This is a genomic window from Loktanella sp. M215, assembly GCF_021735925.1.
GTDB lineage: Bacteria > Pseudomonadota > Alphaproteobacteria > Rhodobacterales > Rhodobacteraceae > Loktanella.
Genome location: NZ_WMEA01000001.1, coordinates 3,245,846 through 3,361,188, shown reverse-complemented (window position 1 = coordinate 3,361,188; position 115,343 = coordinate 3,245,846). Strand labels below are relative to the sequence as shown.

Below are 115,343 nucleotides of genomic sequence, written 5' to 3'. Positions count from 1 at the left end.
CTGGGCGAGCCGTTTCTGGAGATCCACCCCCAAGATGCCGCGTCCCTCGGTATCGCGCCCGCCACGCTGGTCACCGTCAACAGCCCCACCGGCAGCTGCATCCTGCGGGCGCTGATCACCGACCGTGTGCAACCGGGGCAGGTCTTTGCCCCGATGCACTGGACCGGAGAGACCGCGCCCTCTGGCCGCATCGATGCACTGGTGCCGGGGATCGTCGATCCGCTGTCCGGCCAGCCCGAAAGCAAGGCCGCCGTCGTGGCCGTGACACCTTACTCTGCCGCATGGTTCGGCTTTGCCGTCAGCACGGCGGCGCTGAACCTCACATCGCCCTACTGGGCGCGCAGCGCCGTCGCGGGCGGCTGGCGGGCGGAACTGGCGGGCCGCGACACGCCAGAGGATTGGGAGGCAGAGGCCCGTCGCCTGTTCGGCTTGGCCCACGCGCCCTGTCAAAGCATCAACGATCCGTCCACCGGCACGGCCCGTCTGGCCTTCATGGACGGAGACCGCCTGCTGGCGGCGCTGTTCGTCTCAAACACGCCGGTCGCGCTGGCCCGCGACCATCTGGTGTCCCAACTGGGGCAGGTGGCCGCAGCGCCGCTGTCGGGCCGTCCCAGCGCCGACATGCCGGACCCCGGACCGGTCGTCTGCGCCTGCCTTGGCGTTGGCCTGAACACGATCCGCGCCGCGATCGGCAGCGGTCACGGGACCGTGGCACAGGTCGGCGCCTGCACCGGGGCGGGCACCAACTGCGGGTCCTGCCGCCCGGAAATCGCCGTGCTGCTGGCTGCGGCCCAGCGGCTGGAGGCGGCCGAATGACCCTTGCCCCCTATGTCGCCATTCTGGGTCGCGGTCAGGGCCGCGCGCGGTCCCTGACGCAGGACGAGGCACAGGCCGCAATGACCTGCATCATGGCAGGCGACGCGGCCCCCGAGGCGCTGGGTGCCCTGCTGATGCTGCTGCGGATGAAAGGCGAGGTGGCCTGCGAGATTGCCGGGTTCACCGCAGCCGCTCGTGCATCGCTACCAGCCTGGCAAGGCCCGCACCCCGCCGTCGACTGGCCGTCCTATGCCGCGGGCCGGACGCGGGGCCAGCCGTGGTTTCTGTCCGCAGCCCGACTGGTGGCGCAGGCGGGGTATCCGGTGCTGCTGCATGGCTGGAATTCGCATCAGGCCACCGGGGCATCTGTCCGCGACGCACTGTGCCATGTGGGGATTGCACAGGTCGCATGGCCTGACGCCCCCGCGACCCTATCTCGCGACGGCATCGCCTATGTGCCGCTGGAACAGCTTTCGCCGCAGTTGATGCACCTGCTGCGCCTGCGCGATGTGTTCGGCCTGCGGTCCTGCATCAACACCGTCCTGCGGATGCTGAACCCGGCCGCAGCGCCGGTCGCCCTGCAAGGCGTCTTTCACCCCTCCTACCGCGAACTGCAACGCGATGCGGCGCTGCTGCTGGAACAGCCCACCCTGCGGGTCCTCAAGGGCGGCGGAGGCGAGTTCGAGCATCATCCAGCCAAGGACATCACCCTGCATGGCCTGACCGGGGGCACCGTCTGGGAGGGGCCGACCGGCACTGCCATGACCGGCCATCACCGGTTGTCGGATACGGACAGCCCCTTGGCGCAGGTCTGGCACGGCGCGGTGCAGGACGACTTTGCCACCGCCATCATCACCAGCACGGCCGCCCTCGCGCTGTCCGCGCTGGGCGTCACCGATGCCACCCGCGCCGCTGCCGACCTGTGGCAGCGGCGTCACCGCGCTTGCGCCGCCTGAGAGGTCATCATGCACAGCTTTCCCATGTTCATCCGCACCACCGGCCGCCACGTCGTCATCGCGGGCGGCGGCGAGCAGGCGGCGCAGAAGGCGCGGCTGATGCTCAAGACCGATGCCGCACTGGTGCTGCTGGCGCCTGCGCTTGACGCCGAACTGGCTGATCTGGTCGCTACGGGCCGTGCCACGCAGGATACCGGAGCGATCACGCCCGACAGCTTCGCCGGCGCGGCGCTCGTCTTCATCGCAACCGGTTGCCCGGGTCTGGATGCGGCGCTGCACGCGCTGGCCAAGGCAGGCGGCGCACAGGTCAACGTCGTGGACCAGCCCGCCCTCTGCGACATGACCACGCCGTCGCTGGTGGACCGCGACCCGGTCGTCGTCGCGATCGGCACCGAAGGTACGGCACCGGTCCTCGCGCGGCAGATCAAGACGCAGGTCGAACAGATGCTGGACCCGACGCTTGGCACCTTTGCCGCACTCGCCGGTCGCCTGCGCGGAGCGGTCGCAGCTGGGATCCCGAAACAGGACCGTCGCGCCTTCTGGCACTGGGCCTTTGCCGACGCGCCTTGGACGCTGCATCGCGGCGGGCAGGCCCGCGCCGCGGCCGACCTGCTGAAACAGACGATAAGTACCCGCGCTTTGCCACCGGTGCAGGGCCACATCGCGCTGGTCGGCGCAGGCCCCGGCGCGCGCGATCTGCTGACCCTGCGGGCCGTGCAGCGCCTGCAAGAGGCCGACGTGATCTTCTACGACCGCCTCGTCGATCCGGAGGTGCTGGAACTGGCCCGTCGCGACGCCGAACGCGTCTATGTCGGCAAGGTGGTGGGCGCCCACGCCTGGCCGCAGGACCGCATCTGTGCGCTGATCGTGGCCGAGGCCGCGAAAGGGCGTCGCGTGGTGCGGCTGAAGTCGGGCGATCCGGGCATCTTCGGTCGCGCGACCGAAGAGCTTGACGCCGCTCGGGCCGCAGGGATTGCGATCGAAATCGTTCCGGGCGTCACTGCGGCCAGCGCCGCCGCCGCCATTCTGGGTTGCTCGCTGACCGAACGCGGAAAGACCGACACGCTTGTCCTGACGACAGGCCGACATTGCGACGACATCGCCGCAGAGGCTTGGGCGGACCATGCGCTGCCGGGCACGACGCTCGTTTTCTACATGGGCGTCGCGGCCGCCCCGCAGATTGCGCGATCCCTCTTGGCGAAGGACATCTCCGCGGACACGGAGGTGACCATCGCCGCGGACATGAGCAAACAGACACAGCGCGTCCTGCACACGACGGTTGGTGATTTCGCGCAGGATCTGACCCGAAGCGGCATCGCAGGCAACGCCTTGTTCATCATGCGTCTTCCGTTGCGGGACACCATCGTCCGAGATACGGGCGCCGAACAGGCAATGAATTCAATCCCGTTGGCGTCGCTCTCGGCCAAAGGGACGTGACGTGGATTTGCAGCCCGTCTTCCGCGCGTATCCCGGGCGCTTTATCACGAAGCCGCCTCGTGGCCTCACGCAATCGGTTAGGAAAGTCTGCCGGCGTGACCTCGTTTTCCAAGCCAGCCTCCGATATTTCAATATCGTCAAGACCAGCGAAATGCGCTGCGTTGTCGTCATGGATACCGAGGTTGTCTGCGCGTTCAACGTTGGTCCCTAGAGCCGCCTGACTAGTATGCTGTCCGTGTCGATGCTCCACTGACGGCTGCTTCCGATTTGGCATCAATTTTTGCGGTGGTCCGCAATAATTTTATGTCATTGGGGGAGTAACCAACCGTGGCAGCCCGTAGGGGAGTCGAACCCCTCTTTTCAGGTTGAAAACCTGACGTCCTAACCGATAGACGAACGGGCCGCAGTTGGTGAGGCGCTTTTAGGCAAGGCGCTGGGGGGGTGCAAGTCCCTTTTCGGCGGAAAACCGGAAAAAGTTTGCGGTGCAAAATCGGACCATGTTTCGCTCAAGAAACGCAGGCGTTTCAGGCGCGGGCGGCGTCTTCGAGGCGGAGCTGCGGGCTTTGTCGGCCCTGCCAGGTATTGATCTCCAGGCGACCGACCAGATGGAAGCGCGCACCGCCATGACCGACCAGCGCAGCCCCCAGCGGGCCGTCCATGGCGCCAAAGGCGATGGCGTCGATCCGGGCGCCGAGGCCGTCGCCGAACGTGACCTTCAGGTGGCCTGTCCCGACCTGCTTGGCGAACAGGATCTGGCAGTCGGGGAAGGCGAAACGCGGGGCAGGGGCACCGGCGCCGAAGGGACCCGCCGCGGCGATCCGGTCGATCAGCTCGACCGTCGCGGCACCGGGCATCAAGAGCGTGTCGATCGCCAGATCGGAGGGTCCCAGGTCGCCAGCGCCCTGCCGCTCTAGCAGCACGGCGATTCGCGCCATCGCGGCGTCCAGCCCATCCTCGGTCACGGTCAGGCCGGCCGCCATCTTGTGGCCGCCGCCCTTCAGCAGCAGACCCTCGCCCGCGACCCGCTGGATCACGGCGCCAAGGTCGATCCCGTTGACGGACCGGCCCGATCCCTTGCCGATGCCGCCGTCCAGTCCGATCACGATGGCGGGGCGGTTGGTTGCCTCTTTCAGGCGGGCGGCCACGATGCCGACGACGCCGGGGTGCCAGCCCGCACCCGCGGCCCAGACCAGCGGGCCATCAAGGCCACGCGTCTCGGCCTGCGCCAGTGCCGCCTCGCGGACGCGGCCCTCGATCTCGCGGCGTTCGGTGTTCAGCTGATCCAGCCGGTCGGCGAAGGCTGCGGCCTCATGCGGGTCCGCGGTCGACAGCAGCCGCGCGCCGAGGTCTGCCGCACCGATGCGGCCACCGGCGTTGACGCGGGGCCCCAGCAGAAAGCCGAGGTGATAGGCCGTGGGGGCCTGATCCATGCCGGCCACATCGGCCAGTGCCTTGATCCCCGGCCTGTCGCGCCGCGCCATGACGGTCAGACCCTGTCGCACGAAGGCGCGGTTGACGCCGGTCAGCGGGGCCACGTCGGCCACGGTGGCCAGCGCCACGAGGTCGAGCATCCCGATCAGGTCCGGCCCGCGCTGTCCGTCCACCTTCAGCAGGCGGTTGGCCTCGACCAGCATCAGAAAGACGACACCCGCGGCACACAGATGCCCCAGCGTGCCATCCTCGTCCTGCCGGTTCGGATTGACGACGGCCACGGCCGGCGGCAGCGTCTCGGCGCCCAAGTGGTGATCGAGCACGATGACATCGGCGCCTTTTGCGGCGGCGATGGGCCCGTGGGACAGGGTGCCGCAATCGACGCAGACGATCAGGTCGTGATCGCGGGCGAGGGCGGCCATGGCCGCGTCGTTGGGACCATACCCCTCGTCGATGCGGTCAGGGATGTAGAGCGTCGCGCGCAGCCCCATCTCGCGCAGCCAGACGATCAGCAGCGCGGCCGAGGCGCCGCCGTCCACGTCGTAATCCGCAAAGATCGCAATCCGCTGGCGAGCGCGGACCGCTGCCAGAAATCGCGTCGCCGCGATGTCCATGTCGCGCAGGGAACGCGGGTCGGGCAGCAGGTCGCGCAGGGTGGGAGCCAGAAAAGTGTCCGCAGCAGCGCGGTCCGCAGCGACGCCCCGTCGCACCAGCGTGCGGCAGAGTGCTGCGGGCAGGCCTGTCGCCTGTTCCATGGCGTCGCAGGCCCGGTCCTCGACCAGACCCGGCCCAATCCAGCGCCGCCCGGTTAGCGACGCCGTCACGTTCAGAAAGGCTGCCTTTTCGGTCACGCTGGTCTCCGCCGTCGGTATCAGGCCGCCTTGTGACACAGGCACCGGGTCGGGAACAGGCCTCCACCTTCACCTGGCCGGATAAACGCCCGCGCGGCAGGTCCGGGCCAAAGGCCCGATCCCTTACGCCACCGGGTTGCGATACCGCATGAGGCGCACCGATCCAGTCTTGGACCGCATCAGCATGGTTTCTGCCGTGACGAAGCCGGGTTCGCGCTTGATCCCCGGCAGCAAGGAGCCGTCGGTCACGCCGGTTGCGGCAAAGATCACGTCGCCGGTCACCATGTCGTCGCGGGTATAGACCCGGTCGAAATTCGTGATGCCCGCCTTGGTGGCGCGTCCCCGTTCGTCGTCGTTGCGGAACATCAGGCGGCCGAAGATCTGGCCGCCCATGCATTTCAGTGCTGCTGCCGCCAGCACGCCCTCGGGTGCGCCGCCGGAGCCCATGTACATGTCGATGCCCGTACGTGCCGCTTCGGCGCAGTGCATGACACCGGCCACGTCGCCGTCGGTGATCAGACGGATCGCGGCGCCGGTGGACCGGATCTCGGCGATCATGTCCTCGTGGCGCGGGCGTTCCAGCACGCAGACGGTAATGTCGTTGATCGAACAGCCCTTGGCCGCCGCCAGCGCCGAGACCCGCTCTGACGGTGTCATATCCAGCGTGACGACGCCGGTCTTGAACCCCGGACCTATGGCCAGCTTATCCATATAGACGTCGGGGGCGTGCAGCATGCTGCCGCGCGGTCCCATCGCAATGACGGCCAGCGCGTTGGGCATGTCCTTGGCGGTCAGCGTCGTGCCTTCCAACGGGTCGAGCGCGATGTCCACGCCGGGCCCCTTGCCGGTGCCGACCTCCTCGCCGATGAAGAGCATCGGCGCCTCGTCACGCTCGCCTTCGCCGATGACGACGACACCGGCGATGTCGAGCTTGTTGAGCTGCGTGCGCATGGCGTCCACGGCGGCCTGATCGGCGGCCTTCTCGTCGCCGCGGCCGATCAGGGGGGCGCAGGCGATGGCGGCGGCTTCTGACACGCGGGCAAGGCCAAGCGACAGGGTGCGGTCGTTGAAATCGGTGACGGGGGGCATCTGGGGTTCCTTCGTGATCCTCTGCGCGGGCCTAGCGTCTAAACCCGTGACATGACAACCATGTGATCGCTAACGGTCATGGCTTTTCGTCATGCATCGCATCCCTGCTGCCGCCTTGACACGCCGAGGGGCGCGCCGGACGATCAGACGGCTTCGATCCGGATCGCGACGGGTGTGGCGGTGACGACGCCGGTGTCCGCGAACCGGGCCAGCGCCTCGTCCAGCGCGGCCCGCGTCGTCTTGTGGGTGACGATCAGCACCGGTGCTGCCGTATCCGTGTGGTCGTACTGGCGCATCCGGTCGATGCTGACACCGGCGTCGCCCAGCACCGTCGCGACCTTGGCCAGCGCGCCGGGCTTGTCCAGCAGTTGCAGGCGCAGGTAATAGGGCGCGGGGATCGCGGCCGTGGCGGCCCGTGCGCGGCGCAGGCTGCTGGCGGGCTGGCCAAAGGTCGGATAGCGCGTGCCGCGCGCCAGATCGAGGACGTCGGCCATCACGGCGCTGGCGGTTGGGCCTTCACCCGCGCCCGCACCGCGCAGCACGATCTGGCCCACGGCGTCGCCTTCCAGCACGACCATGTTGGTGCCGCCCTGCAACTGCGCCAAGGGCGATCCTACGGGAACAAGGCAAGGGGACATGCGCTGTTCAAGCCCGCGCCCGGTCATCTGCGCCACGCCCAGCAGCTTGATCTTGTAGCCCATGTCGGCGGCCTGCCGGATATCCTCGATCGTGACGGACCCGATGCCTTCGAGTGCCACACCGTCAAAATCGACCTGTGTGCCAAAGGCAATGGCCGCCAGCAGCGCCAGTTTGTGGCCCGCATCGATGCCGCCCACATCCAGTTCCGGGTCCGCCTCGAGGTAGCCCAACTGATTGGCCTCTTCGAAGACCTCGGCATAGGTCAGGCCCGCGTCCTCCATCCGGGTCAGGATATAGTTGCAGCTGCCGTTCATCACGCCCAGCACCCGGCTGATCGCGTTGCCGGCCAGACCCTCGATCAGGGATTTGACCACGGGGATGCCACCGGCGACGGCGGCCTCGAACCGGATCACGCGACCGGCAGCCTCGGCGGTTTCGGCCAGGGCCTGCCCGTGGATCGCCAGCAGCGCCTTGTTGGCACTGACCAGATCCTTGCCGGCTTTCAGCGCGGCCTCGCTCAGGGCCTTTGCCGGGCCGTCGTGGCCGCCCATCACCTCGATCACCACATCGACGTCGTCGCGCGCGGCAAGGGCCGTGGGATCGCTTTCCCAGGCATAGCCCGACAGATCGACGCCGCGGTCCTTTTGCGACCGGGCCGAGACGGCGGTGATGACGATGGGCCGCCCCGCGCGGGCGGCAAGCAGATCGGCGTGGGTCTGCACGATCCGCACGATTCCGACGCCCACGGTGCCCAATCCTGCAATACCAAGGCGAAGGGGGTCTGACATGGGCGGATCTCCGGACGGGGCTGCGTTGCGGGGGGTGTTAGCGAAAAGCCGGGGCTACCGCAACGCAGGCCGTGCGAGGCCCTGCTGCATCCGGGTGCGCGTCGCCGCATCCACGACCGGCCCGCGCAGGGCCGCGGCGCGCGCGCGCAATCCTGCGGCATCGCCCTGCGTGGCGCTGGTCGTCTGGGCCGTGATCTGTGGAGGCTGTGCCGCCTGCGTCAGAAGCGGGGCCAGCGGCTGCAAGGTGGGATAGGGCGCTGCCGCTGCCGCCGCCGAGATCCGATCGTCCAGCGCGGGGGGCGTGGCGCAGCCGCAAAGCGCGATCAACACGAGGGCGAGGGGCGGGCGGGCAGGGATCATGGTGCTACCTTTAGGACACGCCCTGAACATAGGCGCTGCGGCCCGGCGGCGAAACCGCTTTTCAAATGAACGAGCGTTCATTTATCTGGGGGCATGGCGCGCAAACAGGGCTCTCATGCCGGGATCACCGGACCGAAGGTGCAGGACGCCGCGCTGCATCTTTTCGCACGCCACGGCTTTGCTGCCGTGTCGATGCGCCAGATCGCGGCAGAGGTGGGTGTGCAGGCCGGCGCGCTTTACAACTATACCGCCGACAAGCAGGCCATGCTGTTCGATCTTTTGCGTGATCACATGATGGAACTGGCCAGCGCCCTCGATGCCGCCGACCTGACCGGTCCACCTTCCGCGCAGCTGGAGGCCTTTACCCGGTTCCATATCGCGTTCCACCTGCCGCGCCGTGATGTCGTGTTCCTCAGCTACATGGAATTGCGCAACCTTTCGCCCGATAATTACGCCCGTATCGCAGCCCTGCGGCGCGGCTACGAAGACCGGCTGGAGGCGATCCTGCGCGCGGGCCTGCAGGCCGGCGATTTCGCACTGACCGATCCGCGGGTCACGACGCTGGCGCTGATCGCGCTGCTGACCGGCATCACGAACTGGTACGATCCGGGCGGGCGGCTGGACGCGGTAGAGGTGGCAGAGGTCTACTGGGATCTGGTGCGCCGCGCCGTCGCGGCGCGGCCTGTCTGAGCCTGGCCCGCAGCCGCGCGTCTTTCGCCCATGACGCGGGCGGCGGGGTCGCGTAGGAGGATGGCGCAGGGCGGTCAGACCACCGACCGCTGCACGCACAAGGGAGAGTGAACATGACGTCATCGCCGCCGCCGGACCGGACAGAGGCCCTTGTTCTGGCGCCGACACCTGCGCGCACCGCTACGGGCATCGGCCTGATGGTGGCGCTGGCAGCCCTGCTGCTGCGCGCGGCGCTGGGGCAGGCGCCGCTGTCACAGGCCGCGATGATCGCGGTGGCGGTGGTGGCCCTGGCGCTGGCGCGTACCCTGTGGCGCGGGCGCGGGGACAGCCTGCACTGGACGGCGCAGGGCGTGGTCGACGGGCAGGGGCGGGTCATCGCCGCCCGCCACGCCATCGCGCGGGTCGACCGCAGCCCGCTGTCGCTGAAGCCGTCCAACGGGTTCAATCTGGCCATGCGGGGCCCGCAGCCGCGGGCATGGCAGCCTGGGCTTTACTGGCGTCTGGGGCGTCGCGTCGGCATTGGCGGTCTGACCCCGCCGGGGGTCGCCAAGGCCATGGCCGACCGGATCGCGCTGGACACGGCACCGCCGCCAGATGCCTCCTGACGGATCAGCAGATCCGGTTCGCCTCGACCGTGGTGTTGTTGAAGCAGGTCTGCGCCAGACCGACCCGCGGCGCCACGAAGATCAGCGAAGACAGCAGGATATTCTCCGGCGGCTTGGCCTCGGAAGCATCGTTCCCTGTCGTGTTCCATGCGATATTGAAGCCGAGGTTGAAGAACGTCTTGTAGTTGGACCATGTCTCGACCACGATCAGACGCTCGTCCTGCGTCATGGTCGGCAGTTTCGGCAACATCGTCATGGCTTCCTCGTCGGTCATCGCCACGTGAACGCCGCTGCCGCGCGCCTCTGACCAGACCAGCCGGTAGCGGTCCTTGCTTGTCGTGTTCGCGCCTTTCATCTTTTCCTCGAATCGCACGACGCTGATGCGCATGTCCGGCGTCGCGTCGCCGCGTGTCAGGAACTGCAGCAAACCGTAGGTGCCGTCGACATAGGTATCATTGATATAGCCGGTCTCGCGGCTGAGCATGTCGGCGATGGTCATCGCCGCCTTTTCGTTAATGGACTCGGCCCGGAAGGCATCGAAGAATGCCAGCGTCCCCAGAAACGTAAAGAACATCAATGGGGCATAGATCAGGAATTCGAGTGTCAGCGATCCATCCTCGCGCCGCCACCACCGGCGGATCGACATTTCTAACGACCGATACTGCGTCATCATTTGAACGGCTCCATGACATAGGACGATGTGACAGACAGTGCGTATTCGTCGTTACTCTTGTCATTGCTTTCGACCAACGTGCGGCCGAATTCTGCCAGCGGCAGCAGAGGCTTGATCAGCACGCAGGCGCGCAGGACCATCAGATCGTTGTTGTCACCGTTCGTGATGTTCATGACCGGAATGCCAACCTCGCTGCGGTCGATGCAGGGCACTTCGCGTGGAATGGCCGTCCAGCTGCGGACGTCGGCGGGGATCATTTCCATGCGAAGACTGCTTTCGCAGTTGTTGAGGATCAGGGCGTATGCGCAGGTCTGCGCGATCAGCGTCTCGCGCGTTGGATTGTCCATGACGCCCAGGCGCACGTCGCGCACGGTCAGATCCAGACCGCGTTCCAGCATCACCTGCTGCATGGAATACATGCCCGATTCCATTGTCAGGCCGAACATCATCCAGACGACCGGGAACAATATCATGAATTCGAACGTGGACGTGCCTGCTTCGGACCGTCTGAAACGCCGTAGAAGTATCGTCAGCCGACCGGGAATGCGGCTGGGTGCCGTCGCGGGATGCCTGTCGCGATGTCGCATCATTGGGTCAGCCTCAAATCGGTGATCTGCTTGGCAATCCGGTCGAAGATCTCGTTCAGCTCTTGGCCGGAGGTCTTGAAGAAGTGGTTCTTGGTGCTGGCGCATTTTTCCATGGCGGTGCGGCCGGCGATGTCCTGGGGCCCGTTGTTGTCGCCCGACATCGAGATGGTATAGATGATGATCCCCGCAGTCTTGGCGGCATCGCACATGCTGTCCATATAGCCGGCACCCTGGGTGTCCGTGTAAAACTTGTTGGTTCGGCTGAAGAACCGCGCTTCCGGTGCTTGGGGTCCTGCCGATGAATACGTGACCCAAGGCAGGTTGTGATAGGCCCAGTAGAGGCGCTCGCTTGGGTCGTCGTAATGCTCGCTGTAAAGACGATAAGAGTTGTCGTTGTAGCCGTCCGTCATCAGGACGATGTACTTCAAGGACCGGATCGTCTGACCCTTGCTCTTGTCCGGGTCATAGGGTTCCGGCCGCTCGGCGAACGACGTGTCGATGGTGCCTGTGGGCAACCGTTTGATGACCGATTGAAACGACGGATCAAGCAGGGTCGTCGCCCATTTCAATCCCAGAAAGATCGAGGTGCCGGCGCGAGGCTGCAACTTGTTGATCGCGGTCGTCAGCTTGGTCGCATTCTGGCTGATCGGGATAATGCGTTCGTAGTCGAATCGCGGGCAGACCGGCTGGTCCAGATTCGGGTTGTTGTAGTCCCGGTAGCTTCCCGACCCATAGCCGTTGGTCTGGATGTTCTGCGTCTGCTCGTAAAACAGCGAATCGTTGAAGGTGACCTTGGTAAATTCCGATGCCGGCAGCTCGATGCAGTGAGAGAAGTTGTGTTTTGTGCCCGGATTGATTTTCAACAAATCGAACAGATCCGGGCCGATGTTGACCTGTTCGGAATAGGGGACCAGCGAGATCGAGATCCGGTCCTTGTATTCGGGCAGCAGCAATTTCGTCACGAAACTGGAGGCGGCGGTCCGCAGCTTCTCGATCCGCGTCGTGGAGGTGCTTCCGATCGTGTTCGCCATAGAACCCGACAGGTCAAGCACCAGTGACACTTCAACCGCGCCGACGCCCTGCATGGCGGTCGAGACCGTCTGCGCCGACAGCGTCTTGTAGGCGTCGCCGAGGTAGCGCATGAAAAAGGTGTCAAGTTCGTAATCGCCCGCGACCGTGACCTCGCGGCGCTTGTAGCCCTGGTTCACAATGGCATCGCCGGCCAGCTGGTCGGCCATCCCGGCCTTGGCGAAATAATCGCGCACGACAAGCTTGGGGTCCTGGGTCTGGTTCAGGTTTGCGGCGGCAAGCACGGCGCGGTCGGTGACGCCCTGCAGCATCGCCCGGCGGGATTCGAAGCGCATCAGATCGACCGCGATGCCGCCCCAGATCGCCATGATGAGGATCAGCGGCACGGCCAGCATGAACAGGTTGCCGTCTTCCGAGCGCACAAATGTCGCAAGGCGCGGCACCGGACCCTTGCGGTTGATCTGCGTCGACTGATGTTTCTGTGTCATCGTCTGTCTTTCCATGCCAGGGATTCCCGTGGAATCCGCCTCGCCCGGTCCATTCCTGTTGCGAACCATCGTGTTGAACCATTTCCGGATGGCAAAAATAGGGCGGCAACCGGGCAGGGCGGTGCCACCCGGCACGCGGTATTGCGACAATGACGAGGCGTCGCGGTCACTGTGCGCGAGATGGACGACATTTCCCGATGAGGATGCCGCGTCAGAGGGTTTTCTTAACCGTTTTGTAGCGGCTCCACTGATGTGTTGGGGTCAGACCGGATTTGAGCTAGGCATGGGAGGGCGCAGCACCTCGCGTCCTGCGATCCGGCATCAGGGAAGGAAACACAGATGACCCAGTCCGACATGGCACAGCCCGAACCCAGCTTTCGCGAATCCGTCGACATCATGTTCAACCGCGCGGTCAAGCTGATGGATCTGTCGCCGGGGCTGGAGGAAAAGATCAGGGTCTGCAACGCCACCTATGTCGTGCGTTTCGGCGTGCGTTTGCGCGGTGCGATCCACACCTTCACCGGATATCGGTCCGTCCATTCCGAACACATGGAACCGGTCAAGGGTGGCATCCGCTACGCCCTGTCCGTCCATCAGGACGAGGTCGAGGCACTGGCCGCATTGATGACGTACAAATGCGCACTGGTCGATGCGCCTTTCGGCGGGTCCAAGGGCGGGCTGTGCATCGATCCGCGGGCCTGGGACGAACACGAGCTGGAACAGATCACCCGCCGCTTTGCCTACGAGCTGATCAAGCGCGACCTGATCAACCCCGCCCAGAACGTCCCCGCCCCGGACATGGGCACGGGAGAGCGCGAGATGGCGTGGATCGCCGACCAGTACAAGCGCATGAATACCACCGACATCAACGGCGCCGCCTGCGTCACCGGCAAGCCGATCAACGCCGGCGGCATCCAGGGCCGCACCGAGGCGACGGGCCGCGGTGTGCAGTTCGCCCTGCGCGAATTCTTCCGCCACCCCGAGGATGTGGCAAAGGCCAACCTGACCGGCAAGCTGTCGGGCAAGCGCGTCATCGTGCAGGGTCTGGGCAACGTGGGCTATCACGCCGCCAAGTTCCTGAGCGAGGAAGACGGCTGTCTTGTCACCGGGATCATCGAACACGACGGATCGCTTTATGCCGAGGACGGACTGGATGTGGAGGATGTGAAGAAGTGGATCGCGGGCCACGGCGGGGTCTCGGGCTATCCGACGGCCACGCATGACGCCAACGGCGGCACCCTGCTGGAACACGACTGCGACATCCTGATTCCGGCAGCGCTTGAGGGTGTGCTGAACATGGGCAATGCCGACCGCATCAAGGCCCCCCTGATCATCGAGGCGGCGAACGGTCCCACGACGGCGGGCGCCGACGAGGTGCTGCGCAAGAAGGGCGTGGTGATCATCCCCGACATGTATGCCAACGCGGGCGGTGTGACGGTCAGCTACTTCGAATGGGTCAAGAACCTGTCCCACATCCGGTTTGGCCGGATGCAGCGCCGGGCCGAGGAAGCGCGGCACCAGCTGCTGGTCGACGAGTTGGAGCGTCTGGACGACATGCTGGAACACCGCTGGTCGATGACGCCGAATTTCAAGGAAAAGTATCTGCGCGGTGCGGACGAGCTGGAGCTTGTGCGCTCCGGCCTCGATGACACGATGCGCACGGCCTATCAGGCCATGCGCGCCGTCTGGCATGGTCGCGACGATGTCCACGACCTGCGCACCGCCGCCTACCTCGTGTCGATCCGCAAGGTGGCCGACAGCTACCGCGCAAAAGGGTTGTAACTGGCCCGGATCGATCCGGCCACGGTCAGGCGGCCCGGTGCGATCGCACGGGGCCGCCTGACGCGGCGAACCCGGTCATCCGCCGCAGGCATGACAGCTGGGAGGCGGCGATCAGGCCGGGACAGGGACGGATGGTGGGGTCGTCTGGCCTCAGGTCCAGTCCGCGCGCCCGCTGCCAACGGCATCCGCCACGGTGGCAAAACCGTCGCGCGCCAGCAGGGCATCAAGACCTTCCGCGATCTCGCTGGCCAGCCGGATGCCGCCGTAGACGAGTGCGGTGTAAAGCTGCACCGCCGATGCCCCGGCGCGGATCTTCTGATAGGCCTGCTCTGCCGAGCCGACGCCGCCGACGCCGATGATCGGCAGCCGGGTCAGACCGGCAAGCTGGGCCAGCACGCGGGTTGAGCGTTCGAACAGCGGCTGGCCTGACAGGCCGCCCTTTTCGTCCCTGTGCGGGCCATGCAGGCCGTCACGCGCAAGCGTTGTGTTGGTGGCGATCAACCCGGCGATGCCAGAGGAATTCGCCACCTCCGCAAGATCCGCAATCTCGACCTCGGACAGGTCCGGTGCGATCTTCAGAAAAATCGGGATCGGGTTGGCCAATGCTGCATTTGCCTGCATCACACCGGACAGCAGAGCGGAGAGTGCGGCCTTTCCCTGCAGGTCGCGCAGCCGCTCTGTATTCGGGGAGGAGACGTTGACGGTGGCGAAATCCACATCGGCACCGCACATGGCCAACACCCGCGCAAAATCGCCAGCGCGGTAGTCCGATTCCTTGTTCGCCCCAAGGTTTAGGCCGACGATGCCCTTGTGGGCTTTCAACCGCTTGGCAATCGCCTCGGCCCCGTCGTTGTTGAACCCGAAGCGGTTGATTGCGGCACCGTCCTGCATCAGGCGGAACAGGCGCGGCTTGGGATTGCCCGGCTGCGGGCGCGGGGTGGCGGCACCGACTTCGATGAAACCGAAGCCGCAGCGCGACAGGGGGCGCAGGGCTACGGCATTCTTGTCGAATCCCGCCGCCAGCCCGACCGGGTTGGGCAGATCAAGGCCTGCCACGACCGTGCGCAACCGCGGTGATGTGACAGGCCCGCCCGATGGCCCCAGACCCATGGTCAGCGCCTGCAGCGCCAACCCGTGGGCGCGCTCCGGGTCTATCTGCTGCAACGCGAGCAGGGCCAGATCTTCGAGGTGGCGATACATCTAGGTCATGTCCGGAAACTGGTGCTGCCCGTCCACAAGGGGCAGGGGCCTGTGCCAGACGACGTCGCTGTCCAGCAGCGGGCGGTAAAGGTGCGGGAACATGTCGCCGCCGCGCGACGGCTCCCACCGCAGATCCTCGCCCAGTGCATCGGCATCGACGGCGACCAGCAGCAGCCCCTCGACATCGGCGAAATGCTTCAGCGCCGTCTCCTCGGCCTGAGCGGCGGTCGAGAAGTGGATGAAACCATCGGCCAGATCGACTGGCGCGCCCGTCGTCGATCCGTCCGCCTGCAGGGCGTCCCATTCGGGGCCGCGAAAGATTTTATAGATCAGCATGGAATGACAGATGACGCAGGGGCGGGGGGAAATCAAGCGTCCCGCGCCGCCCGTCAATCGCGCGTTACACACACGGAATAGGCAGTTCGCAAAGTGACGCTGGATCAACCTGACCCCGCGTTTGACTTCATCAAAACCCGCGGCCAATCTGCCCGCATGACAACTTGGGGGATATCCACATGATCGCACGCATCCTTGGCACGACCGCCGCACTGGCGCTGACCGCCAGCGCCGCCAGCGCCGACTACAGCCTGACCATCTTTCACACGAACGATTTCCATGACCGGTTCGAGCCGATCAGCAAGTACGATGGTCCCTGCGCCGCCGAGGACAACACAGCCGGCGAGTGCTTTGGTGGCGAAGCGCGCCTTGTGACGGCACTGGAAGCGGCCCGCGCGCAGACCGAGAATTCGATCCTCGTGGATGGCGGCGACCAGTTTCAGGGCACGCTGTTCTATACCCAGTACAAGGGCACGATGACCGCCGAGTTCATGAACAAGCTGGGTTATGACGCGATGACCGTGGGCAACCATGAATTCGACGATGGACCTGAAGTGCTGGGCGCATTCGTCGATGCCGTCAACTTTCCGATCCTGATGTCGAACGCCGATCTGTCGGGCGAGGCGCTGCTGGCCGACAAGATCGTCAAGTCCACGATCATCGAGAAGAAGGGCGAAAAGATCGGCCTGATCGGCCTGACCCCCGTCGATACCGACGAACTCTCCAGTTCCGGCCCCAACGTGATCTTCACCCAGCCCGCCGAAGCGGTGCAGGGCGAGGTCGACAAGCTGACCGCCGAGGGCGTAGACAAGATCATCGTCCTGTCGCATTCCGGCTACCAGGTCGATCAAGACGTGGCGGCCAATACCACCGGCGTCGACGTGATCGTGGGTGGCCACGACAACACCCTGCTGGGCGACATGGAAGGGGCCAAGGGCAAGTATCCCACCATGGTCGGCGACACCGCGATCGTGCAGGCCTATGCCTACGGCAAGTATCTGGGCGAGCTGAACGTGACCTTCGACGATGCGGGCGTCATCACCGAAGCCTCCGGCCAGCCGATCCTGATGGACGGCTCCGTGGCCGAGGATCAGCCGACCGTGGACCGCATCGCGGAACTGGCGCAACCGCTGGAGGCGATCCGCAACGAGGTCATCGGCGAGACGACCGAGGCCATCGATGGCAGCCGTGACGTCTGCCGCGCGATGGAATGTTCGGGCGGCAACCTGATCGCCGACGCCATGCTGGCGCGGGTCAAGGATCAGGGCATTCAGGTCGCCATCACCAACGGCGGCGGCATCCGTGCGGGCATCGACGCGGGCGAGGTGACCAAGGGCGAGGTGCTGACGGTGCTGCCGTTCCAGAACACGCTGTCCACCTTCCAGGTGCCGGGGCAGGTCCTGCTGGAGGCGCTGGAGAATGGCGTGTCCGAGATGGCCGACGGCGGCGGTCGTTTCCCGCAGGTGGCGGGCATGACCTTTACCGTCGATCCGGCGGCAGAGGTGGGCAGCCGCATCAGCGACGTGATGGTGGGCGGCGCACCGCTTGATCCCGCGGCGACCTATGGCGTGGTGTCCAACAACTTCGTGCGCAACGGCGGCGACGGCTACAAGATGTTCCAGACGGCGGAAAACGCCTATGACTTCGGCCCGGATCTGGCGGATGTCGTGGCGGACTACATTGCCGAAAACGGGGCCTACACGCCCTATACCGATGGCCGCATCACGGTGAACTAAGGCCGGTTCTGATCGGATGAAGAGGGCGCCCCGGGTATAAGCCGGGGCGCCCTTTGCGTTCAGAAGCTGATCTGAACGGAGGTCTGGATGCGGTCCACGTCATAGGACGCACCGCCAAAGGTGTCGCGCGTGCCGTGGAAATACTCCGCACCAACCGACACGTTGTCCAGCAGCTGATACTGCGCGTTCAGGTGCGCGGTGGTCAGCGTCTCGGTGCTGTCTGTGCCGACGCCCGCGTCGTTTTCATGCCAACCGTAGATCGCGCGCAGGGTCAGCTTTTCGCCGACCGCCTGCGTCAGGCCGATATAGGCGGCCTGCATCTCGATCGGGTTGCCGGCCGCGTCCAGATCGTTGCCGCCAAAGACCATGTAGCTGTTGATGCCTTCGCCGTATGTATAGGCCGCATCGACCGACGCGCCGTTCCACAGCTGTGCCGTGGTCGACAGGTTGATGCCATAGACATCTTCGCTGCCGCCGGTCGTGTTGTTCACGGTGCCGGTCAGGGCAGAGGCGCGCAGCAGCAGCGGATCGGTGTCATATGCGAGGGCCGCGATCAGCACGGGATCGTCGCTTTCGCCGTTCGATTCCTCGATCGATCCGGTGACCGACAGGCTGTTGGGCATGTCGTAGGTAAAGGCGACCTGCTCCTGACGGGCAAAGGGGATGCCGGCGAACCCTTGGAAATCCAGCGTCGAAGGGTAGGACGAGATCGGCATGAATTGGGTCCAGTACTGGCCGACGCGCAGGCCGCCCAGTGTTGCCGTGGCGTGGCGCAGACGCGGCTCGATCTGGTCGGCGCCGTAAAAGTCGATCTCGACCTGCGTGCCCAATTCGCCCAGATCGGTCTGGGTGGTGGTGCGGAATCCCAGACGGGTCTGACGCACGGTGGCGTTGAAATAGTCGCCCGTGGGGCTGGAGGCCCCGATACCGTTCAGGCCGAAGGTCGTATCACCCAGCTCATACCCGAAATCGTAGATCAGATCGAGCTTGGCATAGCCGTAGAAGTCCAGCGTCGTGCCGGACCCTGTGCCGAAGGTCATGGGATCGGATTTTGCACTTTCCAGCGCCGCGACGCGGGCCTCCAGTGCGGCGATTTTTCCGGCGTCGTCCTGTGCTGCCGCTGCCGCGGCAAAGGGAATCAAGGTCGTCGCCAGTAGAAGATGGGTCGTCCGGAACATCTGATGGCCTTTCAAGGTAAGAGGGGTGAACCCCTCGTCCATGCCAGCCGCACCCGGCGCGGGACCACCTGTCGTTGCCGGAAAAACACGTGACTGTTGCGCCGATCACGCGATTGACCGGACCACGGCGACGCATTGTCGCGCCGGTCCGCGTTGAAAACATGATCCAGTTTCGGTTTTTAGGCAGTGTCGTGACGACGCGCGCGTCGCGCAGGTTGCCAGAGCGTGAGTGGCCCGGACTGATTCGGACAAGACGCGTGTACGCGGACGACCGATACTGGCGCTACGGTCTGGGCGATCCTAGATTGTCATCATGTGCGGACGCATGGCGATCACCCTCCCTCATGATGCGATGGCGCAGGTCTTTGACGCGGCGCCCGCAAATGACTTGCCCAATACCCCGGATTACAACGTCTGCCCGACGCAGGCCGTCCACGTGGTGACGGCGGGCGAGGGGCAGCGTCGCCTGCGTCCCATGCGCTGGGGCTTCGTACCGCACTGGTATGACAAGCTGTCCGGCGGACCGCTGTTGATCAATGCCCGGTCAGAGACCATTGCCGACAAGCCCGCCTTTCGCGCCGCCGTCCGTGAACGGCGCTGCCTGATCGTCGCCAGCGGGTTCTATGAATGGCACCGCGTGCCGGGCGCCGTGCCGCAGCCGTGGTATGTCACGCGCAGCGACGGGTCGCCGATGGCCATGGCGGGCATTTGGCAGGACTGGTCGAAGGCTGAGGCGCCACTGGCGACCTGTGCCGTCGTCACCTGTGGCGCCAACGCTGCGATGGCGCCGATCCACGACCGCTTGCCAGTGATCCTGTCACCCGGCGATTGGCCGCTGTGGCTGGGCGAGGCGGGTCACGGTGCGGCGCCTTTGATGCGGGCCGTTGCCGACGTTGCGCTGACGTTCACGAAGGTGTCGACGCAGGTTAATTCAAATCGGGCCGTCGGAGAGGACCTGATCGCACCGGTGGAATGACTCAATAAGAATTTGGCGCATTGCCGATCACGAGGGAGCCGTCGTTAGAACTGCTGTAGTAGGACGATTCAACAGTTCGGTTACCATAGGCAGTGCATCGTCCTTTCCAGTCAGTCTTCGTGCAATATTGTTCGTTTGTATAGATCAAAGCGGTGAACGCTCCACCCCCGGGGGTCGCCAAAGCGGGCGATTTGGCACCGTTGTTGATCGTGCTGGTATAGATGTCAGCGCCGTTCAAAGCCTTGTACCTGATCGTCAGGGTCCTGCCGCTGTTGTTCTGGATGTAGATTTTGTCGTTTGTCGCCGGTTGGGTCGTATCCACACAGAAATACATCTTGTTCGGCACGAAACCCGCATTCTCTGCCGCGATGGTATGGCCGACCGCCGAGCAAGGTGCTGCGGATGCGTTGACTGCGCCAAAGATCATCAACACTGAAAAAACGACGAACAGCTTCATGGCGTAAGATCCTATGTCGGGAATATTTTGCGGCTTCAGGGATGGGTAACGCCTGATCTGGGCGGATTTATGGCTGAAACCGAACGCATATGGTCGAGGAGATCGTCGGCCAGTTGCGCCACCACATCCAATTCTTCGCAGACGTCTTGGCTTCGAACCGAAGGATCTTGGGATAAGTTTGATGGCATCACCGACTGTCGAGGAACGCCTGCAGCCGTCGACTATTGGCGACTTTTTTGGGGGAAGGTCTCATCCAGTTTCGCACGGACCAGCGCTTTGCTAGACCAAGCGGGGTGGCGCGTGCAGTGTTGGGCCAAACAAGTGACTGTGTCAGATCGTTCGGCATCGAGGGAGACATGCCAGCACGACCGTCAATATTTTTTCAAAGAGGCACGGCAGTTGTCAGCCGTAGCCTGCGCGGTGGCAACATAGACAGACATCGTCGATATGAGACATCGACATATCGAACTTGGAAGTTGGTGTGGGGCTCATGGCACACGTGCAATTCAGACAAAGCGTAAATTCGTTGCAGGGGCACCAATGGGGGCGAGGGATCTTAGGTACGCGATAGGTCGTTTTTTGAGGGCGGCTATCGGTCCGCTGTTTGGTATTGCAATCATGAATGAAACTGAATGCGAAAGCAGAGCGAAACATGCTGACAAACAGTGATCTGATCGCATTGACAGAATTTCGCCGTGCGCTTCACCGTCGTCCCGAAGTGTCTGGCGAAGAAATGGAAACCGCCAAGACTGTCGTGGCTGCGGTGAAACTGATGTGTCCGACGCGTATCCTCACAGGGTTGGGCGGACATGGCGTGGCTGCGATCTTTGACAGCGGCAAGGACGGCCCCACGGTTCTCTTTCGCGCTGAACTTGATGCCCTGCCCATCGAGGAACGCAATGACGCAATCGCGTGGCCCTCGGAGATTCCTGGCAAAAGCCACGTCTGTGGTCATGACGGCCACATGACGATGCTGCTTGCCCTGGGCCGTATGATCTCGCGCAAACCGGTCGCACAAGGGCGCGTCATCTTGATGTTTCAGCCCGCCGAAGAAGACGGAAGCGGTGCGAAGGCTGTCGTCGCTGATCCGGCCTTTGACGAAGTGAAACCCGACTGGGCTTTTGCCATTCACAACGATCCCGGAAGCCCGTTTGGGTTCGTCTCGACCCGTGTTGGTTTAATGAACTGTGCGTCGCTGGGTTTGAAGGTTAAGCTCAGCGGGAAAACGGCCCATGCCGCCAACCCGCAGGACGGTGTCTCACCTGCGTTAGCAGTCGCCAAATTGATCCCGGCACTGGATGAGCTGGGGCATGGCGAAGGCGGTCCGCGCAACGATGCATTTCGGTTGGTGACGATCACTCATGTCAACATCGGGGAGCCGACCTTTGGCATCGCCCCCGGTGAAGCAGAGGTTTTCGCAACCCTGCGTGCGGCTGGTGATGCTGGCATTGAAAGCCTTGAAGCCGCCGCGCGCACCATTGCCACATCTGTCGCAGATGAACACGGGCTTGGCGTCGCGTTCGAGATCCACGACCATTTCGCGGCTTCGGTAAATGACGCGGACGCCTACGATGTCGCGACCAGGGCGATTGAGGCAATCGGTGTTCCCCACGGGCAAGAGAACGTACCGATGCGTGCATCAGAGGATTTCGGTGTATTTGGATGGGGCGCAAAAGCCGCGATGTTGTTCCTGGGTTCCGGCGAAGGTCATGCGGCCTTGCACAATCCGGACTACGATTTCCCCGATGACTTGATTCCGATCGGGAGCGCAATCTTTGAACGCATTGCGCGAGATCTGTTGGGAACCGCTTAGGCGTATCGCAACCTATGCCGTTTCAAAAGCAGCTATTCGCTGCGATGCAGATGGGATGAAGATTGAGTTCTTTGCACAGGTTGACAGATTCGACATCAGACTGAGGGACGACCGGGGGGACAGGTCACTCGATTTTCACAGCGTGCTGGTTGCGGGGTGACCTTCAGGTTCGTTCTTTGCTGCCCCTCTGTGTGGACCAAGATTTCTACTGCTGGCACATGCCGTACCCGCCGAAATCGCGGCAGCGTTAAAACAGGATTGGCCAGGCACCGGGCATTTCGGCCCCCGCCTTAACCTGTTCGAGGTCAAGTGCATCCGGGGCGAGCAGGCGCATTTTGCCGAACCTTGGTCGAATGTGACACAGCTCGGGCGAAAAGGCCCTGAAGACCGGTGCGCGCGCGTCCCTTCGTGACAGATCGACAAAAAGAGCGCGGCAGTTCCTCGACAGCAACATCGCAAGGCAGGCATCGAGGGTCCAGGAGGTATCATTGCCCGGCAGAGGCGAGACAGCCGGTTCTACATCCGAGAACACGGGCAGGTCGAAGGCGCACACCCGCTTGACCCAGGTTCTGGCCACCGCGTCGTCCCCGATATCGCGCCATGGTGGAAGCGACGTTTCGGTCGCGAGCATCTCGATGGTGGCCGCACGCGCCGCCTCGGTCAAATTGGTCTTTGCCGCAAAACCCAGCGCAACAACCGTACCATCCGGCTCGCACGATGCCGCCGCAACGACCGGCACAGCGAGATCGGTCGTGATGTTGAAAAGGAAAAAGCGGCGCGATCGGCTGGAAAGATAGGCGCTCAACTCGGGCAAGGCGCCAAGGATGGCAGGGTCGAGGCCTTGGCGTCGTCGCTGGCCATACCACCAGCGCCCTGCGGCATCACGCTCTATCAACTCCATCAACGCCGCACATTTCGCCGCTTCCACCGTGGGACCGCAGGCACAGCCGTTACTTTCGGCCACCGCAACAGCGGCCGGGTCGCCTGCGTCGCGCCGTCCGATCAAAACGGCATCGGCCGGGACGTAAAGCAGTCCGCCCGTCTGCGCGTCCTCGGCTTGCATCCAGTCCAGTGGCACATCGTCACGCCGGGACGCGGGGATCCAGTCCTGACCGGCAAGACGTCGGTTTTCCTGTACGCGGGACTCGATCTGACTGCGCGAGAAACCGTTCAGCATCTCGGGTCGGATTGCGCGGGCACCCAGGTCCTTGACCGTTGCCCGGATCACCGGCTCATTGCCCCAGGCGCAGGTTTTCAAAAGCTCCACAGCCTCGCCGATCGCGCTGCGTCGACTGGCCGCAGCGGTCAGACCGCAACCGTTTGCAATCCGGCCCGACGTTGGCAGCGCAGCCGTCGGGAAATCCGGCCACCGTTCCAGCGCACGAGAATTGGGCAAAGCCGCGCAAATGTGCACCGGAGCAGCGCTTGGCATCGAAACGATGTCAAACATCCCCTCCAGATGACCAAGTCGCCATGCATCCACGTCGAGATCCTCGCAGTTTTGCGCGGTTTCTTGTAACATAGATCAATCTGGTCCCGACGAAGGTTGGTGCATGCCGAACAAACCGCAAATTCTCGTCGTCATGTGCGCCGATCTGGAAGCCTACAGTCGGCACATGGCACATGACGAGGCGGCGACGATTGACTTTGTCGAGCGCAGTTTCGCCCGCGCGCGCCGGGCAACTATGCGGTTTGGCGGGACTCTGGTCAAGACGACCGGCGACGGGTGGATCGCGCTGTTCCCAAGCGTCGGCAATGCCGTGGATTGCGCGCGTCTGATTCAGCGCCAGACCCACCGGCAAGAGGCGGCACCCCCGTCGCTGTTCCGGATCGGTCTTCACTTGGGCGAAGTGCGGATGCAAGGTGGCGACGTCTTCGGGCATGCTGTCAACATCGCCGCACGCCTCCAAACTTTGGCTCCACCGGGCGGCATCATCGTGTCGCAGCCCGTCACGGCCTTGTTGGGACAGTCGACAGATTATTATCTGGATGCGATTGGCCGGCCGCTGCTGAAGAACATCGGCGACGACCTGAGCGTCTATCGTCTTGTCGAAGGGGCGGGACACCGCAAGCCCGGCGGAACGCTGCGCCTAGACATCGTCGGTGGTGTGCGGATGAAAACGCAGGACAATGAGGTGCAGGCGATCCGCTCGGCCCATGCGTTGGCGCTGATCGGGGCGCTGGCACTTGACCCGGATGACTCGGTCGAGGCGAGCCGGATCGCGGCCATGCTCTGGCCCGAAAAGGATCCGAAAAAGGCCCGGCAGGCCCTTGCGCGCACGCGAAAGCTGGTCAATTCCTACGGCGCCTTTGCCGCGCCGGATATCATCGTCGCCGATGGCGTCATGTTGCGCCTCGACACCAGTGTTGTCACTGTGGATCTGCATCTGATCGACCGGTCGCTGATCTCCGGCGTCGTCGCACCGGCCCTGCGTCATCCGGATCGGCTGATTGACGGTCTCGTTGCCGGGCTTGACCGGGTCAGCCCGCTCTTGGTGACTTGGCTGCGGGTTCAGCGCGCATTCTGGCGGGATCGATTTATCGCGGGGCTGGAGACGTGTCTGACACGGCATCACGATTCGCAACCCGCGCTCCGCGCTGCGGCAGAGGCACTGCTGCGGTTCGAGCCGGGGCACGAACCGGCCTCCCACGCGCTGATGCGCCATTTTGCGACGACGGGCCGAAGCGAAGCCGCCCTGCGTGAATTCGACCGCCTGTCGGCGCATCTCGGCGCCGTATATCAGCTAACGCCGGGTTCCGAGGTGAGCGCCTTTGCCTTGTCCGTCCGGGGATCGGCCGCCGGACATCGAGACCGGAGCAAGGTCGGGTCCGCACCGCACCTGCCACAGGTTGCCGTTGGTGCGATCGACTTTGACGTGCCCGAGGCGCAACCGATTGCCGAAAAATTCCGGTCCGATCTTCTGGCTAACCTGTCCCGTTTTCGGACTTGGGCCGTACTCGACGTGTCCGACGACAGTTTTGGCGGGGCAAACTACATTCTTACAGGGCGCTGCGACATGTCGGATAACGGTGCGAACCTCAGCCTGCGACTGGTCGAGCCGACCTCGCGCCGGATCGCGTGGAGTTCTTCATACCCGGTTTCTGCGGCCGATTGGCGCCGGGTCCAGGGTCAGGTCGTCGGTCGGATCGCGGCAGCGCTTGAAGTTTATATCTCGGCCGACCGGCTTGCCCAATGTTTGAATGTCTCGCCGACAAATACAGACGATTATGACGACTGGTTGCGCGGCGAATCCCTTCTGCTGCGATGGACGCCCGAAGCCGACGCCGAGGCCAAGGTTCTGTTCGCCGGCATCATTTCCCGAACCCCCGAATTCGCACCGGCCCACGCCAGCCTTGCGAGCATCTACAACGTGCGCCACATCCTATTTCCGGGCAGTGCGTTTTCAGCCGAGGATGCCAAAGCGGCCCGGATCAATGCCTCTCTGGCGGTCGAACTGGACCCGATGGATGCCCGCAACCATCTCGCGCTGGCTTGGTCTGCGGCGTTGACGAGCAGGTTTGACCAAGCGGCTGTGCATCTTGATCTTGCGTCATCGCTCAATCCCTATAGCCCGACGACCACGATCTCAGCCGCGATGGGCTATGCGTTTCTGGGCGATCATCTGAGGGCCAGCCATCTGCTGGACGGCGCGATTGCGCTGGCACCCATGCTGCGCCCGCATCAATGGTGCTATGCTGCGGCGGTGCGTTTTCTGGGCGGTCAGGATGAAGCGGCTGTCGAAGCGGCGCGCCGGTCAGGCGACCAGATCGTCGACAATCAGGGCTGGCTCGCCGCCGCTCTGGCCCGCCAAGGCAAGACGACCGAGGCGCAGCATGCGTTCCGCAAGTTGCTGGCGGAACTGGCCCCGGTCTGGGCAGGCCCCCACCTGCCCGATGCGGAAAGCGTGCATGCCTGGTTCACCTCTGCCTATCCGATCCAGACCGAAGCGGACCGCCTTGCGCTGTCATCTGCGTTGCGTCAGGCGATGCCGGTCCGGACCGAGGCGCGGATCAGCGGCAACGCCGATACGTGATCGTGCCAAGCAGGTACTTCCTGCGATCGTCGCTGTCGGGTGCGCCAAGATCGGTAATGACCTTCGACAGGTAGTTGCCCGCCATCAGCAGATCGTTGTGTCCTTCCGAAATGGCGATGTTCATCTCTTCGGTGCCCGCATTGTCCTGATCCTTCACGCCCTTCAGCTTGACCTTCTTCGTTTGCTTCCCCAACTGATAGTCGTAAATCCCCGCGGACTTGCTTGCGATGGACATGACATTGGTGTCGCCTTTGTAGGTGACGTCGAAATCGGCGTGATCCTCGATGATTTCCTGGATCGTCTTGTTCACTACATCGTCGGGCGACAGGTTCGGTGTCGTGAAATACTTGTTGAAGACCTCTCCAAGCAATTTCATGCCGGACCTGCGCTGATCCACATCGCCCGCCTTGCTTCGGTCAAATACCACGATATCAGCCATGTTCAGTCCTTTCAGGTTGGGGTCTGGGTGTCGTCGATCTGCTCTGGATTGACGGAAAATGCCAACCGCACCAGGTCGCTGTAGTCAAAGCGGTCATTTGAAGTTCCGCCGAACCTTGGGTCAGGGGCAAAATGCTGGCGCACGCCATCCACGATCATGTCCGAACCGCTGGCCTCGATGGCGGCGTTCAGCGTCTCGGCGACGATGCGACCGCCCAGCGGGCCCAGCCGGTTGCCATTCCCGATCACCGCAGCCTCTAGCAGCGTATAGACCCAAAGCGGCGTCTGATCGACAAACCGGCTGCCGATCGCGCCTTCGCGCATGATGGCTGTGGCATCGGGGTTGTGGGGTATGTCAAGCGCGTCCGGGGCGAGGATCGGGATCTCGCAGGTTGAACCGGCTGCCTGCAACGCCGCCTGCACCGCCTGTGCCAGGGCCTGGCCGCTGGGCAGCAGTTGCACCGCGCCACTCACCAGCGTGCGTCGCGCAAGATTGATGTGTTCGGTCAACGTGCCAGGGCATGGCACATCTAGGTCCCCGTGTTGAAAGAGGTCCTTCGGCAAGCAGAAAAGCGACTGTCTCAGGTCCGTCCCGATGCCGGTGGCCTTGATCGGTGGCATTGCGTCCAGCCCGAGCATATGCCGCCAGTCGGTTGTCCAGGTCTGCAGTAGACGCCCATTCGTCAGTCCCATGCCTTCAAACGACAAGCCCAGCAAATCCGATGCCAGCGCGCTATCGACCGTGTTGTCCGGATTGGCCGTGTTCCACGGTGCGTATTCATCGCGCCTCATCGCATGGCCAAAACGGAAGATCGCGGCGGAAAATTCGTGCGAAACATAGAACGGATGCAACGCAATGCCCCCTCCCGACGGGGCTACCCAGACACGGCCGCGCGTCATCACATCGTGATAGGTCGCAGGATCCACCAGCCGCACCAGATAATCCTGCAGCACCACCGACTGAAAATGCCGGAGTACGACTCGGCGAATGTCATCCGCACTCAGATCAGTATCGTTCAGTATGCGCATGGCGGCCTGCGCGAAGCGCGTGACAGCGACATGCGTTTGCGAAAGCGCGAGGTTCTGGTCGTTGCGCGGGTCCAGCAACAAGGGCCAACCGGTCGCCAGCCGTGGCACGTCGTCCAACCCGCTGCCGGAAAAGCCCGACCCTGAATCCAATATCGTCTTGGTTAACGGCAGCCCCTCGACCTCTTTCACGTGAACCGGCAGCGTGCCCGGAAAACCCTGCGGAAGCTGAAAGATCGTCTTGAGGTCGATGGCGCTGTCGATGGGCCCCGCAAAGGGCGGCAGGGCAGGGTTAGCCGTCGGGTTCCACACCGTCATCTCATGTGCCAGAAACTGACCGAGATAGGTATAGGCGGCCGGCGTCTGTGCCATCAGCTGTGGCAGGGGCGGGAGTGGCGCAAAGCCATAGTCGACCAACAACGCATCTCCAAGCCGCCCGAGACGGTCGAGCATATCGTGATCCGGCGGCGGTCCCGCAGCCATCGTCCGTTCGTAGATGCGGACCGGCGAGGCGATAAAGGCTTCACGGGGCGACAGACCACCCGAAGCGTGTGGGCTGATGCGCAGGATCAAACGCCCGATCCGTTCGGCAACCGCATCACCGATCTGCAAGGACCGGCCCCGCGCTGTCTCCACTATGTCGAGGAGCAGGGGCGTATCCGGATCGTTCGCCATTTTGTCGGGGCCGAAGACATCCGCCTCCAGGCTCCGCCGACCATCGTTTGACCGCTCTCGCAGCACCAAACGGTAGCCTGCCCCATGACGTGACGCGAGGGCCGTCATACGGCACCTTCAAATGTCGAAAACGTTGCAGTAAAAATGCGGAGCAAAAACGACATAAAATATCACCTCATCCGAAGTGCATTTTTTCTCTTGCTGGTCCAATTATGAGGCGTATCTGCCGTAACGTCAATTAGGTAGTTCTGCGTCGTGAGGCGGCATCTCTGACCCACACCCCGCACCCCTCACATCTCTCGTTAAAGCGTTAGCTATGTTTTGGTTTAAGATGGGCTTGGGCGGAGTGGAGATGCGAAACGGTCTGTTCCTATAGCAAGATGAACGCCCACCGAGAGGGCGAGAAAATAGCTTGCCATGACACATTGGTAAAACCGCGCTGCCGATTGGCCAGGTAGCACGTTGCGGCAATGAGCGCTCGCGGCTGACGTTTGCGGCGTAATGCAACAATGATTGTGCGGGCCGAAACTACGCGACAAGGTCCTAGAAGCCGGATTTGCAATGATGCATTTGATCCAGATACGCAGCAAACGCTTCATGACCTGTATGGGTTCGATAGTCCTTGATGATTGCGTCACGCGATTGGCATGCGTCAAAGTGCCAAGCGGCATGACAGTAGCGCGATGATTTCGCGCCGTTGAGGGCATCGTCGATCTTCGCACGTCGCAATAGGACGGTAGCAAGGGGGTGTTTGTCGGACAGAGCGTCGGCGGCCGGGGTCACTGTTTCATATCGATTGCCGTCCAGTTCAACCGAACGGGTCAGCGCAAGCCGAGCGGCGTGGACCAATGCTGGCCAGGATATGAGAAAATCGATCGCAGCCTCCAGATCCGGGAAAACCTCTGCAAGGTCCTACGCCTTTTCATCTGCCTCGACGTCTTCAAATTCAGGCAGTCATTTTACGAAGCTTCCGCAGGCTCTCCGCGTCCAGCGTCTTTTTGAAACTCAGCTCAAGATGTTTAAGCAGATGTGTTGGGGCAGGGCCGCCATACCGGGTGAGCGGCCGAAACGCTGGCTGTCCATTGGCCTCTCGCGCCAGCCTTCTGCGTCAATGTCGACCACGGTCCAATCCGCGCCGCCCAGGTCCAGATAAAACCCCTCACCCGTATGCCCCATCCGGTAAAACACTGGATGCGTCTCGCCCTCAAACAAGGCTTGCCCAATGTTCTTGCGGGACAGATCATCCAGCTTGATCGCGGCGGGCAATGCCAGAGGAATTCATGGTTGAGGCTGACGGGGCGGCCCCGTAGCGTTTACGGATGACCAAACGCTAATCTTCTTGACATGCCAGCAGATTTGTTTGGCCACGATGCAGTCTGTGCGGTTGCCGCTTTCGCAGAGTAATGTGGGAAATCTGTTGCATGAACGCGGCATCGCGATCAGCCACGAAACAATCCGGTTTCGGTATGACACATCTGGGCTGTTATTCGCCGCAGATATCCGCAGCAAGCGGTACGGCCTGATGAGCGCACGTTGGCACTTTATGCAAAGCGCAGCGAAGGTGCCGTTGCGGATATAAGTTGCTGCTCTTGTCTGAACTGCAGAATGATTTGAAACCTGCTTCTTGACCTCGTATCGCAGGTGAATTAACTGTCCGATCGGTCGCGGGCGTTGTGTAATGGTTAAGACCTCAGTTTTCCAAACTGAAGATGAGGGTTCGATTCCCTCCGCCCGCTCCACCGCTCCTTACCGTCAAACCGACGAAGTCCGGCAATGCGCCGCAGCGCGTTTTGCTTGTGTCGCGGGCGCTGCGGTTTTATGTGCGATTCATTGCAAGCAGGACGAAACACCATGGCCGACGCGCCCAATGCCCTCGACGCGGAACGCGCCAAATCCAAGAACATGGGCGCGCTGCGCCAGTTGTGGCCCTTTCTGACGCCCTACCGCCGCCTGATGGCGCTGGCCGCGACGGCGCTGACGGCGACGGCCATCATCTCGCTGATCCTGCCGCTGGCGGTGCGCCGCGTGGTGGACAATTTCGATGTGCAGGCGGGCCAGCTGCTGGACCGCTACTTTGCCATCGCACTCATCATCGCGGCCCTGCTCGCGGTGGGCACCGCGTTGCGCTATTACCTCGTGACGCGCCTGGGTGAACGGGTTGTGGCCGATATCCGCACCGCCGTTTTTGATCGCATGATCGGCATGTCGCCCGCATTCTTCGAAAACATCATGACCGGCGAGGTGCTGAGCCGCATCACCACGGACACCACGCTGATCCTGTCGGTCATCGGGTCCTCTGTCTCGATCGCGCTGCGCAACGCGCTGATCTTTGCAGGCGGTCTGGTCCTGATGATGTTCACCTCGTTCAAGCTGACTGGCCTCGTGCTGCTGCTGGTGCCCGCGGTGATCGTGCCGATCGTTGTGCTGGGCCGCCGGTTGCGCAAGCTCAGCCGCGAAAATCAGGACTGGATCGCGCAGTCGTCCGGCAACGCGTCCGAGGCGCTGTTGTCCGTGCAGACCGTGCAGGCCTTCACCCACGAGGACCTGAGCCGCGCGAAGTTCTGGGAGGTCACGGAAAAGAGCTATCGTGCCGCCCGCACCCGGATCGGTGTGCGCGCCTGGATGACGGCCATCGTGATCTTTCTGATCTTCGCGGGCATCGTCGGCGTGCTCTGGATCGGTGCCCACGACGTGCGCGGTGGGGCCATGAGCGTGGGTGAGCTGGTGCAGTTCGTCATCTACTCCGTCATGGTCGCCGGCGCCGTCGGCGCCCTGACCGAGGTCTGGGGCGAGTTGCAGCGCGCCGCCGGTGCGACAGAGCGTCTGGTGGAATTGCTGAACGCTGAGGATGCGGTCACCGACCCCGCCAACCCGGTGCCCGTGCCGGATGTGGCCCGCGGTCAGATCGTCTTTGACGACGTGACCTTCCGCTATCCGGGCCGGCCGACCGTGGCCGCCCTCGACCACATCACCCTGACGGTCGAGCCCGGCGAAACCGTCGCCCTCGTTGGCCCGTCAGGCGCCGGCAAGACGACGATCATCCAGCTGCTGCAGCGCTTCTACGATCCCAGCGAAGGGTCGATCCGCCTTGACGGCGTGGACCTGCGCGACATGGACCGCGGCGCGTTCCGCCACCAGCTGGCCCTCGTGCCGCAGGATCCAGTGATCTTCGGCGACACCGCCCGCGAAAACATCCGCTTCGGCCGTCCCGACGCCACCGACGCGCAGGTCGAGGCCGCGGCGAAAGCCGCCGCCGCCCACGATTTCCTGACCGCCCTGCCGGAAGGCTACGATTCTTACGTCGGCGAACGCGGCGTCATGCTGTCGGGCGGGCAGAAGCAGCGGATCGCCATCGCCCGTGCCATCCTGCGCGACGCACCGGTCCTGCTGCTGGACGAGGCGACATCGGCACTCGATGCGGAATCAGAGCGTCTGGTGCAGGCCGCCGTCGACGATCTGGCCAGCACCCGCACCACGCTGATCGTAGCGCACCGTCTGGCGACGGTGAAAAAGGCCGACCGCATCCTCGTGTTTGAAGGCGGCCGCATCGTGGCCACCGGTACCCACGACAGCCTTGTCGCAGAAAACGGCCTTTACGCGCGGCTGGCCCGGCTTCAGTTTACCGCCGGATTGGCGGCGGAATAAGCAATTATCGTGGCGTCAGACTTGCAGCCCCTGCGGGTTTTCGTCCAGTGTCTGCGGGCAATGACAGGCCGGTGAACGGCCGCCGACGTTCTGGGAGGGACACCATGGGATATGCAAGCCGGGCCGATGCAGAGGCTTACGAGGCCACAAGCTGGGCCGACCGCGAGGTGCCCGTCACGACCTTTGCCCAGCTGACCCGCACGGCCACGCGATTCCCCGACCGGCCTGCCGTCACGTTCCAGCTTGAATCCGGGCCCAAAAGCCCGGCGGAAACTCTGACCTGGCAACAGACGCTGGACCGCACCACGCAGACCGCGAATCTTTTCCGCAGCCTGGGCGTGCGCGAAGGCGACGTCGTGGCCTACATGCTGCCCAATTGCACCGAGGCGGTGCTGACCTATTTCGGAGGCCAGATCGCGGGCATCGTGAACCCGATCAACCCGCTGCTGGAACCCGAACAGATCGCGGCCATATTGCGAGAGACGGGCGCCAAGGTGCTGGTTACGATGAAATCCTTCCCCAAGTCCGACGTGGCGCAAAAGGCCGCCGCCGCCGTGGCGCTCGCCCCCGGCGTCAGCCATGTGATCGAAGTCGACCTGCTGCGCTATCTGACCGGCGCCAAGAAGCTGATCGTGCCCTGGATCCGGCCCAAGAACGTGGCCGACCACAAGGCCAAGATCATGGACTTCGACAAGGCCGTGAAAAAGCAACCCAAGTCCCTGCAGTTCATCGACAGCCCCACCGACCGGGTCGCCGCCTATTTTCATACCGGCGGCACCACGGGCATGCCCAAGGTCGTGCAGCACCTTTATTCTGGCATCATCTACAACGGCTGGCTGGGTGCGGAACTGCTGTTTACCGAACAGGACGTGCAGATTTGCCCGTTGCCGCTGTTCCACGTTTTTGCCACCATCGTCTCGCTGGGCGCCTCATTGGCGTCGGGTGCGCAGATCGTCTTTCCGACGCCGCAGGGCTATCGCGGGGCAGGGGTCTTCGACAACTTCTGGAAGCTGATCGAGCGTCACAAGGTGACCTTCATGATCACCGTCCCCACGGCCATGTCCGCCCTGATGCAGCGTCCGGTCAACGCCGATATTTCCACGCTCAAACTCGCCTTCTGCGGCTCCGCCCCGCTGCCGCTCGAACTCTATCGCCGGTTCGAGGAAGCGGCGGGTGTCACCATCTGCGAAGGCTACGGCCTGACCGAGGCGACCTGCCTCGTCTCGATCAATCCGCCGGAGGGGACCAAGAAAATCGGCTCGATCGGGATACCGTTCCCCTACACCCGCGTCCGGATCATGGACGTGGACAAGCACACCGCCTGCGCTGTGGACGAGATCGGCGAAATCTGCGTCTCCAACCCCGGTGTCTTTCAGGGCCATACCTATACGGACCCGGACAAGAACCGGAACCTGTTCTATGCGGACGATAACCACGCCGCGGCCTTCCTGCGCACCGGCGATCTGGGCCGGATCGACGAAGACGGCTATATTTGGATCACCGGGCGCGCCAAGGACCTGATCATCCGTGGCGGTCACAACATCGACCCCGCCGAGATCGAGGAGGCACTGGCCGGCCACGCCGCCGTGGCCTTTGCCGGTGCCATCGGCCAGCCGGACGCCCACGCGGGCGAAATCCCCTGCGCCTACGTCGAACTCGTCGACGGCGTCACGGTGACAGAGGCCGAATTGCTGGACTTCGCCAAAGCGAAGATCAACGAACGCGCCGCCCACCCGCGCCACCTCGAAATCATGGGCGAATTGCCCAAGACCGCCGTCGGCAAGATCTTCAAACCCGAATTGCGCCGCCGGGCGATCACCCGCGTCTTTGACGCGGCGCTCAAGGATGCAGGCGTCCCGGCCACTGTCACTGCCGTCACCGAAGACAAGAAACTGGGCCTCGTCGCCCATATCGGCGGCACCGCATCGCGCGACCAGATCAGCGCGGTCCTGTCCAACTTCACCACCGCTTGGGACATGGCCGACTGACCGCCACCCGACAACGTCCCAGCCGCCGCCCCGCCGCGCGGCGGCCCCTATTAACCTGGCCGGATAAACGCCCGCCGGAGGCTCCGGCGTGGCCACGCTTCGGCCACCGGCAAGCTTGCGCCACCCGGTGCCGCACGGCCTTGCGACGCGACCCTTGCCCGCCGATGATCGCGGTAACCACGGAAAGGGTCGCACATGCTCTTGTTTGCCATTGCCTGCCAATTGGGGCTCTGCACCGACCGCAGGCCACCACCCACGACCGAACCCTACGTCCTGATGAGCGACGGAGGCGGCCAGTTGATCAGTGCCGAGGCGGATCGCGCCGACCTGCTGGCTTGGGGCGGTCGGGTCGAGATCCGTGGCTTCTGCCGCTCGGCCTGCGTGATCTTCACGACGCTGCCCAATGCCTGTCTCGGTCCCGGTGCCTCGGTCGGGTTTCACGGGTCCAACATCAATCAGGGGCCGATCGGCAACCAGCAGATGGCACGCTACCTGCGCGGCGAGGCGAAACGGCGCTATCTGGCCAAGTGGCAGTACATTCCGCCGACACAGATCCACAAGATGAAGGCGGTGGACTACGTGAAACTCGATCCGCAGGTCCGGATCTGCGATCACTGATGCCTAGAACGTCGGCGGCGTGCAGGCGCTGATCACCTCGCAGACCGCATCGGCGGGATTGCGGAACCGGTGTGGCAGGCGGCTGTCGAAGATATAGCCGTCGCCGGGGCCCAGCAGTGCGACGGCCCCGTCGACAGTCACTTCGACCACGCCCTTCACGACGATCCCCGCCTCTTCACCCGCATGGCTTAGCCATTCGGGGCCGGTGTCGGCCCCGGCGGGATAGGTTTCGTGCAACAGTTGCAGCGCGTGTTCGTTCGCGCGACCCAATTGCCGCAGGGACACGTGTGGGCGAGGGTCCGCATCCTGCGGTGCGATCTCATGAAACTGGTCGGCCTTGAAGAAATAGCGCGAGGCGTCGGGGGCAGGCGGCTCCGGTGGGGTAAAGAATTCCGCCATGCTGATCGGGATCGCGTCCAGCAGCGACTTCAGGGACGCGACCGAAGGCGAGGTCTTGTTCTTTTCGATCAGGCTGATCGTGCCGTTGGTCAGCCCCGCGCGGGTCGCCAGTTCGCGCTGGGACAGGCCGTGCTGTTCGCGCAGGGATCGCAGCCGTTCACCGATATCCAAGGAAGCCTCCCAGCCTGCGTGCGGTGCGGGATCGTCACCGTGTCGGCATTTAGGCGGGCATGTCGCACAATGATCAAGCGAAAACGGCGTGACGTCGCTTCCAGAACATAAATGACGCAAAAGGGAACGAATTGCCCGTTTGACAATTATATTAAACAGACACCACTTGGATTCTACACACCTCTGGCCCGCAAAGGACTGCGCGCATGACAACGAAACCCACCACCAGCAAGACCAAGATGAAACCCGCCAAGGCGGCACAGGCCGCAAAGCGGACACCGCTGACCGTCGTGCCCGACCTGCCGGTCGAAGAGCAGACGAACGCGGCGCTGCTCAAGCGGCGCGAGATGGCGGTGCCGCGGGGCGTGTCCTCTGCCGCACCCGTCTTTGCCAGCTACGCCGAGAACGCGGAACTCTGGGACGTGGAGGGGAACCGCTACATCGACTTCGTGGGCGGCATCGCCGTGCTGAACACCGGCCACCGTCACCCCAAGGTAATTGCCGCCGCCAAGGCGCAGGAAGACCTTTACACGCATACCTCGTTTCAGGTCGTGCAGTACGAACCCTACGTCGCCTTGGCAGAGCGTCTGAACGCGCTGGCCCCCGGCGAGCATGCGAAAAAGACGCTGCTGGTCACCACCGGTGCCGAAGCGGTCGAGAACGCCGTCAAGATCGCCCGCGCCGCAACGGGTCGTCCGGGTGTGATCGCCTTTACCGGCAGCTATCACGGCCGCACCCTGCTGACGCTTGGCCTGACCGGCAAGATCAGCCCCTATAAAAAGGACGTGGGTCCGTTCCCGTCCGATATCTATCGCGCACCCTTCCCGAACGTCCGTGACGGCATCACCGTGCAGGACGCGCTGACGGCGCTGAACAACCTGATGCTGACCGACGCGCAGCCCGAACGCATCGCCGCCATCATCATCGAGCCCGTGCTGGGCGAGGGCGGTTATACCCCCGTGCCCTTCGAGATGCTGCAGGCCCTGCGCGCACTTTGCGACAAGCACGGCATCATGCTGATCGCGGACGAGATTCAGGCGGGCTTTGGCCGGACCGGCAAGTGGTTTGCCATCGAACATTCGGGCGTCGTGCCTGACCTGATTACTGTGGCGAAATCCATGGCCGGCGGCTATCCCATCGCTGGTGTCATCGGTCGTGCCGACGTCATGGACGCGATGATCCCGGGCGGCCTTGGCGGCACCTACGGCGGCAACCCCGTCGCCTGTGCCGCAGCGCTCGCCGCCATCGATGCGATCGAGGAGGAGGGCCTGCTGGAGCGGTCCACCGAGATCGGCGAGCATTTCAAGGTAAAATTCGCCGAGATCGGTGCCCGCGCGGCCCCCTATCGCATGTGGGACATCCGGGGTCTGGGCGGCATGGTCGCGGTCGAATTCGTGACCGACTTTGCCTCTGCCAACCCTGACGCCGATCTGACCAAACGGGTCATCGCTCACGCGCTGAAGCGCGGCCTGATCCTGCTGTCCTGCGGTCTGCATGGCAACGCCCTGCGCATCATGGTGCCGCTGACGGCCTCCGACGCGGTGATCGACGAAGGTCTGGGGATCTTCGAGGCGGCACTTTCCGCCGCTGTTGCGGAACAACACCAGATCTGACGCGTTTGACGTCACACAAAGGGCGGGCCTGCGGGTCCGCCCTTTTTTCGTGGGCAAGGGATGCGACGTCGCATGACGACGCCGGTTTAACTTTTCTGCCCCAGCCTGTAGGATCAGGTCCACACCGGTCTGATCCGGAGACAAGAAAGAAGAATTTCAGATGACACCTTTTGCCATCGCTGGCGTGCAGATGTACGTCAACGCCCTACAACCCAACATCGACGGCATGCTCCAGCGGCTTGATGTCCTGATGATGCGGTTCCCCTGGACCCAGATGGTGCTGTTCTCGGAACTGGCACCATATGGCCCGTTGGATAAATTCGCGCAGGAACCGCAGAACGAGGCGCTCGACCGGTTCTGCGAAGCCGCCCGTCGTCACAAGGTCTGGCTGATCCCCGGGTCCATGTTCCTGCGCGCCCCCGACGGGCGTATCCTGAACACCTCCGTCGTGATCGACCCCGATGGCAACATCATCCGCCGCTATGCCAAGATGTTCCCGTTCAGGCCCTACGAGGCCGGGATCGCCGCAGGCACCGAATTCTGCGTCTTTGACGTCCCCGACGTGGGCCGGTTCGGCCTTTCGATCTGCTATGACATGTGGTTCCCCGAAACCACGCGCCAGCTGACGGCGCAGGGGGTCGAGGTGCTGTTGCACCCGGTCCTGACCGGCACCACGGACCGCGACGCAGAGCTTGCAATCGCACGCGCCACGGCGGCGCAGTTCCAGTGCTACGTCATCGACGTGAACGGTCTGGGGGCAGGCGGCATCGGCAAGTCTTGTGTGGTCGATCCGACCTCGATGGTGCTGCACCAGTCGGGCGGGCAAGAGGACATGTTCCCCATCGAAGTCGACCTCGACATGGTGCGCCGCCAGCGCGAAACGGGCCTGAAAGGGTTGGGTCAGGTCCTGAAATCCTTCCGTGACCGCGATGTGGATTTCAGCGTCTACGACCGCGAAAGTGGTGTAGATTCGTTCCTTAACACATTGGGACCGCTTGAAATTCCGCATCAGGGCACCCGCGCCGGTCTGCACGTCGAAGTGCCCGCCGAAGCTGAGATTCAGGTTGAATATAAAACTCCTGCACTAGGTGTTGCAGGGGCGGCGGCTGTCCCCCACACTGGTGGAAGCTGACGCAACACCCTGCCTGCGGCCCGCAAACTGTGGGCGGCAGGCGTAAAACGGTGTCCCGCCAAGACATGACGAGGAACGACCGCTATGCATTCCGTGACCGACTATTACTCTGCCACCCAGCTGCGTGCCGACCGATGGAGCGAGCTGAGAGAGGTCACGGCGCAACTGTCGCGAGAAGCGCCCGCCAAGATCAGTCCGACCCTGCGCAGTCAGGCTTCGGAACTGTTCGAAGGTCTGGCCGAGATCGAGGCTTACTGGGCCTTCCCCGGCATGCAGGTCTTCGATCACATGCGCCGCCAGTTCGAACACAACAGTTTTACCGAACTGTCCTACAGCGTCCACCGCACGGCGCGCGCGCTGTCGACGGGTGCCTACCGCCGTCGTCACATCCCGCTGGATCACGACAGTGACGACCGCGAGGAACATGACGACGAGGCCCTGCTAAGCCCTGAAGTCCGCGCCATGACCAAGCCCTATTTCGAGGTGCTGATCGTGGACGAGGTCTCGGACGCGCAGGAGCATTGGCTGAAGGCCAACGTCCACGCCATGCGCCGGCCCGAGGATCCCTTCATCTACGAGGCGCTCGTCGTGCCGTCGGTCGAAGATGCGCTGATCGCGGTCCTTTTCAACCACAACATCCAGGCCATCGTCGTGCGCCCCGGGGTGACCCTGCGGTCGAAATCCGATCACCCCATTCTGGCCCGTTTTCTGGAAGGCATTGCAGGCACGGAAAAGCTGAACGACCTGCAAACCAAGGACTTTGGCCCCGCCCTGTGCCGCCTGATCGACGACGTGCGTCCGGAATTGGACGCCTACCTCGTCACCGAACGGTCGGTCGAGGATATTGCCGGCACCGAACTGGGTGTCTGCCGCCGCGTCTTCTACAATCAGGAAGACTTCATGGAATTGCACCTGAACATCCTCCGCGGTGTGCAGGCGCGCTACAAGACGCCGTTCTTTACCGCGCTGGTGGAGTATTCCAAACAGCCGACAGGTGTGTTCCATGCGATGCCGATCAGTCGCGGCAAGTCGATCACACGGTCGCACTGGATTCAGGACATGGGTGCCTTCTACGGCCCCAACATCTTCCTCGCTGAAACCTCCGCCACCTCTGGCGGGCTGGATTCACTGCTGGAACCGCATGGCCCGATTAAGGAAGCGCAGGAACTCGCCTCGCGCGCTTTTGGATCGAAACAGACGTTCTTTGCCACCAACGGCACCTCGACCTGCAATAAGATCGTCGTGCAAGCCCTTGTGCGGCCTGACGATATCGTGTTGGTGGACCGCGACTGCCACAAGTCGCACCACTACGGCCTCGTACTGGCGGGCGCGCAGGTCTGCTACCTCGACAGCTATCCGCTTAACGAATACTCGATGTATGGCGCGGTGCCGCTGCGCGAAATCAAGAAGCAGTTGCTGGACCTCAAGGCTGCGGGAAAGCTGGACCGCGTGCGGATGCTGCTGCTGACCAACTGCACCTTCGACGGCATCGTCTACAATGTCGACCGCGTGATGGAGGAGTGTCTGGCGATCAAGCCCGACCTGATCTTCCTGTGGGACGAGGCGTGGTTCGCCTTTGCCCGGTTCAACCCGACCTACCGCAAGCGGACCGCGATGCGCACCGCCAACAAGATGCGCGCGCGCTTCAAGACCGAAGAGCACACGCAGGCCTATGAGGCCCAGCAGAAGACGCTGAAAGGCGCCGACGCCGAGACGATCCTGAACACCCGCCTGATCGCGCCGCCGACCGCGCGCCTCCGCGTCTATGCCACCCAATCGACCCACAAGACCCTGACATCACTGCGTCAGGGGTCGATGATCCACGTCAACGATCAGGACTTCAAGGGCGAGGTCGAACAGGCCTTCCACGAAGCCTACATGACCCACACCTCGACCTCTCCGAACTATCAGATCATCGCGTCCCTCGACGTGGGGCGCCGTCAGGTCGAACTGGAAGGCTTTGAATTCGTTCAAAGACAGCTGGAGGCCGCGATGTCGATGCGACGGGCGATTTCTACGCATCCGCTGCTGAAGAAATACTTCAAGGTGCTGTCGCTCGGCGAGATGATTCCATCGGAATATCGCGAGTCGGGGACCGAGAGTTACTACGACGAAGACCGCGGCTGGATCGACATGCTGGAGGCGTGGGAGGACGATGAATTCGTCCTCGACGCGACCCGCGTGACGCTCGCCGTGGGCGGCACCGGCTGGGACGGTGATACGTTCAAGACCAAGATCCTGATGGATAAATACGGCATCCAGATCAACAAGACCTCGCGCAACTCGGTGCTGTTCATGACGAACATCGGCACCACGCGGTCAAGCGTCGCCTACCTGATCGAAGTACTGGTCGAAATCGCGCGGTCGCTCGACGATTTGCTGGATGACGCGTCCAAGATGGAACGTCTCGGGTTCGAGCGTCGCGTCGCGAACCTGACGCAGAACTACCCGCCGCTGCCCGACTTCAGCCGCTTTCACGATGCCTTCCGCGCCGATGATGTCACCAGCGAAGGCGACATCCGCACGGCCTATTACCTCGCCTATGACGAAAGCAAATGCGATTACATGGACCTCGACGGGTCGCTGAAGCACGCGCTGGAACAGGGGCAGGAGGTCGTCTCGGCCAGCTTCATCATCCCCTATCCGCCGGGGTTTCCGATCCTCGTGCCGGGGCAAGTGATCAGTTCGGGAATCCTCGCCTTCATGCGCGCCCTCGACGTGAACGAAATCCACGGCTACCGCGCCGATCTGGGCCTGCGCGTCTTTACACCAGAGGCGCTGGCGGACCTGATGCCACAGAAACAACTGACAAGCACAAAGACGATCGCCGCCTCGAAAACGACAGACAAAACCGCCGCAGAATAAAATAAGGACGATTCATGACCACGACAGTTCTCAAGAATATCTCCGAAATCCGCCGGTTCTTTCACCGCAACGAAGACCCGGTCTACTTCATCTCTGCGACGAATTTCAATCTTCTGGGCCTCGACGAGTGGGTCAAGAATTTCAAGTATATCTGCTACATCGACTGCTACGGCGGCAAGCACCCGAACGTCTTCTGCCCCTCTGAACAGCCCCATGCCGAGTTCCAAAGCATCGAGGACATCAACAACTACCTCCTGCAGCACAAGGAGGTCATCGACTACATCAAGCGCCGCGGCGGCAAGCCGAAGTTCGTCTTTCTGATGTTCGACGAGGAAACCGAGCGTCTGTCCAAGGAGCTGGGCGCCGACGTCTGGTTCCCCAAGGCTAAGCTGCGCCAGTCGATGGACAACAAGATCGAGACCGTCCGTATCGGCAACAAGGCCGGCGTGCCGTCGGTGCCGAACACATTGGCCGAGGTCAAATCCTACGAAGGCCTGCGCGCCACGTGCGAAAAAGCGGGCATCGGTCACGATCTGGTGCTGCAATCGGCCTACGGCGACTCGGGGCACACCACGTTCTTCATCAAGTCCGAGGAGGACTTTCGCCGTCACGAGCACGAGATCGTGGGCGAGGGCGAAATCAAGATCATGAAGCGGATCGACTGCCGTGGATCGGCGATCGAGGCCTGTGCGACCAGCCAGGGCACGATCGTTGGCCCGCTGATGACGGAACTCGTCGGGTTCAAGGATCTGACGCCCTACCGTGGCGGCTGGTGCGGAAACGAGATCCTCGCGACCGCCTTCCCGCCCAAGGTCCGCCAGCAGGCCCGCGACATGACCTTCAAGTTCGGCGAGCAGCTGCGCAAGGAAGGCTACCGCGGTTATTTCGAACTCGATTTTCTGATCGACAAGAAGACCGGCGACCTGTGGCTGGGCGAGCTGAACCCCCGCATCACCGGCTGTTCGTCGATGACCAATCACGCGGCCTTCGCCCACGCCGACGCACCCTTGTTCCTGTTCCACCTGCTTGAATTTTCACGCAAAAAATTCAAGCTGGACGTGGACGAGTTGAATAGCCGCTGGGCCAACCCGGACATGATCGACAGCTGGTCGCAGATGGTCATCAAGCACACCGCCGACACCGTCGACATCTGCACCGAGGCACCGGAAACCGGCATCTACAAGATGCTGGAGGATGGCCGCGTGGTCTATGACCGCTTCGACTATCACCGCCGCGCGGTGGAGTCGGAAAACGAGGCGTTCTTTCTGCGGATCCTGCAGCCCGGCGACTACCGCTACGAGGGGGCCGACATCGGCATCCTCGTCACCCGTGGCCGGTCGATGACCAAGTCGTTCCAGCTGAACGACCGGGCTGCCAAGTGGATTCACGGCATCAAGCAATCCGTTGCGGGCAAACCGCTGCCCGTCGCCGCCGCGTGTCCGGCGCTCGCCGAACCCGCCTTCAAGATCATGTAACCATGCTCTGGCGCGCCTATGCAGAGGATCAGCCCGGCCCCCGGTGGGCCGGGCTGTTCGCCGAATACTGGCCTGCCTACAGGCGCTGGTGGCTGAAGGACGGCGAAAGTGCGCGGCCCACCTACCTCGAATGTCACCGGGCGCTGAAGGCCAACATGCCGGAACTCGTCCCTCTCTACGACCAGCTTTGCGAACTGGCCGGCGGCGGCGACCACGCCGCACGCTTTTTGTCGTTCTACAACCCGCCGCCCTATCTGGCAGGCTGTTCGCAGGCGATCTGGACGGGGACCGAGCCGGTTCTGGTGCGCAACTACGACTACAACCCTGCCGCCTTCGACAGCCTGATCCTGAATACCAACTGGGGGGGCAGGCGGGTGATGGGCGTCAGCGATGGCCTCTGGGGGCTTGTGGACGGCGTGAACGACGCAGGGCTGGCCGTGTCGCTGACCTTTGGCGGACGGCGCGTGGTGGGCAAGGGCTTCGGCGTGCCGCTGATCCTGCGCTATATCCTGCAGACCTGTACCACGGCCAAGGAAGCGGGCGAAGTCCTGATGCGCATCCCCACCCACATGTCCTACAACGTCACCGTGCTGGACGAAAACCGCGACTACCTGACCGCCATGATGGGCCCCGACCGCAAGACGCTGCTGACCCACAATGCTGTCGCCACGAACCATCAGGAGCAGGTGGAATGGATAAGCCATGCGCGGTTCACCGCGACGGTGGAACGTGAACGCTACCTGCTGCAACGCCTGACCCTGCACCGTGACCCGCAGGACGTCTTCATCGACGCCTTCCTGAAACCGCCGCTCTATTCCACCGCCTTCAGCGCAGGCTTCGGTACTCTCTACACCGCCGTCTACCGTCCCCGCCTGCGCGAGATGGAAATCCGCTGGCCCGGCACCGTCTGGCCGATGTCGATGCACGCCTTTCAGGACAGCGCCCGCCGCGTCGCGATCCCGGGGGCCGCGTAAGGCTGCCGTGCCCCATCTTCATTTGGCCAAATAAACTCAAAGAACACCCGCGCCTCACGCGCATCCCTCCGATCACTGCAGGACAACGACCATGACCACTGACCGCTACACCACAGGCATGCAGACCCGCCGCACCGTCCTTGGCGACGCCCATGTCGACCGGGCCGAGGCCGCCAAAACCGATTTCGACCAGCCGTTTCAGGACATGATCACCGAAGGCGCCTGGGGCACGGTCTGGGCCTCTGACGCGATCACGCAGCGCGAGCGGTCGATGCTGACGCTGGCCCTGCTGGCCGCCACCGGCAACTTTGCCGAAATCCCGATGCACGTCCGCGCCACGGCCCGCACCGGGGCGACACCGTCGGATATCCTGCAGGCCTTCATGCATGTCGCGGTCTATGCCGGCGTGCCAAAGGCGAACCACGCGATCAAGCTCGCCAAGGACACCCTCGCGGACATGGCCGTCGAATGAGCTTTGCCAACGCGCTTTACGACGGCCTGTTCGCGGATGGTGACATGGCTGCACTTTGGGACGCCGATGCCCAGATCGCCCACATGCGCGCCTTCGAGGCAGCCTTTTCCCGCGCCATGGGGCAGGCCGGACGTTTCGATGAAACCCTCGCCAAGCGCGCCGCCGACCATATCGCGCGATGCCCGATCGACGCGGCCGCGCTGTCCGCCGGGTCCGCCAGCGACGGCCTGCCGGTGCCGGCACTGATCAAGCGGCTGAAATCCGGGGCAGGGGATGCTGCAGGGGCGATCCACACCGGCGCCACCTCTCAGGATGTGCTGGACACGGCCCTCGCCCTGACTTTGCAGGCGACGACGGACCTGATCGACAGTCGCCTGGCAACCCTCGCGGCAGATCTTGCGGGCCTTGCAGACCGCTTTGGTGCCCATCCCCTGATGGGCCGCACCCGGATGCAGGCGGCTCTGCCGGTTACCGTGGCCGACCGCATCCGCCTCTGGCGCGCGCCCCTCGTCGATCACCGCGCGCGCCTTGACCTCGCCCGTGCGCAGGTGGAACGGCTGTCGCTGTCCGGTCCCACCGGAACCGGCGATTTCACGGATGTCGCGGGGCCCATGGCGCAGGTCCTTGGCCTGACGGCGGCGCCCTTGTCGTGGCACACGGACCGCAGCGGCATCGTCGCCTACGCCGGGCTTCTCGCCCTGATCACCGGCAGCCTTGGCAAGATGGGTCAGGACGTGGCCCTGATGGCCCAGCAAGGCATTGCAGAGGTCACCATCGCGGGCGGCGGCACGTCATCGGCCATGGCGCACAAGCAGAACCCGATTCTGGCCGAACTGCTGGTGACGCTGGCGCGCTTCAACGCGGGGCAGGCGGGGCTGATGCAGCAGGCCATGGTGCACGAACAGGAACGGTCCGGTGCGGCCTGGGCGCTGGAATGGATGGTCCTGCCGCTGATGACTCAGGCGACGGGGCGTGCCCTGACCGCCGCCATCGACCTGACCGGACGCATCACCGCCATGGGCGCATCCGAACCTCACAAAACTGTATAACCACTGTCAGGCGATCGACAGGGCGGGGGTGCATCTGTTGTTCATCGAGTTACAGCATTGAGGATGCCCCAGATGAACACGCCCCTCCGCAGCACCGCGACCGCCCTGTCCCTGGTCGCGGCCCTCGCCGGTACGACCGCGATCACCATGACCCCGAACGCCGCCCTGGCCGTCCCCGCCGGGGGGTACGGCGATCTGGTCGAGACCCTGTCCCCCGCCGTCGTCTTCATCGAAGTGACGGAAAAGGCGCAGGACGCCCAGTCCCTCGCCGATGCCCTGCCGCCGGGCTTCCCGCGCGAAGAGCTGGAGCGTCGCTTCGGCCCGATGTTCCAGAGCCAGCCGAACGGCGCACCCGAACCGCAGCAGGCGCTCGGTTCCGGTTTCATCATCTCCAAGGACGGCTACATCGTCACCAACAACCACGTCGTCGACGGGGCCGAGACGGTGAAGGTCAAGCTGAACAACGAGAAGGAATACGATGCCAAGGTGATCGGCGTCGATCCCCTGACGGACATCGCCCTGATCAAGATCGACGCAGGCTCTGACCTGCCGACCGTGCCCTGGGGCGACAGCAACACTGTGCGTGCGGGTGACGAGGCCGTGGCCATCGGCAACCCCTTCGGCCTTGGCGGCACCGTGACGTCCGGCATCGTGTCCGCCGTGTCCCGCGACATCCACTCCGGTCCCTACGATGACTACATCCAGACGGATGCGGCGATCAACAAGGGCAACTCGGGTGGCCCGCTGTTCAACGCGGACGGCCAGGTGATTGGCGTGAACACGATGATCTTCTCGCCCGGTGGCGGATCGGTCGGCATCGGTTTCGCCGTGCCGTCGGATCTGGTACAAAAGGTCGTGGCCGATCTGCAGGACGACGGCACGATCGCCCGCGGCTGGCTGGGCGTCCAGATCAAGCCGATGACCGAGGAAATCGCCTCTGTCCTGGGCTATGACGCGCCCAAGGGTGCGGTGATCGAGGATGTCAGCGCTGACAGCCCGGCTGCCAAGGCGGGGCTGGAAGATGGCGACATCATCATGTCGTTCAATGACAAGGACATCAAGGACGTGGGTGCGCTGACCCGCGCCGTGGCCGACGTGACCCCCGGCACCGATACCAAGGCCGTCGTCCTGCGCCGCGGCAAGGAAATGACCATCGACGTCACCGTCGGTGATCTGGCCAAGAAAGACGCCTGATTCGCATCGAAGACGGATCGTCCGATGATGCGTCGGACGATCCGCAGATTGGCCCCGACCGCGATGCACCGGCCGGGGTCCGGCCCCGCTCCTGATCAGGGCGGGGCCTTTTTCTTGCCAAGCGGGGCGTCGTGCCCCATCTGTCGAAGGGAACCGCCATGCTGCACGGGAACATGATGAAGATACTCGTGGTCGAAGACGACCGGACCACCGGCCAGTACATCACCCGCGGTCTGCGCGAAGAAGGGCACACCGTCGATCTGGTCGAGAACGGCCGCGACGGGCTGGTGCAGGCCACCGGGGCCGACCACGACGTGATGATCGTGGACTGGATGCTGCCGGAAATCGACGGGCTGACGCTGGTCAAATCCCTGCGGGGGGCGGGCAACCGGACGCCGGTGTTGTTCCTGACCGCCATGGGGTCGGTCGACGACCGGATCGCGGGGCTGAACGCGGGCGCCGACGACTACCTCGTAAAACCCTTCGCCTTTGGTGAATTATCCGCCCGTATCAATGCCTTGGGACGCAGACCTCGTGCAATGGCGCAAGAGACGGTGCTCAGGGCCGAGGATCTGAGCATGGACCTCGTCACCCGCGACGTGGTGCGCGCAGGACATAAGCTGGACCTGCTGCCGCGCGAATTCGCGATCCTTGAACACCTGCTGCGCCGCAAGGGCCGGATTCAGACCCGCACGATGTTGCTGGAAAACGTCTGGGGCATCAGTTTTGATCCGCAGACCAACGTGGTCGAAACGCACATCAGCCGTCTGCGCGCCAAGGTCGACAAACCATTCGAGACTGATCTGATCAAGACCGTGCGCGGCGCAGGTTACCGGATCGAGGCGTGAGTCGCATCGGCGCCCTGTTGCGTGCCAGCCCCGTCCGTCTGGCGCTGGGACTGGTGGCGCTGTTTGCCGTCGTCAGCTTGGCCAGTCTGACCGCCAGCTATACCGCCAGCCGGTCGTCGCTGGATGCCACCATGCGCCGCGAGCTGACGCAGGATATTGCGGGGTTCCGCGCCGCCCCGTCTGCCGGCGCCCTTGCTGCGCTGGTCACGGCAGAGGCGCGCGTGACCGACCCCAACCGCATGGTGCTGTCCTATGTCACGGGGCAGGGGCAGCGTTTCGGCAACGGCGTGCTGGCACAGGATCAGGATGGCTACTTCCTGACCACGATCAACGATCCCGACACCCCCATCGACGGCCAGTATCTGGCCCTGACCACGCCCCTGCGCGGCGGGCAACTGACGGTCGCCCGCAGCCGGGCCGAGATCGATCAGCTGTGGCGGGTGTTTCGCAATATCGTCCTGCTGTCGCTGCTGCCGACCCTGACGATCGCATTGGGCGCCGCGCTGATCCTCGCGCGGCGCGCCGCGCGTCAGGTGCGGGTGCTGGGCAATACGCTTGATCAGCTGACCACCGGCAATCTGGCCGCACGGGTCAATCCGACGCCACGCTGGTCCGACGACTTCCACCGCATCGGCGTCCGGATCGACCGCATGGCCAGCGCGCAAGAGGCCAGCGTGGACGCGCTGCGACAGGTCTCTTCGGACGTGGCGCACGACCTCAAGACACCGATCCAGCGCATCTCCGTGCATCTGGACGAGTTGTCGGGCCTGCCTTTGCCGCCCGATGCCACCGCCCTCGTCGATCAGGCCACGGCAGAGATCGCGGGCGTCGTCTCGGTCTTTCACGCATTGCTGCAGATCGCCCAGATCGAGGCGGGGACGCCGAAAAGCCGCTTCGCGCCGGTCGATCTGGTGCCCTTGGTGCAGACCTTTGCCGAACTCTACGACCCTACCGCCGCCGAGACGGGGCGCACGCTGGATCTGAAGATCGAGACGGAGACGGCCACGGTGCTGGGCGACCGCGATCTGCTGGGGCAGATTCTGGCCAACCTGATCGAGAATGCCCTGCGCCACACGGAAGACGGCACCCCGATCACCATCGGCTTGCGCCGCACGGCGGGCCACATCGTGCTGAGTGTCGCCGACCGCGGCCCCGGCATCCCCGAGGCCGAGCGCGAAAATGTGTTGCAGCGTCTTTATCGGCTGGACCGCAGCCGGGCCACGCCGGGCAGCGGGCTGGGGCTCAGCCTCGTGTCGGTGATCGCTGACCTGCACGACGCGGGCCTGACGCTGGCGGACAACGCGCCGGGTCTTGTCGTTGCGCTGCGGTTTGCACCCGTCTGACGTGCAGACGCGTCTGGCCTAAACAGCGTGACGATCTGGCAACGGCGCGGGCGGATGACGCGGCGGGGTCACACTTGCGGCATGGTTGCCGGGTGACATCTTGTATGCGTCCTGTCAGACTTACATGGAAAGAATTCAGGCGCGGTCGTGCGCGGGATCCGGTGCGGTCGGCGGTGGTTCCGCAGCCTGCGCCATCCCGATGTGCTGTCGCGCCCCATCAAGGGCTTACCAAGCATGACACCGACCGTCTTTGTCCGCCACATCCGGCGCGCGACCGTGACAGGCCTGATCCTTGCGATCTGCGCCGTGGTCCAGCCGGTCGCCGTCGCGGCACAAGAGGCCGCGTCAGAGGCGCCTGCCAGCGTCACGGCCCCCAGCGTGACCGTCGTGCCGGCGCAGATGACGGAAGTGACGCAGGTCGTCAGCGCCTCCGGCGGGCTTCTGGCCCGAGAGGACGTCGTGGTGTCCGCCCGCGTGTCGGGTGCCGAAATCGTATCGCTGCTGGTGGAAGTCGGCGACACGGTCAAAAAGGGCGACACGCTGGCGCAACTCAACGATCAGACGCTGACCGCGCAGTTGCAGCAGGCCGACGCCAACCGTGCCGCAGCCGAGGCCGCGATTGCGCAGGCCGAAGGGCAGGTGGCCTCTGCCACCGCCAATGCGACGCAGACGACAAGTGCGCTGGACCGGTCGCGGCAGTTGCGCAGCGACGGGGCTGTCTCTCAATCCGCCCTCGATCAGGCGCAGGCGGCGTCCGACGGCGCCAATGCCACCGTGCAGTCGGCGCAGGCTGCCGTTGCCGCAGCGAAGGCCCAGCTGGCGCAGGCCGAAGCCGCGCGCGACATCGCAGCCCTTAACCTGTCATGGGCGACGGTCAAGGCGCCCGTGGACGGCATCATCGCCGACCGCACCGCGCGGCTGGGCGATCTGTCCAACGCCGGCATGGCGATGTTCGACATGATCCGCGACGGCCAGATCGAGGCGGAACTGGAGATCGTCGAGACTGATCTGGTCAAGGTCAGCGTCGGCGACCCGGTCAGCATCCGTGTGGCGGGCCTCCCGCCGCGCGACGGCACCGTGCGCCGGATCAGTCCGCAGGTCGATCCGGTCAGCCGCCTTGGCACCGTGCGCGTCAGCATCGTCGATCAGGCGGGGCTGCGCGTCGGCATCTTCGCCAGCGCCGATATCCGCACGGCGCAGCGGACCGCACTGACGCTGCCGGTCTCTGCCGTGACGACCAGCGGTGGCGTCAGCACGGTGCAGAAGGTCGTCGACGGCACGGTCCAGCAGGTGGAAGTGCAACTTGGTGTCGTCTCGGCGGGGCTGCGCGAGATCACCGCGGGCCTGTCGGCAGGCGACACGGTCCTGCTGCGTGCGGGCGCCTTCTTTCGCACAGGCGACAAGGTGACGCCGGTGCCGCCCGCCGACCGTGCGGCGCCGGCCCCTGCGCCAAACGATCAGGCCGCCGTGGAGGCCACGGAATGAACATGTCCACTTGGGCGATCCGGCATCCGGTCCCGCCCATCGCCGCCTTCCTCGTGCTGGTCCTCGTGGGCCTTTTTGCGTTCCGCGGCCTGCCGGTCACGCAGTTTCCCAACATCGACGTGCCGATCATCACCGTGGCCGTGGGCCAGCCGGGGGCCGCGCCGTCGGAACTGATCACGCAGGTGACCAAGCCGATTGAGGATAGCATCTCCTCGATCACTGGGGTCAAGCACATCACCTCTGTCGCCACCGACAGCAGCAGCCAGACGACGGTCGAATTCGAACTGTCCACCGACAGCGACCGCGCCCTGAACGACGTCAAGGACGCGGTCACCCGCGCCCGGTCATCACTGCCGGACAGCATTACCGAACCATTGGTGCAGCGTCTGGACATCACCGGTCAGGCGATCATGACCTATGCCGTGTCCGACCCCACCCGCAGCATCGAAGATCTGTCCTATTTCGTGGACGAGGTTCTGAACCGCGAACTGCAGGGCATCGCGGGTCTGGGCAAGATCGAACGCCTCGGTGGCGCGGACCGCGAGATCAAGGTTGAACTCGACCCGCAGCGCCTGCTGGCCTTCGGAATCTCGGCTGCGTCCATCAGCCGGCAACTCTCGGCCACCAACATCAATCAGGGCGCCGGGCGCGGCGATCTGGCGGGGCAGGAGTTCTCGATCCGGACCCTCGGCGGTGCGGCCACCATCGCGCAACTGGCCGCCACGCCCCTGTCGATGCCCGACGGTCGCACGATCCGGCTGTCAGACGTGGGCGACATCATCGACGGCCCGTCAGAGGCGCGCGATTTCGCCACCCTCGACGCGCAGCCCGTCGTGGCCTTCGGCGTGTTCCGTGCCACGGGGGCGTCGGACCTGTCCGTGGCCGAACGCGTCCGCGACCGTCTGGTCGAGGTTCGCGCCGCTTATCCGGACGTGGACATCACCCTGATCGACGACGCTACAGATTATACCGAGGGCAACTACCATTCCGCGATGGAGACGCTTTACGAAGGGGCGGCCCTTGCGATCATCGTCGTGTTCCTGTTCCTCAAGAACTGGCGCGCCACGCTGATCACCGCCGTCGCCCTGCCGCTGTCGATCATCCCGACGTTCTTCGTCATGCAGATGCTGGGCTTCTCGCTCAACACCGTGTCGCTGCTGGGGATCACGCTGGTCACGGGTATCCTCGTCGACGACGCTATCGTGGAAATCGAGAACATCGTCAGACACATCAACATGGGCAAACCGGCCTATGAAGCGACCGAGGAAGCCGCGTCCGAGATCGGCATGACCGTCGTCGCGATCAGTTTCACCATCGTCGCGGTCTTTGCGCCCGTCAGCTTCATGTCCGGCATCGCGGGGCAGTATTTCAAGCAGTTCGGCCTGACCGTTGCGGTCGCGGTCCTGTTCTCGTTGCTGGTCGCGCGGCTGATCACGCCGATGATGGCGGCCTACCTGCTCAAGGACAAGGTCAGCCATGAAGAGCGTGACGGCTTCGTCATGCGCGGCTACATGCGCGTGCTGAAATGGACGCTGCACCACCGGCTGATCACGATGATCCTGGGCCTCGGGATCTTCGCAGGCTCGATCTATTCCGCGACCCTGCTGCCTTCGGAGTTCATTCCGGAGGCGGACGAGGGCCGTCTGCGGGTCAGCGTGGAACTGCCCCCCGGTGCCACGCTGGACGAAACCCGCGCACTGACCAACGTGATCGCCAGCCGCGCGCATGACATCCCCGAGGTGCAGAATGTCCTCGTGCAGGGCGGCAGCGGCGGCAACGTGGCCAAGGCGACCGTCACGGTGACGCTGGGCGCCAAGGACACCCGCGACCGCAGCCAGTTCGTGATCGAGGATGAACTGGTGGCCCGTCTGGCCGATTTGCCGGATGCACGCGTGAATATGCTGGCCGGAAATGGTGAGCGCGCGGTGAACGTCGCGGTCCTCGGCGACGATCTGGAGATCGTGACGCAGGCCGCCCAGCAGATGGCGCAGGAGATGTCGGGTGTTGCCTCGATCAAGAACGTGACCAATGCCGCCAGCCTCGAACGGCCGGAACTGCGGATCACCCCGCGGCCGCAGATCGCGGCGGAACTGGGCGTCACCGCCTCTGACCTCGCCTCGACCATCCGGGTGCTGACCATTGGTGACAACGACGCGAACCTTGCGAAATTCAGCACCGAAGACGGGCGGCAGATCCCCATCGTCGTGCGCATCGCAGAGGACAACCGCCGCAACCTCGACCTGCTGGCCAGCCAGCGGATTCCGACGCAGGCGGGCACGCCGGTGCCTTTGTCGGTTGTCGCAGACGTGACGCTGGCGAACGGGCCGTCGTCGATCGAGCGCTACGACCGCGAGACCCGGATCACCCTGCAGGCGGACCTCGCCGACGGGGCGGTGCTGGGTCAGGCCACGACGGCGATCTTTGCGCTGCCCGCCGCGGGGCCAGAGTTGCCCGAAGGGGCCCGCGTGCAGCCCACCGGCGACGCCAAGGTGCAGGGCGAAGTCTTCGCCGCCTTCGGGGCGGCGATGGGGGCGGGTATCCTGCTGGTCTATGTCGTGCTGGTGCTGCTCTTTGGCAGCTTCGTGACGCCCTTCACCATTCTCATGTCGCTCCCGCTGGCCATCGGCGGCGCGATCCTTGCGCTGTATCTGACCGGGTCCGCGATTGGCCTGTCGGTGATGATCGGCTTTTTGATGCTGATGGGGATCGTGACCAAGAACGCGATCATGCTGGTCGAATTCGCGATCGAGGCGATGCACCACGGTGCCCCACGGAACGACGCCATGATTGATGCAGGCCACAAGCGTGCGCGGCCCATCGTGATGACGACCATTGCCATGGCCGCGGGCATGTTGCCGTCGGCGTTGGCCTTGGGGGCGGGTGGAGAGTTCCGCGCGCCGATGGCCGTCGCGGTGATCGGCGGACTGCTGCTCTCGACCCTGCTGTCGCTGATCTTCATCCCCTCGCTTTTCTCGGTGATCGAAGGGGGGCGTTCACGCGTCACCGGTCTGCTGATGCGCGGGCTGAACGTGAACAAGCCGCAGGACACGCCTGCGGAATAGATCTCGCCCGCCGATGCACGGCGGGCGACTTTGCGTCAGGCGTTTTCCAGCGCCGTGATGATCGGGCCGAAGTCCGCGGCGGTCAGGCTGGCACCGCCCACCAGCGCCCCGTCCACATCCGCGACCGAGAAGATCTCTGCCGCGTTCGATCCCTTGACAGAGCCGCCGTAAAGGATCCGCACGCCCGCCGCCTCGCGCATCAGGTCGCGCAGGGTGCCGCGCAGGGTGCCGTGGACCTCTCCGATCTGGTCCAGCGTCGGCACGCGTCCGGTGCCGATGGCCCAGACGGGTTCATAGGCGATCACCGTGTTGGCCGCCGTGGCGCCCTGCGGCAGCGATCCCTTCAACTGATCCGTGACGACTTGCAGGGCTTCGCCTGCGTCGCGCTGCGCGAGGGTCTCTCCGATGCAGATCACCGCGATCAGGCCGGCCGCATGGGCCGCCGCGGCCTTGGCCGAGACGTCCTCATCGGTCTCGCCGTGGTCGGCACGGCGTTCCGAGTGGCCGACGATGACGTGACTGGCGCCCGCGTCCTTCAGCATCACAGCCGCGATGTCGCCCGTGTGCGCGCCGCTGTCGGATGCGTGGCAATCCTGCCCCCCGATCTGCAGCGCGTGCGTGCCACGCGCCCATGCCATCTGTGCGATCAGCGTGGCGGGCGGGCAGAGCAGCAGGTCCACGTCCGGGTCCGGGTGCGCGTCGGTCAGCGCCTTGACCTGCACCAGCGCATCGGTGGTTCCGTTCATCTTCCAGTTCCCGGCGGCAAGTTTGCGGCGCATGATCCATCCTTTGCGTTTGTCTGGCACTTTGGTAGCAACTGCGTGAACGGATCGAAAGGCCCAGCGCACCATGACCCAGACCCCACCCCCCGCCATCCCCCGGATCAGTGCCGCGGCGTTGCTGGACGCAGGCCATCCCGACCATGCCGCAGCGCAGGCGGCCGCCCGGCTGGGCGCATCCGAGATCGGTTTCCTGACCGTTCACGACACGCCCCTGTCCGCTGCACGCGTCCGCGACGTGATCGCGACCTACCGCGCCTTTTTTGCGCTGCCTGCGGCGGAAAAGGTCCGCTGGGACATGGCGCGCACGGGATCGAACCGGGGCTGGGGCGCGCCGGGGTCGGAGCAGGTGAACCCCGACGCGAATCCCGATTACAAGCAAGTCTTTGACTGCGGTCTGACCCTGCCGCCGGGCGATCCGCTGGCGCAACTGCCCGCCTATGCGCCGAACCTGTGGCCTGACACGCCGCCCGGTTTCGCGGATGTCCTGCGCGCCTATTATGCCGACGCCACGGCCTTTGCCCGCGACCTGCTGGTGGCCCTGCTGGATGCGGTGGGCGAGGAGGGCGCGTTCTTTGCCGACCGTTTCAGGCGGCCCATGGCCCTGCTGCGCGGCAACTTCTATCCCGCGCGGCCCATGGGGGCGGGCGAGCGGGATTTCGGCATTGCGGCCCATACGGATTACGGTTGCCTGACGCTGCTGGCCACCGACGGCACGCCGGGGCTGGAGGTGCGCCGCCGCGGCGGCAGCTGGACGCCGCTGTCCGCCCAGCCGGGCGAATTCGTCATCAATTTCGGCGAGATGCTGGAGATCTGGACCGCCGGCCGGATCAAGGCCACGCCGCACCGGGTCGTGGGCGGGTCAGAGGAGCGGATTTCCGTGCCGCTGTTCTTCAACCCCGATCACGATGCGAACGTCGCGCCGCCGGGTGCCGATCCGGTGCTGGCCATCGATCATTTGCAGCGGCGGTTCGATCAGACCTATGTTCACCTGCAGAAAGGCCGCTGACGCGGCCTGCCTCCGGCGGGGATATTTAAGAAATAGAGAGGGGGGTGTTGCGCGCCGGATCAGGTGGCGGAGAGGTTTTCGTCGAACTTGATCGATTCGCCGCAGCCGCAGGCGTCGACGACGTTGGGGTTGCGGAACTTGAAGCCGCTTTCCAGCAGGGTCGTCTCGTAGTCGATCTCGGTGCCGAAGAGGAACATCTGCGCCATGGGGGCGATCATGACGCGCGCGCCATCGGCTTCGACCACCTCGTCCAGAGGGTTGACGTCGGTGACGTAGTCCATGGTGTATTCCATACCCGCGCAGCCGCCCTTCTTGACGCCCACGCGCAATCCCTGATGCCCGTCGCGGGCCATCAGTTTCGCGATCTGGGCGGCGGCCTTGGGGGTGATGCTGACCGCCTGCTTGCCGGGGATGCCGAACATGGGATGTCCTTTCAGATTGACACTTCCAATGTAGGGGCAGGGCGGCGCGACCTCAAGGGGGTCAGCCGGGCGCGCCCGGTCCTGCGTCCGCCGCCGTGCCGCTGCCCATGTGGGGCAGGTATTCGGTGCCGTCCTCGTCTTCGAGGGTGGCGGCGAAGCGGATCAACTCCTCGCGCATGTCGCATTCGAAGTTCCAGCCCTCGGTCGGGTCCTTGACAGGGGCGTCGAAGCGGACGTGGATGCCGCTGTCGCCCTGATCGGTCACGACGCAGTCGATGTCGTCGGGGTCGCCGTCGACCCGGTCATCCTGCGCGCACCAGTCGTGGAAATGGTCGCGCAGGCGGCCCACGTCGATGCGCGGCGCAAAAATCAGAGTGGCGTGACGAATCATGCCGTAGGTCTTGGTGCTGCGGTTGATGAAGGCGTCGGACACGAACTTGGATACCGGCACGATCAGCCGCGTGTCGTCCCAGACCTTCAGTTGCACGAAGGTGAAGTGAATGCGCTCGACCGTGCAGAGGTTGCCGTCGTAGATCAACTGGTCGCCGACCTTGGCCGAGCGGTTGAGCGAGATCTGCATCGAGGCCATGATGTTGCCCAGCACCTCGCGCGCGGCAAAGCCGAGGACCAGCGCGATCCCGCCCGCACTGGCCAACACGGACAGACCCGCGCCGCTGAAGGTCTGGGTCGAGGTCAGCACCAGACCGGCCCCCACGATGATCGCCAGCACGATCGCCATGCGGCGCAGCGCCGCGATGGTCGTCGCGCGGGCGCGCTGGTCGCCGAATTCCGGCGAGGCCAGCTCCTCCACATCGCGCGTGCCGGTCATGCGCTGCAGCACGGCGTCGATCACGTTGATCGCGAGGATCATCGCCGCGACGACGAAGAGGATCACGATCAGCGGGGCGGTGATTGCATCGACGATGCCCGAGACGACGAGCACCTGTGCGGTGGTGACCGACAGCGTGAAGGCGAGGATCGCCAGCGTCAGGGGCATCCGCGTGGCCCGCAAGAGCTCGCTGACAAGGGCAGAGGGCTGGTGGCGGGCGATCAGGTTCGTGCCGCGCCAAGTCAGCAGCGTGACGAGCCCGGTCACCAGTGCGATGAGCGGCAGGCCAATGACCTCCCACCACTGCATGCCCCAGAAGGCGGGGTGGCGCAGGGGATCTGGCAGCATCTGCTCCAGCTGGCTGGGGCCGTAGAGGCTATAGAGGGCGGGGATGTTGTCCACCGTGTCGCGCGAAAAGACCCAGACGGGATCGTCCTCGCCAACCTGAACGCGGTTCAGGCGCACGGCAACGATGCGGTCGTTCTTTTCGAGGTAGCCGATCAGCACGCTTTTCTGCGGCTGGCCCACCATCGGGCCGTCGCCCGTGGTGACCATGGCGTCTGGCCGTTCCAGCAGGTCCTTCCAGTCGACCACGATCTTGCGGTCGATCACGGAGGCCAGCTGACGGGCCAGCAACGGACCCGCCTGCGCCTGTGCCTGAACGGGAATGTCGTTGAGGTCCAGCAGATGCGCCGCAGCGTCCAGATCGCCGGCGTCGGTCAGGTCGATGAAGCTTTCCATCGCAGCCTGCGGCGTGTCGCGGTCGACCTGAGGACCCGGGTTCGTCAGCCCCACGTTCAGCTGGTCGAGGGGGAATACATCGTCTTGCGCCGCCGCCTGAAACGGCAGCAGCAGCAGGACGAGCGTCAGGCGCAGGATGGCATGGTGTGTCAACATGACGCGGGACATAAGGCGTCCCGCGCGAAAGGCTACATGAAACCGAGTTCCAGGCGCGCTTCGTCGCTCATCATGTCCATGCCCCACTGCGGCTCGAACGTCATTTCGACGTCGACATGCTTGACGCCGGGCAGGGGTTCGATGGCGTCGGCGACCCAGCCCGGCATCTCTCCGGCCACGGGGCAGCCGGGGGCGGTCAGGGTCATGATCACCTTGACCGCGCTGTCGTCGTCGATGGCGATCGTGTAGATCAGCCCCAGATCGTAGATGTTGACCGGAATTTCGGGGTCATAGACCGTGCGACAGGCCTCGACGATCTTTTCGTGGAGGGGATGGTCCGTGCTGGAGGGCGCGATCAGTGGCGTGCCTTCCATCGGTGCGGTCTGGTCTGTCATGGTCATTCCCCGTCTAATCCTGACTGATCATATAGGATTTGTCGGACCGCCCGTAAAGGGCCGTGCCGCAGGGCCGTAAATCGACCCCTGCCCGCAACGAATGTTACGGGCAGGAGCCTTGGGCGTTTGCAGGTTCAGACGCGGCGGTAAGACACCGCGTAAACCAGCGTCGCGACGAAAGCATAGACGAAATTCACCCACAGCACGAAGGTCCATGGCGCGCCCGCGCCGAAGACGAACTTGGCCAGCAGGGACGGGATGACGGTCAGCGCCACGAGGGCTGTGACCCAGGCCGTGGCGTTCGCGTTGCGGGCAAAGATCGGGATCAGCAGCAGCGCCACGATGATCGCCACCGCGTTGCGACCCAATGACAGGATCAGCGGCATGACGGGGGCGCCCGCCATGATGTTGATGATGATCGAGTTGGCGATCGTGCCGAGGATGCCGGCGATGATGACGATCACGATATTACGCGGGGTGAACATGGAACAGGAAACCTTCGATAGGGGGCGCGACGTCCGTTGACCGGACCGCAGAATGGGTGCCATCAGCATGTCTTCGACGCAGGTGACGACCGGTCAACGCATGTCATGTGACAATCGTTCCGCCGACCGACGGACTTTCGGGTGGCCTGCGTTGAAGGGTCTCATACCGTGGAAAGGCATGCCATGCAGACGATCCCTTATCTTTTCATCGCCCTGTTGGGCGGCCTGAGCCTCGCCGCCTTCCTGACATCGCATTTAATCTAGAACACAACGCCTGCGTAAAGACCAATATTGGCGTAGGGCGTGACCTCTCCCGTGCGGACGACGGCGCGTGCGGTGCGGCATGTGTCCTTGAACGCCGCATGATCCACACTGCGGGGCGGCATCGGGGCGAGAGCCAGAAGCGCCGGCGCGGCCTCTGCCGCCATCACGCAGGATTCGACCTGCATTTCCGACAGGACCGCGGTCAGGACCTGCGCAAAACTCGGCACGCCATGGGTGACCGCAAGGTCGATGCAGGCCACGCCCGGCGGCACCGGCAGACCCGCGTCGCCGATCACCAGCAGATCGCCGTGGCCCAGCGTGGCGACAAGGCGCGACAACTCCGCGTTCAGGATACCCGTCTTTTTCATGCGGCCTCCAGAAAACGGCGCACAGCCGCTTCGACCGCGCGCGGCTGTTCGGCGTGCAGCCAGTGGCCAGCGTCCGCGATGGTTTCGACCGTGGCTGCGGGGAACCGGTCGCGGATCGCGGGCAGGGCGCTGTCGGGGACGTAGGCCGAGGTGGCCCCCCGCAGAAACAGCGTGGGGCCGTCGAACTGGCCCGGCGTGTCGGGCCAGCCGACGATCGCGGCCATGTCGCGCGACAGCACGTCAAGGTTCAGCACCCAGCGGGGGTGTGCCAGATCGAGGCTTTGCAGCAGGAATGCGGCGGTGCCTGCGTCGACATCCATCTGCGCCTGCGCGTCCTTGCGCGAGGCGACACGGGTCATGTCCACGCCGCGCATCGCCTCCAGCGGGCCGTCCTGCGTGTGGCTGTAGGCCGTTGGCGCAATATCGGCCACGATCAGGCGGCGCAGCAGCGCGGGCTGCGTCAGGGCCAGCACCATCGCGGCCTTGCCGCCCATGGAATGGCCCAGCACGTCGACGGGCGTGCCCAGATCCTCGATCAGCTCGGCCAGATCGGCGGCCATGTCGGGATAGGTGTGACTGTCCATCCAGGGGCTGGCGCCATGGTTGCGCTGATCGACGGCGATGACCTGCCGGGTGTCCGACAGCCGCTTGGCGATGACGCCCCAGTTGCGGGCAGAGCCGAAGAGGCCATGCACGATCATGAGGGGCGGCGCGTCGGTCGGTTCGCCGTGAACGATGGTGTGCAGCATGGGGCGGCCTCGTGTTCGGTATCGCAGGGGACCGCGTCATCGGGCTTGAGGATGGACCGGTGCGCGGTTACGACATCCCGTATGGCCGCTGATACCCTCACCCGCAAGACCGCCCGCATCCGCACTCTGTTGGAGCAGCGTCTGAAGCTGCGCGGCCCGACGCTGGAACAGCAGGCGGGCAAGGTCGGACGCAGCCTGCCGCGCGGTGTCCTGCGGGATCTGCGCGCGGTGGTGCGGGCGGACGTGGCCCAAGGCCATCCGCGGCTGGCCCGGATGGTGGACGCAAAATCCGTGGGGCTGGCCGCCGACCGGGTCGAGACCTATCTGCGCGGCGTCGACCCCACGCAGGAGCTGATCACGCGCCTGCTGCGCCGGCTGGCGGCCGTCGCCGCCGTGGGGATCTGCGGCTTCATCGCCGCCGTCTGGTGGTTCTGGTCGCAGGGCCAGATCTGACGGCGCGGGGTAACGATGACCATGACCCAGCATTCGCGCGGCCAGGCCCGCGGCATCGAACGGCTCTACCTTGATTTCGACAGTTTCTTTGCGTCTGCCGAACAGCATTTCAACCCTGATCTGCGCGACCGCCCCGTCGGCGTGGTGCCTCTGGATGCGCTGCACACCAGCTGCATCGCGGTCAGTCGTCAGGCCAAGGCGCTTGGCGTCAAATCCGGCACCTCGATCCTGAAAGCCCGCGCGATCATCCCCGACATGATCTTTGTCGTCGCACGCCATGACGTCTACGTGCGTCTGCACAACCGCATCCTCGACGTCATCGCGACCGTAGTCCCCGTCGCGCACGTCCGGTCCATCGACGAGGTTGTCTGCCATCTGCTGCCCGCCGAAGGCGACGCGGGCGATGCCCTCGCGCGGCGGATCAAGGCAGCGCTGGTGGAGGCCTTCAGCGATATGCTCACCTGCTCCATCGGGATGGCCCCGACAGAGCTTCTGGCCAAGATCGCCGCCGAGCGGCGCAAGCCGGACGGGTTCAGCCTGATCCGCGCGGAAGACCTGCCGCAGGCGCTGACGGGGATCGACCTTGGCGATCTGCCCGGAGTCTCCACCGGCATGCGCGCCCGGCTGGCGGCGGCGGGGGTCCGCGACTTCACGGACCTCTGGGCGCTGGCACCCAAGCAGGCGCGGGCGATCTGGCGCAGCGTCGAAGGCGAGCGGTTCTGGAACGACCTGCACGGCTATCACACCGAACGCCCCGCCACGCAGAAAAGCGCGTTCGGTCACAGCCGCATCCTGCCGCAAGACTGGCGCAACCCTGAAAAGGTCAAGGTCTGTGCCCGCCTGCTGACCGAAAGTGCCGGTCGTCGGGTGCGACGGGCCGGGGTGCGCGCGACGAAGCTGACGCTCGGTTTTCGGGCGGGTGGCCCACGGACCCCCGCGGGCCGGCGCACGGATGACCGGCAATGGACCTGGGACGCAGCCTTTGCGCCCGCCCGCGACGACCACAGCTTTCTGACAGCACTGGCGGTGGGTCTGGCCGAGGCGGAGCGGCATCTGCCGTTCCAGCCGCGGTCGGTCAGCATCATGCTGCACGGCCTGATCGCCGAGGCCGAGATGATGACGGACCTGTTCGGCGCCACACCGGGGGTGTCCGGCGGGGCGTCCGGTACGGCAGATCGGGCGAAATGGGAAAAGGTCAGCGACCTGATGGACGGGCTGCGCGCCAAGCTGGGACCGCAGGCCCTGTCGCTGGGGCCCATGGCCGAGGTGCCGGGCGGCTATGTCGGGGCCAAGATCGCCTTTGGCCGCATCCCTGACGCCGCCGATTTCAGCGGCCCCGCTGTTGCCGACGGCGATACCCATTTCGTCACCGTCTGACGGTCCGTCGGGCGGTGACATCGCCACGGTCGGCGCCTAACCTGCGCGCAGACGCCATTCACCGGACCGAGGTTCCCATGCCCCCCATCACCGAGGCTCATCTAACCGACAGCATCGCCGATGCGCTGCAATTCGTGGCCTGCTACCATCCCGTCGATTTCATCACCGCGATGGGCGAGGCCTACCGGCGCGAGGAAAGCCCGGGTGCAAAGAACGCGATCGGCCAGATCCTGACGAATTCCCGGATGTGCGCGCTGTGGCAGCGGCCGATCTGTCAGGACACCGGCACCGCGAATGTCTTCATCACCGTCGGCGTGCAGGCCGTGACCGACTGGCAACGCCCCTTGCAGGACATCGTCGACGACGCCGTGCGCCGCGCCTATCTGCTCGACACGAACCCGCTACGCGCCTCGGTCGTGCGCGACCCCTTCGGGTTGCGGGCCAACACCGGCGACAACACGCCCGCGATGCTGCACGTCGAGATGGTGGCCGGTGACACTGTGGACGTGACCGTCAGCGCCAAGGGTGGCGGGTCCGAAAACAAGACGAAGTTCGCGGTGCTGAACCCCTCCGCCTCTGTCGCGGACTGGGTGGTGCAGACGGTCGAGACGCTGGGCGCCGGCTGGTGCCCGCCGGGCATGCTGGGCATCGGGGTCGGCGGCAGCGTCGACAAGGCAATGACCATGGCCAAGATGGCGCTGAACGACCCCGTCGACATCTTCGACCTGATCGACCGCGGCCCGCAGGACCGGGTCGAGGAGTTGCGGCTGGAGATCTACGACCGCGTCAACGCGCTGGGGATCGGGGCGCAGGGGCTGGGCGGGCTGACGACGGTGCTGGACGTCAAGATCAGGCACTTCCCGACCCACGCGGCCTCCTTGCCCGTGGCACTGATCCCGAACTGCGCCGCGTCCCGGCATGTGCATTTCACGCTGGACGGGCAGGGGCCTGTGACCTTTACCCCGCCTGATCTGGCGCTTTGGCCGCAGGTCACGCTGGACGCTGCCGCACGCCATGCGCGCCGGATCGACCTCGACGCGCTGGACGACGCGACGCTGGCCTCTCTCACCCCCGGCGACACGTTGCTGGTGTCCGGTACGCTCTATACCGGGCGCGACGCGGCCCATAAACGTATGGTCGACACGCTGGATCGGGGCGAGGCGCTGCCGGTCGACCTGCGCGGCCGCGCGATCTACTACGTTGGTCCCGTCGATCCGGTGGGGGACGAGGTCATCGGCCCCGCCGGTCCCACGACCTCGACCCGGATGGACAAGTTCACCGACCGCATCCTGTCGGAGACCGGTCTGAAGGTCATGATCGGCAAGGCCGAACGCGGGCCCGAAGCGCTGAAGGCCATCGCCGCCCACGGGGCCGTCTACATGATCGCCGTCGGCGGTGCCGCCTATCTGGTGTCGAAGGCGATCAAGGAGGCCGAACCCGTCGCCTACCAGGACCTCGGGATGGAGGCGATCTATCGCCTGCGGGTCGAGGACATGCCGGTGACGCTCGCCGTCGACACAAAGGGCAATTCGATCCACGAGATCGGCCCGAAAGCCTGGCGGCGCACCGCCTGACGGCCGCCGCGCGGCGCTTCTTGTGCATCGCCACGCCGCGGACTACCTTCGCCCCGAAACGCGGCGAAAGGGACCGGAGTGCGCGAAATACAAGGCGAAATCCGCTTGCCGACGCAGGAACTGCGCGACGATATTCCGTTCTATACCAAGACGTTGGGTCTGCGCCTTGACATGATCTTTCCCGCCGACGACCCCTCGGTCGCGGTCTTCTCGGGCCACGGCCTGCGCCTGCGGATCGAGAAAGGCGCAGCCGAGCCTGCAGGCACCCTGCGCCTGTGCATGGACGATCCAGACAGCTTTGCAAACGGGGCCCGCGTCCTGACCGCCCCCAACGGCACCCGGATCGAGATCGCGGATCTGCACCCGCCCCTGATCACGCCGCAGCCCAATCATTCCTTCGTCGTGCGCCGCCTCGCGGATCAGGCGCCTTGGATCGTGGGCCGGGCGGGCATGCATTACCGCGATCTGATCCCCGACCGGCTGGGCGGGTCGATCATCGCCAGCCACATCCGCATCCCCGACGGCGGCCCCGTGCCCGACATGGTGCATTACCACACGGTCGGGTTTCAGCTGATCTTCTGCTATCGCGGCTGGGTCGATCTGGTCTACGAGGATCAGGGCGAGCCATTCCGCCTGCACGCCGGCAACTGCGTCATCCAGCCGCCGCAGATTCGGCACCGGGTCCTCTACGCCTCCGACAATATCGAGGTGATCGAGGTCGGCGTGCCCGCCGAGCATGTCACGACCATCGACCACGTCATGACCCTGCCCAACGGTCCGGCCAACCCCGACCGGACTTTCGACGGCCAGCGCTTTGTGCATCACCGGGCCGAAGGCGCGACATGGACGCCGTTCCGCTTGCCCGGATATACCGCCCGCGATACCGGTATCGCGACGAACACCGGCAACGTGGCCGGTGTCAGCGTGGTGCGGCGCGGGCAGGGCGACCCGGTCTGGGCCACCCATGATGCCGGCATCCTCTTTACCTTCGTGATGGAGGGCGGCCTGACCCTCGAAGGCGAAGGGCGCGATCCCTGCCGGCTGGCACCGGGTGATGCCTTCGTCATCCCGCCGGGCCATGTCACACGCTACGCCGATCCGACCGACGATGTCGAACTGCTCGAGGTCGCCTTGCCGGGCGCGTTTGGCACCGATCTGGCTTAGTTTGCGGGCCGCCCCGGTCACACCTCTCTCACAGCTTCAAAGGCGATCCCCATGACCCAAAGCGTCACGCGCAAACACCTCTTCGATCTGCCTGACGGTGTGATCTACCTCGACGGCAATTCTTTGGGACCGCTGCCCGCCGCGGTGCCCGGTCATGTCGCGCGCATGGTCACCGACCAATGGGGCCAGATGCTGATCAAGGGCTGGAACGACGCCGGCTGGTTCACCCAGCCCGGCCGCGTCGGCGACATGATCGCAGGGCTGATCGGGGCGCCGGCGGGGTCGGTCGTCGCGGGCGATACCCTGTCGATCAAGGTTTATCAGGCGCTGGCCGCCGCCCTGCAGATGAACCCGGACCGCCGGGTGGTGCTGACCGACAGCGGCAACTTTCCCACCGACGTCTACATGGCGCAAGGCCTGCTGGACCTGATCGGGCAGGGCCACCAGCTGCGCATCGTCGCCCCCGAGGATGTGGCGCAGGCCATGACCGACGACATCGCCGCCGTGATGCTGACGCAGGTCGATTACCGGACGGGGCGGCGTCACGACATGGCATCACTCACCCAAGCGGCACATGATGCGGGTGCCGTGATGATCTGGGACCTTGCCCACAGCGCCGGCGCGTTCGAGATCAACCTTGCGGGATCGGGCTGCGCCTTTGCGGTCGGCTGCACGTATAAATACCTGAACGGCGGTCCCGGCGCGCCCGCCTTCATCTATGTCCGGCCCGATCTGGCAGAGACGGCGCGGCCAGCCCTGCAAGGGTGGATGGGCCACAACGCGCCTTTCGCCTTCGACATGGACTACCAGCCTGCGGGCGGGGTCGCGCGCATGCGGGTCGGCACGCCGCCGGTGATCCAGATGTCGGCACTTGAACAGGCCCTGTCGGTCTGGGAGGGCGTTTCGCTGGCGGACGTCCGCACCGCATCGGTCGCGCTGATGGAGCAGTTCATCGCAGAGGTCGAGGCGCGCTGCCCGCAACTGACGCTTGCCAGTCCGCGTGACCCGGCACAGCGCGGTTCACATGTCTCGTTCCGGTTCGACGCAGGCTATGCGGCCATGCAGGCGTTGATCGACCGCGGCGTGATCGGCGATTTCCGTGCGCCTGACATCATGCGCTTTGGTTTCACGCCGCTTTATCTGGATGCGGACGACATCACCGGTGCCGTCGACATCATGGCCGACATCCTGACCACAGAGGCGTGGCGTGACGCCAAATATCATGTGCGTGGCGCCGTGACCTGACGCGGGCAATCCCGGCCTAACGCCAAACTGAACAGCGGTCTTCTTTCGGCACGCATTGCCTGTCGTTCAGGCGTCATGCAAAATAGGCCAAGCGTCTAGGAAAGAGGTCTGGATGACCCACGACGACATGCAGTCCCCGCCGCAGATTGTCCCGTTGGGACAGGACGGTATTCTGGTGCGCTTTGGTGACGGCTATCGGGCGGCGCCACGGGACGCACAGGCCTTCGGTGACAAGGTGCGGCGGGCCGACTTGACCGGCGTGACAGAGGTCGCGACGTCGCTGGCATCGACGCTGATCCGGTTCGGACCCGACGTGGTGACGCGTGCCGACCTGACCGCTGTCCTGCTGGGCCTGCTGGAGAACGACGATACCAAAGGCGCGCCCCCTGCGACACGCCTGTGGACGATCCCCGCCTGTTTCGGCGGTGACGCTGGGCCGCAACTGGCACAGGCTGCAGAGCTGGCGGGGCTGTCGGTCGCCGAGGCGATCACCGCCTTGACCGAGACGGAGGTCAGCGTGCTCGCCATCGGTTTTGCCCCCGGCCAGCCCTATCTGGGTCTGCTGCCAAAGGCGTGGGACATGCCGCGCCAGCGGGAACTGACGCCGCAGGTGCCAGCGGGGGCGCTGGTCGTGGCGCTGCGGCAGCTTGTGCTGTTCGCCAACCCCAGTCCCACCGGCTGGCGCTGGATCGGGTCCTGTGCCTTTGCGCCGTTCCGCGCCGACCGGGCAGAACCCTTTGCCCTGCGCGCCGGCGACCGCATCCGCTTTGCGCAGACCGATGCCTCTCGCATCGCGGCGCTGCGTGATGATGCGGACGGTCTGGGCGGCGCCGTGTGCGAGGTGACGGCATGAGTGCCACGCTGACCATCGTGCAGGCGGGTCCCATGATGACTTTGCAGGATCTGGGCCGTCCGGGCCGGATCGGCGTGGGGCTTTCGCCGGGGGGCGCGATGGACAGGCAGGCGCTGATCGGCGGGGCGGCGCTGCTGGGGCTGGCGCAGCCCGGTGCAGCGATCGAGATGGCAGGGCTGGGCGGCCAGTTTCGCAGCAACGCTCCCCTGCGCTTTGCCCTGACGGGTGCCGTGATGACCGCGCAGATCGACGGTCGTCGCCTGCGCTGGAATGCGACCCACACGCTGATGCCCGGCCAGACGCTCAGCATTGGTGGGGCCGTCGCGGGCACCTACGGCTATCTGACACCGGCAAGCGGGATCGCGGGGCCGGGCCTGCTGGGAAGCCATGCCACGCATCTGTCGGTGGGCTTGGGCGACAAGCTGCACGATGGCGCGGTGCTGACCCTGGGGACCGATCCGCAGCCTGACCGGACCCACTGCAGCCTGCCGTCTGATGACAGCCTTGGCGGCGGCGTACTGCGCCTGATGCCCGGCCCGCAGACCGCGATGTTCGACGCGGGCACCCGCGCGCGCCTCGCTGCGACTGCCTTTACCCGCAGCCCCCGGGCCAGCCGCACCGGCGCGCCGCTGGTCCATGACGGCGACCCTTTTGCGGCGGTGGGCAGCGCCAGCCCGGTGTCCGATTTCGTGCGCGCGGGCGACGTGCAGATCACCGGCGACGGCACGCCTTTCGTGATGATGGCCGAATGCCAGACCATCGGCGGCTATCCCCGGATCGGCACCGTGATCGGCGCCGACATGGCGCGCGCGGTGCAGGCATCGCTGGACGCACCGCTGCGCTTCCACTGGGTGACGCTGGCCGAGGCGGACGCCCTGCACCAGTCCGACGCGCAGGTCATTGCAGCACTCCGCGCCCGCGTCCTGCCGCTGCTGCGCGACCCTGCGGACATTCCCGACCTTCTGTCCTATCAACTGATCGGCGGCGTGACCGCCGGTGACGAACTGGAGCCTGCACCATGACCCGGACCATCGACCTGAACGCCGACATGGGCGAAAGCTTTGGCCCTTGGCCCATGGGGAACGACGCGGCGCTGCTCAAGATCGTGAGCTCTGCCAATATCGCCTGCGGCTTTCACGCGGGCGATCCCGACACCATGGCGCGCACGATGGACCTGGCACTTGCCGCCGGAGTCGCCATCGGCGCCCATCCGGGCTTTGCCGATCTGCAGGGGTTCGGGCGCAGGCGGATCAATTTATCCGGCACGGAGCTCACCCACATGATCCAGTATCAACTGGGGTCCGCCATGGCGTTGGCGCAGGCGCGGGGGGCGCGGCTGGCGCATTTCAAGCTGCACGGCGCCTTGTCCAACATGGCCTGCGAAGATCTGGAGATGGCCACGACCTGCTATCGCGCAGCCCTTGCGGTGCAGCCCGATCTGCGTCTGGTCGTGATGCCGGAAACGGCGCTGGCGCAGGCGGCGACCGATCTGGGGGCCGCGTGGTCGGCCGAGGTCTTTGCCGACCGCACCTATGCCGACGACGGCACCCTGACCGACCGCAAACTGCCGGGGGCCATGATCCACGATCCTGTCGCCGCCGCGGCACGCATCGTCGCCATGCTGCGCGACGGCGCCATCACCACGACGGGCGGCAAGCGGTTGCCGACGCGCATCGACACCATTTGCGTCCACGGCGACGGGGCAGAGGCGCTGGCGATTGCTCGGACGTTGGCCGCAGCGCTGGACGAGGCGGGCTTCAGGATCGCGGCCCCGACGGCCTGACCCGGTTGGTCAGGCGCCGAACAGGCGCCCCCGCTCTGCCACCAGCACGCAGATCAGCGAGATCAGTGCGAGACCAAGGAAACCGGACAAGAGCGGGATCAGCGTCCCGTTGTAAAGGTATCCGACCGCACCGCCCAGCAAGCCGCCACCCAGCGTCTGGGCCGCCCCCAGCACCGAGGAGGCGACGCCGGCAACACGGCCTAGCGGCTCCATCGCCATGGCGTTGAAGTTCGTGGGCACGAAGCCGAAGAAGCACATCATCACGATGAACAGCGTCAGGAACATCGGGAACGGGGTCGCCCCGCCGAAGACGACGGCGAGGGCCAGGTGAACGGCCGCGACACTCGTGAACCCGATCAGCGCACCGTGCGACAGACGCTTGACCCCGAACCGCGCGACAAGGCGCGAGTTTGCAAAGGACGACGCCGCCATGAAGACCGCGACCAGCGAGAAGTAGATCGTGAAGTGCGGGCCGACGTTGTAGATGCCGGTATAGATCTGCTCTGCCTGACCGATGAAGGCGAAAAGCGCGCCGAAGAAGGCCGCCATGGCCAAGGTGTAGCAAAACGCGATGCGGTTGGTCAGCACGATGCGGAACGCCTCGAACACCGGCTTGATCCGCAGTTCGCGGCGGTCTTCGGGGTTCAGGGTTTCCGGCAGGCGTGCCCATGACCAGACGAGTGCGACGACCCCGAACAGGAACATGCAGCCCGACAGCTCTCTCCACGTGCCGAAATAGAGGACCGCAGACCCGATGTTGGGGGCAAAGACCGGCATGACCATGAAGACCATCATCACCAGCGACATCACGCTGGCCATCCGCGCACCCGCAAAGCGGTCGCGCACGACGGAGGTCGCGATGACGCGTGTCGCGGCGGCACCGATGCCCTGTACCAGACGGGTCAGCAACAACGTCTCGAAGGTCGGCGCAAAGACGGCGGCCACGGCGCCCAGCAGATAGATGCTGAGGCCCGCAAACAGGACGGGCCTGCGCCCGAACCGGTCCGACAGGGGGCCGTAGAAGATCTGCGCGCCGCCAAAGCCGATGACATAGGCGGTGATGACGAACTGACGCTTGTTTTCGTCCGTGACGCCAAGGGCGGACCCGATATCCTGCAGCGCCGGGATGTAGACGTCGATCGCCGCGGCGTTCAGGGCCATCAGCAACGCGATCATCGCTACGAATTCAAAATACGGCAGGACGGCAGGATTGCGCCTGTCGTCCGCGGTCAGAACGAAGCTCATTGGTTTTTTCCGGATCAAAGTAGTTGCCTTGCTAATTATCCCACCGTTCCTCTGCGGCAACCCTTGTGGGGGCATGGCAGCCATGCGCGCCCCGCATGGCTGCGACGGTCAGGCGGAGGCATCCTGTGCGTCCAGCACCTTGCGGGCGGCGCGGAAACATTCCAGCGCCTGCGGGACACCGCAATAGATGCCGATCACATGGATGATCGCCCGCAATTCGTCGCGGGTCACCCCATTGGCCAGCGCACCTTTGCAGTGCAACTCCCACTCGTGCATCTTGCCCAGTGCCCCGATCATCGACAGGTTCATCATCGACCGCGTCTTGGCGTCGATCACCTCGTCGCCCCAGCCGAATCCCCAGCACCACGCAGTCATCGCCTCCTGAAAAGGCCGGGTGAAGTCGTCCGCGGCGGCGAGGTTGTTCGTGACATAGTCCGCCCCCAGCGTCGCCTTGCGCTTTTCCAGCCCCTTCAGGAACAGGTCTTCGTCGAATGTGCCGGTCATGGTGTCCTCCTCTTTGACGGCGACGCTAATGGAAGTCCCGGCTCTTGGGAATGATCCGCACGTTGCGGGGATGCTGGCGGCCGCCGTTCGGCGCTTGTGGGTGTGTCACCTCGTCGCCGCGCCCCATCGTCTGGCGCATGGCATCGGGGGCCAGCCGCAGCAGGGCGTCGGACCGGTCGGTCAGGGATTGCGCCACGATATGAATGATCTCGATATCGCGCTGGACGTAGCCTTCGACGACCAGCAGCCGTGACTGCATCACCGCCTTGCGGAACTGTTCCATCACCTTGGGCCACACCACCAGATTGGCGACCCCGAACTCGTCCTCGACCGTGATGAAGCAGACGCCCTTGGCGCTGCCCGGTCGCTGCCGGATCAGGACAAGTCCCGCCAGCCTGATCTTGCGCCCCTTGTTGTAGCCCTTGAGGTCGGCGGTGCTGGCATAGCCCTGCCGCGTCAGGCTGCGCCGCAGGAAAGACATTGGATGCGCCTTCAGCGACAGGCGCAGGGTCTGGTAATCCGCCACCACCTGTTCGCAGACCGGCATGACGGGCAGGGGGACCGGCACCTCTGCCCCCTCGTCGCGGGTGTCGCGGAACAGCGGCAGGTCGGGGGCGTCGCGCAGCGCGCGCGCCTCCCACAAGGCCTGCCTGCGGTCGATCCACATGGACCGCACCGCGTCCGCTTCGGCCAGACGGCGCACGATGGGGGCGGTCAAGCGGGCGCGGGTCTTCAGCGCCTCAAGGTCGTCGTAAGGCGCATCGCGGGCATCCATGATCCGGGCCGCCGCATCGGCGCGCAGACCGCCGATCTGCCGCAGGCCAAGGCGGACGGCGTACCCGTTTCGGTAAGGCTCAAGCGTATTGTCCCAGTCCGAGAAATTCACGTCCACTGGCTGCACGGTCACATCATGGTTCTGCGCATCCCGCACCAGCTGCGCGGGGGCATAGAACCCCATCGGCTGGGAATTCAGCAGGGCGGCACAGAAAGCCGCCGGGTAATGGCATTTGAGCCAGCTGGAGACATAGACCAGCTGCGCGAAACTCGCCGCATGGCTTTCGGGAAAGCCGTAGTCGCCGAACCCCTTGATCTGGTTGAAACAGCGGCTGGCGAAATCCGCGTCATAGCCGCGCTTGACCATCCGGCCGACCATCTTTTCCTGCAGCAGTTCGATCGTGCCGCGCGACCGGAAGGTCGCCATCGCCTTGCGCAACTCGTTCGCCTCGGCGCCCGAGAATTGCGCCGCGTCGATCGCGATCTTCATCGCCTGTTCCTGAAAGATCGGCACGCCCAGGGTGCGGCCCAGGATCTTCTTCAGCTCTGCCGGATCGTGCGGCGCGCCGGGGCTGGGATAACTCACCGGTTCCTCGCCCGACCGCCGACGCAGGTAGGGATGCACCATGTCGCCCTGAATGGGACCGGGGCGGACGATCGCGACCTCGATCACGAGGTCATAGAAGGTGCGCGGCCGCAGGCGCGGCAGCATGTTGATCTGGGCGCGGGATTCCACCTGGAACACGCCAATGCTGTCGCCCTTGCACAGCATGTTGTAGACGCGCGGATCCTCTTGCGGGACACTCGCCAGCGTCCAGTCATGCCCGTAATGCGCGCGGATCAGATCAAAGCATTTGCGGATGCAGGTCAGCATCCCGAGGGCGAGGATGTCGACCTTCAGGATCCCCAAAGCGTCGATATCGTCCTTGTCCCATTCGATGAAGGTCCGGTCCGGCATGGCGCCGTTCCCGATCGGCACCGTTTCGGTCAGCGCGCGTTCGGTCAGGATGAAGCCGCCGACGTGCTGGCCCAGATGCCGCGGCATGCCGATCATCTGCCGCGCCACGATCAATGTCTTACGCAGCAAGGGGTCCGACAAATCGACACCCGCCTCCTTCGCGTGGCTCTCGCCGATATCGGTGCCCCAACTGCCCCAGACCGTTTTGGCCAGTGCGGCCGTCACATCCTCCGACAGGCCCATGACCTTGCCGACCTCGCGGATCGCGCTGCGCGGACGGTAATGGATGACCGTCGCACAGAGGCCCGCCCGGTGTCGGCCATACTTCTTGTAGATATGCTGGATCACCTCTTCGCGCCGCTCATGCTCGAAATCCACGTCGATGTCCGGTGGCTCCTTGCGCTCTTCGCTGATGAAACGCTCGAACAGCAGGGCATGCTGGGCCGGGTCCACAGCGGTGATGCCAAGGACATAGCAGACGGCCGAATTCGCCGCCGACCCGCGGCCTTGGCACAGGATATCGCGCGACCTGGCAAACAGGACGATGTCGTGGATCGTCAGAAAATACTGGGCGATGTCCAGCTTCTGGATCATCGCCAGCTCCTTGGCCAGGGTCGCCCGCGTCTCGGTGGCCACTCCTTGCGGATAGCGCAGGGCGGCGCCCTCCCACGTCAGCTTCTCCAGATGCGCCTGTGGCGTGCTGTCCTTGGGGATCACTTCCGAAGGGTATTCATAAGACAGCTCCTGCAGGTCGAACAGACAGGCATCGGCCACCGCCCGGGTTGCTGCGATGGCGTGCGGCCATTCGGCAAACAGCCGCTGCATCTCGGCGGGCGATTTCAGATGCCGCTCGGCGTTCGCCTCCAGCATATAACCCGCGCGGGCGAGTGTGGTCTTTTCCCGGATGCAGGTCATCACGTCCTGCAGGGGGCGGCGGGCGGGTGCGTGATAAAGGACATCATTGGTCGCCAGCAACCGCAACCCGTTCTGCCCCGCCATCCGGTCCAGCCGCGTGATCCGTGCCCGGTCGTCGCCGCGGTAAAGATAGCTGGCAGCCACGTATTTCAGCGTCGGCAAGGCCCGCACAAGGCGCGGCAATGTGCGCGAAAACCCCCGCAGATCCCGTGGCGGCACGGCGATCAGCTGCAAACCGTCCGCATGATCGGCCAGATCCTGCAGCGTCAGGTCGCAGATGCCCTTGGCCTGCCACGCCCCGTCGGGATCGTGCCGGCGCCCCTTGGAAATCAGCTGGCTGAGGCGCCCGTACCCCGCCCGATTGCGGGGATAGGCCAGAAATGTCTCTCCGCCCAGCAGGGCGATGCGGGCGCCGGTCAGGGGCCGCATGCCGGTCTTGCGGGCCTCCGTATGCAGGCGCACGACGCCAGCGAGGGTGTTCAGATCGGCGCAACCGATCGCATCGTAACCCAAGGCCCAGCCCTCTGCCGCCAGGTCGACCGCGTCCGAGGCTCCGCGCAGGAACGAAAAACACGTGAAGACCCCCAGTTCGACGAAAGGCGCCTTGGGGTTCTTCGTGTAGACGCCATCCTCCGGCAGGGTGCGCCGGGGATGGGTGTGATCGTTCTCAGGCATCGGGGGCATCCCCCGCATCGGGGTCGCATGGGGGCACTGCCCCCGCCGCCGAAGGCGGCCCCCCCGAAGTATTTGGAACCAGAAGAAGGCCCAAATACCTGAGGTGGGTCGAGCGTCCCGTGGCCTTCTGGGGCGACGGGACGCCTTCTCCTGGTGCAGTCATCGGCGCTTCCGCCTGTACCGCGGATTTAGAATGCAGCAGATCGGTTAACAAACCGTTGTTTCTTCTGGTCAAAAATACTTCGGGGGGAAGGGCCTCCGGCCCTGGGGGGCTGGCCCCCTGAGCGACAGGGGCCAACGGGCGCATCAGCCGAAGATGCCGTGCACGAACCACCGCGGCGCTCCGGCTCCCTCGTCACCGTAGACACCATCACGGTAAATCCACAGGCGACGGTTGCTGTCGTCCTCGATGCGATAGTAATCGCGCAGACGCGTGCCAGGGCGGTCATACCACCACTCCGGTGCGATCCGCTCCGGCCCCGTAAAGCGGGTGATCCGGTGCGGGACACGCCGCCATCGAAACTGCACGGGTGGTCCTTCGGGAACTGCGTAGAGAACGTTGATCTCTTCCGGGGTATCCAAAAGCCGCAGCGGGCGGTGCGCACAATCCAGCGCATCCGCTTTCAGCGGGGCCTGCGACAAGGCCAGCGCCCATGCGAGGCTGCGTTCGGGAATATGGCTTTCGTGAGAGGCGGGCGTGCGGACAGCCTGTGCCCCAAGGCGCGCCGAGAGCCTGTCCACCATCTGCGCCAAGGCCGCACCGTTTTCCGCGCGGCCTTCCAGAGTGGTCTGGACCGCTGCCATGCCTTCGGTGATATCTGCATCGAGCGTGATCAATTCAAACCCGTATCCGGGGTCGATCCTGTCCAGGCGGTCATCGAACAGACGGCGCAAGTGTATGGGGTCGCGGCTGGCGCGGGCGGTGGCGGCGGTAACCGCGCTGACCTCTGCGTCCGTGCGATAGACAGTGACGGTCAGCTTGCGGGCGCCGCAGCCGGCGTCGGCCAAGGCGGCACAGAGGCTGGCGCACAGATCCGGCAGATAGGGTGTGGGATCCTGCACCGGTTCAGGCAGGCGGACCTGCACGGCAAAGTGTTGCAAGTCCTGACCGGCGCTGACCGGTTCCGCCATGCGGCCCTGCAATTGGTCCAGCCGTGCGAGAGGGTTTTGCGCGAGGGCCGCGTTCGCGAACCGGCGGGTCAGGCTGAGGCGCGGCACGGCGGCGATGTCGCCCACGGATTTCAGGCCCAGTCTTTGCAGCAGCAGGACCGTGTCTGCCGCCAGCCGCAGGGACCGCGCGGGCAGGGGGGCCGTGCGGTCCGTCAGCGTGTCGGGTGTCGCGATGCTGCGCACGGGGCCGAAGCGGGCTAGCGCCCAGGCGGCACCATGGGTCGGCGCCATCGCAAGGCGGCTGGCGAACCCCAGGGTGCCCAGCGTGCCTTCGATCTCGCGCAGCAGAGCGTCCTCTCCGCCCCAGAGATGATCGGAGCCGGTCGTGTCCATCACGATCCCGTCCGCGCCGTCCACGGCGGTCCACGGACACCAGCGTCGCGCCCAGAGCATCAGCTTCTCCAGCGCCGCACGGTCGCCGTCGGGGTCGGCGCGCACCACGCGCACCGCAGGACACAGGGCGCGCATGTCGACGACCCGTGCGCCGGTATGCAACCCCGCCAGCGTCGCCGCGCGATTCGTGGCAACCACGACGGGGCCGTGCGGCCCTTCGGCGGCCAGGATCACGGGCAGGTCATCGGGGGGCGCGTCATGGCGTGCATGGGCCCAGCGCAGCCAGCGGGCCATCGCGAAATCCGTCAGATGCACGCTGACGATACGGCGCGTCAGAAGGGTGCGATCCGTCTGCGGTCCGGACCCGGTGTCCCGGTCGGTGCTGTCGTCGGTGCCGCGCCGGGTCACCGGTGGCGGGGGCGGGACAGGGCTGCTGGCGCGCAGCACCGGCGCGTGAAGGACCGGTATCGCCTTGTCCGAGACGGTCGTCAGGGTGGGGCGCATCTGCGGCCGGGGGGCTGTCTGCCCTGCATCCGGCTGGACGGCTGGGAGGAGGTTTCCAAGCCTTGCAACGCTGGCCCCCTGTGATCCGGGCGCCAGCGAGGTCCGGGCCAGATCCATGATGTCCAGCGCACCGGACAAGCGGGCCGCTTCAACGGGGTGCACGACCGCCGCTGCAGTGCGTGAGGCATGGCCTGGTCCGACCGCGGCGCGACACACGCGGGAGGCGGGGAACGGCAGGATCCGAGAGGTGCTGTCTTTGGTCATCGGGGTCAGACTTTGAAGGATAACAGCCAGAGGCCTGGGATATTCAGCCGGCGATGCGGGCGGCATGATGGGGGGCGTCGTTCATGTGGACATTGTGCGACAGCACAACACCTGCATCCCCCGGACCCGCGACCCATTGGCCCGGCGCCCGACCGCGGGCGCGGAACAGGTCCGCCTGCCAGAGCGGCGCGCCGGGTGCGCGGTTGTCGTCGGGGTCCAGGCGGGCGGGCAGGGACGTGATTCGCCAGCGCTGGCGCGCCGCACTGAGGTTCGGATGGGCGGCGCGCCGGATCAGCAGGGCGGGAATCGACCGCGCCTCTGCCCGCAGGGCCAGACGCTTGGTCGCGGTAAAGTCCAGTGCGGGCGGATCGCCCCAAAGCTCGCCCAGCACCGCGCCCAAGGCATCGCAATGCAGGCCTTCCTCCATGCTCCACAACACGTCGACGGCCCGGTTCACGGTCACGAGGATCAGCCGTAGGCCGGCGGGAAGGCCGGCGGGAAAGGGCTTGCCCGATTCGCGCTGGGTCACCCGGTCCTGCACCCACAGGACCGGTTTGCCCGAGGCCGCGATCTGCGTCAGTTGGCCAAAGACGAAGGCCGTCACGGCCCCGTCGGCGGCATTGTCCGTGAAGTATTCCGAAAGGGTCGGGTCCGCCACGCAGAGTGCGGTGTGATCCGCATCGTGACCGGCAGGGGCAGCCCGGCCCGGTGACATGCGGCTTGCAAAGAAGGTTCCTGCGGTGTCGAGGGGCGTGGTCACAGGCGCATCCGATTCCATTTGTTCCTCATTTGTTCTATACCGTGCCGGGCCTTTCGTCAAATCTTCAAGATATCCTTTTGACCCGAAACGAGGCGGTACCGGATTGTACCCGCGCGACGGTCAGCCTGTGCCGCAGGGGCACCCCGCCGTCGCATGCGGCACGGTGAAACGGCTGCGGGATCGCCGTTGCGGTGCATCTTCCGTTCCGCCATTGTGCGCCGGACAGGGCAGGTCTGCGGACCTGCGGGGGCTGACGGGGGAGAGACTGGCATGAGAGCGACACGGATCATGGCGGTTCTGTCAGTGGTGGCTGGCACGCAGGCGTCCGCCCAGACGCAAATGCAGACACCCGCGCAGATATCGCCCTTGCCGCCGCCTTTGCTGGATGCCGATTTCCTGCCCGTGGACCTGGGCGAGGCCGCTCTGGGGCAGCTTCTGTTCTACGATCCGGTCCTGTCGGGGGGCCGTGACGTGGCCTGCGCGACCTGCCATCATCCCCGTTTCGGCACCGCCGACGGGCTGTCGCTGGGCCTTGGCGACGGTGGCATTGGCCTCGGACCAGCGCGGACCGCCGATCCCGCCAATCTGCCGGAAGAGCGGATACCGCGCAACGCGCCCGCCCTGTTCAACCTCGGTCTGCGCAACTTGACGGTTCTGTTCGACGACGGGCGCATCAGCGTTGACGCCAGCCGCCCCGGCGGCATCCGCACGCCGCTGGACGACGACATGGTGACGGGGTTCGCGTCTTTGCTGTCGGCGCAGACGATGTTTCCGGTGCTGAGCCCCGACGAGATGGCCGGACACTACGCCGAAAGCGATGTCTCGCGCGCCGTGCGGCAGGGCCTGTTGACGGGCCCGGGCGGGGCGTGGGACCTGATCGCGCGCCGCGTGGCAGACATCCCCGCCTATGCGCAGATGTTCCGGGACGTCTATCCACAGGTGACCGGTCCGGAGGATATCGGCTTCACCGACATCTCGAACGCGATCGCGGCCTTTATGGAGGCGGAGTGGCGGTCCGACGCGTCACCCTTCGATGCCGTCCTGCGGGGCGCGGCGGCACTGCCGGAGCCTGCGGCCACGGGCATGGACCTCTTCTATGGCCGGGCCGGCTGCGGCACCTGCCACAGCGGTCCGTTGCTGACCGATCAGGGCTACCATGCGATGGGCGCGCCACAGATCGGTCCCGGCAAGGGCGCGCGGTTCGAATCCTCTGACCGGGACGAGGGCCGGTTCGAGGTCACGGGACAGCCGGAGGATCTGTTCGCCTTCCGCACGCCGTCGCTGCGTAACGTGGCCCTGACGGCGCCCTACGGCCACGCGGGCAGCCATGCGACTCTGGCAGGCTTCGTGGCCGATCACGCCGACCCGGTGGCGGCCCTGTCGCGCTATGACATCGCGCAGGCCATCCTGCCTAAGCTCGACGTGCGCGACGACGCGATCATGTCCGACCCCGCCGAAGTCGCAGCCATCGCCGCAGCGGTGCGCAGGCCGCCGGTCGTGCTGTCGGCGGAGGATGTGACGGCGCTGGTCGCGTTCCTGGACAGCCTGACCGATCCATCGGCGATCAAGGGACGGCTGGGTGTGCCGCTGGCGGTGCCGAGCGGGTTGCCGGTGCCGTAGGCCCGCATCCTGTCCGTGCGTCTTGGCAGGCGTCGGAGCCTCCGGCGGGAGTATTTGGGAAAAAGCGAGGTGGTGCGCACTTAGTCGTGTGAAAGCCGTGCCAGTGTGTCTGCGGGCAAGGTCTGCGTGGTGGTCGTGCCGTCGGGCCAGGTGACGGTGACATCCGCGGCAGTGGCGGGGCCGAGGCCGATGTGGAGCGGCAGGGCCTGTCCGCCCGCGTGGCCGCCACCGACACGGATCTCTCGGGTCTGGGTCAGGTCAGGCGTGGTGACCGTGATGCGGGCGCCGATGGCCTGCGTGTTGCCGTTGGCCTGCGTCAGTGCCAAACCCAGCCATTGACCCGTGGCGGGTGTGTCGTTGCGATAAAGCAGCATGGGCGCGCGGCGGTTCACCACCACCAGATCGAGGCGGCCGTCGCCGTCGAAATCCGCCAGCGCCGCACCCCGCGCACGGTGGGTGTCGGCGAGGCCTGCGGTGGCCGCGACCTCCTCAAACGTGCCGTCGGGGCGTTGTATCAGCAGGTTGTTGGGGTCGGCCATGGCGTTGGTCGGCATCTGGTCGACGTTGCCCTTGGCGATGAACAGATCCAGCCGTCCGTCGTTGTCCACGTCGCCGAATTCCGAATGCCAGCCGGTCGAGGGGCGGCCGTCGTCGCCAAGGTAGGGGCGCTGCGCGTAGGTGCCGATGCCGTAAGGGGCTGGCACGTAAGTGCCGTCTGGCTGGGCCAGTTGCAGCAGTTGGTCACCCATCGAGGTCAGCATGACGTCGTCGCGCCCGTCGCCGGTCACGTCGGCGCTGGCGATCCCCATGCCCCAGAGCGAGACCTCTTTCCAACCGTCAGCCTCGGTCAGGAAGCGGCGGTCCATGATGTCCCACATCTGTTCCGAACCGCCGCGGACGTAGTATTGCCGGTCGTTTGACAGACGCAGGGTCATCCGGCCGCGGGCGTCGGTGGCGGCGAGCATCGACAGCGGGCAGAAGCCGGGGGCCAGCGTTTCGGCACTGTAGCCCGTCGGTGCGGGGCGCAGGATGGTGTTGGTGTCGCAGGCAAAGAACGGGCCATCTGGATTGCTGCGGTCGACGTAGTGACCCACCGCCATCACCGGGCGGTCGCTCTCCGCCTCCCACCAGGCGGTGAAGGCGGTGGTCCACTGGTCGGTCTGGGGGATGCCCCAGTCCGCCGTCGCATCGGTGAAGCGGCAATCCGGACCCCCCTTCAGCGCCACGTCGGGGCCCACGCGCATGACGTAGAGGTCCAGCAGGCCGTCGCCGTCGATGTCGATGGGATAGGCGCCCGTCGTCTCGGTCAGATCCGGTAGGGGGGCCGGATCGAAGCGGAAATCGCCCCGGTTGATCCAGAGGGCGGCTGGGGTGGTGCCACCGGCGGCAAAGATGTCGGGCCGCGCGTCGCCGTTGCAGTCCATCACGGCGACACCGCCGCCGACGAAATGCTCCCACCCGCCCGCATAGGTGTGATCGCCAAGGGCTTGCGAGAGGTCGGTAAAGCTGACCTGTGCCGCGGCCGGGCCCGCCATCAGTGCCAGAAGCAGGGCAAGGCGCATCATGCCCCCAGTGCCGCGTCGGTGGCATCGGCCAGCGCCAGTGCGGCCGCCCCCTGCGCCCAGACCAGATCCCCCCAGACGTTCGTTGCGATCTCGCACGACGTGCGGCCCTCGGTCAGGGTCAGCGCCTGCATCTCGCGCAGGACCGCGTCGGAATAGAGGTAGTCATAACGCATGCGTTCCCCCGCCAGAATGATCAGCGCCGGATCGAAAAGCTGCACCACGTTCGACAGCCCCAAGGCCAGATAGCGCCCGGCCCGGCGAAAGATCGTGGCGGCCGCGGTATTGCCCGCCTTCGCCTCGGCAAAGAGGGCGTCGATCAGGGCCGCGTTGCCTGCATCGCGCGCTGGCCGGTCGAGGGCCGTCGCGGCCTCCCGGGCCAGCGCGTAATCGGCCAGATAGGCCTCCAGACAGCCGCGCTGGCCACAGCGGCAGAGTGCCCCGTCGAGGGCCACCTTGGTATGGCCCAGTTCCAGCCCCATGCCGCGGCTGCCGCGGAACAGGCGGTTGTTCAGTACCAGGCCCATGCCGACGCCGTGTTCCACGGTCACCACGGCGAAATCGGACCGCGCGCGCCCGGTGCCGAACCAGAGTTCCGCCAAGGTCAGCACGTTGGCGTCGTTGTCGATCCGTACCGGCACACCCAGCTTGTCTTCCAGCAGGGCGGCAAGGGGGGCGTCCCGCCCGGCGATCAGCGGTGACCACGGAACCTGTCCCATGTCGTGTTCCACGATGCCGGAAATGCCAAGGCCCAGCCCCGCGACGCAGGACATGTCGCGCCCCGCGTCTGCCAGCAGGCGGTCGACCAGGGTGGCGACCTCTGCTACCAGGGCTGCGACCGGTTTGCGCGCGCCCGCCGTGGGCAGGGTCACATCGGCAACGGTCTGGCCGGACAGGTCGATCAGCACGGCAGAGTGGCGCGTGTCGGCCACCTTGATCCCGATGACGCACCGCGTGCCGCGCACCACGCGCAGGGCGACGGGCGGGCGACCGCGTCCTGCCTCGCGCGGCGTATCCTCGACCTCTTCCAGGAACCCGTTCTGGATCAGGTCGGACGTCAGGGCCGAGACACTGCCGGCACTGATGCCAAGGCCGCGGGCGATGTCGGCACGGCTGCTTTGCCCCGTGGCGCGCACATGCAAGAAGACCTGCTGGCGCAATCCGCCCGTGCGGTCGGCCTGAGACGACTGCAAAGGGCCGCAGCCCTGCATCGCCGGCCCGGAGGCCGATCCTGCGTCATACATAACTTCAACCCCCAAAGATAATGCTGCGCCTGCGAACACGACTCCTGGTCGCGTCCGCCCTCCCGGCAGCGTCATCGTGGCGCATTACGCCTTCGACCCCCGATTTTGGCAAGATTATTCCGCGCGCCCGCGCAAATTATTTTGACAACTGAACTATTATCGGCATTTTGAGCGGCACAGGGCCGCAAGGCCCCGAATCCCCGCCAAGCGGGACATTCTGTCTGGGAGGACACCATGAACAAGCACATCCTCGCCGCCGTCATTGCGACGGTCGGTTTCAGCTCTGCCGCGTTTGCGCAGGACGGTCTGACCGTCGGCGTCAGCTGGTCGAACTTTCAGGAAGAGCGCTGGAAGACCGACGAAGCCGCGATCAAGGAAGCCCTGGAAGCCGCTGGCGCGACTTACATTTCGTCCGACGCACAGGCCTCTGCCGCCAAGCAGCTGACCGACATCGAAGCACTGATCGCCCAAGGCGCCGACGCGCTGATCATCCTCGCGATGGACAAGGACGCGATCACCCCGGCGCTGGATCAGGCTGCCGCAGAAGGCATCCCGGTCGTCGGCTATGACCGTCTGATCGAGGACAACCGCGCCTTCTATCTGACCTTCGACAACAAGGGTGTCGGCACGATCATCGCGCAGACCGTCATGGATGCGGACCCCGCTGGCGGCAACATCGCCATCATCAAGGGCGATCCCGGTGACCCCAACGCCCAGTTCCTGCTGGACGGCATGATGGAAGTGCTGCAGCCGATGATCGACGCAGGCAACGTGAAGATCGCCGGCGAGGCTTTCTCTGACGGCTGGAAGCCCGAGAACGGCCAGAAGAACATGGAGCAGATCCTGACCTCGAACAACAACGAGATCGACGCGGTTCTGGCCGAGAACGATGGTCTGGCCGGTGGTGCGATCGCAGCTCTGACCGCACAGGGCATGGACGTGCCGGTCGGCGGTCAGGACGGCGACCTTGCCGCGCTGAACCGCGTGGCGCGCGGCACGCAGACCGTGTCCGTGTGGAAGAACTCCCGCGATCTGGGCAAGCGCGCGGCTGAAATCGCCGTCGCTCTGGCCGGTGGCACCGCCATGGACGCGATCCCCGAGGCCCAGAAGTGGGCCGGCGGCGAAAAGGGTGTCGAAATGGACGCGATCTTCCTCGCACCCACGCCGATCACCGCCGACAACCTGAACCTCGCCATCGACGCGGGCCAGATCTCGAAAGAGCAGGCCTGTGAAGGTGCGATGGATACCGTCGCTGCCTGCAAGTAAGCCATGACCGGAACCGGCGCAGGTTACACCTGCGCCGGTTTTTCCCATTATAGACGCACCTTTGCGTCGCGTTCTTTACGTGATGGATCACCTTGGGCTGTTGCCCGGGTGAACCACGTTCCCCCATCCGCCCCAGTCTCGCAGGACATGCCATGACCGATACAACGAACGCCCCCGCGGCGCCGTCGAACCCGCCGCCCAGCCAGGCCATGAACAAGAGCGCCTGGTCGCGGTTCCTGACCGCAACGGAACTCGACACCCGCCTGATCGGCATGGTCGCGGCGCTGATCCTGATCTGGGGCGGCTTTCACATGTACGGCGTGCTGGTGAACGGTCAGGGCTTCTTTCTGACACCGCGCAACCTCTGGAACCTCAGCGTCCAGACGGCGTCCATCGGGATCATGGCGACGGGCATGGTGCTGGTCATCATCACCCGCCACATCGACCTGAGCGTGGGGTCCATCCTCGGCTTTACCGCGATCCTGATGGGCATGATGCAAGTCAACATCCTGCCGCAGTATCTGGGTCTGGGGCATCCGGCCATCTGGATCATCACCGTCGTCTTCGGCATCCTCTGCGGCATGCTGATCGGCGGATTTCAGGGCGCGCTTGTGTCCTACGGCGGCATCCCGGCCTTCATCGTGACGCTGGGCGGCCTGCTGGTCTGGCGCGGCTGCGCCTTCCTCGTCGCGCGCGGCGAGACGATCTCTCCTGTCGATGCCACGTTCTCTCTGCTGGGCGGCGGGCCTTACGGGTCGGTCGGTTTTGTCGGGTCATGGATCGTGGGCGCGATCATCTGTGCCGGCGTGATCTTCATGATCGTGAACGGCCGCCGCCAGCGCACCAAATTCAAGTTCGCCAAGCGGCCCTATTGGGCCGATGCCTTCCTCGCGATTCTGGGCTGTGCTGCGGCCATTGGCGCGGTGCTGCTGGTGAACAGCTATCCCTGGCCCACGGGGATCGTGAAGCAGTACATCGCCGCCAATAACCTGACCGCGGAACCGTCCGACCTGTTCATCAGCCACGGCTTCGCGATCCCGGTGCTGATCCTGATGGTCGTCGCCGTCACGATGAACTTCGTGATGAACCGCACGCGCTTTGGCCGCTATGTCTTTGCAATCGGCGGCAATCCTGAAGCCGCCGCCTTGGCCGGCATCGACACCAAGTGGATGACGGTCAAGATCTTCGCGATCATGGGCGGTCTGGCTGGTCTGTCGGCGGTCGTCGCCTCCGCCCGCCTGAACTCTGCCACCAACGCGCTTGGCACGCTGGACGAGCTTTACGTCATCGCCGCCGCCGTGATCGGCGGCACCTCGCTGGCGGGGGGCGTCGGCACGATCTTCGGCGCGATCCTGGGCGCGCTGGTGATGCAGTCGCTGCAGTCTGGCATGGTGCTGATCGGTTTTGACGCCGGCATGCAGCAGGTCGTCGTCGGCTCTGTCCTCGTGCTGGCCGTGTTCCTCGACATCCTCTACCGTCGCAAATCCAAGTAAGGGCCTGATCATGAGCGATAAACCATTCATCGACCGCACCGGCACCCCGCTGGTCGAGATGCGCAACATGTCGATCTCTTTCGGCGGCATTCAGGCCGTGGATAACGTGAGCATCGACCTCTATCCCGGTGAAGTCGTTGGCCTTCTGGGACACAATGGCGCCGGCAAGTCGACGCTGATCAAGATCCTGTCCGGCGCCTATCAGGCCGACAGCGGAGAGATCTTCGTCAACGGTGAGAAAGCCACGATCACCAATCCCCGCGATGCGCGCACCTACAACATCGAGACGATCTACCAGACGCTCGCCTTGGCCGATAACCTCGACGCCGCCAGCAACCTGTTTCTGGGGCGCGAGCTGACGACGAAAATGGGCATGGTCGACGACGCCCAGATGGAGGCGGAGTGCCGCAAGATCATGCACCGTCTGAACCCCAACTTCAAAAAGTTCGCAGAACCTGTCAGCGCGCTGTCCGGCGGTCAGCGCCAGTCGGTTGCCATCGCCCGCGCCGTCTATTTCGACGCCAAGATCCTGATCATGGACGAACCCACTGCCGCCCTTGGTCCGCAGGAAACCCAGATGGTCGCCGAACTGGTGCAGGAGCTGAAGCGGCAGGGCCTTGGCATCTTTCTGATCTCGCACGACATCGCCGACGTGATGGAGTTGTGCGACCGCGTGTCCGTGATGAAGAACGGCCAGCTTGTCGGCACCGAAAAGGTCGAGGACGTGACCGACGACGACATTCTGGGCATGATCATCCTCGGCAAGAAACCCGGCCAGAAGGCAGCTTGAATGTATATCGGATTGGACCTCGGCACGTCCGGGTTGAAGGGCATCGTCATCGACGATGCCCAAAACGTGCTGGCCGAGGCGACCGCCCCCCTGACGGTCCAGCGCCCGCACGACAGCTGGTCCGAACAGGACCCGGCGTCATGGATCACGGCTGCAGAGGCGGTGATGGACGGGCTGGCGGGGCAGGTCGACATGTCCGCCGTGCGCGGTATCGGCCTGTCCGGCCACATGCACGGTGCGACCCTTCTGGACAGTGCGGACAATGTGCTGCGGCCCTGCATCCTGTGGAACGACACACGCTCCGCCCGCGAGGCTGCGGTGCTGGACGACAACCCGGACTTTCGCCGCCTGACCGGCAATATCGTCTTTCCGGGCTTTACCGCGCCGAAACTGGCCTGGGTGCGTAACCATGAACCGGAGATTTTCGCGAAGGTCGCCAAGGTCTTGTTGCCAAAGGATTATCTGCGCCTCTGGCTGATCGGAGAGCACGTGTCAGAGATGTCCGATGCCGCTGGCACCGCTTGGCTGGACGTGGGCAAGCGGGACTGGTCCGACGACTTGCTGGCCGCGACGGGTCTGGACCGGGACGCGATGCCGCGCCTTGTCGAAGGCTCTGCCGTGTCCGGCACCGTCCGCGCGGCACTGGCGTCGCGCTGGGGCATGAAACACGTCGTCGTGGCGGGCGGCGGTGGCGACAATGCCGCCAGCGCCGTGGGTGTCGGCATCGTGAAGCCGGGGCAGGCCTTCGTGTCGCTCGGCACCTCCGGCGTGCTGTTTGCTGCCTCTGACGCGTACCAGCCCGACGCGACGAGCGCGGTGCACACCTTCTGTCACGCGCTGCCCGACACTTGGCACCAGATGGGCGTGATTCTGGCTGCTGCCGATGCGCTGAACTGGTGGGCCGGGGTGGCGGGCGAATCCTCTGCCGCACTGACCGGATCGCTGGGCGCGCTGCAGGCGCCGGGCCGCACGCTGTTCCTGCCGTATCTGGGTGGTGAACGCACCCCGCACAACGACGCGCGGATCCGCGCCCAGTTTCTGCACCTCGATCACGCGACCGACCGTGCCGCGATGACCCGCGCCGTGCTGGAAGGGGTGACACATGCCTTCCGCGACAGTTTCGACGCACTGACCGGCACCGGCACCCGTATCGACCGCCTGATCGGTGTCGGCGGTGGCACGAAGTCGCACTATTGGGTGCAGGCAATCGCCACATCGCTGGGCCTGCCCGTCGATCTGCCGGTGGCGGGCGATTTCGGCGGCGCCTATGGTGCCGCGCGCCTGGGCCTGATGGCGGCTACCGGCGCCGGGACCGAGGTCTGCGGCACGCCGCCCATCGCGCGCACGTTAGAACCAGTCGCCGCCTTGCAGGACGACTTTGCGGCGGCGCATGTGCGGTATCGGGCGGCCTACGCGGCCGTCATGTCGCTGGCGTAGGTCTCGCTGCCGGGGGCGCCGACCGCTGGGGGCGCTGCCCCCGGCGCTGCGCGCCTCCCCCGAAGTATTTTCGACCAGAAGAAGGGCGCGCCGGGGCCGGTCAGCCTTGGCGGGCAAATCGCCCATAGGTACCCGCGTGAAACACCAGCGGCGCTCCGCCCGTATGGTGGGCCTTGGTCACGCGGCCGACGATGATGACATGGTCGCCGGCATCGTGGGTCGCCTCGAGGCTGCATTCGAAGGTCGCGAGCGCGCCTTCGATCAGGGGCATGCCGCAGTGGGACAGATGCATCGGCACCTTCGCGATGGCGGTCTTGGACGCGATGATCGCTGCACAGACATCGCGCTGGTCGGCGGACAGGACGTGCACGGCAAAGCGGCGGGAGCCTGCGAAATGTTCGAACCGCTTGCTGGATTTGGCCGGTGACCACAGCACCAGCGGCGGGTCGAGGGACACGCTGGCAAAGCTGTTCGCGACCATGGCGACGGGGCCGTCCGGGCTGTCGGTCGTGATGACCGTGACGCCGGTGACGAAGCTGCCCAAGGCGCCGCGAAAGCTGTTTGCATCGGCGGAGGGGTCGAACGACTGGATCGTGCCTGCATCCATTTCAGGGAACCTCGTGTCCGAGGGCGGCGGTATAGAGCTGATACCACGCCTGACGGCTCATGTTGACTTTCAGGGCGTCCGCCAGCGTGGCGATCCGGCTCAGGGTATTGGTGCCCATGACGGGCAAGATGTTCGCAGGATGCGCCAGCAGCCAGGCAACCGCAATGGCCGCGTTGTCGACGCCGTGCGCGTCGGCCATCTGCGTCATCAGATCGTGCAACTGCGGGCCGCCGGCGGAGTCCATCAGGCGGCCACCGCCCAGCGGCGACCAGGCCATGACGGGCACGCCATGCTGCTGCAGATGGGCGATGTCCCCGTTGGTGAAGGGGTCGAGGGCGGCGAGCGAGACTTCAATCTGGTTGGTGGCGAGGCGCGTGTCCATGCCTGCCTGCAACAACGACCAGTCCCAGGGGCGGAAGTTCGACACGCCGACGCTGCGGACCTTGCCTGACGCCACGAGGTCGTCGAGGGTGCGGCCGGTCTCGTGATGGTCCATCAGCGGATCGGGCCGGTGGATCAGCAGCAGGTCGATCCTGTCGAGGCCCATCAGCCGCAGCGAGGCGTCGACGGAGGCCTCGATATGCGCGCGGCTGGTGTCATAGTGCTTGACCTCAGCGCCGGCGTGGCGGCCCGCGTCGATGACGATGTCGCATTTTGTGACGACCTCGATCTGGTCCTTGAGGGCAGGAGCCTGTTTCAGGGCCGCGCCCATGATCTCTTCCGCCTTGTAGCCGCCGTAGATGTCGGCCTGATCCATCGTGGTGATGCCCTGGGCCAAGCAGGCCTCGATCTTGGCCTGCACATGGGCGGGGCTGGTGTCGGCGTCGTCGCCAAGGCGCCACATGCCGTAGATGATCCGGCTGACGTCGACAGTATCGGTGAGGGAGATGCGGTTCATCGGCGGGGTCCTGCGCCAAGCGGCGTCTGCGGGGTGGTAGTGGGCACGCGGCCGTAGGCGTGCGGAAGCGAGCAGGTTTTCAGATGCGGCATGACTTTTTGGCCGAAGTGCCGCGCTTCTTCGATATGCGGATAGCCCGAGAAGATGAAGGCGCGAATGCCCATCTTTTGGTAATCCTCGATCCTGGACAGGATCTGATCAGTCGACCCGACCAGCGCCGCCCCGCAGCCCGACCGCGCGCGGCCGATCCCGGTCCACAGGCCCGGTTCGGTATAGCCGAACTGGTCCGCCAGTTCCCGGGCGCGCGTCTGGTGCGCGACGCCGAGGCTGATGCTGTCATGCGCCCGGTCGCGGATCACGCGCCCATATTCGTCGTCCAGCTTCGACGCGATATATTCGGCGTATTCCTTCGCCTCGGCTTCCGTGTCGCGCACGATCATGTGGACGCGCAGGCCGTAGTCCAGGGTGCGACCATGGGCGGCGGCGCGGGCGTTCACGTCGCGCATCCGTTGTGCAAGGACATCCTGCGTCTCTGGCCACATCAGGTAGACGTCGCATTGCGCACCGCAAAGTTCCAGCGCATCGGGGGAGTAGCCGCCGAAATACAGCAGCGGTCCGCCGGTCTGATAGGGCTTGGCCGGATCGGTGGAAACGCCTTTGAAATCATAGACCTCACCGGTGAAGTTGATCTCGTCTCGGGTCCAGGCCTGGCGCAGGATTTCGACCACCTCGTGGCTGCGGCGATAGCGAAAGGCACTGTCGGCCTTTTCGCCGGGAAAGTCCGAGGAGATGACGTTCAGCGTCAGCCGCCCCTGCAGCATGTGGTCGAGTGTGGCGATCGTGCGGGCCAGCATGATAGGCTGTATCTCGCCGCAACGGATCGCGGCGAGGAAGTTGATCCGCGTGGTCAGGGGGGCCATCGCGGCGACATAGGACAGGGTGTCCTGTCCGACCTGATAGGACGACGGCGCCAGCAGATTGCGGAACCCCTGATGCTCTGCCTCCAGCCCGATGTCGCGGCAATGCTCCCAGCTCGACCGCAGGTCGGGGTCGGGCACGCCGAGGAACTGGTAGTCGTCGGAGCAGAGTGCCGAGAACCACGACACCTCTGCCGCGTCAAGGTCGGCGCTGGTGACGGGTACGATGGTGTCGGTCATGGGCCCCTCTCGCAGACGTATCGCCGGCTCTTGCGTAGCATGAAGCACGGGGTGTAACAATGGTGTATCAATCCGGATTGCACCGTGCCCACGTCATCGACCCTGCCGAAATACATTCAGGTCAGCGAACGGCTGATCCGCGAGATTGCCGCAGGGCACCTTGCGGACGGCGCGCGGCTGCCGAACGAACGTGACATGGCCCGCGATCTGAACCTGTCGGTCGGCACGCTGCGCAAGGCGCTGGCGGTGCTAGCAGACAAGGGGTTGCTTTCGCGGGTGCAGGGGTCGGGCAATTATGTGCGCCAGCGGGCGGGTGTGACCTCGGTCTACGGCTTCTTCCGGCTGGAACTGCCGCGTGGCGGCGGCTTGCCGACGGCGCAGGTGCTGGATGTGACATTGCGGGACAAGCCGGGCGATGCCCCGGCATTCGGCACCGCGACGACGGGCTGGCGCATCCGCCGTCTGCGGCGGTTGGACGGCACGGTCGTCGCGGTCGAGGAGATCTGGCTGGACGGGGACCGGGCGACGACCCTGACGGCGCAGGATCTGTCCGAGTCGCTGTATCAGTACTACCGGGACCGGCTGGGGCTGACGATCGCGGCGGTGGAGGACCGGCTGGGGGTGGCCCCGGTGCCGGACTGGGCGCCGGCGGCTTTCGATTTGGCACCGGGTAAACTCGCGGCCCATATCAGCCGCGTCAGCCGGGACAGCGCAGGCGCGCGGGTCGAATTTTCGCGGACATGGTTCGATTATCACAAGGCGCGCTACGTGTCGCGCATGGGCAGGGGCTGACGTCGTGAAGACACTGACATATGGGCTGATCGGCTGCGGCATGATGGCCCAGGAGCATATCCGCAACATCGCGCTGGTGCCGGGGGCGCGGGTCGGCGTCGTCTATGATCCGGTCGTGGGTCTCGCCCGGACGGCGGCAGACATGGCGGGGGGCGCGCGCGTTGCGGCGTCGCTCGATGATTTGCTGACAGAGCCTGCGCTGGATGCGCTGGTGATCGTCAGTCCGAACGACTGCCACGTGCCGCAATTGCGCCGGATCGTGGAAACACGGCCCCTGCCGATCCTATGCGAAAAGCCGCTGTTCACGGCCGACGCCGAGGCGGCGGCGGTTGCCGCGCTGTTCGATGGCTATCGCCACCCGGTCTGGGTGGCGATGGAATATCGCTACATGCCGCCCGTGGCCGCCCTGATCGCGCAGGCCGCGGCGGCGACCGGCGGCATCCGGATGCTGACGATCCGCGAACACCGCTTTCCGTTCTTGCCCAAGGTCGGCGACTGGAACCGGTTCAACGCCCGCTCTGGCGGGACGCTGGTCGAAAAATGCTGCCATTTCTTCGACCTGATGCGGCTGATCCTTGGGTCAGAGGCGGTCCGTGTGATGGCCAGCGCCGGTCAGGACGTGAACCACAAGGACGAACGCTACGACGGGCGGATGCCCGACATCTGGGACAATGGCTATGTGATCGTGGATTTCGCCAGCGGCGCGCGGGCGATGCTGGAGTTGTGCATGTTCGCCGAAGGTGCGCGGTATCAGGAAGAGATCAGCGCCATGGGGCCCTTGGGCAAGATCGAGGCGCAGGTGCCCGGACCCGGCCGGTTCTGGCCTGCGACCCTTGGCCCCGCGCCGACGCCGCTGCTGACGGTCAGCCCGCGCAGTCCGAAGGGACCCTACACGGTCGAGATCCCGGTCGATCCGCTGCTTCTGCAGGCCGGTGATCACAACGGATCGACATTCTATCAGCACCAGCGGTTTGCCGGGGTGGTTCGTGAAGGAGGTCGGGTCGAGGTGACGGTGGCGGACGGGACGCGCGCGGTGCAGATCGGCCTTGCAGCGCAGCTTTCGGCACGGACAGGGCTGGCGGTGATGCTGCACTGACCGCTACTCGGGCTGGAGTTTCCTCCAGTCCCGCGCGATCTTGCCCGCGAGCGACCATTTGTGCACCTCGGTCGGACCGTCGTAGATGCGGAAAGCGCGGATTTCGCGAAAGACCTTCTCGACAATCGTGTCCGCCGTGACGCCCTGACCGCCCATCACCTGCACGCAGTTGTCGGCGACCCGCATCAGCGCCTCTGACACCGCGACCTTGGTCATCGAGGATTCGGTGGTGCCATAGGCGCCGCTGTCCAGCACATCGGCACACCAGAGCGTCATCAGCTCTGCCTGTTTCAGGTCGATCCGGTTCTGGGCCAGCATGAAACCGACGCCTTCGTGTTCGACTAGGGGTTTGCCAAAGGCGTGGCGGCGGTTGGCGTAGTCGACCGCAATCTCTTGCGCACGCACGCAGGCGCCCAGCCAGCGCATGCAGTGCGACAGACGCGCGGGGGCCAAACGCACCTGTGCGTAGCGGAACCCTTCGCCGGGCTCTCCCAGCATCTGGTCGGCGGGCAGGCGGAGGTTTTCAATCGCGATCTCGGCGTGGCCGCCGGGCATCGAGTTGTCGATGGTGTCGAGGATCCGCACGGTCCGGATCGCAGGATGCGGCAGGTCGACGAGGAACATGCACGCACCGGTGTCGGATTTCGCCATGACGATGCCGACGCGCGCCCCCTCGGCCCCGGTGATATAGGTCTTGGCCCCGTTGATGACCCAGTGGTTGCCGTCGGGTACGCAGGTCGTCTTCATCATCGACGGGTCCGATCCGGCACCGCCGTCGGGTTCCGTCATGAAGAAGGCGGAGCGCGCGTCACCGCTGATGAGAGGCGCCAGAAAACGCGCCTTCAGGTCGTCGCTCGCCACGCGGCCCAGCAGGAACATGTTGCCTTCGTCGGGGGCTGCAGTGTTCAGCGCCACGGGACCGAGGGGCGAGAGGCCGGAGCGGATCAGCACCGCCGCCGTCTCGCGCTGGGTCAGGTGGCCGCCGCACGACAGGATATGTGGCGTCATCAGGCCAGCATCGCGGGCCTTGGCGCGCAGATCCGCGACAAGGGCTTCCGAGGGTCCGTGCGCCCCTTGGCGGGGGTCCTTTTCGAAGGGGACGACGATGTCGCGGACAAAGGCTTCGACCCGGTCCGCCAGTGCCAGTGCGCGGTCGCTGATCCCGCGCCGTTCCAGTGTCGCGCTCATTTGGGTGCCATGCGGATCGCGCCGTCCAGACGGATGACCTCGCCGTTCAGCATGGGATTATCGACGATGGCCAATGCCAGCTTTGCGTATTCGTCCGGATGGCCAAGGCGTGAGGGGAAGGGCACCTGACGGCCCAGCGAATCCTGCGCATCCTGCGGCAGGCTTTCCAAGAGCGGCGTCAGGAAGAGACCCGGCGCGATGGTCATCACCCGGATGCCGAAGCGGGCCATTTCGCGCGCCACGGGCAGGGTCATCGCGACGATGCCGCCCTTGGAGGCCGCATAGGCCGCCTGACCGATCTGCCCGTCGTAGGCCGCAACAGAGGCCGTGTTGATGATCACGCCACGCTCCTCGCCCAGCGGGTCCAGCGGCTGCATCATCGCCGCGGCCTGTGACAGCACGTTGAAACTGCCCGCGAGGTTCACGTTGATCACGTGCATGAAATCCGCCAGCGGCAGCGGATCGCCGTCGCGGCTGACCACCTTGGCGGGCGGGCCGATGCCGGCGCAGTTCACCACGATGCGCGCCGCACCGTGCAGACCGTCCGCACCCTTCAACGCCTGCGCGACGCTGGCGGGATCGGTCACATCCGTCTGGCAGAACAGGCCGCCGATCTCGGTTGCGACGGCAGCACCTTTATCCGCGTTCATGTCGAGGATCGCGACCCGCGCCCCCGCCGCCGCCAGCGCGCGCGCCGTCGCGGCCCCCAGTCCCGATGCGCCGCCCGTGACGATGGCGGCCTGTCCTGCGATATCCATTGTGCCTCACTCCCTGCCTGTGCGCGCCGCCCGCGGGCCGCGCCAGCGCACCTTTGCGCGCGCGCGGGAAAAGGTCCAGACCCGGCCCAGCGTCGGGGCCTTCCCGCGGCCTGTGGTGTCGCGACGGGGCGGTAAGCCGTGTCTCGAATGAAAGGGGGGCCAGCCCCCCGTCCGCTGCGCGGACTCCCCCCGAAGTATTTGGGACCAGAAGAAGGGGGGACTTACCGACCGGGGGCCACGTCTGGATCGATTTCGGATTGGGACATCCCGTAGGTGTCGCGGGCGGTCTGCAGTGTGATGTAGCCCAGTGCAAGGTCCCGGGCGACGGCGTCTTTGGCGCGGTCTGCGGGCGCGCCGTAGCCCGCACCACCGGGGAAGGCGAGCATGACGCGGGCACCTTGCGGTACCGGCTGGCGGCCCTTGCCGCGCAGGCGGGTGCCGTCGTCGAGTGCCACCGTCGTCGGCGCGCCGTCTGCACCGCCATGGCGTCCGCGCGCGGGGTGGTCGACGCGGTCGAACATGGCTGAGAAATCGGCGACGTAGCCGTCCCGCGCGCCGACCTCCATCACCTGACCGAGACCGCCGCGGAACTGACCGGCACCGCCCGAGTCGGGGCGCAGTTCCTTGCGCCAGATGATAACCGGGCCCGCGTGTTCCGTTGCCTCGACCGGCATGGTCATCACGCCGGAGGGGAAGGCGGTGGCGGACAGCCCGTCGAGGGTCGGCCGCGCACCGGCCCCGCCGGAGTTGAAGGTCAACACCTCGGCCCGGCGGGCGCCGGTGGGGGCACCGTCACCAGGGCGCAGGGAGAGCTGGAAGTTGCACAGACACCCCGCGCCCTCTGCCGGGACGACGCCGGGCAAGAGCTGGTCGAGGGCCGCGAAGATCGTGTCCGGCACAAGATGGCCGATGACGTGGCGCAGGGCGACGGGTGCGGGATGGACGGCATTGACGATCGTGTCCGCAGGCGCTGTGATCCGGAAGGGGGCGAGGCTGGCCGCGTTGTTCGGGATGTCGGGCGCGATGGCGCATTTGAGCGCGTAGCAGGCGTAGGCCTTGGTATAGACCAGCGGCACGTTGATGCCCTTGGGATCGAGGCCGGACGTGCCGGTCCAGTCGCAGAGCACATGATCGCCGTTGAAGCTGACGGTGACGTTCAGGTCCACCGGGACGGCATAGCCATCGATCTGCATGTGGCCGGTGGCGCTGGCCCTTGGCAGCGCCGCGATTCGGGCCAGCGTGGCGTCGCGGGAGTGGCCGAGGATGAAACCGGCGACATCAGACAGGTCGCTCAGGTCGAATTCCGTCAGCATCTCGATCAGGCGGCGCTGGCCGATCTCGTTGCAGGTGGACAGGGCGAAAAGGTCGCCAATCAGCTGGTCGGGTTCGCGCACGTTGGCACGGATCAGGCGGATCAGGGTCTGGTCCACGCGGCCAGCGTCCGCAAAGCGCATGATCGGCAGTTGCAGGCCTTCTTCGTAGATCGAATTGCCGTCGGCGCCAAAGCCGCGCCCGCCGATGTCGACCACATGGGCGGTACAGCCGAAGAAGCCGACCAGCGTGCCGTCGTGGAACGTCGGCGTAACGACGGTGATATCGTGCAGATGGCCGGTGCCCATCCAGGGGTCGTTGGTCAGGTAGACATCGCCGTCGCGCATCGTCTCGTGCCCGATTTCCCGAATGAAATGCGGCACCGCGTCGGCCATGGCGTTGACATGGCCCGGCGTGCCGGTGACGGCCTGCGCCAGCATCGCGCCGTCGGCATCGTAGACACCCGCAGACAGATCGCCCGCCTCGCGCACCGAAGTGGAAAAGGCCGTCCGGACCAAGGCCTGCGCCTGTTCCTCGACCACCGAGATCAGGCGCGTCCACATCACCTGATATTGTACTTGGGACAGGGTCATGACGGGTCCTTTGCGTCGAGCGCGATGCAGCCGTCCGACAGGGCGGTGGCATGGCGGCTGGCGGGGACGATGATCGTGGTCTCGTCCTCGGTGATGGCGGCGGGGCCGGGCAGGTGGGCGCCCGGTGTCAGGGTAGCGCGGGCGTAGACCTGCGCCGCGGTCGCCCGCCCGAGGGCCGCATCGAAGAGCGCACGCGCGCCGATGGGGGCGGGGGCGGGGTGTGCCGCGACGGGGGAGGCGGGGGTGGCCGGCAGCGTGGGGGTCTGGGCGTTCACCGACCAGACGGTGATTTCCGCCGTCATGCCCTGCACGGTGCGGCCGAAGAGGGCGGCGTAGTCGGCCTCGAACCGCGCGAGGATGGCTGTGGCATCGGCACTTTCCGCCGTCTCGCGGGTCAGCGGAACCGGGATTTCCCAGCCCTGACCTTTGTAGCGCATGAAGACCTTGTAATCGCAGGTGATGGATGCGGTCGCATCGCAGGACCGCACGAAGGCCGTCGCCTCCTCCCGCATCTCGTTGAACAGGGCGTGGACGGTGGCGGCATCGAAGGCGTCGAGCGGCATGAAGACGCTGCGGTTCGCTTCAAAACTGAAGGGCGCGCGCAGAAAGCCGATGGCAGAGCCGACACCGGCGCCGGGCGGGATCAGGCAGCGGCTGATGCCCAGCTTTTCGCACAGGCGCGCAGCGTGCAGGGGGGCGGCGCCGCCGAAGGCGATCATGGTGTAGTCCGACAGATCCTCGCCGTTTTCGACCGCGTGGACGCGGGCGGCGTTGGCCATGGTCTCGTCCACGACCTCGGCCAGGCCCCAGGCGGCTTCGGTGGCGTCCATCCCCAACGCGTCGCCCAGATGGGTCATCAGCGCGGCGGTCGAGGCGGCAGCGTCCAGCGGGATGCTGCCGCCTGCAAAGGTCGCGGGGTCAAGCTTGCCCAGCGTCAGGTCAGCGTCGGTGACCGCGGGGCGGGTACCGCCGCGCCCGTAACAGGCGGGGCCCGGCTCCGATCCGGCACTCTCGGGTCCGACCCGGATCTGGTGCAGGGCGTCGACATGGGCCAGCGACCCGCCGCCGGCGCCGATCTCCACCATGTCGATCACGGGGATCGAGATCGGCATGCCGGAGCCTTTCTTGAAACGGTAGGAGCGGGCGACCTCGAACACGCGGGCGGTCTTGGGAGTCTGGTCGCGGATAAGGCAAATCTTGGCCGTGGTGCCGCCCATATCAAAGGACAGCACGCGGTCCAGACCGTGGCGCGCCGCGATGTCGGCGGCAAAGACCGCACCGCCCGCGGGTCCGGATTCGACCAGCCGCACGGGGAAGTCGGCTGCGGTCGCGATATCCATGATTCCGCCGCCCGAATGCATCAAAAAGACCGGGCAATCCGCCCCCTCGGCGGCCAGACGGTCGGCGAGGCGGTGCAGGTAGCTGGCGATCAGGGGCTGGATGTAGGCATTGGCGACGGTGGTGTTGAAGCGTTCGTATTCGCGCATCTGCGGCGAGACGTCGGAGGACAGCGAGACCATCACGCCCGGCAGTTCCGTGGCCAGCACGTCGCGGATCAGACGTTCGTGGGCGGGATTGGCGTAAGCGTGCAGCAGGCCGACGGCGATCGACTGATAGTCGTGATGGCGCAGCGTGTCGCAAAGGCTGACGATATCGGCGTGGTCCAGCGGGATCAGCACACCGCCGTCGGCGTCCATGCGCTCCACAAGGGTATGGCGGTGGTTGCGGGCCAGCAGGGGCAGGGGCAGCGTCAGGTTCAGGTCATATTGCTCGAACCGGGATTCAGAACGCATCTCGATCACGTCGCGAAAGCCGTCGGTGGTGATCAGGGCCGTCCGCGCGCCGCGCCGTTCGATCAATGCGTTGGTGGCGAGCGTGGTACCGTGGATGATCTGGCCGATGCGGGAGGGCAGGATGCCCGCTTTGGCGCAGACCTGATGCAGGCCGGTGACGATGGCATCCTCTGGCGCGGCATAGGTGGTCAGGACCTTGGTCGAGAAGCGGTCCGTCCCGACCTCCAGCACGATATCCGTGAAGGTGCCGCCGATGTCGGCGCCCAGCCGGATATGTGGATCTGCCATGTCGGGTGCCCCTTGTGATGTCGGGCGACGCTAGCAAGGGCGGCTGACAAGGGGAACCGGAATGTGCGGCTGCGCGGGCGGCGGCGACGGACCGATCTTTCGTCGCAAGATCGCCGGGGGGCCAGCCCCCCGACCCCCGAAGTATTTTCGACCAGAAGAAGGGGGGGGCGGATTCTAGCGGGCGAACTGGCGGGCGATATCCTCGGCCAGTTGGGTGACGGCTGCCGACTGGGCCACGACGGCACCGGGAATGTCCGGTGTGGGCATCGGCACCGTGTAGGCGAAGGTGCGCGAGCGGTTGGGGAAGTCGATGCCGTCGCCGCCGACGTAGTATTGTCCGGCAAGACGGAACTGGCCCGTTACCGCGCTGCCCAGCATCTCGGAGATGCGGATGTCCACGGCGACGTCCGGCAGGCCAGCGAAGGGCCAGGGGTCGGGGCCGACGGTGGCGTTCAGGATCTTGTCGAGGGATTGCGTCAACGCCAGCGTGACCGCACGGCTGGGATCGTCGGCCGCCAGCAGATCGCCGTCGGAGGTGATGACGCCGGGGTCGGTTTCGATCGCGATTTCCTCTGCCGCGGCATAGGTCGGCAGAGAGACGGTGCGGATCATTACCGACCCGACGGAAGCTGGAATCTGCAGGGTAGAGGCCGTGGGCGGCGCATCGAGCCGCGTGATGGTGCTGCCGCAGGCTGCGAGGGCGGCCAGAGCGAGAAAGGATAGCGTGGTTCTGGTCATGTTAACGCCCTGTGATCAATGAACTTGGATTGCGCTGGATCGCCTTGGCCAGATTGCTGACCGCATCGGCCGCTTCCTGGATGTCGCGCAGGGTGGACAGCGTTTCTGCGTTGAACCGCGACCGGTCGCCGTAGGTCGACAGCACCGCACCGGTCGATGTGACCAGCGTGCCGGCCTGCCGCGACAGTTCCGGCAGGGTGCGGGCCGCTTCCTCGATCGCTTGGGCCGCGTTGTTGGCCGACAGCAGTGCCGCGTTCACGTTTTCCACCGCACCGCCTTCGCGGATGTCGTTGAGGAACAGCTGCACCTCGTCCAGTGCCGACGACAGCGACGCGGGCAAGGCCTGCGCACTGGGTGTGCCGATCAGCGCGTCGATGCTGTTGAGGGTCTTTTCCGCAGCGGTCGCAAGGCTTTGCAGGTCCATCTGGGCCGCGTTCGCGGACAGCGTGTTCAGCTGTTCGGTGATCGCCGGCAGTTGCTGGGATGCGGTATCGATGCTTTCCGCCGCAGAGGCCGCCGCCGCGATGGCGTTGGTCAGCTGACCGCTGACATTTTCAGCGGTCAGGTCCGTCAGGATCTGGTTGGCACTGACGGCCACGTTGCGCAACTCGCCCGGTAAGGCCTGCACGTCGCCGCTCGCGATCAACCCGCGCGTCTGGTCCAGCAGCTGATTGAGCGAGACGGGGACCTGCTTGAGGTCCAGATTCTCGGCCAGGACCTGGATCGAATCGATTGCGTCAGTGGCTTGCGACAGCAGTGCCTCGACCTGCAGGGCGTTGACCTTGTCCAGCAGGGACTGGGCCGAGGCCGAGATCTCGCCCAGGTTCTTGGTGCCGTCCTCGACGTTGGCCACGGTGCGGGTCACGCTGCCCACCAGATCGGCGTTGCCGATCTGCGTGATGACACCGTTAACCTGGCCGAGGATCTTCTGGGCCTGCGCCACCACCGCGGCGATCTGGTCAGGCACGGCCTGAATGGCAGGCGAGCCGATCAGGCCCCGCGCATCCGACAGAAGGCCCGCGACCTGTTCCGGCGTCTGCATCACGCCGTCGGACCGGACCAGCGCATTGGCGCTGTCCATCAGATCGATGGCGGATGTCATGATTTCCTCGATGGGCAGGTTGTTGATGCGGTTCAGCACGCCCTGCGCCTGATCGGCCACGTCGGTGATATTGCTGACCGTCGTGGGAATGACCGGAAAGGGTTTGGCGTCGACGTTCAGGACAGCTTCTGGCGCATCAGCCACATCCACCAGTTCGACGACAAGCGAGCCCGACAGGATGTTGCCGGTCACCAGACGGGCGCGCAGGCCTTGGCCCACGAAGTCCGACAAAAGATCCAGCGCGTCCTGCGGTGTCGCATTCTCGCCCAGACCCAGACGGCCGGGTTCAATGGCGAGCACGGTGCGCAGTTCGACGCGGGTCTCGTTGGGGTCGTCGATCACGACGGCACCCAGTTCGGCAACCTGACCGACCCGCAGGCCCTGAAAGCGGACCTCGGAGCCGACGGACAAGCCGCTGACCGACCCGTCGAACAGGACGGCGACGTTCAGCTTGGGCCGGCCTGCATCGTTGAACAGGCTGTTCCGGGCGGTTTCCTCGTCGGTGAACAGATCGAAGACCTGCAGGTCCTTCATCGGCTCGCCGCCAGAGACGACGGTATCGAAGGCGACACCGCCTTCAAGCAGGGAGGCCAGCGATCCCACATTCAGCGACACGCCCGCGGCGCCCAGCGAGACGCTGAAGCCTGCGGTGTCCCAGAACCGGGTGTTGGTGGTGATCAGCTTGTCGTAGGGCGCGTTGATGAAGGCATTCACCAGCACGGTCAGGCCGTCTTCCTGCAACTCGGGAGAGCCCAGCACGCCGACCTCGATGCCCTGATGCAGAATGGGCGCCCCGGCGGAGAGGGCGCTGCCGTCGTTGGTGCGCAGCACGATCTCACTGCCGGCCTGATCGGCCAGCGTGATCGGCGCGGTTTCCGCCCCGATAAAAGAAGTCTGCGCGACCTGCGGGTCCTTATTCCAGTCGCCTTCGATGTAGACACCGGACAGCACCGTATCGAGGCCGCTGACACCGCGCAGGCCGACCTCTGGCCGGACGACCCAGAACTTGGCGTCCGCATCGAGGAAAGGCGCGATGTTCTTGTCGACGCGGGCGTAGACAAGAACCTCTTGCAGGTCGGGCGAAAACTCGATCCGTTCGACCTGACCCACATCGACGTCGCGGTACTTGATGGCGGTTTCGCCCGCGGTCACGCCACTGGCGTTGGCAAAGCTGATCTCGATCTCGACGCCGCGGTTGGCGAAGGACTGCCATGCGACCGTCACCGACACGATCAGTGCGAGGATCGGCACGATCCAGACGAAGGACAGGCGACGCCAGATGCTGGGCTTGGCCTGACGCACGTCGAGGTCGGCCGGGCCCTGGGAATTCTCGTCACTCATGAAGCGGTCCTGTCAGCATCCCAGATCAACCGGGGGTCAAAGGCCAGCGCCGACAGCATCGTGAAAACCACCGACAGGGCAAAACTCATCGCAGCCACGCCGGGATTGATCGTGGCAACCCCGCCCAACTGCACCAGAGCCGATAAAATTGCAACGACGAAGACGTCGATCATCGACCATCTGCCAATGAATTCCACGACATCGTAAAGCTTGTGCCGCTGGTGCATCTTCAGGATCTGACGGCGCTGCACGCTGATCGCCAGATAGGCGATGGCGATGAACTTGCCGATCGGGATCATCAGCGACGCGACGAAGACGATCAGTGCGATGCCGTAGTTGTGGTGTTCCACCAGCTGGATCGCACCGCCGAGGATCGTGGATTCGGAATGTTCGACCAGGGTGCTGGTGATCAGCATCGGGTAGATATTGGCGGGGATGAAGGCCACGATGCCCGCGATCAGCCAGGCCCACACCTTTTGCAGGCTTTGGGTGTCGCGACTTTCCAGCGGGCCGTGGCACCGCTTGCAGCGTACTGCACCGGCAGAGTGGACCTGACCGCAGCGGGTGCAGGCGACAAGTCCCACTTCGCGGGCGGTGATCAGGCGTTGAAGCCCGTGTCCAGTGCTTTCCAAATCGAATACCTGTTCATGATCTGATCGTTGGCGACGGTGATGACGACAAGGGCGACGAAAGCCCAGAAGGCGGGGCCCACGGTGACTGTGGCCAGACCTGCAACCTTGACCAGTGCCACGCTGACACCGACCATGAAGATCTCGGCCATGGCCCAGGGGCGCAGCTGTTCGGTCAGGGCAAAGGCCACGCGGGCGGACCGGTGCGGTCTCGCCCCCCGCACCAGCGGACCCAGCGCGTGGATCAGCGCCAGCAGGCGCACCACGGGCAGCACCACGATGAACAGCGCCACGGCGATAGCCAGCGGGATGCCCTTGCCGGAGCTGAAGGCCATGATCGCGTTGAACACCGAGGTCGCGTTGTGCTGTCCCTGCACGTCGAGGTCGAGGAACGGAAAGGCAATCGCCGCGACCATGAGCACCACACCGGCACTGGCGAAGCTGACCATGCGCACGATGGCCCGCGGTTCGGACGTCAGCAGCAGCACGCCGCAGCGCCGGCAATAGGCGCGCGACCCCTCCGGCAGCACACGCTCCATGTAAAGCGTGTCGCAATGCGGGCAGGCGAACATGTCGTCCAGCGGGGGCAGTGCGTCCGGGTCGATGGTCATGGTGCGAATGTCATGGCTTGCGGTCTTGACTTTATGCTGTGCGGGATAGCTGCTGCGAGGACGATTGGGTGAAGACTAGACGCAAGTTGCGGTCATGGCCACGCCCCCGGAGGATCAGATGACGACATATTCATTTCCCGCGCCAGATCAACCCGATCTGCCGATTGCCGGGTCCGGCGACCGGTTTCCGGTGCGCCGCATCTTTTGCGTGGGCCGCAACTACGAAGCGCACGCCGCCGAGATGGGCAATACGGTCGACCGGGCCGCACCCTTCTATTTCACCAAGTCCGCCCATGCGATCCTGCATTCGGGGCAGAACATGACCTATCCGCAGGGCACATCCGACCTGCACCACGAAATCGAACTGGTGGTCGCCATCGGCCCGTCTGTCGGTCTGACCGATGCGCCCGCGGGCGAGGTCGAGATATTCGGCTACGCAGTGGGGCTTGATATGACGCGCCGCGATCTGCAGGGCGCGGCCAAGGACGGGCGCAAGCCCTGGGACACCGGCAAGGATTTCGAACAATCCGCCATCATCGGCGCGATCACCCCCGCGGCGGATACGCTGCTGGACGCCGCTCAGATCCGGCTCGACGTGAACGGAGAGAAACGCCAGTCAGCGCCCCTGTCCGACATGGTCCATACGGTGGCAGAGATCATCGCCAACCTCTCGACCCTTTACCATCTGCGGTCGGGCGATCTGATCATGACGGGGACACCGGCGGGCGTGGGTGCGGTGCAGGTCGGCGACGTGCTGACCGGCAGCATCGACGGTCTGGAAGCGGTGAAGACGACTATCGTCGCCTGACCGATATGACGTGGACGGGCGTCCCGAGCAGGACGCCCGCCCTTGGGCTTCAGAAACCGGCCTTGATCAGCTCGAAGGTTTCGGCCTGACGTTCGCGCATCTCGTTGCTCATCGGCAGCTGCGCCAGCACGGGGGCGTCGATCGGCTCCAGTCCTGCGGCCTTCAGCTCGTCCTCGGTGATCTCGGATGTCAGCGCGGCCTTGTTGGACGTACCGAAACCGTTTTCCAGCAGCGGCATGGCCGACGACGGGGCCAGCATGGCGTTGATGTAGTCATAGGCCTTGTCCTCTGACCCCTGACCGTCCTTGAGGTTCACGTAACCGCACAGCCACAGCGAGGAGCCTTCCTTGGCGGTCCGCTGGAAGGCAAAGGGACGCTTTTCCGCGACCATGGTGGGGAACGTCTCGTTCCATGCCCAGCTGATCAGGATCTCGCCAGAGGCCATCAGCTGCGCCAGTTCCGCGGGATCGGTCCAGTAGGTGCGCAGGTTCGGATGCACTTCGCGCAGCCAGTTGGATGCGGCCTCGAACTGTGCGTCCGTGGCTTCGGTCCAGTTGTCGACGCCGGTGGCAAGATAGGCCAGCGCATAGGCATCGTCGACGTTGTCGGGCAGCGACATGCGACCCGTATACTTGGGGTTCTTGAAGACATCGAGAGAGGCGACATCCTCTGCGGGGACTTCGTCGGGGTTGTAGCCGATGGCGGTGGAGCCGAAGTCCGTCGGAATGAAATAGACGCCGTCGGAGGCCGATACGTCGGTGCCGGTCAGATTGGTGTCCAGATCGGCGTAGGCGTCGATCCTGGCGGTGTCCCATTCCTCCAGAATACCGCTTTCGGCCCACTTCGTGACCGAGCCTGCACAGATGTGCGCGACATCGGCCTGAAAGCCCGAGCGGATTTTCTGGAAGGCTTCATCCTCGTCACCGAAAAAGCTGAACGTCGGCTCGTCGCCGTTCTTTTCGAGGTAGGCGGTGTGATAGGCCGGTTCCTCGAATCCCGGATAATCCAGCACCAGAAGGCCGCTGTCCTGCGCAATGGCGGTGGTGGACATCAGCGCAAGGGCCGTGCCCGCAAGAAGGGTCTTCGTGTTCATCGTCAAGTACTCCCGTTTTGATCGCATCGGACCGAGGTTAGGGTGGGGTCCGGGGGGCTACAAGACCGAATTGGCCGCTGCGGCGCAGCGATGCCGGAAATGCCGTTTTTGCAGGCACCTTGGGCGGTTACGGGGTTTGCAGGGTCCGTGATTGTGTGCCAGCATGGTCCCGAGGATGACTGCAAGGGGGGATCACGGATGACGACGGCTGCCATGCGTCCTGCCCTGCGCACCGTGTCGTGGCTGCTGGTCTTCGCCGTGATCCTCGCCGCCTGGGTCGTGCTGTTCGCCATGGCCCGCATGAGCGGCGTGGACGTGCTGGGCCGCCCCATCGGCATGAACATGATGCCGATGACGACCTTCGGTGCTCTCTTTCCCATGTGGGCGGTCATGATGGCCGCCATGATGCTGCCGACCATGGTGCCGACGCTGGCCGACTACGAACGCCTGATGACCGCGGCGGACGGCACCCGCGCCGGCTGGGCGGGCGTGTTGCTGGGCTATTTCATCGCGTGGCTCGGATTTGCCGCAGTGATCGCGGCCGCACAGGTCGGGCTGATGGCGCTTGGATGGATCAATGGTCTGGGGGCCGCGACATCGGGCCTGCTGACGGCGGCCTTGCTGCTGGCCGTCGGCGCCTTCCAGTTCACCCGGACCAAGGCGGTCTGCCACGGTCGCTGTCACGCGCCCATGACATTTTTTCTGGTCCACTGGCGCGCCGGGGTCGGCGGTGGCCTCGACATGGGGTTGCGGCTGGGCGGCTATTGCGTCCTGTGTTGCTGGGGCTTCATGGCGCTTGGCTTTGTCGGGGGCGTCATGTCCCTGCTTTGGATGGGGCTGGCGACACTGTTCATGGTTTTTGAAAAACTGCCCGCCATCGGGCATCGTCTGATCAGACCGGCGGGCGGCGTCCTGATCGCCTCGGGTCTCGTTACCGCCTTATTGTCACTCGCTTGAAGGATCGCCGCATGGCCGACACGATGACTGCCAAAGCCCACCCGATGCGCCGCACCGCGACACCCACGGACTGGGCGATCAAGGGCGAGCTCTTTCTGAACTGTTCCTGCACCGTCTTTTGCCCCTGCGTGGTCAGCCTCGGTGCCTATCCTCCGACCGAAGGATACTGCCACGCCTGGATGGCGATCGCGATCGACGCGGGCCATTACGAGGGCGAGGATCTGGCGGGCCTGAATGTCGGCCTGCTGGTCGACATCCCCGGCCGCATGGCCGAAGGGAACTGGAAGGTCGCGGCCTACGTCGACGCGCGTGCGACGGACAAGGCCTATGACGGGTTGCTGCAGATCTTCTCGGGTCAGGCGGGCGGCACGACGGGGCTGTTCACGATGCTGGTGTCCGAGATCATCGGGGCCGAGCGCGAGACCGTCGAGATCGTGCGGGAAGGCAACAAGCGCAGCATCGTCATCGGTCGCAAGATCCAGGGCGCGATCGAGATGATGAAGGGTCTGGACGCGGATCATCCGGTCATGGTCAGCAACTCGAAATACTGGATGGGGCCGGACATCATCGCCGCCGCGGGGGTGAAATCCAAGGTCCGCGACTATGGCCGCGTCTGGGATTTCGGCGGCAAGTCCGCCGAGATCTGCCCGATCGACTGGAAGGGAGTCAAAGCGTGATCGACCGCGCCTACTGTCGCACGATGAGCCGCTATAATGCTTGGCAGAACAAGCTGTTGTGGGGCGTTCTTGAGGAGGTGGATGAAGTCGCGCTGCTGCGCGATCAGGGCCTGCCTCAGGGCTCTGTCCTGGGCACGCTGAACCACCTGCTCTGGCTGGATCAGATGTGGCTGTCGCGGCTGTTCAAGGTCAAGGCGCCGCCCAGCGACTTTGCGCGCGCGGCACAGGAAACGCCGTCGCCCGCCACGTGGTGGGCCGCGCGGTTCCGTGCGGACGGCGCGCTGCGGATGTGGGCGGATACCCTGTCCAGCGTCGATCTAACGGGCGACATCGCGTTCTATTCCCTCAGTAGCGAAAGCGACGTCATCGTGCCGCGTGCGACCTGCGTGATGCATATGTTCAACCAGCAGACCGACCAGTGCGCACGGGTGCGTCAGGTTCTGTCGCAAGCGGGACAGACGCTGCCGCCGACGGCGCTGTTCCTGATGCCGCGCGACTAGGACACCTTACGCAACCCCTTTGAAAGGCAGGCTTTCATGGCAAGCATTTCCCCCTCGCGCCGGGTGCGGCGCACCCCCTTTTCCGACGGTGTCGAGGCAGCGGGGGTCAAGGGCTATACCGTCTATAACCGGATGCTGCTGCCCACGGTGTTCCGGTCCGTGGTCGAGGATTATCACCATCTGAAACAGGCGGTGCAGGTTTGGGACGTCGCCTGCGAGCGCCAGATCGAGATCCGCGGCCCCGACGCCGGGCGGCTGATGCAGATGCTGACGCCGCGCGACCTGCGCGGGATGTTGCCCGGACAATGTTATTACGTCCCCATCGTGGACGAAACGGGCGGCATGCTGAACGATCCCGTGGCGCTGAAGCTCGCCGACGACCGCTGGTGGATTTCCATCGCCGACAGCGATCTGCTGCTTTGGGTCAAGGGGATCGTCTATGGCTTTCGCCTTGACGTGCTGGTCGACGAGCCTGACGTGCATCCTTTGGCGGTGCAGGGACCGAAGGCGGACGATCTGATGGCGCGGGTGTTCGGCGATCAGGTGCGCAACCTGCGCTTCTTCCGCTTTGGCTGGTTCGATTTTCAGGGCTCGGCGATGGTCGTCGCCCGGTCGGGCTATTCCAAGCAGGGCGGGTTCGAGATCTATTGTGATGGCACGGCCAACGGCATGCCGCTCTGGAATGCATTGATGGAGGCGGGCGCCGATCTGGACGTCCATGCCGGTTGCCCCAACCTGATCGAGCGGGTCGAGGGCGGACTCCTGTCCTACGGCAACGACATGACGCGCGACAACACGCCCCACGAGGCCGGTCTGGGGCGGTTCTGTTCCACCCAGACGGCGATCGGCTGCGTTGGGCGCGACGCGCTTTTGCGGGTCGCCAAGGAAGGTCCGCTGCAGCAGATCCGCGCCATTGCCATCGCGGGCGACGTGCCGCCCTGTGACCGGGGTTGGCCCATCATGGCGGGCGATCTGCGGGTCGGGCTGGTGACCTCGGCTGCGGCCTCGCCGGATTTCGGGACCGGTGTGGCCATCGGCATGGTGCGGATGACGCATTGGGATGCGGGGACGGTGTTGCAGGTGAAGACGCCGGATGGCATGCGTGAGGCCACCGTACAGGAGACATTCTGGATCTGAGGCGCTGCTGGCGGGGGCAGGAGCCTCCGGCGGGAGTATTTGGAAAAAAGCGAGGACCAGAGTCCCGCGCAAGGAGGACGTCATGTTCAATGCAATGATCGTGGAGAAGGGCGAGGACGGCAAGACCCATGCCGCAGTGCAGCAGATCGGCGAGGACCGCCTGCCGGCGGGCGAGGTGACCGTTGCCGTCGAGTATTCCACCGTGAACTATAAGGACGGCCTGTGCATCGGGCCAGGGGGTGGGCTGGTGCGGCATTATCCGCATGTGCCGGGCATCGACTTTGCGGGAACCGTCGCGGCGTCGGACGATGATCGCTACAAGGCTGGCGACAAGGTCGTGCTGACCGGATGGCGTGTGGGCGAGGCACATTGGGGCGGCTATGCGCAGAAGGCGCGGGTCAAGGCGGACTGGCTGGTGCCGCTGCCGGATGGGCTGACGACGCGTCAGGCGATGGCGGTGGGGACCGCCGGTTTCACCGCGATGCTTGCGGTCATGGCCCTGCAGGACCACGGGATCAAGGCGGGACCGGTGCTGGTCACCGGAGCCTCCGGTGGTGTGGGATCGGTGGCGACGGCCATTCTGGCGCATCTGGGCCACAAGGTGGCGGCCGTGACCGGCCGGCCGGAGAGCGCGGATTATCTGACGGAGCTTGGCGCGACCGAGATCGTGGCGCGGGATGAGTTGGCCGAGACAATCAAGAAGCCGCTGGAGGCCGAGCGCTGGGGGGGCTGCGTCGATGCGGTCGGCGGTACGATGCTGGCGCGGGTGCTGGGGCAGATGGAATACGGTGCCTCTGTCGCCGCCGTCGGACTGGCGGGGGGGGCGGGCCTGCCTGCGACGGTCATCCCGTTCCTGCTGCGCGGCGTGAACCTGCTGGGCATCGACAGCGTCATGCAGCCCTATGACAACCGCCTGCGGGCGTGGCAGCGGATTGCCACGGACCTGCCGATGGACAAGCTGGAGGCGATGGTCAGTACCGCGACCCTGTCCGACCTGCCGAAATTGGGGGCGGACATCCTGAAAGGGCAGGTGCGCGGGCGTGTCGTCGTAGACGTGAACGCCTGAGACACCCCGCCTTGGTGGAGGTGCCCTTATGTGACCCCGGTCGGCACAGGTTTGCCTGTCGGGGTCGCCGCCCTAGATCGTTTCATCAACCGAAACGACACGGGAGACTCGATCCGATGCCCATCAAGCCGCCATTGCGGACACTCGATATCGATACCGCCGACAGCGGCTTTTACGAAGGCTTCAACACCTACGTCACCTTGGGCGCCAAGATCGTGATCGTGCTGCTGATCATCTGGGCGGCGGTCTGGTCCGATCAGGCGGGGTCCACGCTGGGCGCGATCCGGTCCACGATCGACGCCAACACTGGCCCCTGGTACATGGCCGCTGTCGCGTTCTTTATCGTCACCTGCTTTGCGCTGGCGCTGTACCCCGGCACCGGCAGACTGATGCTGGGCAAACCGGGCCAGACACCGGAATTCGACAGATTTTCGTGGTTTTCCATGATGTTCGGCGCGGGCATCGGCATCGGCATGCTGACCTATGCCACGGCAGAGCCGCTCTATCACTTCGGCACCAACCCCGAGACCATTCAGGGGCTGGCCAGCGAAGGCGGCTCCGACAACGTGCGCAACGCGTTCAAATGGGCGTTTCTGCATTGGGGCCTGTCGGCCTGGGCCTGCTATGCCATCGTCGGGCTGGCGCTGGCGTTCTTTTCATACGCCCGCAGTCTGCCGCTGACGATCCGGTCGGGTCTGACGCCGCTGTTCGGCAAGACGCTGGAGGGGCCCTTGGGCCACGTCATCGACATCGTCTCGGTCGTGGCGACGATTTTGGGCGTCGCGGTCACCATCGGCTACGGCGTGTCCCAATTCGCATCGGGTGTGTTCAACGTGACCGGAGCGGCCTGGCTGATGAACGACGCAGGCTCGCCCACCGTCATCGCGATGCTGGCGGCGCTGGTCATCGTCATGGCCTGTTCGATCCTGTCGGCGCTGTCCGGTGTAGGGAACGGCATCAAGTGGCTGTCGAACCTGAACATGGGGCTGTCGTTCTTCATCCTCGCGTTCTTCCTGATCTTCGGGTCGACCGCCTTTGCCTTCAAGGCGCTGTTCGTGGGCATGTGGGATTACATCGTGGCGCTGCCGTGGATGTCGATCCACATGTTCAGCCGTGACGGCACCGGGGGCGACAGCGTCGCCAACCAGTTGGCCGACTGGCAGGGCAGCTGGACGATCTTCTACTGGGCGTGGTGGATCGCCTTCGCGCCCTTCGTCGGCCTGTTCCTCGCACGGATAAGCCGGGGCCGGTCGGTGCGGGAATACGTCTTGGGTGCCATGATCGTGCCGTCGGTCATGTGTTTCGTCTGGTTCGCGTTTGCCGGCGGCACAGCCATCGACCTGACGCTGAATGGCGGCGCCGGGGACCAGATCACCGGGGCGGGCATTTCCAGCCAGTTGTTCGCGATGATCAACTTCATGCTGACGCCGGTGCTGGCCAAGATCATGAGCGTGGTGATCGTGGTGCTGCTGCTGACCTATCTCGTGACCTCGGCGGACTCGGCCATTCTGATTATCAACACCATCGCCGCGGCGGGGGACGAGACCGACAAGGGCCGCATCCACATCGTCGTCTGGGGCTGCATCCTTGGACTGGTGATCGGTGCGCTGCTGGTGGCCGGGGGCCTTGATGCGATCAACACGGCGATGATCATCGGGGCATTGCCGTTCAGCGTGGTCATGGTCCTCATGTGCATTTCGCTGATCAAGGCGCTGTACCGCGATGCGCGGCGGCGTGCCGAATCCATGGCGCAGGCCACCGCAGCGCCCGCGGAATAATCCGGGCATAGTCCATTGAAAGACGGCCCCGGCAGGCAATGCCGGGGCCTTTTTTCGTTTCAGTGCAATACTTTGCAAGACAAGAGCCCGCTGTCGGTGGGAATTCGCCGCTGTTTGTGGTAAACGCGACGTGAATTGACAATTATAACAAAAAGGACGGGCGCATGAGCGACATGTCGAGCGAGGGGATACCGGCCCCTGACGGCAAGGCCGACCTGATCGATACCGACTACACGATCGGTCAGGACAATCTGGAAGGCAAGGTCGTGGGCCTTGGCTTTGACATCCACAATCCGGTGTTCGGCATTTCGGCGACCGCCGTTGTGGCGTTCGTCTTCTATACCCTCGCGCTGCCGGAACAATCCGGCGCGTTGTTCACTTGGCTGTTCGCCAGTGTCACCGAAGGCTTCGACTGGTTCTTTCTGACGGCGGCGAACATCTTCGTGCTGTTCTGCCTGTTTCTGATCGTGTCACCGCTGGGCCGCGTGCGCCTTGGCGGCAAGGCGGCGACGGCGGATTATACCTACCTCGGCTGGTTCTCGATGCTGTTTGCCGCCGGCATGGGCATCGGTCTGATGTTCTATGGCGTGTCAGAGCCGCTGACGCACTTCTCCACCGCCCTCGGCGGCACCACGGTCGAGGATGGTCTGCGCACCGACTGGGCCCCCCTGGGTGCCGCTGCAGGCAACGAGGCGGAGGCCATGCGCCTTGGTATGGCGGCGACGATCTTTCATTGGGGTCTGCACCCTTGGGCGATTTATGCGGTCGTGGGTCTGGCGCTGGCGCTGTTCAGCTATAACAAGGGCCTGCCGCTGACGATGCGGTCCGCCTTCTATCCGCTGCTGGGCGAACGTGTCTGGGGCTGGCCGGGTCACGTCATCGACATCCTCGCGGTCTTTGCGACACTCTTTGGCCTTGCGACATCGCTTGGCTTTGGGGCGACGCAGGCGAATGCGGGCTTGAACGAGGTCTTCGGCCTGCCGATTGGCAACACGACGGAAGTGTTGCTGATCACCGGCATTACCGCGATCGCGCTGATCTCGGTCCTGCGGGGACTTGATGGCGGGGTCAAGATCCTGTCGGAGATCAACATGGGGCTGGCCTTCCTGTTGCTGGCCTTCGTGCTGCTGGTGGGGCCGACGCTGGCAATCCTCGGCGTCTTCGGGTCCAGCCTGTTGGCCTATGTGGAGTATCTGCCGCAACTGGCCAATCCGATCGGTCGCGCGGACACGAACTTCGTCCAGGGCTGGACGTCCTTCTACTGGGCGTGGTGGATCAGCTGGTCACCCTTCGTCGGCATGTTCATCGCCCGCGTCAGCCGGGGCCGCACGGTGCGCGAGTTCATCACTTGCGTCCTGCTGATCCCAAGCCTTGTTTGCGTGCTGTGGATGAGCGTCTTTGGCGGCGTGGCGATCACCCAAGTCGTGCAGGATGGCTATACCCTCGCACAGGATGCGGAACTGCCGCGCCAGTTGTTCGTGATGCTGGACGCACTGCCATTGGCCACGATCACATCGCTGATCGGCGTCGTGCTGGTCATCGTGTTCTTCGTGACCTCGTCCGACTCCGGATCCCTGGTGATCGACACGATCACCGCGGGCGGCAAGATCGACGCCCCCGTGCCGCAGCGCGTCTTCTGGTGCCTGTTCGAAGGGGCGGTGGCCATCGTGCTGCTGCTGTCGGCGGGCGGATTGAAGTCGTTGCAGTCGATGGTGATCTCGACCGGGTTGCCGTTTACCGTGGTGCTGCTGGTTATGTGCGTCGCGATCTATCGCGGCTTGCAATCCGAACGCGCCAACACCTGATGCAAAATTGCGGGCGGCATGGATTTTGCCGCCCGCCCCCCGTTGATCCCCGCCGCCGCGCACTAAGTTTGGGGCATGAGCGATAAAACCCCCATCATCCTGTGGTTCCGGCGCGACCTGCGCCTTGGCGACCATCCCGCCCTGACCGAGGCCTGCAACGCGGGCCGTCCGGTCATTCCGCTGTTCATCCATGACGAGGTCGTGGACGGGCAGGGCGCCGCACCGCGCTTTCGACTGGGCCTGTCGGTCGCATCTCTGCGCGACAGCCTGACGGACAAGGCCTCGCGTTTGATCCTGCGTAAGGGCCGCGCGCTTGACGTGCTGCGCGAGGTCATCAAAGAGACGGGGGCCGGCGCCGTTTACTGGTCGCGGCTGTATGACCCCGATGCCAAGGCCCGCGACACCGCCGTCAAAGCTGCGCTGAAGGACGACGGTATCGACGCGCAAAGCTTTGCGGGCCATCTGCTGTTCGAACCCTGGACGGTCGAGACGCAGACGGGCGGCTTCTACAAGGTTTACACGCCGATGTGGAAATCCGTGCGGGACCGCGAGCTGCCGGCGACGCTCAGCACGCCGTCCCGTATCCCCGCACCGGGTAGCTGGCCTGCTAGCGACGATCTGGATGGTTGGCAGATGGGGGCCGACATGCAGCGGGGGCACGATGTCGTGCTGCCCCATTGTACTGTGGGAGAGTCAGCGGCCAGCCACCGGCTGGGCGCCTTCATTGCCCACCGGATCGAAGACTACAAAGCCGCGCGCGATATTCCGGGCGTCGACGGCACCTCCGGCCTGTCGGAAAACCTGACCTACGGAGAGATCAGCCCGCTGTCCTGCTGGCACGCCGGCTGGCGCGCCCTGCACGACGGCAAATCCGACTCCGAGACATTTCTGAAAGAGCTGGTCTGGCGCGAGTTCGCCTATCACCTTGTCCACCATACCCCCCGCATCACCACCGCTAACTGGCGCGAGGATTGGGATGCCTTTCCGTGGAAGACCGACGCGCGGCTGGCCGAGGTCAAGGCGTGGAAACAGGGGCGCACCGGTATCCGCTTTGTCGATGCGGCGATGCGCGAATTGCAGGTGACGGGGCGGATGCACAACCGGGGGCGGATGATCGTCGCCAGCTACCTGACCAAGCACCTGATGTGCCACTGGAAGATCGGGCTGGACTGGTTCGCCGACCAACTGATCGACTGGGACCCGGCGTCGAACGCCATGGGCTGGCAATGGTCGGCGGGGTCCGGTCCCGATGCCACGCCTTATTTCCGGGTGTTCAACCCGGTCACGCAGCTCGACAAGTTCGACAAGGACAGGGACTACGTCAGGGCGTGGCTGGCCGAGGAGTACAAGACCCCCTCGAAAACCGCGCTGTCGTTCTACGACGCGATCCCGCTGCGGTGGAACATGTCGCCAGAAGATGCATATCCCGACCCGGTCGTGACGGCCGACGAAGGCCGCAAGGCAGCCCTCGCAGCCTACGAGAACCGCGACTTCTAGGCCGCGTGCGCCTGCCGGAACGAGATCAGGCGGTTGCGTTCCGCGTCCCAGAGGTCGAGCGAGGCGCATTTCAGGCTCTGGCGCAGGGTCATGCGGCTGACCTCGACCAGCTCGCGGTGATCGCGCAGCACGTCTGGCAGGCGGTAGAACGGGATCCGGCTGTAGAGGTGATGGACGTGATGGATGCCGATATTGGCGGTCATCCAGCGCAGCACCAGCGGCAGGTCATAGTGCGAACTGCCGTGCAGCGCCGCCTCGTGCAGCTGCCAGTCCGGGTCCTGTTCCCACATCGTCGTCTCGAACTGGTGCTGGACATAGAACAGCCAGACCCCGGCCGAGGCCGCCACAAGCGTGGGCGGGAAGAAGACGAAGGCCAGCGCGGGCCAGCCGCCGAACCAGACGATCAACGTCAAGGCAGCGGCAATGGCGAGGTTCGTCACCATGGCGGACACCCAGTAACTGCGCCCGGCGGTCATCAGACCCAGCGGCAGGCGGTTCTGGACAAAAAACAGCCACGTCGGGCCAAGACCGAACATGACCAACGGATGACGATAGACCCGGTACATGAAGGCCTGAAACCGCGGCAAGGCCTGATATTCGGCCAAGGTCAGCGTATGCACGTCACCGATGCCGCGGCGGTCGAGGTTGCCCGCATGGCTATGGTGCAGCGCATGGGTGCGGCGCCAGACGTCGTAGGGCGTCAGCGTCACGATGCCCAGAACGCGGCCGGTCCAGTCGCTCAGGTGCCGGTTGTTGAAGAACGACCCGTGGCCGCAATCGTGCTGGATCGCGAACAGACGGACCAGAAATCCGCCGTTGACGATGCCCAGCGCCACGGCCAGCGTCCAGCTGACCTGCACAGCGAACCATGCGGCGACCCAAAGCGTCACGAAACCCAGCACTGTCACCCCCAGCTCGAACGCGCTGCGCAGGGTGTCGGGATCGCGATAGGCCGCCAGAATGCGCACCCAATCGCGCGCAGCAGGGGTTTCGGGCGGCAGGGAGGTCGTCCGTGACATGTTTTTCATACTGTCCGTTGGGGCAATGTGCCTGCGATAAACGAGATATGGTTGGAAACAAGTAAATTCGACGGCATGACGCGGATAAGAACGGACGCGCGACCTTCCGTCACGGTGCGGCACGGGGCGCAACTTTCTGGGTGTAACCGCGTGACTTCCCCACTTAAAACATTAAAAACGATTAAGACGTCCGCGCCAGAGACGTCAGAGGACAGACAGGACCACGCATGATTTTGACGACCACTGATGGCCAGACTGGCTTGCCGCGCTACTTTTCGGCGGTTTTCAAGATGATGGATGCGCTCAAGCGGGGGCGGATCGACGTGATCCTGCCGGACGGGCGTCATTTCCGCGCCGAAGGACGCGATGCGGGTCACGTGGCCGAAATCACGGTCCACAACCCGGACCTGTTTTCCCGCATCGTGCGCGAGGGGGACCTTGGTTTCTGCGACGCCTACCTTGACGGCTGGTGGTCGACCCCGGACCTGATGGCCTTCATGGACCTGATCCATGACGACGCGGAAGAGATCTATGACGGCTTTCCGGGCCAGTTCCTCGTCCGCACGTTCGAGCGGATCCGCTTCTGGCTGCAAAGCAATTCCAAGAAGCAGGCCCGCAAGAACATCGAATACCACTATGATCTGGGCAATGATTTCTACGCATTGTGGCTGGACGACACGATGACCTATTCCTCCGCCATCTTCGACAGCGGTCAGGAAAGCATGGAGAAGGCGCAGATCGCGAAATATGCCTCCATGGTCGATCAGATGGACGTGAAGCCCGGCGACCATGTGCTTGAAATCGGCTGCGGTTGGGGCGGTTTCGCCGAATATGCAGCGGCAGAGCGGGGGCTGCGCGTCACCTGCCTGACGATCAGCAAGGAACAGTTCAACTATGCCGTCGACCGCATTGAAAAGGCGGGACTTTCCGACATGGTCACGTTCAAGCTGCAGGATTACCGCGACGAGACCGGCACCTATGACGGCATCGCCAGCATCGAGATGTTCGAGGCCGTTGGAGAACAATACTGGCCGGTCTACTTCAAGACCGTGCGCGAGCGGCTGAAGCCCGGACGGAACGCCACGCTGCAGATCATCACCGTCGCCGACCGGCGGTGGGAGGTCTACAAGCGCGGGCCGGATTTCATCCAGAAATACATCTTTCCGGGCGGCATGCTGCCCAGCCCCGGCAAGCTGCGCGAGGTGATCGGCAAGAACGGCCTGTCCGTCGTGCGGTCCATCGAGTTCGGTCACAGCTATGACCAGACACTGCGCCGCTGGCACGAGACCTTCAATGCGCAATGGGACAAGGTCGCGGCCCTTGGCTTTGACGACCGCTTCCGGCGGATGTGGAACTTCTATCTGACCTCTTGTGCCGCGACCTTTGCCAGTGAAAACTGCGACGTGACACAGATCACGATTACGCGCGCCGCCTGAGGCGCGTCGAAGGGAGACGGATATGCCGACCATGGGGCGCCTTGCGGGGGCGATATTCTTCGGCATTGTGGGGGGCGTGCTGGCCTGGCTTCTGGTGCCCTTCTTCGAGGAGACGCGGACACCGAAACTCTGGTTTCCGCTTTGCGGTGTGGTCGGTGTGCTGATCGGCTGGATCTTCGTGGGGCCACGGACCGGGCAGGGCACGGGTGTCGCCATCGGCACCGGGCTGACGGGGGCCATCCTGGTGGCGTTCTGGGTGCTTTTTCTGCTGTCCGGATCTGACATGATCCGCGTGTCGATGCGGGGCCGTTTCGACGGACCGATGGATGCCGTCGTCGGCACCTTCGGCATCATGGCCGAATATGCGCAACAATTCTATGCGCCGGTCATTCTGGTCGCCCTGCTGGGCGGCGGGATTGTCGCGGGATTGCTGACAGATGCCTTTGGCAAGCGGTATCGGTAAATGGATGTCTTTGTTTGCGGGCCCTTGCAGGATGCAGGGCTGCGTCGCGCCGTTGCGGGCGACGCGGGCGATGTGACGCCCGCCACCTTGTCAGGCTATGCGGTGCTGTCCGTGGCGGATGACGCGCTGCCCCCGATCGTGGCGCAGGCAGGGGCCGCGGCACAGGGCCTGCTGTGGCGGAACCTGTCCGCTGACGCGGTCGCGCGGCTGACGCTTTACGAAAGCGCCTTTGACAGCCAGCGGGTGACGGTGAACGTCACGCTGGGTGACAGGGCAGAGGTCGCGGCGCAGATGTGGCAGACGCCCCACGATCTGTCCGCAGGCCCCGGCCACTGGTCGCTGCCGGACTGGCAGACGCGCTGCGCTGCCGTGTGGATCAGTGCAGCGCAAGAAATTTTTGGCGCGGCCGTGCGTCCTGATCCCGACAATTTGCGCTGGCAGTATCCGGTCATGCTCAAACGCGCATGGGCGCGGCATCTGGCGGCGACATCTGATCGCCCCGCGACCCTGCGCCATGCGGCCCGGCCGGGCGATGTCATCGTCAGTGCCCGGGCCGCCCCCTTGGGCCGATTCTTTCGCCTGCAGGGGTTCGAGGTCACGCATGCCCGCTTTGACGGCACGCGGCAGGGGCCGTTGCCGCGCGAGGTCATGGTCGGCGTCGATGCGGTGATGGTCATGCCCTACGATCCGGTCCGCGACCGGGTGGTGCTGGTCGAGCAGATTCGCATGGGGGTGCTGGAACGCGGCGACCCCAATCCGTGGATGCTGGAACCTGTGGCTGGCATGATCGACGCCTTCGAGACGCCGGAGCAGAGCGCGTTGCGCGAAACGCGCGAAGAGGCGGGTCTGGACGTGACCCTGCGGCACGTGACCTCGCACTACCCCTCGCCGGGGAATGCCACGGATTACTTTCACTGTTTCGTGGGGTTTTGCGATCTGCCTGATCTGCATCGCTACTCTGGCGGCTTGCCGGGCGAACATGAAGATCTGGCATTGCACGTGCTCACGCTGGATCGGGCGCTCTCTCTGGTCGCCACGGGCGAAATCGCCGTCGGTCCGGGAATCACGCTGCTCTATTGGCTGGCGCTGCACCGCGACGCCCTGCGGCTTGAGTTTGCAAGCGCCGCACCCTAGACAGATCGCAACACGCGCATCCGAAAGGCCCCTGTCATGCACATCAAATCCGATCTGGCCGACGCGGTCGGCAATACCCCTCTGATCCGCCTGCGCGCCGCATCCGAGGCGACGGGCTGCGAGATTCTGGGCAAGGCCGAGTTCCTGAACCCTGGCCAGTCGGTCAAGGACCGCGCCGCCCTTTTCATCATCAAGGACGCCATCGCGAAGGGTCTGCTGAAACCCGGCGGCACGATTGTCGAAGGCACGGCAGGCAACACCGGCATCGGTCTGGCGCTGGTCGGTGCCTCGATGGGGTTCAAGACGGTCATCGTGATCCCGGAAACCCAGTCCGAGGAAAAGAAGGACATGCTGCGTCTGGCCGGTGCCGAACTGGTGCAGGTGCCTTCGGCGCCTTACAAGAACCCCAACAACTACGTCCGCTATTCGGGCCGTCTGGCTGAAGAGCTAGCCAAGACGACCCCCGGCGGCGTGATCTGGGCGAACCA

General features: G+C 65.0%; 97 protein-coding genes, 2 tRNA genes and 1 pseudogene (2 of these 100 running past the window's edge). 55 read left to right on the top strand and 45 right to left on the bottom strand.

Features of this window, described 5'->3' with window-relative positions; genetic code table 11:
* The 3 genes in view from GLR48_RS16555 to cysG are tightly spaced (at most 9 nt apart) and all read left to right on the top strand, a layout consistent with a single transcriptional unit that may run on beyond the window.
* Positions 1-816, top strand: partial view of a nitrate reductase gene (locus tag GLR48_RS16555; RefSeq protein ID WP_237063044.1) — the end only. Its footprint begins 1,815 nt before the window's first position; 816 of the gene's 2,631 nt are visible here — the last part of the coding sequence; the start codon falls outside the window, past its left edge; the stop codon is at positions 814-816.
* Positions 813-1,772, top strand: a complete 960-nt coding sequence (locus GLR48_RS16550; RefSeq protein ID WP_237063043.1) for a glycosyl transferase family protein — start codon at positions 813-815, stop codon at positions 1,770-1,772. Before GLR48_RS16555 ends, GLR48_RS16550 begins: the two co-directional genes overlap by 4 nt.
* A gap of 9 nt (positions 1,773-1,781) precedes the next feature.
* Positions 1,782-3,209 (top strand): siroheme synthase CysG, encoded by a 1,428-nt coding sequence (gene cysG / locus GLR48_RS16545; protein WP_237063042.1) that lies wholly within the window; start codon positions 1,782-1,784, stop codon positions 3,207-3,209.
* A 328-nt stretch (positions 3,210-3,537) separates the two neighbouring features.
* Here the strand turns inward: cysG and GLR48_RS16540 are convergent.
* The 5 genes from GLR48_RS16540 to GLR48_RS16520 all read right to left on the bottom strand — a co-directional run bounded on the left by GLR48_RS16540 (position 3,538) and on the right by GLR48_RS16520 (position 8,367).
* Positions 3,538-3,612 (bottom strand) — tRNA-Glu (locus tag GLR48_RS16540).
* Between the two features lie 121 nt (positions 3,613-3,733).
* Positions 3,734-5,491, bottom strand: coding sequence for a single-stranded-DNA-specific exonuclease RecJ (gene recJ / locus GLR48_RS16535; protein WP_237063040.1), 1,758 nt, complete (start codon positions 5,489-5,491; stop codon positions 3,734-3,736).
* 123 nt (positions 5,492-5,614) lie between these two features.
* Positions 5,615-6,580, bottom strand: a complete 966-nt coding sequence (gene glpX, locus GLR48_RS16530; RefSeq protein ID WP_237063038.1) for a class II fructose-bisphosphatase — start codon at positions 6,578-6,580, stop codon at positions 5,615-5,617.
* Between the two features lie 143 nt (positions 6,581-6,723).
* Positions 6,724-8,007, bottom strand: a complete 1,284-nt coding sequence (locus GLR48_RS16525; protein ID WP_237063036.1) for a homoserine dehydrogenase — start codon at positions 8,005-8,007, stop codon at positions 6,724-6,726.
* Positions 8,008-8,061: 54 nt separating this feature from the next.
* Complete coding sequence (locus tag GLR48_RS16520) at positions 8,062-8,367, bottom strand: hypothetical protein (protein ID WP_237063034.1); 306 nt, start codon at positions 8,365-8,367, stop codon at positions 8,062-8,064.
* Between the two features lie 93 nt (positions 8,368-8,460).
* On the opposite strand from GLR48_RS16520, the gene GLR48_RS16515 reads away from it, so the two are divergent.
* Both GLR48_RS16515 and GLR48_RS16510 read left to right on the top strand, forming a co-directional pair.
* Positions 8,461-9,057, top strand: a complete 597-nt coding sequence (locus GLR48_RS16515) for a TetR/AcrR family transcriptional regulator (protein WP_237063032.1) — start codon at positions 8,461-8,463, stop codon at positions 9,055-9,057.
* A 113-nt stretch (positions 9,058-9,170) separates the two neighbouring features.
* Entirely contained in the window at positions 9,171-9,662 is a 492-nt protein-coding gene (locus GLR48_RS16510) for a hypothetical protein (protein WP_237063030.1), read from the top strand.
* A gap of 4 nt (positions 9,663-9,666) precedes the next feature.
* On the opposite strand, the gene GLR48_RS16505 is transcribed toward GLR48_RS16510, so the two are convergent.
* From GLR48_RS16505 to GLR48_RS16495, 3 genes are read right to left on the bottom strand one after another with little or no spacing between them, the layout of a single operon-like run.
* On the bottom strand, positions 9,667-10,335 hold the full coding sequence (locus GLR48_RS16505) for a TadE/TadG family type IV pilus assembly protein (protein ID WP_237063028.1): 669 nt from the start codon (positions 10,333-10,335) through the stop codon (positions 9,667-9,669).
* Positions 10,332-10,925 carry a TadE/TadG family type IV pilus assembly protein gene (locus GLR48_RS16500; protein ID WP_237063026.1) on the bottom strand — a complete coding sequence of 198 codons (594 nt, stop codon included), beginning with the start codon at positions 10,923-10,925 and terminating at the stop codon, positions 10,332-10,334. The genes GLR48_RS16505 and GLR48_RS16500 overlap by 4 nt, the downstream gene beginning before the upstream one ends.
* Positions 10,922-12,439 carry a TadE/TadG family type IV pilus assembly protein gene (locus GLR48_RS16495; RefSeq protein ID WP_237063025.1) on the bottom strand — a complete coding sequence of 506 codons (1,518 nt, stop codon included), beginning with the start codon at positions 12,437-12,439 and terminating at the stop codon, positions 10,922-10,924. Before GLR48_RS16495 ends, GLR48_RS16500 begins: the two co-directional genes overlap by 4 nt.
* A 339-nt stretch (positions 12,440-12,778) precedes the next feature.
* On the opposite strand from GLR48_RS16495, the gene GLR48_RS16490 reads away from it, so the two are divergent.
* Positions 12,779-14,221 (top strand): Glu/Leu/Phe/Val family dehydrogenase, encoded by a 1,443-nt coding sequence (locus GLR48_RS16490; protein ID WP_237063024.1) that lies wholly within the window; start codon positions 12,779-12,781, stop codon positions 14,219-14,221.
* A gap of 150 nt (positions 14,222-14,371) precedes the next feature.
* Here GLR48_RS16490 and GLR48_RS16485 read toward each other — a convergent pair whose 3' ends face one another.
* Together GLR48_RS16485 and GLR48_RS16480 are read right to left on the bottom strand one after the other, a co-directional pair.
* On the bottom strand, positions 14,372-15,421 hold the full coding sequence (locus GLR48_RS16485) for a quinone-dependent dihydroorotate dehydrogenase (protein ID WP_237063023.1): 1,050 nt from the start codon (positions 15,419-15,421) through the stop codon (positions 14,372-14,374).
* Positions 15,422-15,757 carry a DUF952 domain-containing protein gene (locus GLR48_RS16480; RefSeq protein ID WP_237063022.1) on the bottom strand — a complete coding sequence of 112 codons (336 nt, stop codon included), beginning with the start codon at positions 15,755-15,757 and terminating at the stop codon, positions 15,422-15,424.
* 179 nt (positions 15,758-15,936) lie between these two features.
* Between GLR48_RS16480 and GLR48_RS16475 the strand changes: the two genes are divergently transcribed.
* Entirely contained in the window at positions 15,937-17,493 is a 1,557-nt protein-coding gene (locus GLR48_RS16475) for a bifunctional metallophosphatase/5'-nucleotidase (RefSeq protein WP_237063021.1), read from the top strand.
* Positions 17,494-17,552: 59 nt separating this feature from the next.
* Here the strand turns inward: GLR48_RS16475 and GLR48_RS16470 are convergent, their stop codons facing one another.
* Positions 17,553-18,671 (bottom strand): DcaP family trimeric outer membrane transporter, encoded by a 1,119-nt coding sequence (locus GLR48_RS16470; RefSeq protein WP_237063020.1) that lies wholly within the window; start codon positions 18,669-18,671, stop codon positions 17,553-17,555.
* A 313-nt stretch (positions 18,672-18,984) separates the two neighbouring features.
* On the opposite strand from GLR48_RS16470, the gene GLR48_RS16465 reads away from it, so the two are divergent.
* Entirely contained in the window at positions 18,985-19,647 is a 663-nt protein-coding gene (locus GLR48_RS16465) for an SOS response-associated peptidase (protein ID WP_237063018.1), read from the top strand.
* Between the two features lies 1 nt (position 19,648).
* On the opposite strand, the gene GLR48_RS16460 is transcribed toward GLR48_RS16465, so the two are convergent.
* Positions 19,649-20,104 (bottom strand): hypothetical protein, encoded by a 456-nt coding sequence (locus GLR48_RS16460; protein WP_237063016.1) that lies wholly within the window; start codon positions 20,102-20,104, stop codon positions 19,649-19,651.
* 652 nt (positions 20,105-20,756) lie between these two features.
* Here GLR48_RS16460 and GLR48_RS16455 point away from each other — a divergent pair.
* On the top strand, positions 20,757-21,917 hold the full coding sequence (locus GLR48_RS16455; RefSeq protein WP_237064578.1) for an amidohydrolase: 1,161 nt from the start codon (positions 20,757-20,759) through the stop codon (positions 21,915-21,917).
* A gap of 247 nt (positions 21,918-22,164) precedes the next feature.
* On the opposite strand, the gene GLR48_RS16450 is transcribed toward GLR48_RS16455, so the two are convergent.
* Positions 22,165-23,439 (bottom strand): YcaO-like family protein, encoded by a 1,275-nt coding sequence (locus GLR48_RS16450; RefSeq protein ID WP_237063015.1) that lies wholly within the window; start codon positions 23,437-23,439, stop codon positions 22,165-22,167.
* Positions 23,440-23,470: 31 nt separating this feature from the next.
* Between GLR48_RS16450 and GLR48_RS16445 the strand changes: the two genes are divergently transcribed.
* On the top strand, positions 23,471-25,951 hold the full coding sequence (locus GLR48_RS16445) for an adenylate/guanylate cyclase domain-containing protein (protein WP_237063013.1): 2,481 nt from the start codon (positions 23,471-23,473) through the stop codon (positions 25,949-25,951).
* Here the strand turns inward: GLR48_RS16445 and GLR48_RS16440 are convergent.
* From GLR48_RS16440 to GLR48_RS16430, 4 genes and pseudogenes are all read right to left on the bottom strand, one after another.
* A complete protein-coding gene (locus GLR48_RS16440; RefSeq protein ID WP_237063011.1) occupies positions 25,929-26,390 on the bottom strand; it encodes a hypothetical protein in 462 nt (153 codons plus the stop codon). The two genes, GLR48_RS16445 and GLR48_RS16440, sit on opposite strands and share 23 nt — an antisense overlap.
* Positions 26,391-26,401: 11 nt before the next feature.
* The gene (locus GLR48_RS16435) at positions 26,402-28,198 is read right to left on the bottom strand and encodes a hypothetical protein (protein WP_237063009.1); all 1,797 of its coding nucleotides are present in this window, start codon (positions 28,196-28,198) and stop codon (positions 26,402-26,404) included.
* Between the two features lie 435 nt (positions 28,199-28,633).
* A pseudogene (locus GLR48_RS26080) lies at positions 28,634-28,984 on the bottom strand (DUF6880 family protein); the annotation flags it as partial.
* 111 nt (positions 28,985-29,095) lie between these two features.
* Positions 29,096-29,356: a hypothetical protein gene (locus GLR48_RS16430; protein WP_237063007.1), complete on the bottom strand. Its 261-nt coding sequence runs from the start codon at positions 29,354-29,356 to the stop codon at positions 29,096-29,098.
* Between the two features lie 398 nt (positions 29,357-29,754).
* Between GLR48_RS16430 and GLR48_RS16425 the strand changes: the two genes are divergently transcribed.
* The 4 genes from GLR48_RS16425 (at position 29,755) to GLR48_RS16410 (ending at position 34,341) form a co-directional block, all read left to right on the top strand.
* Positions 29,755-29,829: transfer RNA gene (locus tag GLR48_RS16425), tRNA-Gly, on the top strand.
* Positions 29,830-29,941: 112 nt separating this feature from the next.
* Positions 29,942-31,735 carry an ABC transporter transmembrane domain-containing protein gene (locus tag GLR48_RS16420; protein ID WP_237063005.1) on the top strand — a complete coding sequence of 598 codons (1,794 nt, stop codon included), beginning with the start codon at positions 29,942-29,944 and terminating at the stop codon, positions 31,733-31,735.
* A gap of 104 nt (positions 31,736-31,839) precedes the next feature.
* A complete protein-coding gene (locus tag GLR48_RS16415; protein WP_237063004.1) occupies positions 31,840-33,723 on the top strand; it encodes an acyl-CoA synthetase in 1,884 nt (627 codons plus the stop codon).
* Positions 33,724-33,918: 195 nt separating this feature from the next.
* Entirely contained in the window at positions 33,919-34,341 is a 423-nt protein-coding gene (locus GLR48_RS16410; RefSeq protein WP_237063003.1) for a hypothetical protein, read from the top strand.
* A gap of 3 nt (positions 34,342-34,344) precedes the next feature.
* On the opposite strand, the gene GLR48_RS16405 is transcribed toward GLR48_RS16410, so the two are convergent.
* On the bottom strand, positions 34,345-34,911 hold the full coding sequence (locus GLR48_RS16405; RefSeq protein ID WP_237063002.1) for a cupin domain-containing protein: 567 nt from the start codon (positions 34,909-34,911) through the stop codon (positions 34,345-34,347).
* 206 nt (positions 34,912-35,117) lie between these two features.
* Between GLR48_RS16405 and gabT the strand changes: the two genes are divergently transcribed.
* From gabT to GLR48_RS16345, 12 genes are all read left to right on the top strand, one after another.
* On the top strand, positions 35,118-36,524 hold the full coding sequence (gene gabT / locus GLR48_RS16400) for a 4-aminobutyrate--2-oxoglutarate transaminase (protein WP_237063001.1): 1,407 nt from the start codon (positions 35,118-35,120) through the stop codon (positions 36,522-36,524).
* A 160-nt stretch (positions 36,525-36,684) separates the two neighbouring features.
* Positions 36,685-37,656 (top strand): carbon-nitrogen hydrolase family protein, encoded by a 972-nt coding sequence (locus GLR48_RS16395; RefSeq protein WP_237063000.1) that lies wholly within the window; start codon positions 36,685-36,687, stop codon positions 37,654-37,656.
* An 84-nt stretch (positions 37,657-37,740) separates the two neighbouring features.
* Positions 37,741-40,521 (top strand): aminotransferase class I/II-fold pyridoxal phosphate-dependent enzyme, encoded by a 2,781-nt coding sequence (locus GLR48_RS16390; RefSeq protein WP_237062999.1) that lies wholly within the window; start codon positions 37,741-37,743, stop codon positions 40,519-40,521.
* A gap of 14 nt (positions 40,522-40,535) precedes the next feature.
* Entirely contained in the window at positions 40,536-41,996 is a 1,461-nt protein-coding gene (locus GLR48_RS16385) for a biotin carboxylase (RefSeq protein WP_237062997.1), read from the top strand.
* A 2-nt stretch (positions 41,997-41,998) separates the two neighbouring features.
* Positions 41,999-42,970, top strand: a complete 972-nt coding sequence (locus GLR48_RS16380) for a C45 family autoproteolytic acyltransferase/hydolase (RefSeq protein WP_237062996.1) — start codon at positions 41,999-42,001, stop codon at positions 42,968-42,970.
* Between the two features lie 91 nt (positions 42,971-43,061).
* Complete coding sequence (gene pcaC / locus GLR48_RS16375) at positions 43,062-43,442, top strand: 4-carboxymuconolactone decarboxylase (RefSeq protein ID WP_237062995.1); 381 nt, start codon at positions 43,062-43,064, stop codon at positions 43,440-43,442.
* Positions 43,439-44,491 carry a 3-carboxy-cis,cis-muconate cycloisomerase gene (locus tag GLR48_RS16370; protein WP_237062994.1) on the top strand — a complete coding sequence of 351 codons (1,053 nt, stop codon included), beginning with the start codon at positions 43,439-43,441 and terminating at the stop codon, positions 44,489-44,491. The genes pcaC and GLR48_RS16370 overlap by 4 nt, the downstream gene beginning before the upstream one ends.
* A 72-nt stretch (positions 44,492-44,563) precedes the next feature.
* Complete coding sequence (locus tag GLR48_RS16365; RefSeq protein WP_237062993.1) at positions 44,564-45,685, top strand: Do family serine endopeptidase; 1,122 nt, start codon at positions 44,564-44,566, stop codon at positions 45,683-45,685.
* A 176-nt stretch (positions 45,686-45,861) separates the two neighbouring features.
* Positions 45,862-46,533, top strand: coding sequence for a response regulator (locus GLR48_RS16360; RefSeq protein ID WP_237064577.1), 672 nt, complete (start codon positions 45,862-45,864; stop codon positions 46,531-46,533).
* A complete protein-coding gene (locus tag GLR48_RS16355) occupies positions 46,530-47,876 on the top strand; it encodes a sensor histidine kinase (RefSeq protein ID WP_237062992.1) in 1,347 nt (448 codons plus the stop codon). Before GLR48_RS16360 ends, GLR48_RS16355 begins: the two co-directional genes overlap by 4 nt.
* 234 nt (positions 47,877-48,110) lie before the next feature.
* Entirely contained in the window at positions 48,111-49,361 is a 1,251-nt protein-coding gene (locus GLR48_RS16350; RefSeq protein ID WP_237062991.1) for an efflux RND transporter periplasmic adaptor subunit, read from the top strand.
* Positions 49,358-52,423 carry an efflux RND transporter permease subunit gene (locus GLR48_RS16345; RefSeq protein ID WP_237062990.1) on the top strand — a complete coding sequence of 1,022 codons (3,066 nt, stop codon included), beginning with the start codon at positions 49,358-49,360 and terminating at the stop codon, positions 52,421-52,423. The genes GLR48_RS16350 and GLR48_RS16345 overlap by 4 nt, the downstream gene beginning before the upstream one ends.
* A 35-nt stretch (positions 52,424-52,458) precedes the next feature.
* Here GLR48_RS16345 and tpiA read toward each other — a convergent pair whose 3' ends face one another.
* On the bottom strand, positions 52,459-53,202 hold the full coding sequence (gene tpiA / locus GLR48_RS16340) for a triose-phosphate isomerase (protein WP_237062988.1): 744 nt from the start codon (positions 53,200-53,202) through the stop codon (positions 52,459-52,461).
* Positions 53,203-53,272: 70 nt separating this feature from the next.
* Between tpiA and GLR48_RS16335 the strand changes: the two genes are divergently transcribed.
* On the top strand, positions 53,273-54,211 hold the full coding sequence (locus GLR48_RS16335; RefSeq protein ID WP_237062986.1) for an isopenicillin N synthase family dioxygenase: 939 nt from the start codon (positions 53,273-53,275) through the stop codon (positions 54,209-54,211).
* Between the two features lie 59 nt (positions 54,212-54,270).
* Here the strand turns inward: GLR48_RS16335 and GLR48_RS16330 are convergent, their stop codons facing one another.
* The 6 genes from GLR48_RS16330 to GLR48_RS16305 all read right to left on the bottom strand — a co-directional run bounded on the left by GLR48_RS16330 (position 54,271) and on the right by GLR48_RS16305 (position 58,620).
* Positions 54,271-54,633, bottom strand: coding sequence for a HesB/IscA family protein (locus tag GLR48_RS16330; protein WP_237062984.1), 363 nt, complete (start codon positions 54,631-54,633; stop codon positions 54,271-54,273).
* A 61-nt stretch (positions 54,634-54,694) separates the two neighbouring features.
* On the bottom strand, positions 54,695-56,371 hold the full coding sequence (locus tag GLR48_RS16325) for a mechanosensitive ion channel family protein (protein WP_237062982.1): 1,677 nt from the start codon (positions 56,369-56,371) through the stop codon (positions 54,695-54,697).
* 20 nt (positions 56,372-56,391) lie between these two features.
* Positions 56,392-56,754, bottom strand: a complete 363-nt coding sequence (locus GLR48_RS16320; protein WP_237062981.1) for an SUF system Fe-S cluster assembly protein — start codon at positions 56,752-56,754, stop codon at positions 56,392-56,394.
* A 134-nt stretch (positions 56,755-56,888) separates the two neighbouring features.
* Positions 56,889-57,239: a hypothetical protein gene (locus tag GLR48_RS16315; protein WP_237062980.1), complete on the bottom strand. Its 351-nt coding sequence runs from the start codon at positions 57,237-57,239 to the stop codon at positions 56,889-56,891.
* Between the two features lie 260 nt (positions 57,240-57,499).
* On the bottom strand, positions 57,500-57,871 hold the full coding sequence (gene rbsD / locus GLR48_RS16310; protein WP_237062979.1) for a D-ribose pyranase: 372 nt from the start codon (positions 57,869-57,871) through the stop codon (positions 57,500-57,502).
* Entirely contained in the window at positions 57,868-58,620 is a 753-nt protein-coding gene (locus tag GLR48_RS16305) for an alpha/beta fold hydrolase (protein ID WP_237062978.1), read from the bottom strand. Before GLR48_RS16305 ends, rbsD begins: the two co-directional genes overlap by 4 nt.
* An 81-nt stretch (positions 58,621-58,701) precedes the next feature.
* Between GLR48_RS16305 and GLR48_RS16300 the strand changes: the two genes are divergently transcribed.
* The 8 genes from GLR48_RS16300 to GLR48_RS16265 all read left to right on the top strand — a co-directional run bounded on the left by GLR48_RS16300 (position 58,702) and on the right by GLR48_RS16265 (position 67,069).
* Positions 58,702-59,073 (top strand): hypothetical protein, encoded by a 372-nt coding sequence (locus tag GLR48_RS16300; protein WP_237062977.1) that lies wholly within the window; start codon positions 58,702-58,704, stop codon positions 59,071-59,073.
* Positions 59,074-59,088: 15 nt separating this feature from the next.
* A complete protein-coding gene (locus GLR48_RS16295) occupies positions 59,089-60,450 on the top strand; it encodes a Y-family DNA polymerase (RefSeq protein WP_237062976.1) in 1,362 nt (453 codons plus the stop codon).
* Between the two features lie 77 nt (positions 60,451-60,527).
* Positions 60,528-62,024 carry a fumarate hydratase gene (locus tag GLR48_RS16290; protein WP_237062975.1) on the top strand — a complete coding sequence of 499 codons (1,497 nt, stop codon included), beginning with the start codon at positions 60,528-60,530 and terminating at the stop codon, positions 62,022-62,024.
* A 78-nt stretch (positions 62,025-62,102) separates the two neighbouring features.
* Positions 62,103-63,188: a cupin domain-containing protein gene (locus tag GLR48_RS16285; protein ID WP_237062974.1), complete on the top strand. Its 1,086-nt coding sequence runs from the start codon at positions 62,103-62,105 to the stop codon at positions 63,186-63,188.
* Between the two features lie 51 nt (positions 63,189-63,239).
* Positions 63,240-64,433 (top strand): kynureninase, encoded by a 1,194-nt coding sequence (kynU, locus tag GLR48_RS16280; protein WP_237062973.1) that lies wholly within the window; start codon positions 63,240-63,242, stop codon positions 64,431-64,433.
* Between the two features lie 112 nt (positions 64,434-64,545).
* The gene (locus tag GLR48_RS16275; RefSeq protein WP_237062972.1) at positions 64,546-65,286 is read left to right on the top strand and encodes a 5-oxoprolinase subunit B family protein; all 741 of its coding nucleotides are present in this window, start codon (positions 64,546-64,548) and stop codon (positions 65,284-65,286) included.
* Complete coding sequence (locus GLR48_RS16270) at positions 65,283-66,308, top strand: biotin-dependent carboxyltransferase family protein (protein ID WP_237062971.1); 1,026 nt, start codon at positions 65,283-65,285, stop codon at positions 66,306-66,308. The genes GLR48_RS16275 and GLR48_RS16270 overlap by 4 nt, the downstream gene beginning before the upstream one ends.
* A complete protein-coding gene (locus tag GLR48_RS16265; protein WP_237062970.1) occupies positions 66,305-67,069 on the top strand; it encodes a LamB/YcsF family protein in 765 nt (254 codons plus the stop codon). The genes GLR48_RS16270 and GLR48_RS16265 overlap by 4 nt, the downstream gene beginning before the upstream one ends.
* A 9-nt stretch (positions 67,070-67,078) precedes the next feature.
* Here GLR48_RS16265 and GLR48_RS16260 read toward each other — a convergent pair whose 3' ends face one another.
* The 5 genes from GLR48_RS16260 to GLR48_RS16240 form a co-directional block, all read right to left on the bottom strand.
* Positions 67,079-68,314 (bottom strand): multidrug effflux MFS transporter, encoded by a 1,236-nt coding sequence (locus GLR48_RS16260; protein WP_237062968.1) that lies wholly within the window; start codon positions 68,312-68,314, stop codon positions 67,079-67,081.
* A gap of 108 nt (positions 68,315-68,422) precedes the next feature.
* The gene (locus tag GLR48_RS16255; RefSeq protein WP_237062967.1) at positions 68,423-68,818 is read right to left on the bottom strand and encodes a carboxymuconolactone decarboxylase family protein; all 396 of its coding nucleotides are present in this window, start codon (positions 68,816-68,818) and stop codon (positions 68,423-68,425) included.
* Positions 68,819-68,843: 25 nt separating this feature from the next.
* Positions 68,844-72,140 carry an error-prone DNA polymerase gene (locus GLR48_RS16250; RefSeq protein ID WP_237062966.1) on the bottom strand — a complete coding sequence of 1,099 codons (3,297 nt, stop codon included), beginning with the start codon at positions 72,138-72,140 and terminating at the stop codon, positions 68,844-68,846.
* Between the two features lie 306 nt (positions 72,141-72,446).
* The gene (locus GLR48_RS16245) at positions 72,447-74,411 is read right to left on the bottom strand and encodes a Y-family DNA polymerase (RefSeq protein WP_336886644.1); all 1,965 of its coding nucleotides are present in this window, start codon (positions 74,409-74,411) and stop codon (positions 72,447-72,449) included.
* A gap of 43 nt (positions 74,412-74,454) precedes the next feature.
* Positions 74,455-75,189, bottom strand: a complete 735-nt coding sequence (locus GLR48_RS16240; RefSeq protein ID WP_237062965.1) for an ImuA family protein — start codon at positions 75,187-75,189, stop codon at positions 74,455-74,457.
* A 321-nt stretch (positions 75,190-75,510) separates the two neighbouring features.
* On the opposite strand from GLR48_RS16240, the gene GLR48_RS16235 reads away from it, so the two are divergent.
* Positions 75,511-76,791, top strand: a complete 1,281-nt coding sequence (locus tag GLR48_RS16235; protein WP_442915844.1) for a cytochrome-c peroxidase — start codon at positions 75,511-75,513, stop codon at positions 76,789-76,791.
* Between the two features lie 80 nt (positions 76,792-76,871).
* Here the strand turns inward: GLR48_RS16235 and GLR48_RS16230 are convergent, their stop codons facing one another.
* Both GLR48_RS16230 and GLR48_RS16225 read right to left on the bottom strand, forming a co-directional pair.
* Positions 76,872-78,353: a CRTAC1 family protein gene (locus GLR48_RS16230; protein ID WP_237064575.1), complete on the bottom strand. Its 1,482-nt coding sequence runs from the start codon at positions 78,351-78,353 to the stop codon at positions 76,872-76,874.
* Positions 78,353-79,597 (bottom strand): ROK family protein, encoded by a 1,245-nt coding sequence (locus GLR48_RS16225; RefSeq protein ID WP_237062963.1) that lies wholly within the window; start codon positions 79,595-79,597, stop codon positions 78,353-78,355. Before GLR48_RS16225 ends, GLR48_RS16230 begins: the two co-directional genes overlap by 1 nt.
* Positions 79,598-79,831: 234 nt before the next feature.
* On the opposite strand from GLR48_RS16225, the gene GLR48_RS16220 reads away from it, so the two are divergent.
* From GLR48_RS16220 to xylB, 4 genes are all read left to right on the top strand, one after another.
* Positions 79,832-80,863: a substrate-binding domain-containing protein gene (locus GLR48_RS16220; protein ID WP_237062962.1), complete on the top strand. Its 1,032-nt coding sequence runs from the start codon at positions 79,832-79,834 to the stop codon at positions 80,861-80,863.
* 152 nt (positions 80,864-81,015) lie between these two features.
* Positions 81,016-82,356, top strand: a complete 1,341-nt coding sequence (locus GLR48_RS16215) for a sugar ABC transporter permease (RefSeq protein WP_442915808.1) — start codon at positions 81,016-81,018, stop codon at positions 82,354-82,356.
* A gap of 10 nt (positions 82,357-82,366) precedes the next feature.
* Positions 82,367-83,146: an ATP-binding cassette domain-containing protein gene (locus tag GLR48_RS16210; RefSeq protein WP_237062960.1), complete on the top strand. Its 780-nt coding sequence runs from the start codon at positions 82,367-82,369 to the stop codon at positions 83,144-83,146.
* The gene (gene xylB / locus GLR48_RS16205; RefSeq protein ID WP_237062958.1) at positions 83,147-84,583 is read left to right on the top strand and encodes a xylulokinase; all 1,437 of its coding nucleotides are present in this window, start codon (positions 83,147-83,149) and stop codon (positions 84,581-84,583) included.
* 100 nt (positions 84,584-84,683) lie between these two features.
* Here xylB and GLR48_RS16200 read toward each other — a convergent pair whose 3' ends face one another.
* Genes GLR48_RS16200 through GLR48_RS16190 form a run of 3 tightly spaced genes read right to left on the bottom strand, consistent with a single transcriptional unit; the run spans position 84,684 to position 87,245 of the window.
* Positions 84,684-85,190 carry a flavin reductase family protein gene (locus GLR48_RS16200; RefSeq protein ID WP_237062956.1) on the bottom strand — a complete coding sequence of 169 codons (507 nt, stop codon included), beginning with the start codon at positions 85,188-85,190 and terminating at the stop codon, positions 84,684-84,686.
* A gap of 1 nt (position 85,191) precedes the next feature.
* Positions 85,192-86,088 (bottom strand): aldo/keto reductase, encoded by an 897-nt coding sequence (locus tag GLR48_RS16195; protein WP_237062955.1) that lies wholly within the window; start codon positions 86,086-86,088, stop codon positions 85,192-85,194.
* Positions 86,085-87,245: an LLM class flavin-dependent oxidoreductase gene (locus GLR48_RS16190; protein ID WP_237062954.1), complete on the bottom strand. Its 1,161-nt coding sequence runs from the start codon at positions 87,243-87,245 to the stop codon at positions 86,085-86,087. Before GLR48_RS16190 ends, GLR48_RS16195 begins: the two co-directional genes overlap by 4 nt.
* 84 nt (positions 87,246-87,329) lie before the next feature.
* Here GLR48_RS16190 and GLR48_RS16185 point away from each other — a divergent pair, with 84 nt between their 5' ends.
* Both GLR48_RS16185 and GLR48_RS16180 read left to right on the top strand, forming a co-directional pair.
* On the top strand, positions 87,330-88,037 hold the full coding sequence (locus tag GLR48_RS16185; protein ID WP_237062953.1) for a GntR family transcriptional regulator: 708 nt from the start codon (positions 87,330-87,332) through the stop codon (positions 88,035-88,037).
* A gap of 4 nt (positions 88,038-88,041) precedes the next feature.
* A complete protein-coding gene (locus tag GLR48_RS16180; RefSeq protein ID WP_237062952.1) occupies positions 88,042-89,133 on the top strand; it encodes a Gfo/Idh/MocA family protein in 1,092 nt (363 codons plus the stop codon).
* Between the two features lie 3 nt (positions 89,134-89,136).
* On the opposite strand, the gene GLR48_RS16175 is transcribed toward GLR48_RS16180, so the two are convergent.
* The 8 genes from GLR48_RS16175 to GLR48_RS16140 all read right to left on the bottom strand — a co-directional run bounded on the left by GLR48_RS16175 (position 89,137) and on the right by GLR48_RS16140 (position 99,485).
* Positions 89,137-90,321 carry an acyl-CoA dehydrogenase family protein gene (locus GLR48_RS16175; protein ID WP_237062951.1) on the bottom strand — a complete coding sequence of 395 codons (1,185 nt, stop codon included), beginning with the start codon at positions 90,319-90,321 and terminating at the stop codon, positions 89,137-89,139.
* Complete coding sequence (locus GLR48_RS16170) at positions 90,318-91,079, bottom strand: SDR family NAD(P)-dependent oxidoreductase (protein WP_237062950.1); 762 nt, start codon at positions 91,077-91,079, stop codon at positions 90,318-90,320. Before GLR48_RS16170 ends, GLR48_RS16175 begins: the two co-directional genes overlap by 4 nt.
* Positions 91,080-91,300: 221 nt before the next feature.
* Positions 91,301-92,983, bottom strand: coding sequence for a hydantoinase B/oxoprolinase family protein (locus GLR48_RS16165; RefSeq protein ID WP_237062948.1), 1,683 nt, complete (start codon positions 92,981-92,983; stop codon positions 91,301-91,303).
* Entirely contained in the window at positions 92,980-95,064 is a 2,085-nt protein-coding gene (locus tag GLR48_RS16160) for a hydantoinase/oxoprolinase family protein (RefSeq protein ID WP_237062946.1), read from the bottom strand. The genes GLR48_RS16165 and GLR48_RS16160 overlap by 4 nt, the downstream gene beginning before the upstream one ends.
* A 174-nt stretch (positions 95,065-95,238) precedes the next feature.
* Entirely contained in the window at positions 95,239-95,802 is a 564-nt protein-coding gene (locus GLR48_RS16155) for a PqiC family protein (protein ID WP_237062944.1), read from the bottom strand.
* Position 95,803: 1 nt separating this feature from the next.
* Positions 95,804-98,245 (bottom strand): PqiB family protein, encoded by a 2,442-nt coding sequence (locus GLR48_RS16150; protein ID WP_237062942.1) that lies wholly within the window; start codon positions 98,243-98,245, stop codon positions 95,804-95,806.
* On the bottom strand, positions 98,242-98,877 hold the full coding sequence (locus tag GLR48_RS16145; RefSeq protein WP_237062940.1) for a paraquat-inducible protein A: 636 nt from the start codon (positions 98,875-98,877) through the stop codon (positions 98,242-98,244). Before GLR48_RS16145 ends, GLR48_RS16150 begins: the two co-directional genes overlap by 4 nt.
* Complete coding sequence (locus tag GLR48_RS16140) at positions 98,844-99,485, bottom strand: paraquat-inducible protein A (protein ID WP_237062938.1); 642 nt, start codon at positions 99,483-99,485, stop codon at positions 98,844-98,846. Before GLR48_RS16140 ends, GLR48_RS16145 begins: the two co-directional genes overlap by 34 nt.
* Positions 99,486-99,603: 118 nt before the next feature.
* On the opposite strand from GLR48_RS16140, the gene GLR48_RS16135 reads away from it, so the two are divergent.
* Entirely contained in the window at positions 99,604-100,293 is a 690-nt protein-coding gene (locus GLR48_RS16135; RefSeq protein WP_237062936.1) for a fumarylacetoacetate hydrolase family protein, read from the top strand.
* 49 nt (positions 100,294-100,342) lie between these two features.
* On the opposite strand, the gene GLR48_RS16130 is transcribed toward GLR48_RS16135, so the two are convergent.
* Positions 100,343-101,386: an extracellular solute-binding protein gene (locus GLR48_RS16130; protein WP_237062934.1), complete on the bottom strand. Its 1,044-nt coding sequence runs from the start codon at positions 101,384-101,386 to the stop codon at positions 100,343-100,345.
* A gap of 198 nt (positions 101,387-101,584) precedes the next feature.
* On the opposite strand from GLR48_RS16130, the gene GLR48_RS16125 reads away from it, so the two are divergent.
* From GLR48_RS16125 to GLR48_RS16090, 8 genes are all read left to right on the top strand, one after another.
* The gene (locus GLR48_RS16125) at positions 101,585-102,343 is read left to right on the top strand and encodes a DUF2182 domain-containing protein (RefSeq protein ID WP_442915807.1); all 759 of its coding nucleotides are present in this window, start codon (positions 101,585-101,587) and stop codon (positions 102,341-102,343) included.
* An 11-nt stretch (positions 102,344-102,354) separates the two neighbouring features.
* Positions 102,355-103,020: a DUF1326 domain-containing protein gene (locus tag GLR48_RS16120; RefSeq protein WP_237062930.1), complete on the top strand. Its 666-nt coding sequence runs from the start codon at positions 102,355-102,357 to the stop codon at positions 103,018-103,020.
* On the top strand, positions 103,017-103,520 hold the full coding sequence (locus GLR48_RS16115; protein WP_237062929.1) for a DinB family protein: 504 nt from the start codon (positions 103,017-103,019) through the stop codon (positions 103,518-103,520). Before GLR48_RS16120 ends, GLR48_RS16115 begins: the two co-directional genes overlap by 4 nt.
* 36 nt (positions 103,521-103,556) lie before the next feature.
* Positions 103,557-104,657 carry a dimethylsulfoniopropionate demethylase gene (locus GLR48_RS16110; RefSeq protein WP_237062928.1) on the top strand — a complete coding sequence of 367 codons (1,101 nt, stop codon included), beginning with the start codon at positions 103,557-103,559 and terminating at the stop codon, positions 104,655-104,657.
* A gap of 82 nt (positions 104,658-104,739) precedes the next feature.
* Positions 104,740-105,723, top strand: coding sequence for an acryloyl-CoA reductase (acuI, locus tag GLR48_RS16105; RefSeq protein ID WP_237062927.1), 984 nt, complete (start codon positions 104,740-104,742; stop codon positions 105,721-105,723).
* 116 nt (positions 105,724-105,839) lie between these two features.
* Complete coding sequence (locus GLR48_RS16100; RefSeq protein WP_237062926.1) at positions 105,840-107,501, top strand: BCCT family transporter; 1,662 nt, start codon at positions 105,840-105,842, stop codon at positions 107,499-107,501.
* 164 nt (positions 107,502-107,665) lie between these two features.
* Entirely contained in the window at positions 107,666-109,306 is a 1,641-nt protein-coding gene (locus GLR48_RS16095) for a BCCT family transporter (protein ID WP_237062925.1), read from the top strand.
* 75 nt (positions 109,307-109,381) lie between these two features.
* Positions 109,382-110,803 (top strand): cryptochrome/photolyase family protein, encoded by a 1,422-nt coding sequence (locus GLR48_RS16090; protein WP_237062924.1) that lies wholly within the window; start codon positions 109,382-109,384, stop codon positions 110,801-110,803.
* Here the strand turns inward: GLR48_RS16090 and GLR48_RS16085 are convergent.
* Positions 110,800-111,831, bottom strand: coding sequence for a fatty acid desaturase (locus tag GLR48_RS16085; protein WP_442915806.1), 1,032 nt, complete (start codon positions 111,829-111,831; stop codon positions 110,800-110,802). The two genes, GLR48_RS16090 and GLR48_RS16085, sit on opposite strands and share 4 nt — an antisense overlap.
* A 218-nt stretch (positions 111,832-112,049) precedes the next feature.
* On the opposite strand from GLR48_RS16085, the gene GLR48_RS16080 reads away from it, so the two are divergent.
* The 4 genes in view from GLR48_RS16080 to GLR48_RS16065 are tightly spaced (at most 36 nt apart) and all read left to right on the top strand, a layout consistent with a single transcriptional unit that may run on beyond the window.
* The gene (locus tag GLR48_RS16080; RefSeq protein WP_237062922.1) at positions 112,050-113,258 is read left to right on the top strand and encodes an SAM-dependent methyltransferase; all 1,209 of its coding nucleotides are present in this window, start codon (positions 112,050-112,052) and stop codon (positions 113,256-113,258) included.
* Positions 113,259-113,280: 22 nt separating this feature from the next.
* A complete protein-coding gene (locus GLR48_RS16075) occupies positions 113,281-113,721 on the top strand; it encodes a TrgA family protein (RefSeq protein ID WP_237062921.1) in 441 nt (146 codons plus the stop codon).
* Positions 113,722-114,855: an NUDIX domain-containing protein gene (locus tag GLR48_RS16070; RefSeq protein ID WP_237062918.1), complete on the top strand. Its 1,134-nt coding sequence runs from the start codon at positions 113,722-113,724 to the stop codon at positions 114,853-114,855.
* Between the two features lie 36 nt (positions 114,856-114,891).
* Positions 114,892-115,343, top strand: the 5' portion of a protein-coding gene (locus GLR48_RS16065; protein WP_237062916.1) for a cysteine synthase A. 583 nt of this gene lie beyond the right edge of the window; only the first 452 of its 1,035 coding nucleotides appear in the window; the start codon lies at positions 114,892-114,894; its stop codon lies off the right edge, out of view.

Excerpts from the sequence above, each read along its gene's own strand:
- GLR48_RS16550 (WP_237063043.1), top strand. The coding sequence starts at position 813 with ATGACCCTTGCCCCCTATGTCGCCATTCTGGGTCGCGGTCAGGGCCGC.
- cysG (WP_237063042.1), top strand. The coding sequence starts at position 1,782 with ATGCACAGCTTTCCCATGTTCATCCGCACCACCGGCCGCCACGTCGTC.
- glpX (WP_237063038.1), bottom strand. The coding sequence starts at position 6,580 with ATGCCCCCCGTCACCGATTTCAACGACCGCACCCTGTCGCTTGGCCTT.
- GLR48_RS16525 (WP_237063036.1), bottom strand. The coding sequence starts at position 8,007 with ATGTCAGACCCCCTTCGCCTTGGTATTGCAGGATTGGGCACCGTGGGC.
- GLR48_RS16520 (WP_237063034.1), bottom strand. The coding sequence starts at position 8,367 with ATGATCCCTGCCCGCCCGCCCCTCGCCCTCGTGTTGATCGCGCTTTGC.
- GLR48_RS16515 (WP_237063032.1), top strand. The coding sequence starts at position 8,461 with ATGGCGCGCAAACAGGGCTCTCATGCCGGGATCACCGGACCGAAGGTG.
- GLR48_RS16510 (WP_237063030.1), top strand. The coding sequence starts at position 9,171 with ATGACGTCATCGCCGCCGCCGGACCGGACAGAGGCCCTTGTTCTGGCG.
- GLR48_RS16505 (WP_237063028.1), bottom strand. The coding sequence starts at position 10,335 with ATGATGACGCAGTATCGGTCGTTAGAAATGTCGATCCGCCGGTGGTGG.
- GLR48_RS16500 (WP_237063026.1), bottom strand. The coding sequence starts at position 10,925 with ATGATGCGACATCGCGACAGGCATCCCGCGACGGCACCCAGCCGCATT.
- GLR48_RS16495 (WP_237063025.1), bottom strand. The coding sequence starts at position 12,439 with ATGACACAGAAACATCAGTCGACGCAGATCAACCGCAAGGGTCCGGTG.
- GLR48_RS16490 (WP_237063024.1), top strand. The coding sequence starts at position 12,779 with ATGACCCAGTCCGACATGGCACAGCCCGAACCCAGCTTTCGCGAATCC.
- GLR48_RS16485 (WP_237063023.1), bottom strand. The coding sequence starts at position 15,421 with ATGTATCGCCACCTCGAAGATCTGGCCCTGCTCGCGTTGCAGCAGATA.
- GLR48_RS16480 (WP_237063022.1), bottom strand. The coding sequence starts at position 15,757 with ATGCTGATCTATAAAATCTTTCGCGGCCCCGAATGGGACGCCCTGCAG.
- GLR48_RS16475 (WP_237063021.1), top strand. The coding sequence starts at position 15,937 with ATGATCGCACGCATCCTTGGCACGACCGCCGCACTGGCGCTGACCGCC.
- GLR48_RS16470 (WP_237063020.1), bottom strand. The coding sequence starts at position 18,671 with ATGTTCCGGACGACCCATCTTCTACTGGCGACGACCTTGATTCCCTTT.
- GLR48_RS16465 (WP_237063018.1), top strand. The coding sequence starts at position 18,985 with ATGTGCGGACGCATGGCGATCACCCTCCCTCATGATGCGATGGCGCAG.
- GLR48_RS16460 (WP_237063016.1), bottom strand. The coding sequence starts at position 20,104 with ATGAAGCTGTTCGTCGTTTTTTCAGTGTTGATGATCTTTGGCGCAGTC.
- GLR48_RS16455 (WP_237064578.1), top strand. The coding sequence starts at position 20,757 with ATGCTGACAAACAGTGATCTGATCGCATTGACAGAATTTCGCCGTGCG.
- GLR48_RS16450 (WP_237063015.1), bottom strand. The coding sequence starts at position 23,439 with ATGTTACAAGAAACCGCGCAAAACTGCGAGGATCTCGACGTGGATGCA.
- GLR48_RS16445 (WP_237063013.1), top strand. The coding sequence starts at position 23,471 with ATGCCGAACAAACCGCAAATTCTCGTCGTCATGTGCGCCGATCTGGAA.
- GLR48_RS16440 (WP_237063011.1), bottom strand. The coding sequence starts at position 26,390 with ATGGCTGATATCGTGGTATTTGACCGAAGCAAGGCGGGCGATGTGGAT.
- GLR48_RS16435 (WP_237063009.1), bottom strand. The coding sequence starts at position 28,198 with ATGACGGCCCTCGCGTCACGTCATGGGGCAGGCTACCGTTTGGTGCTG.
- GLR48_RS16420 (WP_237063005.1), top strand. The coding sequence starts at position 29,942 with ATGGCCGACGCGCCCAATGCCCTCGACGCGGAACGCGCCAAATCCAAG.
- GLR48_RS16415 (WP_237063004.1), top strand. The coding sequence starts at position 31,840 with ATGGGATATGCAAGCCGGGCCGATGCAGAGGCTTACGAGGCCACAAGC.
- GLR48_RS16410 (WP_237063003.1), top strand. The coding sequence starts at position 33,919 with ATGCTCTTGTTTGCCATTGCCTGCCAATTGGGGCTCTGCACCGACCGC.
- gabT (WP_237063001.1), top strand. The coding sequence starts at position 35,118 with ATGACAACGAAACCCACCACCAGCAAGACCAAGATGAAACCCGCCAAG.
- GLR48_RS16395 (WP_237063000.1), top strand. The coding sequence starts at position 36,685 with ATGACACCTTTTGCCATCGCTGGCGTGCAGATGTACGTCAACGCCCTA.
- GLR48_RS16390 (WP_237062999.1), top strand. The coding sequence starts at position 37,741 with ATGCATTCCGTGACCGACTATTACTCTGCCACCCAGCTGCGTGCCGAC.
- GLR48_RS16385 (WP_237062997.1), top strand. The coding sequence starts at position 40,536 with ATGACCACGACAGTTCTCAAGAATATCTCCGAAATCCGCCGGTTCTTT.
- GLR48_RS16380 (WP_237062996.1), top strand. The coding sequence starts at position 41,999 with ATGCTCTGGCGCGCCTATGCAGAGGATCAGCCCGGCCCCCGGTGGGCC.
- pcaC (WP_237062995.1), top strand. The coding sequence starts at position 43,062 with ATGACCACTGACCGCTACACCACAGGCATGCAGACCCGCCGCACCGTC.
- GLR48_RS16370 (WP_237062994.1), top strand. The coding sequence starts at position 43,439 with ATGAGCTTTGCCAACGCGCTTTACGACGGCCTGTTCGCGGATGGTGAC.
- GLR48_RS16365 (WP_237062993.1), top strand. The coding sequence starts at position 44,564 with ATGAACACGCCCCTCCGCAGCACCGCGACCGCCCTGTCCCTGGTCGCG.
- GLR48_RS16360 (WP_237064577.1), top strand. The coding sequence starts at position 45,862 with ATGAAGATACTCGTGGTCGAAGACGACCGGACCACCGGCCAGTACATC.
- GLR48_RS16350 (WP_237062991.1), top strand. The coding sequence starts at position 48,111 with ATGACACCGACCGTCTTTGTCCGCCACATCCGGCGCGCGACCGTGACA.
- GLR48_RS16345 (WP_237062990.1), top strand. The coding sequence starts at position 49,358 with ATGAACATGTCCACTTGGGCGATCCGGCATCCGGTCCCGCCCATCGCC.
- tpiA (WP_237062988.1), bottom strand. The coding sequence starts at position 53,202 with ATGCGCCGCAAACTTGCCGCCGGGAACTGGAAGATGAACGGAACCACC.
- GLR48_RS16335 (WP_237062986.1), top strand. The coding sequence starts at position 53,273 with ATGACCCAGACCCCACCCCCCGCCATCCCCCGGATCAGTGCCGCGGCG.
- GLR48_RS16330 (WP_237062984.1), bottom strand. The coding sequence starts at position 54,633 with ATGTTCGGCATCCCCGGCAAGCAGGCGGTCAGCATCACCCCCAAGGCC.
- GLR48_RS16325 (WP_237062982.1), bottom strand. The coding sequence starts at position 56,371 with ATGTCCCGCGTCATGTTGACACACCATGCCATCCTGCGCCTGACGCTC.
- GLR48_RS16320 (WP_237062981.1), bottom strand. The coding sequence starts at position 56,754 with ATGACAGACCAGACCGCACCGATGGAAGGCACGCCACTGATCGCGCCC.
- GLR48_RS16315 (WP_237062980.1), bottom strand. The coding sequence starts at position 57,239 with ATGTTCACCCCGCGTAATATCGTGATCGTCATCATCGCCGGCATCCTC.
- rbsD (WP_237062979.1), bottom strand. The coding sequence starts at position 57,871 with ATGAAAAAGACGGGTATCCTGAACGCGGAGTTGTCGCGCCTTGTCGCC.
- GLR48_RS16305 (WP_237062978.1), bottom strand. The coding sequence starts at position 58,620 with ATGCTGCACACCATCGTTCACGGCGAACCGACCGACGCGCCGCCCCTC.
- GLR48_RS16300 (WP_237062977.1), top strand. The coding sequence starts at position 58,702 with ATGGCCGCTGATACCCTCACCCGCAAGACCGCCCGCATCCGCACTCTG.
- GLR48_RS16295 (WP_237062976.1), top strand. The coding sequence starts at position 59,089 with ATGACCATGACCCAGCATTCGCGCGGCCAGGCCCGCGGCATCGAACGG.
- GLR48_RS16290 (WP_237062975.1), top strand. The coding sequence starts at position 60,528 with ATGCCCCCCATCACCGAGGCTCATCTAACCGACAGCATCGCCGATGCG.
- kynU (WP_237062973.1), top strand. The coding sequence starts at position 63,240 with ATGACCCAAAGCGTCACGCGCAAACACCTCTTCGATCTGCCTGACGGT.
- GLR48_RS16275 (WP_237062972.1), top strand. The coding sequence starts at position 64,546 with ATGACCCACGACGACATGCAGTCCCCGCCGCAGATTGTCCCGTTGGGA.
- GLR48_RS16270 (WP_237062971.1), top strand. The coding sequence starts at position 65,283 with ATGAGTGCCACGCTGACCATCGTGCAGGCGGGTCCCATGATGACTTTG.
- GLR48_RS16265 (WP_237062970.1), top strand. The coding sequence starts at position 66,305 with ATGACCCGGACCATCGACCTGAACGCCGACATGGGCGAAAGCTTTGGC.
- GLR48_RS16260 (WP_237062968.1), bottom strand. The coding sequence starts at position 68,314 with ATGAGCTTCGTTCTGACCGCGGACGACAGGCGCAATCCTGCCGTCCTG.
- GLR48_RS16255 (WP_237062967.1), bottom strand. The coding sequence starts at position 68,818 with ATGACCGGCACATTCGACGAAGACCTGTTCCTGAAGGGGCTGGAAAAG.
- GLR48_RS16250 (WP_237062966.1), bottom strand. The coding sequence starts at position 72,140 with ATGCCTGAGAACGATCACACCCATCCCCGGCGCACCCTGCCGGAGGAT.
- GLR48_RS16245 (WP_336886644.1), bottom strand. The coding sequence starts at position 74,411 with ATGACCAAAGACAGCACCTCTCGGATCCTGCCGTTCCCCGCCTCCCGC.
- GLR48_RS16240 (WP_237062965.1), bottom strand. The coding sequence starts at position 75,189 with ATGGAATCGGATGCGCCTGTGACCACGCCCCTCGACACCGCAGGAACC.
- GLR48_RS16235 (WP_442915844.1), top strand. The coding sequence starts at position 75,511 with ATGCAGACACCCGCGCAGATATCGCCCTTGCCGCCGCCTTTGCTGGAT.
- GLR48_RS16230 (WP_237064575.1), bottom strand. The coding sequence starts at position 78,353 with ATGCGCCTTGCCCTGCTTCTGGCACTGATGGCGGGCCCGGCCGCGGCA.
- GLR48_RS16225 (WP_237062963.1), bottom strand. The coding sequence starts at position 79,597 with ATGTATGACGCAGGATCGGCCTCCGGGCCGGCGATGCAGGGCTGCGGC.
- GLR48_RS16220 (WP_237062962.1), top strand. The coding sequence starts at position 79,832 with ATGAACAAGCACATCCTCGCCGCCGTCATTGCGACGGTCGGTTTCAGC.
- GLR48_RS16215 (WP_442915808.1), top strand. The coding sequence starts at position 81,016 with ATGACCGATACAACGAACGCCCCCGCGGCGCCGTCGAACCCGCCGCCC.
- GLR48_RS16210 (WP_237062960.1), top strand. The coding sequence starts at position 82,367 with ATGAGCGATAAACCATTCATCGACCGCACCGGCACCCCGCTGGTCGAG.
- xylB (WP_237062958.1), top strand. The coding sequence starts at position 83,147 with ATGTATATCGGATTGGACCTCGGCACGTCCGGGTTGAAGGGCATCGTC.
- GLR48_RS16200 (WP_237062956.1), bottom strand. The coding sequence starts at position 85,190 with ATGGATGCAGGCACGATCCAGTCGTTCGACCCCTCCGCCGATGCAAAC.
- GLR48_RS16195 (WP_237062955.1), bottom strand. The coding sequence starts at position 86,088 with ATGAACCGCATCTCCCTCACCGATACTGTCGACGTCAGCCGGATCATC.
- GLR48_RS16190 (WP_237062954.1), bottom strand. The coding sequence starts at position 87,245 with ATGACCGACACCATCGTACCCGTCACCAGCGCCGACCTTGACGCGGCA.
- GLR48_RS16175 (WP_237062951.1), bottom strand. The coding sequence starts at position 90,321 with ATGAGCGCGACACTGGAACGGCGCGGGATCAGCGACCGCGCACTGGCA.
- GLR48_RS16170 (WP_237062950.1), bottom strand. The coding sequence starts at position 91,079 with ATGGATATCGCAGGACAGGCCGCCATCGTCACGGGCGGCGCATCGGGA.
- GLR48_RS16165 (WP_237062948.1), bottom strand. The coding sequence starts at position 92,983 with ATGACCCTGTCCCAAGTACAATATCAGGTGATGTGGACGCGCCTGATC.
- GLR48_RS16160 (WP_237062946.1), bottom strand. The coding sequence starts at position 95,064 with ATGGCAGATCCACATATCCGGCTGGGCGCCGACATCGGCGGCACCTTC.
- GLR48_RS16155 (WP_237062944.1), bottom strand. The coding sequence starts at position 95,802 with ATGACCAGAACCACGCTATCCTTTCTCGCTCTGGCCGCCCTCGCAGCC.
- GLR48_RS16150 (WP_237062942.1), bottom strand. The coding sequence starts at position 98,245 with ATGAGTGACGAGAATTCCCAGGGCCCGGCCGACCTCGACGTGCGTCAG.
- GLR48_RS16140 (WP_237062938.1), bottom strand. The coding sequence starts at position 99,485 with ATGACCATCGACCCGGACGCACTGCCCCCGCTGGACGACATGTTCGCC.
- GLR48_RS16135 (WP_237062936.1), top strand. The coding sequence starts at position 99,604 with ATGACGACATATTCATTTCCCGCGCCAGATCAACCCGATCTGCCGATT.
- GLR48_RS16130 (WP_237062934.1), bottom strand. The coding sequence starts at position 101,386 with ATGAACACGAAGACCCTTCTTGCGGGCACGGCCCTTGCGCTGATGTCC.
- GLR48_RS16125 (WP_442915807.1), top strand. The coding sequence starts at position 101,585 with ATGACGACGGCTGCCATGCGTCCTGCCCTGCGCACCGTGTCGTGGCTG.
- GLR48_RS16120 (WP_237062930.1), top strand. The coding sequence starts at position 102,355 with ATGGCCGACACGATGACTGCCAAAGCCCACCCGATGCGCCGCACCGCG.
- GLR48_RS16110 (WP_237062928.1), top strand. The coding sequence starts at position 103,557 with ATGGCAAGCATTTCCCCCTCGCGCCGGGTGCGGCGCACCCCCTTTTCC.
- acuI (WP_237062927.1), top strand. The coding sequence starts at position 104,740 with ATGTTCAATGCAATGATCGTGGAGAAGGGCGAGGACGGCAAGACCCAT.
- GLR48_RS16100 (WP_237062926.1), top strand. The coding sequence starts at position 105,840 with ATGCCCATCAAGCCGCCATTGCGGACACTCGATATCGATACCGCCGAC.
- GLR48_RS16095 (WP_237062925.1), top strand. The coding sequence starts at position 107,666 with ATGAGCGACATGTCGAGCGAGGGGATACCGGCCCCTGACGGCAAGGCC.
- GLR48_RS16090 (WP_237062924.1), top strand. The coding sequence starts at position 109,382 with ATGAGCGATAAAACCCCCATCATCCTGTGGTTCCGGCGCGACCTGCGC.
- GLR48_RS16085 (WP_442915806.1), bottom strand. The coding sequence starts at position 111,831 with ATGAAAAACATGTCACGGACGACCTCCCTGCCGCCCGAAACCCCTGCT.
- GLR48_RS16080 (WP_237062922.1), top strand. The coding sequence starts at position 112,050 with ATGATTTTGACGACCACTGATGGCCAGACTGGCTTGCCGCGCTACTTT.
- GLR48_RS16075 (WP_237062921.1), top strand. The coding sequence starts at position 113,281 with ATGCCGACCATGGGGCGCCTTGCGGGGGCGATATTCTTCGGCATTGTG.
- GLR48_RS16070 (WP_237062918.1), top strand. The coding sequence starts at position 113,722 with ATGGATGTCTTTGTTTGCGGGCCCTTGCAGGATGCAGGGCTGCGTCGC.